This window comes from Streptomyces sp. NRRL F-5126, from assembly GCF_000721265.1.
In the GTDB taxonomy this organism is placed as follows: domain Bacteria; phylum Actinomycetota; class Actinomycetes; order Streptomycetales; family Streptomycetaceae; genus Streptomyces.
Map to the genome: position 1 here is coordinate 1 of NZ_JOFZ01000003.1, position 114,443 is coordinate 114,443.

Consider the following 114,443-nt stretch of genomic DNA (forward strand, 5'->3'; position numbering starts at 1 on the left):
CCTGAATGATCACGGATCCCGTGTCCGCTCTGTCATCCGCCCCGACCTGCGGCATCTTCACGTCAGTTGGGCGATCCCGGGAACTCGCGCAAGCCCTGGAAAGTGCCGCCTGTCCGCATCTCTGGAGCGCCTTCTCCAGCTGGTGGACGGCAAGACCTACAAGTTTCGTACCAACGCCTTTGACGGCGAAGGTGCTGCGCGGTACAGGTACGAGGGTGACGAATACCAGAACGACGTCTCACTGCGCTACATCGACTCGGTGGAGAACCAGGAGGCAGGCGGCCGACTCGGCGCCTGGTACGAGAACGACCGCATCCTGAATTGGGACCCATTCATCGTCACCATCGGTGACTGACTGAGATCCGCGAAGGCGGTCTAGACGGGCTGCGGGCCGCCCTCAGGGGCGGCCCGCAGTGTGTCACGTCTGGCTGATGCGCCAGATCTGCACAAGGCAGTACTGGTCCTCACCATCGAGTTCTTCTTCACGTCCGAGTGGTGTCTCCACCGGGCCTGGGGACGGGATGAGCGGTGAGGTGAACGGGCCATTCTCACGGTTGAACACCCAGTGCCAGCGCATTTTGTACGTCCCGGGTGACGGCAGGATCAGGGGGATCGGGTCCATCCCGCTGGTGATGACCTCAATCCCGAGCTCGGCCGTGGGAAGTTCAACCTCCACCTCGGCCTGGCCTGACCACGGGCCAGGCACCGGCGCGGGCTCGGTGGACCAGCTCTCCAACCGCACAGGAGCCCGGATGACCTGGGACGGGACCTGCAGAAAGACCATGCCGGGAGCCGAGAGCAACCACTCCGAGAAGTCCACATTCGGGGTATACGTGTCCACACTGGTGTCGACGAGCCCGAACTGGCGATAATTCGGGTGGACCGTGGTCTCGAACACGTCCAAGAGCCTGCCCAACTGCCCACCCCTTCAGCACTGATACGGATGAGGGCAACGTAACACCTGCAGGAATCAGCGCCGTTCCCCACCTTCCTCGTTCCGGGCAGGCCTGAGCGGAAAACTGCCACCACCTGCGTCCGAACTGCGCCCTGGAGGTCTCGCAACGCCATGGAGCTCGCTGCCCGGCGACCCCAGGCCCCAGCCAATGCCAACTGCCCCCTTCTGCTTCAACTGGAGATCCACGCCCCAACCTCTGCCACCAGAAAGGGACGAATTATTCCTGAGTTGGCCATGCGGAACCATTCGGCCAGGCCCAATTCTGCACTGCACCAGATGTCCGCGCCACGGCATGGCTGACGAGGCACAAAGGCAGGGCAGCTCTCGGGCGGCGACTCGGCGGTGAGCGGCCGACGGGGCGCGGCCGACCGGGCGCGGCCGGAATCCGCTGCACGCGCGCTCGAACGGGCGCGGATCACGCCGTGGCCGCCTAAAATCCCGTCATGCCGCATCTCGCGTTCGACATCGCCTTCTGCCAGCAGTTGGAGAAGCTCGAGAAACACATCAGGAACGGTGTGTTCGACGCCTGGGAGAAGTTCGAGCGGCTCACCCTCGACCAGCTCTTCAAGGACCCGGGCCTGAAGCTGGAGTCCCTCAGGGGCGCGAACGACCGGCAGATCCGGACGATCCGGATCACTCAGGGTGTCCGTGGTGTCGTCCTCGCGCCCGAGACGGGAGACACCTTCGTGCTGCTGCGGGTCGGCCCGCACGACGAGGCCACCGAGTGGGCGAAGAAGCAGAAGGCGACCATCAACGCCGTCACCGGCACGGTCGAGCTCCGCGAGATCACCACCCTGGAGGAGCTGACCCCCACCTACCAGCGCATCGCGCCCGCCGAGGAGCAGCGGCTCTTCGCGAAGATCTCCGACGGCGACATGGCCGCGCTCGGCATCGACGCCATCACCCTCGCGCAGGCGCGCGCGCTGACCAGCCTTGAGCAACTCGACGTCTTCAGCCGCTTCTTCCCGCCGGACCAGTACAAGGTGCTGGAACACCTGGCTCTCGGCGCGAGCGTCGAGCAGGCGTGGCAGGAGGTCGTCGTGCCCGCTCTCGCCGACGCGTCGTCGCAGGAGCCCGTCGACACCACCGACTACGCCACCGCCATCGCCCGCTCCGGCACCCGGATCGCCGTCGTCGCCGATGCCGACGAACTGCGGGACATCCTCGACAAGCCGTTCGCCGCGTGGCGGATCTTCTTGCACCCCGCCCAGCACAAGGTGGCCTACCGTCCGTCGTACTCCGGCCCGGCTCAGGTGACCGGAGGGCCCGGGACCGGAAAGTCGGTCGTCGCTCTCCACCGGGTGCAGCACCTGCTGCGGCACCTGCGTGACGGCGATCGCATCCTCCTCACCACGTTCACCAATGCCCTCGTGGACTCCCTCACCGAAGGGCTCTGCCTGCTCGTCGACGATCGGGACCTGCGCGACAGGGTCGACGTCATGACCGTCGACGCCTTCGCCGGGCGGGTGGTGAGCACCGCTCGCCGGCCGCTCACCGGATACGAGGAGACCGCCCGGTGGGAGCAGGCCGCGGAAGCCACCGGCTTCACCGGCACCCCGCAGTTCCTGGCACAGGAGTACAAGCACGTCGTCCTCGCCCAGGACATCCGCGGCCAGGAGGCGTACGAGCGCTGCGAGCGCCGGGGCCGCGGCAGTGCGCTGCCGGCGTCCGCACGGCCGCCGGTGTGGCGGACCATGGAGGAGTTCACCCGGCGGCTGGCCGGGGACGGGCTGCGCACCTACCTCGGCACCTGCGCGGAAGCCGCGGACCTGCTGACCGAACAGGGACCGCGCTACCGGCACGTCGTCGTCGACGAGGCCCAGGATCTCCACCCGGCCCAGTGGCGAATGCTCCGCGCGGCCGCACCGCGCCGCCCCGACGACCTGTTCATCGCGGGCGACCCGCACCAGCGGATCTACGACAACCGCGTGTCACTGAAGTCCCTCGGCATCAACGTCGCCGGCCGTTCGACCAAGCTGCGCAAGAACTACCGCTCCACGCAGGAGATCCTGAGCTGGGCGACGGGTCTCCTGCTCGGCCGCCCCTACGCCGAACTGGCCGACAGCGGACGGCACGACACTCTGATCGGATATAGCTCCGCTCTGCACGGCTCGGGGCCGAGTGTCCATGAGGCGGGGACGGAGGAGACCGAACTCGACGCCTTGGTCGAGCAGGTGCGTGCGTGGCTGGACGGCGGCGCCACTCACGGGGAGATCGGGATCTGCGCACGGTTCAACAGGGCCTGCGAGAAGGCCAAGGACCGCCTTGTCGCGGCCGGTATCACCGCCAGCCGGGTCCGCGCGGGGGCCGCGCGCACCAACGACGCGGTCAACGTAGGCACCATGCACACCTTCAAGGGGCTCGAGTACCGCTACACCGCTGTCATCGGCGTCAACGACCGTGCGCTGCCGAATCCTTCGGCCATCACGCCGGAGGACGTCGACCGGCTCCAGCACGAGGCAGACCTGGCCGCGGAACGCTGCCTGCTGTTCGTCGCCTGCACCCGGGCCCGGGACGGCTTGTACGTCTCGTGGAGCGGAAGCCCGAGTCCGTTCCTGGTCGAGGCCGGCTGCGGAGGAGAGCAGCCGTCGTCGTTCGCTCGTCGCCCTTGAAGCGAGCCGCCCAAAACCAGCCATGCAAGATAGTTTGACGATGCTTTCACCCACGTGAGAAGGTGTTCCCGCTTCAGCGCGTAAAGGCGGTATGGCGCAGGACGCGTCGTGGCGTAGAGGGGTGGGACGGGCGGTAGCGAGGGGGGCGGCTTCGGCCGCTCGCAGTTTTGCCGGAAATTACCGGCGACCGAGACCCTTCTCCTGCCCACAGCATCGCGGGCCTCTCAGGGGGCGCTCGCGCGGAAGGGGCGTGTGATGGTTGGCAAGAAGACTTCTGGCGATGACGAGGGCGCGGTCGAGAAAGCCGGGCAGTGGGTCGCAGGTCTCGCGGAGAAGGTCATGGTGAACGGCGTGGGGCCGGTCACGGGGTCGGTGGCCTGGGCCGAGGCTCGTCTTGCGCGCCGTCAGGGTGCTGCTTACAGGGCGCCTGACGACGAGGAGCGCCGTTCTCCTGAGGAGATGAAGGACGATATCGACGCGGTGATAGCCCGGCTCATAAAGGAGTCCGTGGCTGCGGCCGGAACCCAGGGATTCGTCACCGGGCTCGGAGGGCTGATCACTGCCGGCGTGACGATCCCCGCGAACGTGGCCGCGTCCTTCACCGTCAACATGCGGTTGGCCGGCGCCATCGCGCACCTTCGGGGTTGGGACATCGGTGATCCGTACGCGCGGACCATCGCGATGATGCTCGCGATCGGAATGAGCACGCAGAGCGTTCTGGCAGCCTTCGGAGTAAAGGTCGGTCAGAAGATCGGTGAGCAGATGATCAAGAAGATCCCGATCGCGATGATCCGGGCGATCAACAGGAAGGCTGGGTCCTTCCTCATAGCGAAGTACGGAACCCAGCGTGCCGCGATCACACTCGCCAAGGGCATACCGGTCCTGGGAGGCATCGTCGGAGGAGCCGTGGACGCAACCGCGACTGGCGTCATCGGACGGGCCACGGACAAGGCCTTGCGCGGTGAGGCTTTCCGGGCCGCCGACTCGCAATAACGGAGTCGGCAGCCCGTCAGGGAGGTGCGAGGCCAGAGCTCGTTGACCTACTGCAGCGGGGGCCCGATGTGCTCGGTATCGTACTTGACCGCAAGCGCCTCGATGCGCGAGTCATCGTCATTGATGACCCCGCCGTTTTCCTGGGCGAGTGCGGCGATCTCGTAGAACAGCCCGTCCGGTCCTGCGGGCGCGAACATGACCAGGAAACTGGCCCGCTCGCGTCCGACCACCCGGGGTGCGTGGGCTGTTCCGCGTGGCACCATGACAAGCGTGCCAGGCGTACCACTTACCCGTTGGTCGCCGATCTGGAAGTCCATCCGGCCCTTGAGGACGTAGAAGAGCTCCTCGCTGCCGTGATGGATATGAAGAGGAGGCCCGAAGCCGGGCTCCGCCGTTCCCTCCATTACGGCGATGGAGCCCGAGCCGTGGTCGGCGGCGACCCTGCCGATCAGGTTGGGGATCAGCAGGCCGTCACCCGGGATCGGCCGGCCTTCGCCGGCCGGTAGGACGATCGCGCCATTGGGAAGGTAGCTCACGACGTTCCCTTCTGAACGTAAGCGGACTTTACGTGCGGCAAACGGGCTGTGCCCCGCCTGCTTGGAACCCGTAAGTGGGTGTTCTGGGGGCGCGGGTCTTCGGTACGGATGAAGAGGGTGCGCAGGGTCAGTCGCGGACGGTGAGGCCGATGGAGAAACTGCTGCTGGGGACGGCCTTGCCGAGCATGGCGCGCATCAACAGCACGCTCGTTCCTTCGAGCCAACGAGCGCTCGTCAGGTCGCCGACGTCGAGCGGGCGCAGCGCCAGGCTCTCGACGAACACTGACACCTGCGCCTTGGCCTCGGCGTCGTCGCCGGCGATGAACACGTCCAGCGGGCGGGGGTCCTCGGGTGTGTGGGCGGCCAGCACGTGGCCGAAGACGGTGTTGAACGCCTTGACGACGTGCGCTCCCGTGGGAGCCGACTTGGCGATCTCCTGAGCGGCGGAGCTGCCCTCCGGCGCAACCAGTCCCGTGAGGTCTGGGTTGAACGGGTTGGTGATGTCGACGATCACCTTGCCCGACAACGCGTTGCCGAACTGGCGCACGAGTGGTGCGGCGTGGGCGTAGGGCACGGCGAGGATGACCATGTCGCCGGCCGGGGCCGCACCGATCGTCCCCGCCGTGGCGCCGCCGATCGCCTTGGCCAGGGCGTCGACCTTGGAAGCATCGCGGCCGATGATCTCGACCGCGTTGCCGCCCGCGAGTGCGCGCCTGCCCAGGGCACGGGCCATGTTCCCCGTGCCGACGATGCTGATCCTGCTCATGGTGTGCGCTCTCCTTCTTCTCGGTCTTTTGGTCTTCCTCGCCGGCGCCGGGTCGGGGCGCACGGTCGGGGCGTGGGCCGCGTTCGGTTCACGCGGTGAAGTACAGGTCGAGGTCGCGGGGTCCCTGCGCCGTCGGCCCGGTTCAGGCGGTAGCGATGCCAGCGCCGACCTTGTCGGCTTCCTCAAGAGCCCTGGAGCGCAGTTCGGCGGCCAGATCGCGCAGGCTTTCCATGCCGGGGGTGGTGGCCGCGATGGTGAGTTCACGCTCGATGACGGTCAGGTCGGCCTCCCAGACGTCGGCGAGGATGCGCCTGAGGTAGGGGGTGGAGTGGTCCCAGGCCTCGCGCGGGGTGCCCGGGCCGTAGCCGCCGCGTACGGTGACCAACACGGTCGGCTTGCCCTTCAGGACGGGCGTGGTCGGTCCGGCGGCGGCGATCACCAGGTCGACCCACGTCTTGAAGTGCTGGGAGACGCCGAAGTTGTAGAACGGCACGGCCAGGACGACGACATCCGCGCCACCAACTCCTCGACGAGGTCCTGGGCATCCGCGAGCACCTCACGCTGGGTGGAGGTGCGCTCCGGTTCAGGGGTGAAGCCGGCGACGGTGGCGCTCGCCCAGATGTGTGCCGGCAGCGGGTCGGTGCCCAGGTGGCGGCGCACCACCTTTTCGCCGGGATGCGCTGCCGTCCACTTCGCCTCGACCACGTCGGCGATCTCCGCGCTGGCGGAGGCCGCGGGCAGGATGCTGGCATCGAGTCGGAACAGGGTCATGGTCGAACTCCTTGGCCGGTCAAGGCCGCACACATGGGCGGCGGGGGCTGTGATGCGGGCTCGGTGGCTCGCGTTGTCCTAAACGGACTTTACCCCGCTTATATTCCCTCGGCTACCGTGTGAATGTGGAAACCCCCCTGCTGCCCATCGGGCCTCCTCCCGCCGAGCGCGCCGACGCTGCGCGCAATCGCGAACACCTGCTCAACGTCGCCCGCGAGATGATCTCCGAAAGCGGCGCGAGGCGGGTCACCATGGACGCACTGGCCGAGCGAGCCCAGCTGGGCAAGGGAACCGTCTTTCGGCGCTTCGGCAGCCGGGCGGGCATCTTCGCCGCGTTGCTCGACGACGCCGACCGCGCGTTCCAGCAGCAGGTGCTCTACGGGCCGCCGCCGTTGGGCCCCGGCGCCGACGTGATCGCCCGGTTGATCGCCTACGGCCGCGCGCGCACCGGATTCCTGCTCGAGCACCATGCGATCGAGCGCGCCGCACTCGATCGCAACCAGCAGGTGGCCATCGCCGCCGGAGGGATGTCGACCACCCACATCCGAATGCTCCTCGGGCAGGCCCGGCGCGAAGGCCTCCTGCACACGGCCGATATCGACAGCCTGGCGATGCAGCTCGCCGCAGCCCTCGAGGGTCCCTTCGTGATGTACCTGGCGCCCTCGGAGGACACCGGCCCGGAATCGGCACGCCAAGAAGCCGCGCTCGCCGACAGCTGGAAATCCCTCGTCGAACGCGTTGTGACGTTCAGGTGACCGCGAGGATCAGGGGACGGGCGGAGCAAGGCGCCGGCGGGCACGTGATCGGCGACCGCCTCGACATCACCGGCGTCTGCTGCCCGTGGAGACGCGACGAGGGCCGCGACCGTCAGGTCGGGCCCTCGTATGCGTAACGTTACTTCGAGTGTCCGAGGGGGGACTTGAACCCCCACGCCCGATAAAGGGCACTAGCACCTCAAGCTAGCGCGTCTGCCATTCCGCCACCCGGACGAGTGGTCTCCCGTGGCGTGTCCGCCGCAGTGACGTGGTCAACGATACCAGGGGTTCGGGGTCGCTTTCACCTGCGTTTGGCGTGGTCAGGGGGTGGCTCTCGGCGGGCCTCACGCCGGGCTGCGGGGCCGTCCGGCGTGAGGCCGAGCACGCGGGTCAGGGCATCAGGTGGTAGTCGGGGAAGTTGCCCGGCGCCCGCTCCCCGCGCGGGCCGTCGGTGACCGCGCGTACGAGCAGTTCGCCGCCGACGAAGGCGCCCCGCCACGCGTGGCCGAAGCCGCCGAACAGCTCGTCGCGGTCGCCGCGTGAGCGGGGCCTGCCGTGCCCGACCTTGAACGCCCTGACCTGCGGGGCGAGGCGGGCGTAGGTGGCTGGATCGTCGGTGGACAGGGTCGCGACGAGGGCGCCGTTCGAGGCGTTCATCGCCGCGAGCAGCTCCGCCTCCGTGTCGACGAGCACGATCGTGTCGACGGGCCCGAAGGGCTCCGCGTGATGCAGCGGCGAGGACGGCGGCGGGTTCAGGAGCGTGACGGGCGCCAGGTACGCGTCGCGGGAGACCCCGGGCGGGAAGGCCGCGTCCGGCAGCGTTCCCTCGTGCAGGGGCACGGCGCCGCGGTCCACCGCCTCGGCCACCTGGTCGCGCAGTTCTCCCGCCTTCGCCGCGTTGATCAGCGGCCCGAAGTCGAGCTCGGGCAGCGGGTCCGCGGGGTCCTGGACCGCGAGGGGGTGGCCGACGCGCACCGACCTGACGGCGGGCAGGTAGGCGTCGAGGAAGTCGGCGAACAGCGAGCGCTGCACCACGAACCTCGGGTACGCCGTGCAGCGCTGCTTGCCGTAGTCGAACAGTTTGGGTATCACGGCGGCCAGCGAGGCCCAGTCACCGAAGTTCCAGATGCCCCAGGTGTTGAGTCCCTCCTGCTCCAGGACGTGCCGCTTGCCGAGGTCGGCGACCGCCGTCGCGATGCCGGCGCCGGTGTCGCGGCCGCCGACGAACGAGACGCAGCCGATCTCCGGGGAGGCGACGAGCGGGGCGGACAGTTCGCGGCCGCTGCCGCTGACGAGGGTGATCGGCAGGCCCTCGCGTTCGGCGAGCGCGCACGCCAGGGTCAGGCAGGCCACTCCCCCGTCGGTCGGTGTCTTGGCGATGACGGCGTTGCCCGCGAGTGCCTGCACGAGCATCGCGTGGACGAGGACGGACATCGGGTAGTTCCAGCTGGCGATGTTCGAGACCGGGCCGGAGAGCGGGGCCCGTCCCGCCAGCATGCGGTCGATCTCGGCCGCGTACCAGCGCACGCCGTCGATCGCGCGGTCGACGTCGGCCAGCGCGAGCCGCCAGGGCTTGCCGATCTCCCGGACCAGCAGCAGTGCGAGGAGCTCGCGGTGTTCGGCGAGTGCGTCGCAGGTGGCGCGTACACGGGCCTTGCGTTCGCGCAGCGGTGTTTCGCGCCAGGTCCTGTGCCGGTCGAGGGCCGCGTGTACGGCGTGTGCGGCCGTCGTGGCGTCGAGCAGGGGCGGGGCGGCGATCGCCGAGCCGTCGACGGGGCTCACGGCGGGTCCCGGCCGGCCGTCGGCGTGCCAGCGGCCGGCCCAGAGGTTGCGTACGCGGTCGTCCTGGAATGCCTCGGGGGCCGCGGCGAGGCAGCGGCGCCAGACGTCGTCCCAGCCGGTGCCCGGCTTCACGGTGAGTGGGGCGGGCGGTGCGGTCGCTGTGGATACGGGTGTGGGTGTGGCGGTGGGTGCCATCGAGGGTCTCCGCTCGTGATGGGGCGGGGGTATGGCGTCGTTGTGACGGGGTCGTGCGTGGCGCGGGTCAAGTGGTGTGGCCTATGTGGTGCGTGGTCGAGATCGTGCGGCGGCCCGTGCGGCGCGCGCCGTGGGGCCGTGGGGCCGTACCGGTGCGGCTGCCGCACGCCGCCGCACCGGCGTCCTGAAGTGTCGCGCGGCCAGGGCGCGCCCCCGTGTTCAGAGGCGGTCGCGCACCAGGCGTGCCGTCTGCGAGGGTGTGGAGCCCACCCGCACGCCCGCTTGCTCCAGCGCTTTCTGCTTGGCGTGCGCAGTGCCCGACGAGCCGGAGACGATGGCCCCCGCATGGCCCATCGTCTTGCCCTCCGGCGCGGTGAAGCCGGCGATGTAGCCGACCACCGGCTTGGTGACGTGCTCGGCGATGTAGGCGGCGGCACGCTCCTCGGCGTCGCCGCCGATCTCGCCGATGAGCACGATGAGTTCGGTCTCCGGGTCGTCCTCGAAGGCGGCCAGGCAGTCGATGTGCGTGGTGCCGACGACGGGGTCGCCGCCGATGCCGACCGCTGTGGAGAAGCCGATCTCCCGCAGTTCGTACATCAGTTGGTAGGTGAGGGTGCCGGACTTCGAGACCAGCCCGATGCGCCCGGCGTCGGGGGCGATGTCGGCGGGGATGATGCCCGCGTCGGACTGCCCGGGGCTGATCAGGCCCGGGCAGTTGGGGCCGATGACGCGCGTGCCCCGCTGCTCGGCGTAGCGCCGGAAGCGGACGGTGTCGTGGACGGGGACGCCCTCGGTGATCACGACGACGAGCGGGATGGACGCGTCCGCGGCCTCGGTGACGGCGGCCCTGGTGAACGGCGGCGGTACGAAGACGACGCTGACGTCGGCGCCGGTCGCCGCCATGCCCTCGGCCACCGAGCCGAAGACGGGAACGGAGATCCCGTCGAAGTCCGCGGTCCTGCCCGCCTTGCGGGGGTTGACGCCGCCGACCACGTCGGTGCCCGCGGCCAGCATGCGCCGGGTGTGCTTCATGCCCTCGCCGCCGGTCATGCCCTGGACGAGGATCTTGCTCTGCTTGGTCAGGAAGATCGCCACGGTGTCTGCTCCTCAGTCGGCGTGGGCGAGTTCGGCGGCCCGGCGCGCTGCGCCGTCCATGGTCGTGGCCTGCTGGACCAGCGGGTGGGCGCGGGCGTCGAGGATCTCCCGGCCGCGCGCCGCGTTGTTGCCGTCGAGCCGTACGACGAGCGGCTTGGTCAGCGCGACCGACTCCAGGGCGCGCACGATGCCTTCGGCGACGGCGTCGCAGGCGGTGATGCCGCCGAAGACGTTGACGAAGACCGACTTGACGGCCGGGTCGGAGAGGATGACCGCCAGGCCGTCGGCCATGACCTGTGCCGACGCGCCGCCGCCGATGTCGAGGAAGTCGGCGGGCCGCGCGCCGCATCCGGCGACGACGTCGAGTGTGGACATCACGAGGCCCGCGCCGTTGCCTATGACGCCGACCTCGCCGTCGAGCTTGACGTAGTTGAGGCCCCGCTGGGCGGCCGCGGCCTCCAGCGGGTCGGCCGCGGGGTCCGCGCCTGACTCGCCCCAGCGCTCCTGGCGGAAGCGGGCGTTGTCGTCGAGGGTGACCTTGCCGTCGAGGGCGACGAGTTGCCCGTCGGCGGCCTGCACCAGCGGGTTGACCTCGACGAGCAGCGCGTCCTCCCGTACGAGCACCTGCCACAGGGCGCGCAGTACGGGCGCGGCGGCCACCGGCAGACCGGCGGCGACGGCGATCTCCATGGCCTTGGCCTCGGTGACGCCCTCCTCGGGGTCGACGGGGATCCGTGCCACCGCCTCCGGACGGTGCGCGGCGACCTCCTCGATCTCCATGCCGCCCTCGGCCGAGGCGATGGCGAGGAAGGTGCTGGCGGCGCGGTCGAGCACGTAGGAGACGTAGAACTCGCGGTCTATGTCGACGGTTTCGGCGACCATGACCTTGCGCACGGCGTGCCCCTTGATGTCCATGCCGAGTATCCGGCGTGCGGTGAGTTCGGCCTCGGCCGCGTCCGCCGCGAGTTTCACGCCGCCGGCCTTGCCGCGGCCGCCGGTCTTCACCTGTGCCTTGACGACGACGCGGCCGCCGAGGCGGTCCGCCGCCTCGCGGGCCTCGTCCGGTGTGTGTGCCACCTCCGCGGCGGAGACGGGTACGCCGTGGCCGGCGAAGAGGTCCCTTGCCTGGTGTTCGTACAGATCCATGCCGCTCCTTTTTGAATCAAGTGCCGCACGCCCCCTGGACACCACCCCGTGGTTGCGGGATAACAAGGTTCATACAGTATTCGTAGACTGTATGCAATGTACCGGGAGCGCACAGCCGCGTTCGCTCATGAAGGGACACAACACCCCATGCCCGACGACAGCCAGGCACACATCTCCGGCGGTCATCTCGTCGCCAAGGCCCTCAAGGCGGAGGGGGTGGAGCGCATCTACACCCTCTGCGGCGGCCACATCATCGACATCTACGACGGCTGCGTCGACGAGGGCATCGACGTCGTCGACGTACGCCACGAGCAGGTCGCCGCCCATGCGGCCGACGGCTACGCGCGCCTCACCGGCAAGCCGGGCTGCGCGGTCGTCACCGCGGGCCCCGGCACCACCGACGCCGTCACGGGCGTCGCCAACGCCTTCAGGGCCGAGTCGCCCATGCTGCTCATCGGCGGCCAAGGCGCGCACACGCAGCACAAGATGGGGTCGCTGCAGGATCTCCCCCACGTCGACATGATGACGCCCATCACCAAGTTCGCCGCCACCGTGCCCGACACGGCGCGCGCCGCCGACATGGTCTCGATGGCCTTCCGCGAGTGCTACCACGGCGCCCCGGGGCCGTCGTTCCTGGAGATCCCGCGCGACGTGCTCGACGCCAAGGTGCCCGAGGAGGGGGCCCGAGTGCCGCGCCCAGGGCAGTACCGCGCGTCGACCCGCACGGCCGGCGACCCCGAGGCCATCGAGAAACTGGCCGACCTGCTCGTCGCGGCGGAGAAGCCGGCGATCCTGCTCGGCAGCCAGGTGTGGACGACGCGCGGCACCGACGACGCCATCGACCTCGTGCGCACGCTCAACGTGCCGGCGTACGCGAACGGCTCGGCGCGCGGCTCCCTCCCGCCGGGAGATCCGCACCACTTCCAGCTCTCGCGCCGCTACGCGTTCGCCAACGCGGACGTCATCGTCATCGTCGGCACGCCCTTCGACTTCCGCATGGGGTACGGCAAGCGCCTCTCCCCCGACGCGACGGTCGTCCAGATCGACCTGGACTACCGCACGGTCGGCAAGAACCGCGACATCGACCTCGGCATCGTCGGCGACGCCGGCCTCGTCCTCAAGTCGGTGGCGCAGGCGGCGAGCGGCCGCGTCAACGGCGGAGCGGCCAGGCGCAAGGGATGGCTCGACGAGCTGCGGGCCGTCGAGCAGGCGGCGCTGGAGAAGAGGCTGCCGAACCTGCGCTCCGACGCGTCGCCGATCCACCCGTACCGCCTGGTCAGCGAGATCAACGACTTCCTGACCGAGGACTCGATCTACATCGGCGACGGCGGCGACATCGTCACCTTCTCCGGCCAGGTCGTCCAGCCGAAGGCGCCGGGCCACTGGATGGACCCGGGGCCGCTCGGCACGCTCGGCGTCGGCATCCCGTTCGTGCTCGCCGCCAAGCAGGCCCGGCCCGACCAGGAGGTCGTGGCGCTCTTCGGCGACGGCGCGTTCTCGCTCACCGGCTGGGACTTCGAGACGCTGGTCCGCTACAAGCTGCCGTTCGTCGGGATCGTGGGCAACAACTCGTCGATGAACCAGATCCGTTACGGCCAGGCCGCCAAGTACGGCAAGGAACGCGAGCGCGTCGGCAACACCCTCGGCGACGTCCGCTACGACAAGTTCGCCCAGATGCTGGGCGGTTACGGCGAGGAGGTCAGGGACCCGGCGGACATCGCACCCGCCCTGCGGCGCGCCAGGGAGTCCGGGCTGCCGTCGCTCATCAACGTGTGGGTCGATCCGGACGCCTACGCGCCCGGAACGATGAACCAGACCATGTACAAGTGAGGAGTCGAAAACCATGACCCAGGCAGTGGAAGCCCCGCACGCCGACCGGGCTCTGGCGGGCGTTCGCGTCCTCGACATGACGCATGTGCAGTCGGGCCCCTCCGCGACCCAGCTGCTCGCGTGGCTCGGCGCGGACGTGGTGAAGCTCGAGGCGCCGAAGGGTGACGTCACCCGTGGGCAGCTGCGCGACCTCCCCGACGTCGACTCCCTGTACTTCACGATGCTCAACTGCAACAAGCGCTCGATCACACTGAACACCAAGACCCAGCGCGGCAAGGAGCTCCTCACCGAGCTGATCCGCCGCTCGGACGTGATGGTGGAGAACTTCGGCCCCGGCGCCGTCGACCGCATGGGGTTCACCTGGGAGCGCATCCAGGAGATCAACCCGCGGATCGTCTACGCCTCGATCAAGGGGTTCGGCGAGGGCCCGTACACCAACTTCAAGGCGTACGAGGTCGTCGCGCAGGCCATGGGCGGCTCCATGACCACCACCGGCTTCGAGGAGGGGCCGCCCACGGCGACCGGCGCGCAGATCGGCGACTCGGGCACCGGCGTGCACCTGGTGGCCGCCATCCTTGCGGCGCTCTACCAGCGCCACTCGACGGGCCGCGGCCAGCGCGTCAACGTGGCCATGCAGCACGCGGTGCTGAACCTGTGCCGGGTGAAGCTGCGCGACCAGCAGCGCCTCGCGCACGGCCCGCTGCGCGAGTACCCCAACGAGGACTTCGGCGAGGAGGTGCCGCGCAGCGGCAACGCGAGCGGCGGCGGCCAGCCCGGCTGGGCGGTGCGCTGCGCGCCCGGCGGCCCCAACGACTACGTGTACGTGATCGTGCAGCCGGTGGGCTGGGCCCCGATCACGGAGCTGATCGGCAGGCCCGAGCTCGCCGACGACCCCGACTGGGCGACGCCCGAGGCGCGGCTGCCGAAGCTGGGCAAGATGTTCCAGCTGATCGAGGAGTGGTCCGCCACGCTCCCCAAGTGGGAGGTGCTCGGCAAGCTCAACGCGCACAACATCCCGTGCGGCCCGATCCTGTCCACGAAGGAGATCATCGAGGACGCCTCGCTCGCCGCCAACGACATGGTCGTCGAGGTCGCGCACCCCACCAGGGGCTCGTTCAAGACCGTCGGCAGCCCGCTGAAGCTGTCCGACTCCCCCGTCACCGTGACCACGTCGCCCCTGCTCGGTGAGCACAACGCCGAGGTGTACGCGGAACTCGGCGTGAGTGACGAGGAATTGAGCAATCTCAAGACGAACGGAGTCATCTAGTGCCGGAGATTCAGCCACAGACGGGCAGCGCCCAGGCGGTGCGCGCCGTACTGGACGCGGCGCTCGCCGAGGGCCGCACCGCGCTGACCGCGCCCGAGGGCAAGGCGATCGCCGACGCGTACGGCATTCCGACGCCCGCCGAGGCGCTCGCGGAAGCCTGCGACGACGCCGTACGGATCGCGGATCGCATCGGGTTCCCCGTCGCGATGAAGATCGTCTCGCCCGACATCCTGCACAAGACCGACGCCGGCGGTGTGCGGATCGGGCTGAACTCGGCCGCCGAGGTGCGCGGCGCCTTCACCTCGATCGTCTCGAACGCCAAGGCGTACGCGCCCGGCGCACGCATCGACGGCGTGCAGGTGCAGCAGATGGTGCCGGCCGGCACCGAGGTGCTCGTCGGCACGGTCACCGACCCGACGTTCGGCAAGATCGTGGCGTTCGGCCTCGGCGGTGTGCTCGTGGAGGTGCTCAAGGACGTCACGTTCCGGCTCGCACCTGCCACGCAGGACGAGGCGCTGTCGATGCTCGACGGCATCAGGGCCGCGGAGGTGCTGCGCGGTGTGCGCGGCGGCGAGGCCGTGGACCGGGCGGCGCTGGCCGACCTGATCGTGCGGGTGTCGCGGCTGGCGTCGGACTTCCCGTCGATCGCCGAGGTCGACCTCAACCCGGTGTTCGCGTCCGCCTCGGGTGTGATGGCGGCGGATGTGCGAATCCTGCTCACCACGCAACAGCCGCCCGAGCGGAGGAAGTTCACGAGGGAGCAGATACTCGCGTCGATGCGGCGGCTGATGGAGCCGTCCTCGATCGCGGTGATCGGCGCCTCCAACGAACAGGGCAAGATCGGCAATTCCGTCATGCGCAACCTGATCGACGGAGGCTTCTCCGGGGAGATCCACCCGGTGAACCCGAAAGCGGACGACATACTCGGCCGCAAGGCGTACCGGAGTGTCACGGACGTGCCGGGTGAGCCGGACGTGGCGGTGTTCGCGATCCCGGCGAAGTTCGTGCCGGCCGCGCTCGAAGAGGTCGGCCGCAAGGGCATACCCAACGCCGTGCTGATCCCCTCGGGCTTCGCGGAGACCGGGGAGCAGGCCCTCCAGGACGAGATCGTGGCGATCGCCGAGGAGCACGGTGTGCGGATCCTCGGACCGAACATCTACGGCTACTACGCGACGTGGCAGGACCTGTGCGCCACGTTCTGCACGCCGTACGACGTGAAGGGCGGTGTGGCCCTCACGTCGCAGTCCGGCGGCATCGGGATGGCGATCCTCGGGTTCGCGCGCACCACGAAGACCGGTGTGTCCGCGATCGTGGGCGTCGGCAACAAGTCCGACCTGGACGAGGACGACCTGCTGACCTGGTTCGGCGAGGACCCGAACACGGAGTGCATCGCGATGCACCTGGAGGACCTGAAGGACGGCCGTGCGTTCGTCGAGGCGGCGAGGCGGACCGTCCCGAAGAAGCCGGTGGTGGTACTCAAGGCGGGCCGTACGGCCGCGGGCGCGAAGGCGGCGGGATCGCACACCGGCGCGCTGGCCGGCGACGACGCGGTCTACGACGACATCCTGCGCCAGGCCGGTGTGATCAGGGCGCCGGGTCTGGGCGACATGCTGGAGTACGCACGGGCGCTGCCCGTGCTGCCCGCCCCGAAGGGGGACAACGTCGTCATCATCACGGGCGCCGGCGGTTCAGGTGTGCTGCTGTCCGACGCGATCGTCGACAACGGGATGGGGCTGATGACCATCCCGGACGACCTGGACGCGGCCTTCCGCAGGTTCATCCCGCCGTTCGGCGCGGCCGGCAACCCCGTCGACATCACGGGCGGCGAGCCGCCGTCGACGTACGAGAAGACGATCCGCCTGGGCCTGGAGGATCCGCGCATCCACGCGCTGGTGCTCGGCTACTGGCACACGATCGTCACCCCTCCGATGGTCTTCGCCGAACTGACGGCCCGTGTCGTGGCGGAGTTCCGGCAGCGGGGCATCGAGAAGCCCGTCGTGGCGTCGCTCTCCGGCGACACGGAGGTGGAGGAGGCGTGCGCGTACCTCTTCCAGCACGGCGTGGTGGCCTACCCGTACACCACGGAGCGGCCGGTGGAGGTCCTGGGCGCCAAGTACCGGTGGGCCAGGGCCGCGGGGCTGCTCGGCTGACCCGCTCGGAGCGAAAGGTTTGGACAGGGGGCGCTGGCCAGTTCTTTCGAGACCAAGGGGAGTTATGAGCACCGACAGCGGAAGTTCCGCGAGCGGTACGGTCGCGTACCGGGAAGTGACGGACAGCAGGGGCCGCGTGTACCGGGTGGGCGAGTCGGATCGCGACATCCTCGGACACTCGCGCAAGCTGATGGTGTACCTGCCGTGGGTCGCCATGATGTCGATCAGCGTGTCGGAGTACGCGTTCGGGTCGGCGGAGGACGTCCTGTCCCACGCGCACGGCTGGACCCAGAGCAACACCTTCTGGATCCTGAGCGTCTGGGTCTTCTTCCAGGCGGGGATCGCGTTCCCGGCCGGCTGGCTGCGTGAGAGGGGGAAGCTGCCCGCGAGGCGGGCCGTGTACATCGGATCCGTGCTCTGCCTGATCAGCTTCCTCGCCATCTCGCACGCCGGCAACGTCCTCCTGGCGATCCTCGGGTTCGGTGTCGTCGGCGGGCTGGGCTCCGGTCTGGTCTACGCCACCTGCATCAACATGGTCGGCAAGTGGTTCCCGGAACGGCGCGGAGCCAAGACCGGCTTCGTCAACGGCGGGTTCGCCTACGGGTCGCTGCCGTTCATCTTCATCTTCAACTACGCGTTCGACACCGGCAACTACCACACGGTGCTCGACCTCATCGGGGTCTACGTGCTGATCGCGGTGGGGATCTGCGCCTGGTTCTTCAAGGACCCGCCGAAGAACTGGTGGCCCGAGGAGGTCGACCCGCTGAGCTTCAGCGGCAACACGAAGAGCGCGCGGAGCCTGGCCAAGAACCCGCCTGCCGTGCGGCAGTTCACGCCCAAGGAGGCCGTCAGGACCGGCATGCTGCCACTGATGTGGATCACGGTGGTCATGACCGCCGGTGTGTCGATCTTCGGGATCTCCTTCCAGGTGGACTTCGCCAAGGAGATCGGTTTCGGGCCTCTCGTCGCGGCGACGTCGATGGGTGTCATGGCCGTCGTCAACGGCGTGGGGCGTGCGGTCGTCGGCTGGCTGTCCGACCTGTGGGGCCGCAAGCTGACCCTGTTCTTCGTGATCGTCGTCCTGGGACTCGCCCAGTTCGGTGTGATCTGGGCCGGCTCCATCCACAGCGAGTGGCTGTTCCTGGTGTTCGCCTTCCTCTCCGGGTTCGGCGGCGGCGCCTTCTACCCGATGTTCGCGGCGCTGACCCCCGACTACTTCGGGGAGAACTACAACGCCACCAACTACGGGCTCGTCTACAGCGGGAAGCTGATCAGCGGCCTGTTCGGCGGCGGCCTCGGAGCCATGGTGGTCGACGCGTGGGGATACTACGGCGCCTATGCGCTCGCCGGCGGCATCTCGATGGTGGCCGCGGCGCTCGCGCTGCTGCTGAGGCAGCCGGGCCGGCCAGGGGCCAGGAAGCTGGTGGCCAATCCGCAGCCCGTCAGCAGGGAGGCCGTCTGACCTCTCGGTCCGCGATCGCGCGGAGGCGGTCCTGCGTCCGGCTCGTGGTGAGCCGGACGCGGGGCCGCCTCCGGCCGTACGCTCGCGGCACCGGCGGTCGGCCGCCGGTCAGTTGTGTTCGCGGTGGTGGTACGTGGACCTGGTGTGTTCGGTGTGGGCCCGCATCACGGCCACCGCGCCGCTCTCGTCGTGGGCGGCGATCGCGGCGATCAGCTCGCGGTGCTCGATCCAGGACTGCTTGCCGCGCTGCCGGGCCACCGGGGTGTAGTACCAGCGGACCCGGCGGTCGACCTGGCCGGCCAGTTCGGCGAGCACGACGTTGCTCGCCATCGCCATCACCCGGGCGTGGAAGGCGGCGTTGACGGCTACGGCGAGGTCGACGTCGTCGTTCTCCACGGCCTGCTCGCCGCGCGCGCACAGCCCGTCGAGCTCGGCGATCCCCGCCTCGTCGGCCCCCGCCGCGGCGAGCCGCGCGGCCTCCGCCTCGAGCAGCGTGCGGACGGACAGCAGCTGGTCGGCCTCCTCCTTCGTGGGCTCGTGGACGAACGCGCCCTGCGCGGGGCGCAGATCGACCCATCCCTCGGTGTTGAGCCGCTGGAGCGCCTCGCGCACCGGCTGCCGCGACACCCCGAGGTGGCCGGCGAGTTCGCTCTCCACCAGATGCTGCCCCGGCCGCAGGGCGCGGGTGATGATCAGTTCGAGCAGCGCCTCGTACACCCGCTCGCGCAGCGGCCCCGGCCGCTCCAGCTTCGGCACCGTCCCGTGCGGCAGTCCTGCGGACAACATGGGCCCTCCCTACTCCGGCCGACCGCGGCGCATTGGTTATCGTCTACAGTCTACCGGCGCTGTTGATCTCATGGGCAGCGGATGACCTGGCCCGCGTAGGAGAGGTTGCCGCCGAAGCCGAAGAGCAGTGCCGGTGCACCCGACGCGACCTCGCCCCTGGCGACGAGCTTGGACAGCGCCATCGGGATCGACGCCGCCGAGGTGTTGCCGGAATCCACGACGTCCCGGGCGACGACGGCGTTCACAGCGCCGATCTTGCGGGCGACGGGCTCGACGATGCGCAGGTTCGCCTGGTGCAGCACGACCGCGCCGAGCTCCTCGGGCGCCACCCCGGCACGCTCGCAGACCTTGCGTGCGATGGGCGGCAGCTCGGTGACGGCCCATCGGTAGACGGACTGCCCGTCCTGGGCGAACCGTGACGGGGTGCCCTCGATCCGCACCGCGGTGCTCATCTCCGGTACAGAACCCCACAGCACGGGCCCGACGCCCGCCTGCTCACCGGGACCGACGCTCTCCACGACCGCCGCGCCCGCGCCGTCGCCCATCAGGACGCACGTGGAGCGGTCGGTCCAGTCGGCGATGGCCGTCATCTCGTCGGCGCCGATGACGAGCGCACGGCTTGCCGCGCCCGCGCGCAGGGTGTGGTCCGCCATCGCGAGCGCGTGGGTGAAGCCGGCGCAGACGACGTTGAGGTCGAGGACGGCCGGGGACGCCATGGAGAGCCTGGCCGCCACGCGCGCCGCCATGTTCGGCGACCTGTCGACGGCGGTCGACGTGGCGACCAGGACGAGGTCGATGTCCGCGGGTACGAGACCGGCCGCGGCCAGGGCCTTGGCGCCGGCGTGCGCGGCCAGTTCGTCCACGGGTTCGTCAGGGCCCGCCACATACCGGGTCTTGATGCCGACACGACTGGTGATCCACTCGTCGCTGGTGTCGACCATGCCCGCCAAGTCGTCGTTGGTGAGCACCTTGGTGGGCTGGTAGTGCCCGAGCGCGGCGATGCGCGTGCCTGTCACGCGGGACCCCCTTAGCTGTCGAGGCTGGATCCTCCAGTCTCGTCAGCGACTCGTCGGTACGAAGACAGGTGAACCGACAGGATTCCGCCGCGCCGCTTGGAGAGACCGTCTCATCACAGGCGCGATCGGGATCAATGCTTGAACAGCTGTTTGCCTGTGCGTTCGAGTGCGTGGACACCTTAACCGCGACACGCAAAGAAATGAGCAAGGAGCCGACGGATGTCTTGTCGGCACCAAACCCATACTGTAGACAGTATACCGTCGACATGAAAGTCGGCAGGATCCGGAGTGTGACGCTTCTCTCGGTCTCCCTCATACCGAACGGAGAGCCCCACGTGAAAGTCGCAGTGGTGGGCGCCGGAGCCATCGGCGCCTACGTAGGAGCGGCGCTCGACAGAGCAGGCGCCGACGTCCATCTGATCGCCCGTGGACCGCACCTCGCGGCCATGAGGCAGCACGGAGTACAGGTACTCAGTCCGCGCGGGGACTTCACCGCGCACGTCCACGCGACGGACCGGCCGTCGGACGTGGGCCCCGTCGACTACGTGTTCCTCGGCCTGAAGGCGAACTCCTACGCGGCGTGCGGGCCGCTGGTCGAGCCTCTGGTCAAGGAGTCCACGGCGCTGGTCGCCGCGCAGAACGGCATCCCCTGGTGGTACTTCCACGGCCACGGCGGGCCGCACGACGGCCGCACGGTCGAGAGCGTCGACCCCGGCGGCTCGGTCAGCGCCGTGCTGCCGCCGGGACGCGCCGTGGGGTGCGTCGTCTACGCGGCGACGGAGCTCGCGGCGCCCGGTGTCGTCAGGCACCTGGAGGGGACGAGGTTCTCCATCGGCGAGCCGGACCGCTCGGTGTCCGGGCGCTGCCTCGACTTCAGCGACGCGATGCGCGCCGGCGGGCTCAAGTGCCCGGTGGAGGCCGAGTTGCGCGAGGACATCTGGATCAAACTGCTGGGCAACATCTCCTTCAACCCGATCAGCGCGCTGACCCGCGCGACCATGCGCGAGATGTGCCTGCACCGCTCTACGCGCGAGGTCATCGAGACGATGATGGCCGAGACACTCGCCGTCGCCCGGTCGCTCGGCTGCCGTCCCGGCATCTCCATCGAGCGCAGGCTCGCGGGGGCCGAACGCGTCGGCGACCACCGCACCTCCACGCTCCAGGACCTGGAGAAGGGCAAGCCGCTCGAACTCGATGTGCTGCTGGCCGCCGTGGTCGAACTCGCCGGCGTGACCGGCGTGCCGGTGCCGACGCTGCGGACCGTCGCAGCCATCTCCGATCTGCTCGCCCGCGGCACGGCACCGGCCGCCGCGGCCTGATCCGCACCGCACCACCGAAACCGCACCACACCACCCACCGAGAACACACACCGATCCGGATGGCCGGCGGCCGCCACCGTGCGTCCGTCACCGTATGTCCGCCACAAACCCCGGTACACGGGGTTCCGTTGAGCCGCCGGGCAACGAATACTGTATGCAATGGGGCGGACCGCCGGCCATCACCCGAGGAGCGCACCGTGCCGAAACGAGAGCGCACACCGACGACGTACAGCCGCATCACCCAGCCGATGGTGCGGGACGAGAAGGGCGGCAGGCTGCGCGCGGCCACCTGGGACGAGGCACTCGGGCGCGCGGCACGCGGCCTCGACGCCGCCCGTGGCGCGTTCGGGATGTTCTCCTGCTCGCGCGCGACGAACGAGATGAACTACGTGGCACAGAAGTTCACCCGTGTGGTGATGGGCACCAACAACGTGGACTCGTGCAACAGGACCTGCCACGCGCCGAGCGTCGCAGGGCTCGCCGCGGCCTTCGGCTCCGGCGGCGGCACCTCCTCCTACGAGGAGGTCGAGCACACCGACGTCATCCTGATGTGGGGCTCCAACGCGCGCTTCGCGCACCCGATCTTCTTCCAGCACGTGCTCAAGGGCATCAGGAACGGCGCGCGGATGTACGCGGTCGACCCCCGGCGCACCTCCACCGCCGAGTGGGCGGAGAGCTGGCTCGGCCTCAACGTCGGGACGGACATCGCGATGGCGCACGCCATCGCCCGCGAGATCATCCACGCCGACCTGCACAACAGGACGTTCGTGGAGCGGGCGACCACCGGATTCGCCGAGTACGCGGCCGAGGTCGAACCCTGGACGCTTCAGGCGGCCGAGCGGGTCACCGGCGTGCCGGCCGCGGCCATCCGCGAGGTCGCCCACGCCTACGCACGCGCCGAACGCGCCCAGCTGTGCTGGACGCTGGGCATCACCGAGCACCACAACGGCACCGACAACGTCCGGGCCCTGATCAACCTGGCGCTGCTGACGGGGCACGTCGGCAGGTACGGCTCGGGCGTGCAGCCCCTGCGCGGCCAGAACAACGTGCAGGGAGGCGGCGACATGGGCGCCATCCCCGACCGCCTGCCCGGGTTCCAGGACATCCTGGAGGCCGGCGTGCGGCGGAAGTTCGAGACCGCCTGGGACACCGTCATCCAGCCGAGCCAGGGCCTGAACCTGACGAAGATGTTCGAGGCCATGGAGTCGGGCGAGCTGCGTGCGGTGTACTGCGTCGGCGAGAACCCCGCCCAGTCGGAGGCCGACAGCGAGCAGGCAGTCGAGCGGCTGAGCCGGCTCGACTGCCTGGTGGTCCAGGACATCTTCATGACGAAGACGGCCGAACTGGCCGACGTGGTACTGCCGGCGACGGCCGCCTGGTGCGAGAGCTCGGGCACCACCACCAACAGCGAGCGCCGTGTGCAACTCGTCCGCAAGGCCATCGACCCGCCGGACGGGGCACGCGACGACATCGACATCATCTGCGACCTCGCGACGCGCCTCGGGCACCCGTGGAAGTACGCCGGCGCAGAGGCCGTCTGGGACGAACTGCGCTCCCTCTCCCCGCAGCACCACGGCATGACGTACGAGCGGCTGCGCGACAACCAGGGCATCCAGTGGCCCTGCCCCGACCTCGACCGGATCGGCCCCGGCTTCCTGCACGGCAGGCTGTGGGCGGACGACCCCGACGAGCGGGGCAGGCGCGCACCGTTCGGGATCGTGCGGCACGACCCTCCGGTGGACGGGATCGACGAGCAGTTCCCGCTGCGGCTGACCACGGGCCGGCGGCTCGACTCGTACAACACCGGTGTGCAGAGCGGGAGTTTCGCCTCGCCCCTGCGCCGGGGCGAGTACGTGGAGCTGTGCCCGGAGGACGCCGAACGCTACGGCGTGCGGGCGGGCGAGCGCGTGCGGGTCGCCTCCCGCCGCGGCGAGGTCGAGGCGCCGGTGTGGATCGACACGGCGCTGCGGCCCGGGCTCGCGTTCATGGCGATGCACTTCCCCGACGAGGTGGACACCAACAAGCTGACCATCGAGGCCAACGACCCGATCGCCGGGACCGCCGAGTTCAAGGCGTCCGCGATCAGGATCGAACGCCTGACCCGACCGGCCGTGGGGAGCTGACCGCATGGATCTGCGATTCGGGGAAGCCCGGCCGACGGACGAGGAGCGCGCCGCCGTCGACGCGCTCCTCGGGCCGCCCGCCTCCTCCTGGGAGGGCGCCCACGAGCGCACGGACGGCGACCTGCGCTGGGCGCGCGGCGGCCGGGAGGCACGCGACCGCCGGGACCTGCTGCTGCCCGGGCTGCACGCGGTCAACGACCGGGTGGGCTGGATCAGCGAGGGCGCCCTCGCCTACCTGTGCAGGCGGCTGACCGTGCCGCCCGCCGAGGCGTACGGCGTGGCGACCTTCTACGCGATGTTCGCGATGAAGCCGCGGCCCCGGAACGTCGTGCACGTCTGCACCGACCTGGCGTGCATGGCCCGCGGCGCGTCGGCCCTGCGCGCCGGCGTCGAGGAGCGTCTCGGCTCGCCCGGCGGCGACTCGGACGGCGTGACGTGGCAGGAGTCGCCCTGCCTCGGCCTGTGCGAGCGGGCGCCCGCCGCCCTGGTGGTGCGTGCGGGCCCGGCGGGTCCCGAGGACGCCTCCGCCGCGGACGCTGGTCCGGGCCCGGCTGCCGCGGGCCGCGCTCTGCCGTACGCGACCGCCGTCGTCGCGCCCGCCACCGCGCAGAGCGTGGTGAGCGGCGCCCAGGCCCCGGATGCCGCGCCCGCCGAGCCCTCGGCCGGGTTCGCGGTGCCGCAGGCCGGGCAGCCAGGACTCACCCTGCTGCGCAGGGTCGGGGTCGTCGATCCGCTGAGCCTCGACGACTACCGGCGCCATGGCGGGTACACGGCGCTGCGCCGCGCCTTCGCGATGGGGCCTGCGCGGGTGATCAGGGAGGTCACGGACGCGGGACTGGTCGGACGCGGCGGCGCCGCTTTCCCCACAGGACGCAAGTGGGGGGCCACGGCCGCCCAGCCGGACCACCCGCACTACCTGGTGTGCAACGCCGACGAGTCGGAGCCCGGCACGTTCAAGGACCGGGTCCTCATGGAGGGCGACCCGTATTCCCTCATCGAGGCGATGACCATCGCGGGCTACGCCGTCGGCGCCCACAAGGGCTACCTGTACCTGCGCGGCGAGTACCCGCGCTCGCTCACCCTGCTGGCGCACGCGATCGGCCAGGCGCGGACGCGAGGCCTCCTCGGCGACGACGTGCTCGGCCAGGGGTACGCGTTCGACATCGAGATACGGCGCGGCGCCGGCGCGTACATCTGCGGTGAGGAGACCGCGCTGTTCAACTCCATCGAGGGCATGCGCGGCGAGCCGCGCTCCAAGCCGCCGTTCCCGGTGGAGAAGGGCCTGTTCGCCAAGCCGACCGCGGAGAACAACGTCGAGACGCTGGTCAACGTCCTGCCCATCCTGGAGGAGGGAGCCGAACACTTCGCGTCGATCGGCGGCGGTCTTTCCACCGGGCCCAAGCTGTTCTGCGTGTCGGGCAGCGTCGGCAGGCCCGGCGTGTACGAGCTGCCGTTCGGTGCCACCCTCGGCGAGCTGCTCGACCTGGCGCAGGCGTCGCCACGCGCCAGGGCCGTCCTGCTCGGCGGCGCCGCCGGGGGCTTCGTACGCCCGGACGAGCGGCACATCCCGCTCACCTTCGAGGGCACCCGGGAGGCGGGGACGACGCTCGGCTCCGGGGTGGTGCTCGTCCTCGACGACACGGTCGCGCTGCCGAGGGTGCTGCTGCGCATCGCGGAGTTCTTCCGCGACGAGTCGTGCGGCCAGTGCGTCCCCTGCCGGATCGGCACGGTCCGCCAGGAGGAGGCGCTGCGCCGGATCGAGGGCCGTACGGGCGCGGCCGCGGCGGACGACGTCGCGCTGCTGCGCGAGGTGGGGCGCGCCATGCGGGACGCCTCGATCTGCGGTCTCGGGCAGACCGCGTGGAACGCCGTGGAATCCGCCATCGACCGTCTGGGGGCCTACTCATGACCGCCGTACCGCTCGGACCGCCGCGCAGGCTCGTGGAGCTCACCCTCGACGGCGAGCCGGCCAGGGTGCCCGAGGGCGCCACGATCCTGGACGCCTGCCGGGCCGCCGGCAAGGACGTGCCGACGCTGTGCGAGGGCGACACGCTCACGCCGAAGAACGCGTGCCGGGTGTGCGTGGTGGAGGTCGAGGGCGGGCGGACGCTCGCACCGGCCTGCTCGCGCCGCGCCGAGCCCGGGATGGAGGTGCACACCGACACGGAGCGCGCCCGGCACAGCCGCAAGGTCGTGCTCGAACTGCTGGCGTCCGCCACGGACCTGTCGACGACGCCACGCGCCGCCGAGTGGCTTCAGGAGTACGGCGCCGACCCCGCGCGCTACGGCCCGGAGGCGGCCAGGCTCGACGAGGAGCCGAAGGTCGACAACGACCTCTACGTGCGCGACTACGACAAGTGCATCCAGTGCTACAAGTGCGTGGACGCCTGCGGCGACCAGTGGCAGAACTCGTTCGCCATCTCCATCGCCGGGCGCGGCTTCGACGCCCGTGTCTCCACGGAGCACGACGTGCCGCTCACCGACTCGGCGTGCGTCTACTGCGGCAACTGCATCGAGGTGTGCCCGACGGGCGCGCTGAGCTTCAAGTCGGAGTTCGACATGCGGGAGGCGGGTACCTGGCGGGAGTCGGCGCAGACGCGGACGACGACGGTCTGCGCCTATTGCGGGGTGGGCTGCAACGTCACACTCCACGTCCAGGACAACGAGATCGTGAAGGTCACGTCCCCGCACGACAACCCGGTCACACATGGCAACCTGTGCATCAAGGGCCGCTTCGGCTACCAGCACGTACAGCAGCGCTGACGCGGCTCTGGCGGCATGGCGCGAACACGAGTAGGACTGATCACATGGGACGGGTCACCGAACGCCGGCGCACGATACGGATCAGGAACGGGGACGTCAGCACCCGCCCCGACACCCTGGTGTCGGAGGAGCCCCTGGAGATCCGGCTGAACGGCAGGCCGCTCGCCATCACCATGCGCACGCCCAGTGACGACTTCGCGCTCGCCGCCGGGTTCCTCGTCAGCGAGGGGGTGCTCGCGTCCGCCTCCGACGTGCGGTCGATCGTGTACTGCGCGGGCGCCAAGGAGGACGGGCAGAACACGTACAACGTCGTCGACGTGCAGCTCGCGGCCGGGGTGCCCGTCCCCGACATCACGCTGGAGCGCAACGTCTACACGACGTCCTCCTGCGGGCTGTGCGGCAAGGCGAGCCTGGACGCGGTCCGCACGACGGCACGCTTCCCGATCGCCGACGCGCCCCGCATGGTGGTGGACCCCGAGCTCCTCGCGTCCCTGCCCGACCGGCTGCGGGCGGCGCAGCAGGTCTTCGAGCGGACCGGCGGCCTGCACGCGGCGGCGCTGTTCTCCGAGTCGGGCGAGATGCTGGACATCCGGGAGGACGTCGGACGGCACAACGCCGTCGACAAGCTCGTCGGGCGCGCGCTGCGCGAGGGCGGGCTGCCGCTGTCGCGGGCGATCCTGCTGGTGTCGGGGCGTGCCTCCTTCGAGCTGGCGCAGAAGGCCGTGATGGCGGGCATCCCGGTGCTCGCGGCGGTGTCGGCGCCCTCGTCGCTCGCGGTGGACCTCGCGGCGGAGTCGGGTCTCACGCTGGTGGGCTTCCTGCGGGGCCCCTCCATGAACGTGTACGCGGGCGACGAACGGATCGCCCTCCACACCGGGGTGTGACGCGCCTCGCGTCACGGGAGCGGGCCCGGCCGGCGGGGAGCGCCCCCTGCGCCGGCCGGGCCTTTCCGTGTGCTCCTCAGGCGCCGCTGCCCGCGGCGGCGATCCGGGTGCCGCCCGGTTGCGCTCGCCTCCCGCGTACTCGGGGCAGTCGCCGCTGAAGCAGTGGCAGTCGCCGTCGGTCGGCGACGCGGGATCGAGCCGGTCATCGCCAGGTCGTGGCCCCGAGTCGCCGGGGGTGTCGCCGGCTGAGTGCCGGCAGCCGGCGCGGCGGCGACCGAGAACGCCGCCGGCAGGGCCGACACCCGGAAGGCCGCGGGCGCCTGAAGGGCCGCGGGACGGGCCACGGCCCGGAGCAGCGGCCCGATGGGCGCGGCGCCTCCCTCAGGGGGCCACGCGTGTCGTTCGCGTCGCCCCGGTGGTCTTGCCGCGCCCGGCCGGGCGCGGCGAGCCGCCGACCAGGAGCGTGTGCTGCTCGGGGTCGCGCGCCTCGGGGTCGCGGGAGCGGCGCTTCGCGATCACCGCGCAGACCATCAGCTGCATCTGGTGGAAGAGCATCAGCGGCAGCACCGCGAGTCCCGCCTGGGCGCCGAACAGCACGCTGGCCATGGGCAGCCCGGCCGCGAGGCTCTTCTTGGACCCGGCGAACTGGATGGCGATCCTGTCGTCCCTCGTGAAGCCGAGCCGCCGCGCGCCCTGCCACGTCAGCGCGAGCATGACGGCGAGCAGCACCGCCTCGACCGCGAGCAGCTCCAGCAGCCGGACCACCGTCACCTGGTGCCAGATGCCCGCGACCACACCCTCGCTGAACGCGGTGTAGACGACCAGCAGGATCGAGCCGCGGTCGACGATCTTCAGGGGCTTCTTGCGCCGCTGCACGAATCCGCCGATCCAGCGGCGCAGCAGCTGGCCCGCGAGGAACGGCACGAGCAGTTGCAGGACGATCTTGAGGACCGAGTCGGCGGAGAAACCGACGGAGCCGCCGCCGATCAGCCCCGCGGCGAGCAGCGGCGTGACGACGATGCCGGCGAGGCTGGAGAAGGAGCCCGCCACGATCGCCGCCGGCACGTTGCCGCGTGCGATCGAGGTGAAGGCGATCGAGGACTGGATGGTCGACGGCACGAGGCACAGGAACAGCAGGCCGTGGTAGAGCTGCGGCGTCAGCAGGAAGGGCACGAGCCGGCCCGCTGCCAGCCCGAGGAGGGGGAAGACGACGAACGTGCACGCGAGGACGGTCAGGTGGAGCCGCCAGTGCCGCAGGCCGTCCAGCGCCTCGCGGGTGGACAGGCGCGCGCCGTAGAGGAAGAAGAGCAGGGCCACCGCCCCGGTCGAGCAGCCGCTCGCGGCACCGGCCGCCCATCCCGACGCCGGCAGCAGCGCCGCGAGGGCCACCGCGCAGACGAGCGCGAGGATGAACGGGTCGATCGGCAGCCAGGACGGCAGGTGCGGCGTGCGGCGGTTCATGCGCTCCACTTCCGGTACGGATCGTGCCTCTCCATGATCCGCGCCGGGCGCATGATCGGGAATCCGGTGTACCGCTCTGACTGACATCACGCAACGCGATAGCCCGGCGCGCGGACGCGTGCGCCCCCGCAATAGCCTGGTCGCGTGTACGAGCCCGCACAGCTGCGCACTTTCCTGACCGTCGCGCAGACGCTGAGTTTCACCCAGGCCGCACGGCGCCTCGGGCTTCGGCAGTCGACCGTGAGCCAGCACGTGCGGCGTCTCGAGGCCGCGACGGGCCGGCTGCTGTTCACCCGGGACACGCACAGCGTGGAGCTGACCGAGGACGGCGAGGCGATGCTCGGCTTCGCCGGGACGATCCTCGCGGCGCACGAGCGCGCGGCCGAGTTCTTCGCCGGAACGAGGCTGCGGGGCAGGCTCAGGGTGGGCGTGTCGGAGGACTTCGTCCTCACCCGGATGCCGGAGATCCTGGAGACGTTCCGCGGCGAGCACCCTGAGGTCGACCTCGAGCTCACCGTCGAGCTGTCCGGCATCCTGTACGAGCAGCTGGCCGCGGGCCGCCTCGACCTGGTGCTGGCGAAGCGGCGGGCGGGTGAGACGCACGGGGACCTGGTGTGGCGGTCGTCCCTGTGCTGGATCGCGACGCCCCGGCTGCGGATCGACGCGGAGCGCCCGCTTCCGCTGATCCTCTTCCCGCCGCCCGCCATCACCAGGGCACGTGCCCTCGACGCCCTGGAGAGCGCCGGCCGCCCGTGGCGCATCGCCTGTACGAGCTCCAGCCTCAGCGGGCTGATCGCCGCCGCCCGCGCGGGTCTTGGCGTGATGGCGCACACCAGGGGGCTGGTACCGCCCGGCCTTGTGCCCGTCCCCGCGCGGGCCGACCTGCCGGATCTGGGCGGGGTCGACTTCGTCCTGCTCAGGCCGGAATCCGCGCGTCCGTCCGCGGCGAGCGCCGCGGCGGACGCGCTCGCCAAGGCGATCCTGACCGGCGGCGACCGGTTGCACCGTCCGGCGGGCGGGCTCTGAGCGTGCGTCCGGCGCGGCGCTCGCCGGGCTGCTACGTGTGCTGTTTGACGTTGCGCAGCACCGGGGAGACCTCGACCCGCTGGACGCCTTCGAGCGGCCCGAGGGACTCCCCCAGGTAGCGGTAGACCGCGGCGCTGTCCCGGCAGACGATCACGGCGACCAGGTTGCTCTCGCCGGTCGTGGCCATGACTGCGGCCGTCTCCGGCTGGCGCGCGAGCGCGCGCCCCAGCGTCTCGAGCGCACGGGGCTCCGCGGTGATCCACAGGATGGCGCGGGCGGCATAGCCGAGGGCCTCGGTGGCGAACTCGACGTCGAGGAAGAGGGTGCCTGAGCGCAGCAGCCGCTCCAGCCTGCGGCGCGTGGCCGACTCGGTGCCGCCCGTCGCCGCCGCGAGCTCGGCGATGCTCGTCCTGCCGTCCTTCTCCAGGGCGCGCAGGAGCGGCTCGTCGCGGGGTCCGGGCGGGCCGCCGCCGTCGGGGTCGTCCTCCTGGCGCTCCTGGTGTGTCCAGGACGGGGCGAGGGCCGCGATCTGGCCGGCGTCGAGGGCCTTGTCCCCGCCGAAGCCCTTGGCGAACCAGCTGGTGGGGCCGCCGAAGAACCGGTGCAGCAGCTGGTGGGCCCTGATGTCGGTGACACTCGGCGTGCGCGGGAGCTTCCCGAGGATCAGCTCGTCGTGCTCACCGGCGCTGGAGAACGCCGTGCTGCACACGATCTCCGTGCCCGCGGAGGTGAGACCGATCCAGCTGGTGTCGGGACGCTGGGCGAGCGCGCGGGCGACGGCCTCGGCCGCGTCCGGCTTGACGCGCAGCTTGAGCATCCAGTTGTCCCGGTCGCGCAGTTCCGCGTCGCGCACACCGACGACGCGCAGGCCCACGGCGGTGCGCAGCCGGCGGAAGCGGCGGGCGACCGTCTGGTCGGAGACGCCGAGCACGGCGGCGATCCTGCTGAACGGGGCGCGCCCGTCGACTTCCAGGGCGTGCACCAGCCGGAAGTCCAGTTCGTCGACCGCGTCGCGTTCCCTCACCGTTATGCCCGTCCGTGTCGGATTCCGGCGACTGTGCGGCCGGAGCCGCGGGAAACCGCGACCCCGGCGATCGTACGATCCGTAGGGTGGCGCGAGGCACGCGGTGGCACCGGGGCGGGCGGGGGGCGGTAAGCGCCCGGTACGGATTCGGTGGAGATTCCCTCGCCCGGCACCCACCCTTCAGTCAGAATTCTGTCCGCGCGCGGCCGGAATGGGCGTTTTTCGGCCGCGTGTGTGTGGTGTTCCCACCCGTTCACACCGTCGGGACGCCCGCTTCCCTCCCTTTTTCGTGGGGTAGCGTCGCGGCGCTGTGCGGAGCACGACAAGGAGCAAGTCAGTGCGCGAGTTCACCGTCCCCCCTCTCGTGGCAGCCGCCTCGTCCGGTGGCCTCGCCGACCCCGTATTCGATCATGCCCGTGACCATCCGGACCGTGTGGCGCTCGGCCGCAAGAACGAGCGGGGCGAGTGGCTCGATATCAGCGCCGTGCAATTCCGCGACGAGGTGGTCGCGGCGGCCAAGGGGCTGCTCGCCGAGGGCATCCGGTTCGGCGACCGGGTGGGGATCATGTGCAGGACGCGGTACGAGTGGACGATCGTCGACTTCGCGCTGTGGACCATCGGCGCCCAGTCCGTGCCGCTCTACCCGACGTCGTCGGCCGAGCAGGTGCTGTGGATGCTCTACGACTCCGAGGCCATCGCCTGCCTGGTCGAGCACGAGGACCACGCCATGACCATCGGCTCCGTCATCGACCGCCTGCCCAAGCTGAAGCGGCTGTGGCAGTTGGACAAGGGCGCGATGGAGCACCTGCTCACCGCGGGCAGCCACATAGGCGACGACGTCGTCGAGCGGCACCGCGCGGCGGTGACACCCGAGTCCTGGGCGTCGGTCATCTACACGTCGGGCACCACGGGCCGCCCCAAGGGGTGCGTGCTCACCCACGCCAACTTCATGTTCGAGACCGACACCGTGGTCGAGCGGTACGAGCGTGTCTTCCACTCACGCCCGAACGACCAGGCGTCCACGCTGCTGTTCCTCCCGCTGAGCCACGTGTTCGGGCGGATGGTGGAGGTGGCCGCGGTGCGCGGCGGCGTCAAGCTCGGGCACCAGCCCGAGTTGCGGGCGAGCGCGCTGCTGCCCGACCTGGCCGCGTTCCGGCCCTCCTTCATCCTCGCGGTGCCGTACATCTTCGAGAAGGTCTACGGTGCGGCGCGGCGGAAGGCCGAGCGCGAGGGCAAGGCGGCACCGTTCGACAAGGCCGTGGACGTGGCCGTGCGGTACGCCGAGGCCATGGAGGACAAGGCGTTCGGCACGGGGCCCGGTCCTTCGGCGGCGCTGCGCCTGCAGCACCAGTTCTTCGACAAGGCCGTGTACGGCAAGGTGCGCGCGGCGATGGGCGGCAGGGTGCGGCACGCCATGTCGGGCGGTTCCGGCATGGACCGCAGGCTCGGTCTCTTCTTCGCGGGCGCCGGCGTCACGATCTACGAGGGGTACGGCCTGACGGAGTCGTGTGCCGCCGCCACCGCCAATCCGCCCGAGCGCACGCGCTACGGCACGGTGGGCGTGCCGGTGCCCGGTTCGACCGTGCACATCGCGCAGGACGGCGAGGTGTGGCTGCAGGGCGACAACGTCTTCGCCGGCTACCTGGGCGACAAGAAGGCGACCGACGCGACCCTCTACGACGGCTGGCTCGCCACCGGCGACCTGGGCTCGCTCGACGAGGACGGCTACCTCACCATCACGGGCCGCAAGAAGGAGATCCTGGTCACCTCGGGCGGCAAGAGTGTCTCCCCCACCGCCCTGGAGGAGCGGGTGCGCGCCCACCCGCTGGTCGGCCAGTGCATCGTGGTCGGCAACGACCGCCCGTACGTCGCCGCCCTGGTGACGCTGGACCAGGAGGCCGTGGAGCACTGGCTCTCCGTGCAGGGCAAGCCGCCGCTGAGGGCGGCCGAGCTCGTGCGCGACTCGGACCTGGAGACGGAGATCAGACGTGCGGTGGTCGCCGCCAACACGGCGGTGTCGCAGGCCGAGTCGATCCGCACGTTCCGGATACTCGCACACCCGTTCAGCGAGGAGCACGGCCTGCTCACGCCCTCGCTGAAGCTGAAGCGCAAGGCCATCGAGACGGCTTACACCGCGGAGGTCGAGGCCCTCTACGGGTGAGGCATCGGCCACACCGCGCAGGGGGAATGCCACGCCGGCCGTGGTCGTTGTTGTGGCGGGGTGTGTCCGTCACGCCCTCGACACCACAATTCGCCTGAAACGTAAGGATCGACACCGCGTGAGCAGCAAGGTCCCGTCCCTCACACTCAACAACGGCATCGAGATGCCGCAGCTCGGCTTCGGCGTCTGGCAGGTGCCGGACAGCGAGGCCACGGCCGTCGTCACCACGGCGATCGAGGCCGGCTACCGCTCCATCGACACCGCCGCGGCCTACGGCAACGAGGCGGGCACGGGCAAGGCCATCGCCGCCTCGGGCGTCGCGCGCGAGGACTTCTTCGTCACGACCAAGCTGCAGAACCCGGACCAGGGACACGACTCGACGCTGCGGGCCTTCGACGCCTCGCTCGAGCGGCTCGGCCTCGACTACGTCGACCTCTACCTGATCCACTGGCCGACGCCCGCCAGGGGCCTGTACGTCGACACGTACAAGGCGTTCGAGAAGATCCTCGCGGACGGCCGCGCCCGCTCCATCGGCGTCTCCAACTTCCTGCCCGAGCACCTGGACGTGCTGGCCCGCGAGACGTCCGTGGTGCCCGCCGTCAACCAGATCGAGCTGCACCCGCAGTTCCAGCAGGCGGACTCGCGCGCGGAGCACGCCGCCCGCTCCATCGTCACCGAGGCATGGTCGCCGCTCGGCCAGGGCAAGGGCCTGCTGGAGGTGCCGACGGTCGCGGCGGTGGCGCACAAGCACGGCAGGACGCCCGCACAGGTCGTGCTGCGCTGGCACCTCAGGCTCGGCAACGTGGTCATCCCCAAGTCGGTGACGCCCTCGCGCATCCGGGAGAACATCGACGTCTTCGGGTTCGATCTCGACGACGACGACCTGGCCGCCTTCGCGGCGCTCGACGAGGGCCGGCGGCTGGGCGGCAACCCCGCCGAGGTCAACTGACCCGCGGGCGGGGCGGGCGTCCCTGACGGGCCCGTCCCGCCGTCCGCGCGTAGGGTGAAAAGGGCCCGGGAAGCGGACGAGGGAGACCACCATGGCGACGGAAGCGCTGGCCCAGGACGCGGTGCGCGAGCGGCTGCGGGAGCTGCCCGGCTGGTCGCTCGGCGAGGACGGCATCAGCCGCGCCTACCGGCTCGGCTCGCACTTCGCCGCGACCGCGATGGTCGTGCACATCGCCCAGCTCCAGGAGGAGCTGAACCACCACTCCGAGCTCACCCTCGGCTACAACACCGTGTCGCTCACCGTCTCCACGCACGACGCGGGCGGCGCGGTCACCGACAAGGACTTCGAACTGGCCCGGAGGGTCGAGGCGGCGGCGCCGGGCCACGGCGCGAACTGACACCCGTCACGAGCGGCCGAGCCGCCCCCAGGGGTCGGCGACCCCGGCCGGCGACGGCAGGCGGATGGTGTCGCGGACGCCGCCGGGCCAGGCCACCTCGACGACCAGAGCCGTCGCCTCCGCGCGCGTGGTGACGGCGGGCAGATCGTCCGCGGGCAGGCCGGCGCCGCCGAGGTGGACGGCCGCGACGTAGGGCGTCGCGTACGCGACCGGCCCCGGGGTCCTGACGACGGGCGTGGCGGACGCGGCCCCGAGCGGGTTGGCGTCGCGCCCCCGCACGACTTCCGCGTCGCCGAGTCCGTGCAGCGCGATCAGCACGGAGCGCAGGCCGCCGGCGCCGCGTACCTCTGCACGGCCCCCGCTCGCGGCACAGGCCTGCGCGCTCTCCCGGTCGTCGACGGCGAGCGCCCATCCGCCGATCCGCAGCGGCGTCAGCGGCGCCGAATCGCCCGGCGCGGTGGCAACCTCGCCCGCCACCGGGTCGACGCGCACCGCGCGGATCTCCACCGAGCCCCTCAGCGCCGAGCCGACCGTGATCCAGGGGCCGAGCGCGTACCGCGTGCCGGGACCGTCGAAGGGGTTCCACGCGCCGTCCTCGGGCCAGTGGGCGCGGCTGCGGGACACCGCCGTCGCGCCGTCGAGGGATATCCGGGTGGCCGGACGCCGGTGCGATGCCCGGCCCCGCTCGTCGACCAGGACAGCCGCGTTGTCGAGCGGTCCCGGCGCGGGCCCGGCGGCGCCGGACGTGGGGTCGACGGGCATCTCGGGCGCCGCGTGCGTCGAGTAGGCGATCCGCGCGTAGCAGGGGTCGTCGGAGTGCGGCCGCGCCGGGTCCGTGTGGTCCCCGCCGTGGTCGACGACCCGTACGACGCCGTCCGACGCGGTGGCCGACACCAGCCAGCCGGGTGCCGCCAGCGCCCTGGCCTCGTCCTCGCGCTCCACCGCGAGCGTGGTGGCCTGCGCCGTCCACACCGGGTGGGTGGGCGGCAGGACGAGCCCGATGAGCCCCTTGCTCGCCCAGTACGGGGACGCGGGACCCGAGTACGTCTGGAGCAGGCCGCGGAAGGGGCGGTGCCAGCCGAGGGTCAGCAGCCCGTCGCGGTCGACGGCGCCGTGGCCGGCGAAGTGGTCGAGCATGCGGCTCGCGAGCGCGCGGGTCTCACCCGGCGCGAGCGGGGTCGCGTCGAAGACCGCGCCCGTCCACACCGGCGCGAGCGCCGCGAAGCGGTAGGTGAGCGACCGGCCCTGGATCAGCGGCGAGCCGTTGGCGCCGACGAGCAGACGCTGGTCGGCGAGGAACCTGCGCAGCCTGGCCCGGTAGCGGTCGAGGAGCCCGGCGGGTGCGGCGTCGCCGAGGATGCGGCAGAACCAGAGCGGGTAGAGGTGCATCGCCCAGCCGTTGTAGTGGTCGAAGTTGCGGTGCTCGCCGCCGCTGAGCCCGTCGGAGTACCAGCCGTCGCCCGCGTACCAGGCGTCGGTGAGCGCGATCGTGCGGTCCAGGTCGTCCTGGAGCCAGCTGCCGCCCGCGGTGCGGGCGAACGCCTCGGTGACGCCCTGGAACCAGATCCAGTTGTTGTCCGGCATGCCTGCGGAGACCATCAGGCCGAGCCAGTCGAGCACGCGCTGCCTGACCCCGTCGGTGAGCCGGTCCCAGATCCAGGGCCTGGTCTCATGCAGGGCGAGCGCGACGGACGCCGCCTCCACCTTCGCCTGGTTCGACTCGGCGAAGGTGGGCCAGCGTTCCGCGCTGTCCGGGTCGGTGCCGGCGGCGAGGCCGCGCGCGTACCACTCGGCGAAGCCGTGCGGGTCCGCGCCGTCCGCGCCCCTGAGCCGGAACCCGGCCAGCAGGAACGTGCGGGCGAACCCTTCGAGCCCGTCGCTCCACGCGCCGTTGGCGCTGGCCACACCGGGCAGGCGGACGAGTGCGTGCCGGTCGCTCGCGTACGGCCGTACGGCGAGGAGCAGTTCGTCCGCCGTACGCTCCCAGTGCGCACGGTCCTGTGCGGGGTTGCGGTTCATGTACGTGTCCGCCCTTGCTCGTCGGATACGGCGCGGGCTGCCGCCCGCGGCCCGGGCCACGGCCTCGTCCTGCGTCGCGCCAGTGCGAGGCCAATACATCATCACCGGCCCGGATGATTGCGGCCAGGGGGACATGACGTGGCGCGCGCAGGGCAGAAGGGCGGGTGGACGATCCGCTGCTGAGAGGTGAGTTGCATGGCCACCAGCACTCCCCCGGTGTCCTGCGGGGAGGCGACGACCGCGACCGGACTGCCCACGATCACCGATCCGGGCAAGGTCGCTCCACGGGACGCGCGCGAGCTGTCGAAGCTGTTCTTCGACCGGCTGCGGGTGCTCGAAGAGGGCACGCCCGACCACCAGTACGCCCGCAACACGCTCATCGAGATGAACCAGTCCCTCGTGCGGTTCGCGGCCGGCCGCTTCCGCAGTCGCGGCGGCGGCGAGATGGAGGACATCCTCCAGGTGGGAACCGTCGGGCTGATCAAGGCGATCGACCGGTTCGACCTGGCGCGCGAGGTCGAGTTCGCCTCCTTCGCGGTCCCCTACATCGTGGGTGAGATCAAGCGCTTCTTCAGGGACACCAGCTGGGCCGTGCACGTCCCGCGCCGGCTCCAGGAACTGCGCGTGGAGCTGGCGAAGGCGAAGGAGCTGCTGGCCACGCGCCTCGACCGCGACCCGACGGTCAAGGAGCTGGCCGAGCTGCTCGACCTGCCGGAGGACGATGTCGTCGAGGGCCTGGTCGCGACCAACGGCTACACGGCCGGGTCGCTCGACATGCCCGCGGGCGACGACCCGCACGCCCACGGCTCGGGCAGGACCTTCGCCGACGTGGTCGGCGAGGACGATCCCGCCATGGAGAAGGTCGAGAACCTGCACGCGCTGGCCCCGCTGCTCGAACAGCTCGACGAGCGTGAGCGCCGGCTCGTGCGGATGCGCTTCGGTGGCGAGATGACGCAGTCCCAGATCGGCGCGGAGCTCGGCGTCTCCCAGATGCACGTGTCGCGGCTGCTCAGCCGCATCCTCACACGCCTGCGGGACGGGATGCTCGTGGAGGGGTGAACGCGCGGCGCTCCTGGCGTTCCCGCAGGCCGGAGGCGATTGTCAGACCCGGGCGCAAGACTTGAGTGATCGACAGATCCTCGACGTCACGACACCAGGGGGCCGACATGGCAGAGACCACGGCGCGTTCCGCGGCGGTGGCCACCACCGCGGCCGCCGAGCACGGTGAGCGAACGGCGGCGCGCGCCTACCTGCGGCTGCTCGCGGCGGTCCGTGCCGTGCTCGGGGACGATCCGGAACTGCCGGGTGCCGGCGGCCTGCTCGCCGGCCCCCTCGCGGAGGCGGACGCGGCGCTCGGCGCCGCCGGCCTGTCGGGCAACGAGCGCGCGTTCCTGCGCCTGGTCGCCCGGCAGGCGGCGTACGACGACCCGCGGCGCTGCCCGGACGGCCCCCGGCCGTCGGAAGGCTCCGGCCGGCGGCCTGGCTGACCGGCCGCCGGGCCGCTGACGCCCTTCGCGCTCAGACCGTTCCGGCCTCGGGGGCCGCCTCGGCGGGTGCCGGGCCTGCGGCCTTGCCTGTTACGCGTTCCGATGCCCGCCCGGCCGCGGGCCTGGTGTGCACGTAGAGCCTGCGCCGGTCGCCGATGTCCGCTGCCGCGGCGGACTGCGGCGGCAGCGGCAGCTCGTAGCGCACGGCGCGGCGGTGGTCGGCCATCTGCCGGTCGGGGTTGTAGACGCGGTTGAACTTCCAGAGCATGGAGGCGAAGTTCGTCTGCCCGCGGGAGAGGTTGCCGCCGAGCACGCGCAACGCACCGAAAGCGGTGCGCAGTCCGAGGTGCTTGCGGTTGATGACGGCTTGGGTGCGTACCAGTTCGCGGTAGAAGACGTCCAGGGGCAGGGTCGTCGGGACGACGGCGTGCTGGATGTCGAACAGGCGGTAGTCGCGGGTGGTCAGCCGGCGCGCCTCGGTGTGCCAGATCTCCGTGCCCGGGTACGGCGTCATCACGGTGAGGTGCACGATCTCCGGCACGGCGAGCGCGAACTCGCGCACGACGCGGAAGCGCTCCTCGTCCCAGGCGGGGTCCACGATCAGGTTGATGGCGACGTCGATGCCCAGCGCCCTGGCGCGCTCCAGGGCGCGGAAGTTGTCGTCGGGGCTGACGCGCTTGCGGTAGAGGTCGAGCCCCTCGGCGTCGATGGCCTCCATGCCGAGGAACATGTAGCTCAGGCCGAGCTTCGCCCAGCGCTGGAAGACCTCCTCGTTGCGCAGGAGCACGTCGGCGCGTGTCTCCAGGTAGTAGCGCTTGCGGATCTTGCGCCGTTCCAGCTCGTCGGCGATGGCGTGGCCGTGCTCGGGGCGGATGAAGGCCACGTCGTCCACGATGAAGACGTTGGGTTCCTTGATGCTCGCCATCTCGTGGCCGGCCGCCTCGGGCGACGCCTTGCGGTAGCTGCGGCCGTAGAACGTCCAGGCGGAGCAGAAGGAGCAGTCCCAGGGGCAGCCACGGGTGAACTCGATGGAGGCGCACGGGTCCAGTTCGCCGATGAAGTACTTGCGGCGGTGGCGCATCAGGTCGCGGGCCGGCATCGGGCTGTCGATGGAGTGCAGCATGACGGGCGCGGGGCCACGGCCGCCGGTGGTGACGGCGCCGGGTACGCCCTCCACTCCGCCCCCGTCGCGCAGGGCTTCGAGCAGCGAGACGACCGCGGGCTCGCCCTCACCGCGCAGCACGGCGTCGACGGCCCCGCGCGACTGCTCAAGGACGTCGTCCGCGACGAACGAGACGCTGTGTCCGCCGAGGAAGACGAAGCAGCCGGGGACCTCGCGCTTGACGGCGTGCGAGATGTCGAGGGCCTCGGGGATGTTGGCCAGGTAGTTCAGGCCGATGCCGACGGCCTCGGGACGGAAGGACCGCACCTCCTGGGCGAGCGCCCGGACGGTGAGGACCTGGAGGTCGACGACGCGGACCTCGTGCCCGGCCTCGCGGGCGGCGCCCGCGACGCGCTCGAGGCCGAGGGGTTCGAGCCGCAGGAAGATCTCCGAGTACATCAGGGCGCTCGGATGGACGAGAAGCAGGCGCATGGTCACCTCAGGGAGTCGGCAGCGATGCCGGTATATCACCTGTAAACATGCCAAACCGGGCATTGCTCCCCGTGTGGTCCGGCCGCGACCCCGCGTCGCGACGACGGCCCACGCCGAGCGTCCGCGAGGGGAGGGGCCGCGGGCCGCCGTGCCCACGCCCCCTCCGCTCTCATTGCTTCCCCACGGGGCGCCCGTTCTCTCCTCGGTCGGCCGGTACGGCGGGCCCCGCGGGGGCCGGTCGGCCCTCGGCGGGGCGATCCGCGCCCGTGCGCGGCGCCGGCAGCGGCACCTGGGGCCCGGCGCACTCGCGCAGCCAGCGCCGCAGCACCCGGTGCACCTGCTCGGCGCCGACGAGTCCCGTGGTGTCCCCCGCTGGGACCGCCGGGGACAGCGCGCGGGGCGACAGGAGGAATGCGTGGGACTGCTCGCCGCCGAGCCCGCCGTGGGAGCCGATCTGCTCCTCGAAGGCGTGCACGCGCCCGGTGTCCGGGTCGTACGCCGAGTTGACCATGACGTCCGCCGCGTGCGGGAAGGTGTCGGTGCGCCGGATCGCGTCCGCGGCGCCGGGGCCGAACCCCGCGAGTGGCCCCCGGCCGTCGGCGAGCTCGGCGAGCGGCACCTCGGCGCCGCCCCGCCCGAGCACCACCGCGCCGTGCTCCTCGCTGCGCACCAGCAGGAAGCCGATCCCCGGGTGGTGGGCGAGCGTGCGCAGCAGCGCCGGGTGGCGCCGGTCGATCTGCTCGCGGGGCATCCGCCCGGGCACGTCGGGGAACGAGATGAGGCCGAGGTTGCCCGATGCCAGCACGACGGGGTCCGTGTCGGCGGCCGCGCCCTCCTCCGTCGTGCCCTCGCCCACGGGCCGGTGCAGGGCGGTGCGCACGGCGTGACGTGCGGCGTAGCGCGCCTCGGCGCCGCTCCTGGTGTGCTCCGCCCTGCGCGGTACGGGCAGACCGCAGCCGGCCCGCACCAGGTCCCTGAGGGTGAGGCCGTACACCGACTCGAAGGTCTCGCCGGCGCTCTGGCCGTGGTCGGAGAGCAGCACGAGGTGGTAGTCGCGCGGTGCGTAGCCGGCGGTCCTCGCGATCGTGGCGACGCACCGGTCGAGCCGGGCGAGCACGCGCAGCGCGTCCCTGCTGCGCGGGCCCGAGTGGTGGGCGACCTCGTCGTAGGCGACGAAGTCGGCGTAGACGGCGGCGCGGCCCGCGAGGATGTCGTCCATCACAGCCGCGACGACGACGTCGCGCTCCACGACGGTCGCGAAGGCCCGGATCATCGGGTAGAGCCCGCCGCGGCCGACCCTGGGACGTTCACGGCGCAGCCGGGCACGCGTGGACTGGCAGACCTCCCGCCCGACCTCGACGGCGAACGACACCGCCGTGCGCACGGCGAACGCCGGGTCGCGGAAGTACGCGAAGTACCCGGCGCGCGAGCGGTTGGACCGGCCGCGCCGCGCGGCCATCGACAGCACGAGGGCGAGCTGGTCGGCTCCGCCGCTGAACAGGTTGCCGCGGCTCGCCCCGTCGACGGTGAGCAGCCCGCCGTCACCGGTGCGGCGCACGGCGCGGCGCTGCAGCTCCACGGCGCTGGCCGGGCGGTTGCTGACCATCGTCCTTCCGGTGTCCTTCTCGTACCAGCGGAAGGCGGGCACGTCGTGGTTGGTGCCGTGCAGGATGGCGAGCTGGCTGGCGCCTGTCTGGCTCGACCAGTCGGTGCGCCAGGCGATGAGCCGGTGCGTGCCTGCGGGGCCGAGCCACGCGGCGATGCCCGGCAGCAGCCCCGCGGCCAGCGCCTCCACCAGCACCTGGTGCCCGACGCCGTCGAGCTGGACGAAGACGGTGCCCGGCGGGCCGCCCTCGCCGCAGAGCTCGCCGCTCCTGCGCCTGCGCCGGCCCGCTGCGCGGGAGCGCCTGCGCGGGTAGGCGCCCTCGTCGCCCGCGGCGAGCGCGGTGGAGGTGGCCGAGGCGACCGCCGACATCACCGCGGCGACCACGACGGCCGTCTCGGGGCCCGCGTCGCCGCGCCCGTCCGGGATCAGCCGCAGCGCGACCAGCAGCAGCGAGCCGTTGAGGAAGAAGACGAGCAGGCCGAGCAGGAGTGCGGGCACCAGCAGCAGCGCCCGCACGAGCAGCGGCCACACGAGGGCGCTGAGCAGACCGAACGCGCCCGCGCCCCAGGCGGCGGTCATGGCGGTCCTGGTGGCGCTGTCCCCGTCGGCCGACTGGAGCCTGAAGTCGGGCAGGATCCCGGCGAGCGCGAGCATCGTGAGCGTGGACACGGCCCATACCGTGACGACGCGCAGCAGCGCCCTGCCCGCCGTACGCCATCGGCCTCGCTGCGCCACGGCCCGTGCACCTCCGTCCGGCCCACGGCTGCTCCGACGGGCTCGGCCCCAGGGTGGCACAGCGGCCTCGTACGCTGAGGGCCACGTCCGCCGTGCCCGCACAGAAGAAGCCGAGGTCGCCCGTGGGAGCCGTCATCACCTGGTGGGGTCATGCCACCTGCACGGTCCAGGACTCGGGGGTGCGGCTGCTGACCGACCCGCTGTTCGTGCGCCGCTTCGCGCACCTGCGGCGCAGGCAGGGCGCGCTGCCGACGGCGGACGCGGCGGTGGCCGACGCGGTGCTGATCTCGCACCTGCACTCCGACCACCTGCACGTGCGCTCCCTGGCACGGCTCAGCCCCGGCACGCTGCTCGTGGTGCCGCGCGGCGCCACGCGCTCCGTGCCCGCGCTGCGGCGGCTCGACGCCCGCAGGAACCCCCGTGGTCTGCGTATCAGGGAGGTGGCGCCGGGCGACGAGGTGGCGGTCGGCCCCGTGCGGGTGCGGGTGGTCCCCGCGCACCACGACGGCAGGCGGCTGCCGGTGGGCCCGCACCTCTCCCCCGCCCTCGGCTACGTGATCAGCGGGCAGTCGCGCACGTACTTCGCGGGCGACACGGGGCTCTTCGACGAAATGGCCGAGGCGGTCGGCCCCGTGGACGTGGCGCTGCTCCCGGTCGGCGGCTGGGGTCCGGGGCTCGGCTCCGACCACCTCGATCCGGTGCGCGCGGCGCAGGCGCTGGCCCGGCTGGCCCCCGCCGCCGCGGTGCCCGTGCACTACGGCACGTACTGGCCGATCGGCTTCGACGGGGTGCGCCCGCACGAGTTCCACACGCCGGGCACCGAGTTCGTGCGCCAGGCGGAGCTTGCCGCACCGGGCGTCACGGTGCACCTGCTGCACCACGGGGAGAGCGCGCGGACGCGGGTGGCGCGATGAGCACAGGTCAGCTGCTGGCGCACGCCCTCACGGTCGCGCCGCGGATACCCGGCGAGTCGACGCAGCAGGCGGTCGGCTACCCCTCCGTGTTCCTCCTGGTGGCACTGGGGGCGCTGGTGCCGGTGGTGCCGACGGGCGCGGTGGTCAGCTCGGCGGCGGTGGTGGCCTTCCACCAGTCCGATCCGCTCGGCATGCTCTACACGTTCCTGGTGGCGTCGGCCGCCGCGTTCCTCGGCGACATGGCGCTGTACTGGCTTGGCAGGCGCGGGGTCGGCTCGAAGAACGGCTCCAAGTGGCTGGCGAAGCTGCGCGACCACGCGCCGCCCGACAAGCTCGCCCAGGCGCAGGAGAAGCTCGCCGACCACGGCGTGGCGGTGCTGGTCCTGTCGCGCCTGGTGCCCGCAGGGCGGATCCCGGTGATGCTGGCATGCCTGCTGGCGAAGTGGCCCATGCGCTCGTTCGCACGCGGCGACGTCTGGGCGTGCCTGACCTGGGCGGCGACGTACCAGCTCATCGGCATCCTGGGCGGCTCGCTGTTCCCGCGCCCCTGGCAGGGCGTGGCGACGGCCGTGGGACTCACCGTGGTGTTCGCCGCCGCACCCGCGCTCTGGCGCAGGGTGCGGCCGTCCACGGCGCCGTCCGCCGGCAGCGGCGGGGCCGCGGACACGCGGGATGACGGCCGGGGGCGACGCGCCTGACCCCCGCTCGTCCCTGCCGCGGCTCAGGCCGCCCGGGCGGTGGGCCGGACGGTCAGAACGCGGGACGCGCCGATCGGCAGGTCCCAGAGCTCGCCGCGCGGGCGCCCGGTGCGCTCCCAGGCCGCGCGCACGCGCGTCAGGGGTTCGAGCACGGGCTCGGAGGAGAGCACGAAGGTGGCCCAGTGCATGGGGGCCATGCGCGCGGCACCGAGGTCCTGGCAGGCCTGGACCGCCTCTTCCGGGTCCATGTGCTCGGCGCGCAGCCACCAGCGCGGCTCGTAGGCGCCGATGGGCAGCAGCGCCACGTCGATGCCGGGGTGGCGGCGGCCGATCTGGGTGAACCAGTCGCCGTACCCGGAGTCGCCGGCGAAGTGGAGGCGGGCGCCGTCGGTGTCGCTGATCACCCAGCCGCCCCACAGGCTGCGGCAGGTGTCGGTAAGGGACCGCTTGGACCAGTGGTGGGCCGGGACGAAGTCGAACCGCACGGTCCTGCCGTCGGCGCCGCGCAGTTCTGCGCCCTCCCACCAGTCGAGCTCGGTGACGCGGGCGAACCGGCGCCGCCTGCACCAGCGGCCGAGCCCGGCGGGCACGAACAGGGGGGTGTGGCGCGGCAGGCGCCGCAGGGTTGGCGTGTCGAGGTGGTCGTAGTGGTTGTGGCTGATGACGACGGCGTCGACGGGCGGCAGGTCCTCCCAGCGGATGCCGACGGGCGTGACGCGGGCGGGCGTCGCGAGGATGCGCCGCGACCAGACGGGGTCGGTGAGGATCGTGAGCCCGGCTATGCGCACGATCCAGCTGGCGTGGCCTGCCCACGTGACGGAGAGGTCGCCGGCGCCCGCGGGCGGCAGCGGGGCAGGGGCGAACGGCAGGCGCGGGATGTCGCGCAGGCCGTCGCGGCCCGGGCGCACGGCGCCGTCCCTGACGAAGCGGGCGTACTGCGCGAGGCCGGGGAGCGGAGCGGTGAGCCGGTCGGCGAAGGATCTGGGCCAGTGGCGGCGGTGCTCGCCGATCGGGCGCGGGGCCGGCGGCCGTTCTCCCGTGCGGACCGGTGCGCCCCCGGCGGCATGGTGGGAGCGCTCTTCGTGCCGGTGCGGTTCGTGCCGGTGGGGCGTCTCCTTCACGAGGACTCCGTTCCGTGCGGTCGTTCTGGCCGCCGCGCCACCGCGAGCGGCGGGGCCACCTGCGGCGGTTCCGGCCGGTCCCCGTGGTGACGGACTCCGGACGCGCGCGCGGGGTTGACCCGGGCCCCGGCCCGTGGCCGCCCCTCGTGGCTCAGCCACTGAGGCCATATATCCTTTATATAGAGATTCGGTATGACCTGCTCCTTGGAAAGTCCCCCGGGTTCGCCCCGTTCCCCTGCTACCCACGTGGCGCCCCCGGTGCACGCCCGTGCACGCCGGGCTACCCGGCCGCGCTCGGGGTAGACGGACGCCCATGGCAGACACTTCACGGCTCGCCGACCTGCTCGCACATGCCGACAGGCGCGTCTTCCGGATCGCCGCCACGCGGCACTGGCCCGGCGCGGAGCCGGTCCTGCCGCGGCTGAGCACGGCGGCCGACCACGGGCTGCTGTGGCTGGGCGCGGCGGCGGGCATCGCCGCGCTGGGCAGCGGGGCCCGCTCGCGCAGGGCGGCGGCGCGCGGGCTCGCGTCGCTCACGCTGGCCTCGGCGACGGTCAACACGGTGATCAAGCACGCGGCGCGGCGCGAGCGGCCGGGGCTCGACCAGGTGCCGGTGATACGCCGGCTGGGCAGGCAGCCCGTGACCACCTCGTTCCCTTCGGGTCACGCGGCGTCGGCAGCGGCCTTCGCGGCGGGAGTGGCGCTGGAGTCCACGGGGTGGGGCGCGGTGGTGGCGCCGGTGGCCGCGTCCGTGGCGTTCTCCCGGGTCTACACGGGCGTGCACTACCCGAGCGACGTGGTGGCGGGTGCCGCGCTCGGCGTGGGCGCCGCGCTCGCCGTGCGCGGCCTCGTGCCGACGCGCTCCCAGATGCCGTCACCGGGCAGGCCGTTCGCGCAGGCGCCGCGACTGCCGGGCGGCGAGGGCATGGTGCTCGTGGTGAACCGGGCGTCGGGGTCGTCGGAGACGGCGTCGCTCGTGGCGGACGCGCTGCCGCGTGCGGAACTCGTCGAGTGCGCGCCCGAGGACCTGGACGAGGAGCTGGAGAAGGCGGCGGGCCGCAGCCGGGCGCTCGGCGTGCTCGGCGGCGACGGCACGGTCAACCGGGCGGCGGCGGTCGCCGTGCGGCACCGGGTGCCGCTCGCGGTGTTCCCCGGCGGCACGCTCAACCACTTCGCGTACGACCTGGGCATAGAGTCCCCGCACGACACGTGCCGTGCGCTGGCGGAGGGCGACGCGGTACGGGTGGACCTCGGACGCTTCACGCCGGGTCCTGGCGGCGCGGCGCACGGCTACTTCCTCAACACGTTCAGCCTGGGCGTCTACCCGGAGCTCGTGCGGGTCCGCGAGCGCTGGGCGCCGCGCATCGGCGGCTGGCCCGCCGGTGTGCTCGCCGCGCTGGACACGCTGCGCGGCGCGCACCAGCTGCGGGCCGAGTTCGAGGGCAGGCGGCGGTCGCTGTGGCTGCTGTTCGCGGGCAACAACATCTACCAGCGGATGGGGCCGACGCCGGGGCGCAGGCACGACCTCGCCGACGGGCTGCTCGACGTGCGGATCGTGCACGGCGGGCGGCTGCCCGGCCTCAGGCTGCTCGCGGCGGCGCTGTCCGGGCCGCTGAGCAAGTCGCCCGTGCACGCGGCGGAGCGGATGCGGCGGGTGCGTATCGGTGGGCTCGCGCCCGGCACGTCCCTGGCGTACGACGGCGAGGTGGCGGCCGCGCCGGAAGAGCTGGTGCTCGACAAGGCCGTGGAGGCGCTGACGGTCTACCGTCCGCAGGTCCTGGCAGCATCCGCGTTCTAGAGCGGTCCGCATTCTGAAACGTTCCGTCTCGCCATCCAGAACGAGCCTACGGTGGCCACATCACGCGACCGTGCGAGAAGAGGAGCCGTCCGATGGCCAGAGAGACCGCCGTGTACACCCATGGGCACCACGAGTCCGTGCTGCGCTCGCACCGCTGGCGCACGGCGGAGAACTCGGCGGCGTACCTCGTGCCCGAACTCGCCGCCGGGCAGGAGCTGCTGGACGTCGGGTGCGGTCCCGGCACCATCACCGCCGACCTGGCCGCGCTCGTCGCGCCCGGCACGGTGACGGCCGTCGACGCCTCCGCCGACGTGCTGGCGGCGGCCCGCGCCACGGCCGCGGACGCGGGCCTGGAGAACGTCCGGTTCGCCGTGGCGGACGTCCACGGCCTCGACTTCGCCGACGACTCGTTCGACGTCGTGCACGCGCACCAGGTGCTGCAGCACGTGGGCGACCCGGTCCAGGCGCTGCGCGAGATGCGCCGCGTATGCAGGCCGGGCGGCATCGTCGCCGTACGCGACGCGGACTACGGCGGGTTCAGCTGGTACCCGCAGCCGCCTGCGCTCGACGAGTGGCTCGACCTGTACCGCAGGGTGGCCAGGGCCAACGGGGGCGAGCCCGACGCCGGGCGCCGCCTGCTGTCCTGGGCGCGCGAGGCCGGGTTCGCCGAGGTCACGCCGTCGGCCTCTACGTGGTTCTACGCGAGCGCCGGCGAGCGCGCCTGGTGGAGCGGGCTGTGGGCGGACCGCACCCTGGCGCCCGCCTATGCGGATCGCGTCGAGGCCACCGGCGAGGGCACCCGCGAGCAACTGGCGCGGATCGCGGATGCGTGGCGCGCCTGGGGCGAGTCACCGGACGCCTGCTTCGTCTGCACGCACGTGGAGCTGCGCTGCCGGGTGTGAGCGAAGCGATCGCCAACTAACCTGGCCCGCATGGAGATCCTCGGGACCACGCTGCGCATCTACGTCGACGACCTGGACCGGGCCGTGGTGTTCTACGAACGCCTCACCGGCGCGCAGGCGATGCGCTCGGAGCGCGGGGGCGTGTCCGTCGCCGCGGTCGGCTGCTTCCTGCTGATGAGCGGCCCGCCGGCGGAGATCGACGTGCTGCGCCGGGTGACCGCGACGATCGCGGTCAAGGACGTGGCGGACACGGCGGCCACCGTGCAGCAGGGCGGCGGTCAGGTGCTGGTGGGGCCCGTGAACAGCCCGGCGGGGCGGAACATCATCGCGCTGCACCCTGACGGCGCGGTGTTCGAGTACGTGGACCGGCAGCCTCAGCCGTAGCGCCGGGGCCGCGGCGCCGCGCGAGGAGCCCGTAGAGCACGGCGGGCACGACAAGGCCGGCGATCCAGGAGATGTCGGCGCCGCCCAGCGGTCCCACCAGCGGGCCGGTGTAGAAGCTCGTCGACAGGAACGGGAATTGCGCGGCGAGGCCGACGCCGTAGGTGACCAGCGCCGCGGCGCGCCAGCCGCCGTAGCGTCCGTGGGGGTCGGTGAGGGCGGGGATGTCGTAGCGCTCGCGGGAGATCAGGTAGTAGTCGACGAGGTTGATCGCGGACCACGGCGTGAAGAACGTCAGGAGGAAGAGCAGGAAGTCGGCGAACGAGTCGAGGAACGAGTTGCGTCCGAGGAGCGCGACGGCCGTGCCCGCGACCATGATGCAGGCGATGTACGCGCCGCGGCCGCGCTGGGAGAGCACCCGCTGCCCGCGAAAGCCGCTCACACTGGTGACGATCGACATGAAGCCGCCGTACGTGTTCAGCACGTTGATGGTCAGCTTCCCCAGGGCGATCGCGAAGTACAGGAAGGCGGCGATCGCGCCGGTGCCGCCGAGGCCGACCACGTAGCCGACCTGGTCGTCCACGAACGCGTTGCCCGCGGTCGCGGCCACCAGCACGCCGAACGTCATGGACCACTGGGAGCCGAGCGCGGTACCGCCGAGGGTCCACCAGAAGGTGGACTTCGCGCTGGTCGTGCGGGGCAGGTAGCGCGAGTAGTCCGCCACATACGGCCCGAACGCGAGCTGCCAGGACGCGGCGAGCGCCATGGCCAGCAGGAACATCGGCAGCTTGAAGTGGTCGTCGTGCAGGACGGTCGTCACGTCGATCCGGTGGAGCAGGCGGATGCCGAGGTAGACGAAGGCCAGCGCGCACACGATGCTCGCGACCCGGCCGAGCGTGTGGATGATCCGGTAGCCGACGATCGCCATCGCCGCCGTGACGACCGCGAAGATCACGATGCCTGCCACGGGGCCGAGATGCGTCAGCTTGCCGACGGCCTGCCCGGCCAGCACGGTGCCGCTGGCGAAGAAGCCGACGTACATGACGACGACGAGCACCAGCGGCACCACCGCGCCCTTGACGCCGAACTGCGCACGGGAGGAGATCATCTGCGGAAGGCCGAGGCGCGGCCCCTGCGCGGAGTGCAGCGCCATCACGGCGCCGCCGAGCAGGTTGCCGGCGAGGAGTCCGGCGAGCGACCAGACCACGTCGCCGCCGAAGATCACGGCGAGGCCGCCGGTGACCACGGTGGTGATCTGGAGATTGGCCCCGAGCCAGAGCGTGAACTGCGAGAACGCCGTGCCGTGGCGTTCCTCGTCCGGCACGACGTCGATGGATCGCCGCTCGACCAGGGAGTCCGCCACGGGCCTCTCCATTCTTCCGCTCGCCTTCTGCATATAGTCATGCAGAGTTCCGTTTCATGAATAGAAAGTCAATACCCGGGTGTCTCCGTCTCAGTTCGTGGCCGGACGCATGCGGAAGTCGTAGGCGGCCGGGAGCGGCTCGCCGGTCACCCGCTCCCACAGTTCACCGAGCGCCTCGGCGCCCTCCCTGAGGTCGGCCACCTCGAACCCCGCGTCGAGAATCTCCCTCGCCGCCGGCCGCCGCCCCTCCGCCAGCAGCAGTTCCGCCTCCGCGAGCCGGAACGCGCCGCTTTCCCGCACGTCCGCCGGCAGCCGTTCGAGCGCCGTCCTCGCCGGAGCCGGCTGCCCCGCGGCGAGCAGCGCGGCCACGGCCTCACGGACGAGCGCGGGCTCGGGAGCCGCCGCGTCGCCGACCGCCGCCGCGTACCGCTCGGCGGCCCGTCGCTGGTGCCCGCCGTGCCGATCGGCCACCGCCAGGCACCGCAGCAGCGGCCACCTCGACCCGCTCACCGCGCATGCGAGACCGCGCTCCCAGCTGCGCACGGCCTGCGCCATGTCGCCGGCATGCCACTGGGCCACACCCAGGTGGTACTCCGTGTGCGCGTCGGCGGGCGCCGTCTCCAGCATGTCCCGCCAGTGGCGGGCCACCAGGGAGGGGTACGGTGCCGCCCCCGGCTCAGGGGCGGGCAGGGCGCCCGCCGCGAGCAGCGCGGCCCACGGCTCCTGGGGCGGGCCGATGAGCTCGGGCCCGAACGGTGTGCCCGGCAGCTTGAACGCACCGCGCGCCACTTCGAGGGCGCCCCACCCCGAGCCGGTCGCAAGACGCTCGACGGGTTCCACGTCCGCGTACGGCAGCCACGCCGTGTACGCCGCCTCCACCGCGGTCCGTGGCAGCGCCTCCTCCAGGCGCGCCGCCGCCTCGGCGCACGCCGCCCGCGGGTCGGTGCCGTGCACGGCCGCCGGGTCCGTGTCGAGCGGGCCGTACGCCTCGAGCCAGCTGAACTCGCCGCCCCCTTCGAGCGGTACGTGTTCCAGCTGGGTGCGGGCGAGGCCCGCCTGGATCTCCGCGTACCCCGGCGTGCCCGGCTCGGTCAGCCACTCCTGCCAGCGCCGCCCGCCGGGTCCAGCGCCCCAGGCGAACAGCTTGCGGCCGGGCAGGCCGTCCGTGGACGTCTGGACGAGGCCGCGCCCGTCGGCACCGACCGCGGCGATCCATTTGCGCTCGCCGTCCGGCACGTCGTAGAACCAGTCCGCCGCGTACGTGCCGTCGAGTGGTCGGCGCGGCACGGGGACGCGGCGCAGGCTCCGCTCGTAGCCGTAGTGCCAAGCCTCCTCGGCCGGTACGAGCACCCGGGTTCCCGGCGCCTGCTCGACGGCCGTGTTCGACCACCAGTAGACGGGCACGGGACCGTCGTGCGGGTTGCGGATCCGCACGCCCGCGTAGAGGAAGTCCGCGTCCTCGGGCAGCCACAGGTCGACCTGGAACGGCACGTCGCGCAGCCGCTCCCACTCCCAGAGCCGCAGCATCGGGCCGCCGTCCGGCGCGGTCGCCACGGCCGCGTGCACGGGCAGGCAGGACAGCGCCGAGTGGCCGGTCGCGCCGATGTTCCACTCGATGCCGCCGGAGAACCAGGCGCCGTTCAGAGCGAAGCTCGCCGGCTGGAACACCGGGTTCCGGTAGATCAGCCGGCGTCCCGTCTCCTTGTGCACCAGCGAGTGGACCCGGCCGCCGAGCGACGGCAGGACCGTCGCACGCAGCCGGTCGTTCTCGATCACGAGTGCGTCGAGGCGGGCCGGTGTGCGCTGCCTGCCGTAGCCGTCGAGTATCCGCGCCGGCAGCGGGGAGCGCAGCGGAGCGTGGCGCGCCTGGCGCGCCATGCGGGGCGGCAGCGTGCGCAGCGTGTCCTGGTCGACGGTGTGCGCCTCGTCGAGCGGGAGGAGCGGCGGCAGTGGGTTCTCCGGCCCCACAGAAGCGGCGGGCAGGGTCAGCACGGCGCGTCGGACGGCAGTGGCCACGGCATCCTCACTTCGTATCCGTAGGCGTTGGAGCGGTTGGGACGAACCCATCGAACCGCGCGCACGCGCCGCTGACCAGGGTGCCCGCTGCCCGCCCCGGCGGGTTGCGCGGCGCCGCGCCGCCGGTCGTCGTGGGGGTTGGGCGTGGCGATTCTCCCGGCCAGGAGCTCCCGGCGGGCCGCTACGTCGTGGTGGCCTGGGCTCCGTCGAGCACGAAGTGGGCGCCTCGAACCTCGTCGGGGCGCAGTCCGCGGTGACGGCGGCGAGGGCGGCCGCGCCGACCGTATGCTGCGCGGGACCTGTGACGATCGACGAAGGGACGGCACCGCCCATGAGCGCCCAGCACACGTACCGGGTGATCGTGCGGGGCGCTTGGCGCGACCTGACGAGCACCGACCGGGAGCGGCTGCTCGCCGAGGTGGAAGCGCACGGCCTCGCGGGGCTGCGGTTCACGTCCGAGGGCTCGCTCGCCTACGACCGGACGCTGAACCACTTCAGCTACCGCTACGAGATCGTCGCGGACGCGGACGAGGGCGAGGAGATGGCCGCCCTGCTCGCCGAGGACCGCGCCGCGCACGCCCTGGCCGAGCTCGGATACGGCCACGGCGAACTGCGCTCCACCGCCACGGACATGGACACGATGAAGATCAACCGGCGGTCGCGGCGCTGATGGCCGCCAGGGCCTCGGCAGGTTCCCTGCCCGGCTGTTCTCCTTACCAGGGCACCTTGCCGTTGTCGTCGAAGAAGCCGCCTGTCGGGCACTCCCGCCCGAGCGTGGCCAGCCGCACCACGATCGCGGCGCCGTCGGCCGCGGTGCGGGTCGAGCGGTACGGCAGGCCCTTGGCGAAATCCGTGGCGCACGCTCCCGGTGCGACCGCGTTCACGAGGATGCCTTCGCGTGACAGGGCCTTCGCGTACTGGACCGTGAGCATGTTCAGCGCGGCCTTCGACACCGGGTAACCCACCGCAGCCGGTATCCGGCTCAGGTAGCAGGTGGCATCGGTCGTCCAGGTCATCGACGCGGTGCCGCTGGAGACGTTCACGATCCGCGCCGCGAACGAGCGGCGCAGCAGCGGCAGTGCCGCCTCGATCACGGTGACGACACCGAACAGGTTCGTCTCGAACACCGCCCGCACCCCGTCGAGTTGCGTCGAGCCCGGCGACTGCGCCCCGAGCTCGCCGGCGATGCCGGCGTTGTTGACCAGGACGTCCAGGCGGCCGAACCGGCCGGTGATCTCCTCGGCCGCCGCGGTCACGCCGCGCGGGTCGGTGACGTCGAGGGCGATCGGATGCGCCACGCCACCCGCCGCTCGTATCCCGGCCGCGGCCTCGGCGCCCTTCGCCAGGTCCCGGGCGCCGACCAGCACCGTCATCCCGAGTTGCGCGAACCGCTCTGCCACGGCCCGCCCGATCCCCTTGTTCGCGCCTGTCACCAGCGCGATCGTCGCTTCATCACTCATGTGTCCAGCCGACCACTCCCCGGCGCCGCGGGCCAGGACCGGCCTGGTCCCGATCGATACTCTGAGGGTATGGATGTCGAGACCCGCGAACTGCGCTACTTCGTCGCGGTCGCCGAGGAACTGCACTTCGGGCGGGCCGCCCAACGGCTCGGTATCTCCCAACCGCCGCTGTCCCGGGCGATCCGCCTGCTCGAACGCCGGATGGGGGTCGCCCTGCTGGAACGCACCAGCCGCGAGGTACGCCTCACGACGGCCGGCGAGGTGCTGCTGGCCGAGGGCCGCGGCGCGCTGGACTCGGTGGCCGCGGCGGTGCGCCGTGCGCAACGGGCGGGCGCCACCGCTCCCCGCCTGGTCCTGGCGCTCAAACCGGGCAGTGACGCCGACCTGCTGCGGCCCATGCTGGACCGCTATGCCGCCACTCCCGGCGCTGTCCCCGTCGACCTCGCCTTCAGCGTCGGCGAACGGGCCGCGATGGTCCGGGACGGCCGGGCCGACCTCGCGCTGCTGCACCGGCCGCAGAACGACCTGAGCGGCCTGGACAGCGACGACCTGCACACCGAGGGCCAGGTCGTGGTGCTTGCGGCCGCTCACCCCTTGGCCGGTCGGGCCACGGTGTCCATGGCCGATCTGCACGGCGAGCCCCAGCCCCGCTGGCCGGAGGCCCGCCCCGGCGTGACCGGCCACCCCGTCGCCGACACCGACCAGCTGCTGCAGCTCGTCCTGCTGGGCCGAATGGTCGCGGTGCTGCCGGAATCGGTCCGTGACCGTCTGCCACCGGGCACGGTCAGCCGCCCGGTCACCGACGCCGAGCCGGCCACGCTCGTGATCGCCTGGTCCCTGTCATCCGTATCCCGCCGGGTCGCCGCGTTCGTCCGCGCCGCGACCTCCGCGGGCTCGGCGGCGTTTCCTTGAGAGATGCCCCGCACGGCACGCGCCGGCCGCGGAATACGACCGGGTCAGGACTGATCAATCTGTCGGCCACGCTACTCAGGAGGCGCCGCCCGGCACCATGTCGGAGGTGATCGCCCAGCGCTCGTGGTCGCGCCACGCGCCGTCGATGAACAGGAAGTCGGGCGAGAACCCTTCGAGGCGGAACCCGGCGCGCCGCACGAGCGCGATGGACGCCGTGTTGGTGGGCTGGATGCACGCTTCGAGGCGGTGCAGCCCCAGCGGGCCGAACACCTGCCCCATCACCAGCCCGAGGCCCTCGCTCATCAGGCCGCGCCCCGCCGCGTGCGCGAAGGCCCCGTAGCCGAGCGCGCCGCCGCGCAACGCGCCCATGACAATGTTGTTGACGTTGATGAACCCGGCGATCCTGCCGTCGAAGCGCGAGCAGACGAGGAAGCCGTGGCGGTCCCGGTCGTCGCTCAGCCGGGTCGCGTACGCGGCGTAGGCATCGGGCTGGTCCGGCGGGAAGAGCCAGGGCCTGTGCAGGTGCCTGCTCTCGCGGGCCGACGCGGAGAACTCGTCGGCGTCCTCGCCGCGGAAGGGCCTGATGAAGGTGCGCTCGCCGGTGGCGAGTGCGGTGGCGGCGGCGCGGGTGTCGGGCATCGCGCCATCGTAGACCGCGATTGACGTGCGAGAACAGGGGATTTCGTCAGTCCAGGCGGATGTGCCTGACGCCCGTCAACGCCCTGCGTGCGCCGCCGAGCAGCGGGCCGTCGGTGTTGGGCCGCAGGCGCAGGCCCGCGGCTGCGGCGATCCGGTCGGCGACCGACTGCACGGGCACGTGGTCGGTCCACACGTGCTCGCGGAACTCATCGCCGCCCAGCGCTTCGAGGCAGCGGTCGAGCTGCCCCACAGCCCAGCTCTCCCGCGTCAGCGCGCCCTCCTTTCCGGTGATGTACTGCATCACCTGGCCGAGGCCGCGCTCCCGCAGCCGCCGCAGCACCGTCTCGCGCCTGGCCAGCAGCGCGAAGTGGCGTACGTCGTGGCCCGCGTCGCGCAGTCCGCCGACGATCTCCCTGAAGTAGGCGGGCTCCACCAGCGTCATCGGCGCGATCACCGTGCCGGGGTACTTCGCCAGCGTCACGTCGAGCACCTCGTGCACGCCCGCACGCCAGGCCTCCAGGTCCTGGAAGTCGCCCCGCAGTTCGGCCGGCATCATCCGCTGCAGCCCGAATCCGACGTGCTCCGGATCGCAGACGACGCTCCCGGGCAGCCGGCGCTGGATTTCGTAGGCCGTCTGCGTCTTGCCGCCGCCGAAGGGGCCGTTGATCCACAGAAGCATGGGAACGACCCTACGGCAGTGGACGCGGGGCGCACCCCGCGTCCACTGCGCGCGAACGGCCCGCGCCGCACGAATCAGGTCAGCGCGGGCACCTCGAGGGTCAGGGTCGCGGTGCCCGCGTCCAGCACGGCAGGCACCCCGAACGGCACGGTCAGGGCGGTGTCGCCGTGCCCGAACCCCATCTCCTCGACGACCGGCACGCCGAGTCCGCCGAGCCGGTCGAGGAAGACGTCGCGCACCTCCTCGTAGGGTCCGCACTCCTGCCAGGACCCGAGGCCGATCCCCGCGACACCGTCCAGCCATCCGGCGCGCAGCAGCTGGGTGAGGATGCGGTCGAGGCGGTATGCCTCCTCGCCGGTGTCCTCGATCATCAGCAGCCCGCCCGCGGCCGAGGGGCGCGCGTGCGGGGTGGCGAGATCGGCCGCGAGGAGGCTGACGCAGCCGCCCAGCGTGATGCCCCTGGCCCGGCCGGGCACCAGGGCGCGCGCCGTGGGCAGGCCGAGCGTCTGCACGGACTCGGGCTCGAACAGCGTCGCACGCAGGTGCTGCTGGCTCTCCGCGTCCTTGAGGAAGACGGCGGCGGAGGTCATCTGCCCGTGCAGGGTGGCGACGCCGAGCCGGGTGGCGAACGCCTCGTGCAGCGCGGTGATGTCGCTGAACCCCACGAACGCCTTGGGCCCGGCGGCGCGCATGGCGTCCCAGTCGAGCAGGTCGACCATGCGCTGGGCGCCGTAGCCGCCTCGTGCGCACAGCACGGCGGCCACGTCCGGGTCGCACCAGGCGGCCGTCAGGTCGCGCGCCCGGTCCGCGTCCTCGCCGGCGAGGTAGCCGAAGCGCGGGTGCCGGTCCAGCACGTGGGGCGCGACGACGGGGTCGAGGTCCCAGCCGCGCAGGATGTCCAGGCCGGCCTGGAGGCGGTCCTCGGGCACAGGGCCGCTCGGCGCGACGACGGCGACCCGGTCGCCCGGCACGAGCCGCCTCGGCCGCGTCAGCGGCGCGAGCGGGGCGTGCGCGCTCACGTGGTCAGCCCCAGCCTGGGGACGTCGTCGCGCTCGAAGCCGAACGTCTGCGCGTAGAGCGACAGTTCGGCCTCCAGGCAGCGCACCATCGTGTCCTTCCTGCGGAAGCCGTGCCCCTCGCCCTCGAACGACAGGTACGCGTGGGGGATGCCGCGCCCCGCGACGGCCGCGAGGAACCTGTCGCACTGCGCGGGCGGGCAGATCACGTCGTCGAGCCCCTGGAGCAGCAGGAACGGCGCCTTGATGGCATCGACGAGGTTGATCGGGGAACGCTCGGCGTAGCGCTCCGGGACCTCGGCGAGCGGCCCGATCAGCGATTCGAGGTACTGGGACTCGAAGTCGTGGGTCTCGTCGGTGGCCCACCCCGCGAGGTCCAGGATCGGGTAGCTGATGGAGCCGCACGCCCAGACATCGCGCGCGAGTGACGACGTCAGGGACGCGGCAGTCGTCCACCCGCCCGCGCTGCCGCCGCGCACGGCGAGCCTCGCGCGGTCCGCCGAGCCCTCCGCGGCAAGCGCGAGGGCGACCGCCGCGCAGTCCTCGACGTCCACGACGCCCCACTGCTCGCGCAGCCGGTTGCGGTAGGTGCGCCCGTACCCGGTGGATCCGCCGTAGTTGACCTCGGCGACGCCGATGCCGCGCGAGGTGAAGTAGGCGATCTCCAGGTCGAGCACGAGGGGCGTGCGGCTGGTGGGCCCGCCGTGCACCCAGATGACGTACGGCGGCAGCTCCCCCTCGGGTCCTGTGACGTCCGGGTGGTGCGGCGCGTGGACGTGCGCGTGGATCTCCCGCCCTCCTGGGCCGGTGAAGACGCGCTCCTCGCCGGGTGAGAGGTAGGCGGGGTCGACGGCGTCGCGGTGTGCGGAGCCGATCACGCGCGCTTCCAGGGAAGCGGCGTCGACCTCGACGATCTCGGCCGAGGTGCGGGAGCTCGCCGCGAGCCCGACGACGGTGTCCCCGTGCACCGCGAGCGTGGACGACCACTCGGTCCAGGGGCCCGGCACGCCCGTCAGGGTGCCGGCCGCCGGATCGAGCACGCCGAGCGCGTTGGTGCCCGTGCCGTGGACGACGGCGATCCTGCCGCCGGGCAGCGGCGCGAACCACTGCATGCCGATGCGCCACAGGGCGCCGCCGAACTCCTCCTCCCGCGCGGGCAGCAGCGCGACGGAGCGGGCGCGTGCGTCGGCGAGTCCGTCCGCGGGTACGCGGCGCAGCTCCCACCAGCCGCCGGGGTCGGACGCGTACAGCAGCGAGCCGTCCTCGGCCCAGGCGACCTGGCAGACGGCCTCGTCGGGGCCGCCCAGCACGGTGGCCGCGCCCGTGAAGGGGCCGTCCGTGCCGGGTACGCCGGCGAGGACGACCTCGGTGCCGTCCCACGGCATGCGGGGGTGGTCCCAGGCGATCCAGGCGGCGCGCCGCCCGTCGGGCGACAGCTGCGGCCCCGTGACGAAGCGGTGGCGCCCGTCGGACAGTTCACGCACCGCGCCGCGGTCCTCCGCGGCCGAGCCGTCGAGCGGCACGGCGACGACGGCACGGCGCACATCGGTCGGCGCGGGCCCGGTGAACTCCTCCATCACGCACCAGGCCTCGCCGCGCTCCGGCAGGATCCTCAGGTCCGCGAAGCGCAGCCCGCCGCCGACGGACGACAGCGGGGTGAGCGGGCGCGGCTGCCCGTCGCCGTCCGGCTCGTACGCGTAGAGGCGCTGGTCGGCGAAGTGGGTGAAGACGACGAGCGGGCCGCCGGCGGCGCGCGGTGTGCCGGCCCAGGGCAGGCCGCCGTACTCGATGACGCGGCTGCGCACGTTCCACGGCGCGGGCAGCACCGATTCCTCGGTGCCGTCGGCGCGCCTGCGCACGAGGGCGCGCCTGCCGCCCTCGGCCGGGCGCGGCGCGGTCCACCAGACCTCGTCGCCGACGGTGCCGAGGTACTCGGGCCTGCCGTCGTGGGAGGCGGCGAGCGCCGCGTCGATCGGGGACGGCCAGGTGCCGTACTGCGATGCGGTGGCCATGTACGGCTCCTTCACGCGGTCTTGAGGTAGTGGTCGAGGACGCGGACGCCGAAGTGCAGCGCGGAGACCGGTACGCGCTCGTCCACACCGTGGAAGAGCGCGTCGTGGTCGAAGCCCTTGGGGAGCTTGAGGGGCGCGAAGCCGTAGCCGGTGATGCCGAGGCGGGAGAACTGCTTGGCGTCGGTGCCGCCCGACATGCAGTACGGAACGGTGTGGCCCTCCGGGGCGAACCGCTCGACTGCGGCGCGCAGCTTGGCGAACGTCGGCGAGTCGACGGGTGCCTGCAGGGCGACCTCGCGGTGCGCGAACTCCCAGTCCACGTCGGGACCGGTGAGCCGGTCCATGGTGGTGATGAGCTCCTCGTCGCCCCCCGGCACCATGCGGCCGTCGACCATGGCGGTCGCGTGCCCCGGGATCACGTTGACCTTGTAGCCCGCGTCCAGCATGGTCGGGTTGGCGCTGTTGCGGACAGTCGCCTCGACGAGTTCCCTGGCCGGGCCGATCCGGTCGAGCAGCGCGTCGATGTCGAAGCCCTCGGTGCCGAAGCCCGTCTCGACGCCCTGGAGCGCGGCGAGTTCCTCGAGGGCGGCGCGTACGGTCGGGGTGATCCGCAGCGGCCACTCGTAATCGCCGATCCTGGCTACGGCTGCCGCGAGGCGGCTGACCGCGTTGGCGTCGTTGGCCTTGGAGCCGTGTCCCGCCCTGCCGTGCGCGGTGAGGCGCATCCAGGCGGTGCCGCGCTCACCCGCCGCGATCGGGTAGAGCTCGAGGCCGCCCGCGTGGTGGGTGTACGCGCCGGATTCGCTGATGCCCTCGGTGCAGCCCTCGAAGAGCTCGGGGTGGTGGTCCGCGAGGAAGCCGGAGCCGTCCTCGGCGCTGGCCTCCTCGTCGGCGGTGAACGCGATGACGATGTCGCGGCGCGGCCTGATCCCGTGGCGGGCCCAGGCGCGGACCACCGTGAGGATCATGGCGTCCATGTTCTTCATGTCGACGGCGCCGCGCCCCCACACCACGCCGTCGCGCACCTCGCCGGAGAACGGGTGCACGCTCCAGTCGGCGGGCTCGGCGGGCACGACGTCGAGGTGGCCGTGGACGAGCAGCGCGTCCGCCGACGGGTCGGTTCCGGCGATCCGCGCGACCACGTTGCCGCGGCCCCTGGTGCGCTCAAGCACGACCGGTTCGAGTCCGGCCTCGGCGAGGTGGGCGGCGGCGTACTCGGCGGCGGGACGCTCCTGGCAGTCGCCGCCTCCCCTGTTGGTGGTGTCGATGCGGATGAGCTCGGAGGTGAACGCGGTCACCTCGTCGAGCGCCTTGCCGTCGATGGGGTCGACCACGGGGGTCCCGGTCTCAGCCATACTGCTCCTCCACGGCGGATGAGGCGATTGTGGTGACGGCCTTGAAGGTGCGGATCGCCTCGTACATCGTCGGGGACGTGTAGGAGACGCGCCGCTCGCCGCTCGGGGCCACGCCGGGCACGACCGTCGAGGCGTCGGCCAGGTGGGCGGCGTCGAACTCGAGATCCACCGTGAACGGGCCCCCGTCGACGGGCTCGTGGCGGTGGGCGAGCGCGGCGGCCTCCTTGGCGGCGGACCTGATGTCCGCGGCGGTGCGCTCGGGTGTGCGGCAGACGGCCGCGTAGCGCGACACGTGGTCCTTGACGGCGACCTTGCGGGCCGCGGGCGCGTAGCCGTCGGCGTCGACGCAGGTCAGGTCGTCGCCGGTGACGAGCACGACGGGGACGCCGTACTCGGCGACGACGTGCGCGTTGAGCAGGCCCTCACTGGCCCTCTTGCCGTTCAGCCACACTCCGGTGATGGAGTTGGCGAGGTAGGTGTGGGCGAGTACGCCCTCCGTGCCCGCGGCCGTGTGGTAGCCGACGAAGGCGATGGCGTCGACGTCGCCGTGCTGTACACCCTCCACCATGGAGAGGGACTTGTGGCGGCCCGTCAGCATCTGGGCGCGGCTGTCGAGCCGTTCCAGCAGGAGGTTGCGCATGGACCAGTGGGCCTCGTTGATGAGGACCTCGTCGGCGCCGCCGTCGTAGAAGCCGAGGACCGCGGCGTTCACGTCGGAGGTGAACAGCGCCCGGCAGCGCTCCCACTGCGGTGTGCCGGGCAGGACGTCCGCCGGCCAGGTCACACCGGTCGCACCCTCCATGTCGGCACTGATGAGGATCTTCAAGAACCGCCCCATTCTCCCAGGCCAGTGGGGCCGTGACCCACCGACGTCGTTGTCGAACGCGTCAAGTAGAACACTCGCGCGCCCGCACGGCGCACACCGGCCCCGCACGGCGGTGTGCGCCGTGCGAGGCCGGTGCGTGGCTCCTGGGAGCGTGGGTCTATGCCTCGGTCCAGCCGTGGTCGGCGGCGAGCTTCCCGAGGTGGCGTCTGATCGCCACGATCTGCTCGGCGGTGATGCCGGGCGCGGCGGCGAGCAGGGCCTCGGTGACCTCCTCGGTGAACTCGCGGGGCGACAGGACGTCGCAGAGTCCTTCGTCCGCGGCCGAGCGCGGCGCCTGGCGGACGGGGGCCCCGGCGGGCGTGTCGTCGTCCAGCACGCTGACGCGGGCGGCCTTGAGGCCCTTGTCGCCGTTCTCGATGTCGAACTCGACGTTCACGCCGGGACCGACCAGGGACTTGTCCACAACGAGGTCGTTCACGTGCAGGAAGACGTCGTCACCGCCGCCGCTCGGGGCCACGAAACCGTAGCCGCGGACCGTGTCGAAGCGGATGACCTTGCCCGTTGCCACCATGCACCCCATCACTCAACCCCAGCCATGTGACCCGCCCGCGGATCACCGCGCGCCCGCCACCCGGCGTCACGCTACCGCACCCTGTGTCGAGGATGAAGGCAGCCGGTGCGCAGGTCCCGCCGGGGAGCGCTGGTGCCGCTCCCCGGCGGATCGTGTCACCTGTGCGTGCCTGCGCGACGGCGCAGGCCCACCGCCGTCGCCGCGGCCACCACCAGAGCGGCGCCGATGCCGGCCGCGGTCCACGGGAGCGCGCCCGCGCCGTCGTCCGTGGACATCCGCATCGCCGCGTCCTGCGCCCGCAGGCCGGTGATGTGCGTCTTGACGGGCCGCACCTCCTGCAGCGGGCCGACGGAGCGCACTGAGCCGTCGCTGTTCAGCAGCGTCTGCCGGTTGTTGGGGTGGCGGAAGTCGAACATGGACAGCAGGCTGCCCGCGCGCCGGTCGAAGGAGTGGTCGCCGATGTCGCGCGTGCCCCAGTTGTGCTCGATGAAGCGGATGATCGACGCCTGCTCCGTCCTCGTGTGGTCGATGTGGTTGACCTTGCTGTACGGCGAGATCACGAGCAGCGGCTGGCGGGCGCCGGGCCCGCAGCGGTCCTGGTAGCCGCCGGCGGCAGCCGGGCCCGCCTGGCACATCGGGCTGTCCGTCGCCTTGCCGGTGGACGACACCGTGGAGTCCTTGGAGCCGTTCGTCACGGGGGCGGTGACGTGGTCGTACCAGCCGTCGGAGTCGTCGTAGGCGATCACGACCGCGGTGTCCTTCCACTGCGGCGAGCGCTGGATCCTGTTGATCTGGCCGACGAGGAAGTGCTGCTCGTCGATCGGGTCGGAGTAGCCGGCGTGGCCGTCCTGGTAGGCGGGTGCCTTGAGGAAGCTCACGGCGGGCAGCCGTCCCGCTCCGAGCGCCGCGTCGAAGTCCGTCAGGTCGTAGTTGTGGTTGGCGCGCCCCGCGTGGCCGATCTCGGCGACGCTCCTCGGCGCGAGGTGGTGCGGGTTGGCCGTGGAGGCGTAGTACTGGAACGGGTCGTGGTGCGGGCTGTAGTCGACGGCCGAGGCGCCGCCCACGTTGGCGTGCGTGGTGCCGGCGCACTTGGCGTAGTGGCCGTCCTGGCCGTCCCACGGGGTGCTCGGCCTGAAGCCGCCCTGGAACCAGCCCCAGCTGATGCCCTTCTCGTTGAGCCGGTCGCCGATGTTCTTGCCCGTCAGCATCGCCAGCGAGCTCTTGCTGGTGTGGTCGGTGTCGGAGCAGTCGTCGAAGGCGGGGTCCGGGTCGGTGATGAGGGTGCCGACGCCGTGCGCGTCGGGCGAGGCGACCGCGGCGGGGTCCGGCTTCGCGGTGCGCTTCGGGTGCTCGGTCGACGAGGTGGGGTCGGTGGAGACCACGCCGTGCGTCTGCCCCGAGACGAGCTCGATCGCGCCGGGCGTGGAGGGGCCGTACGCGGAGCCGAACGAGTTGTCGCTCAGCGAGTAGTGCTGCGCGTAGTTCCACAGGGCGGTGACGGTGTTGCCGTCGTAGTAGTCCATCACGACACCGGGCTCGTAGAACAGGTTGCCCGAGCACCGGCCCGAGTCGGTGTTCTGCACGAACTTGTCGGCCTTGCCGCCGTCGTAGGCGTACTGCTCGCGGTCGTAGTCGTGGCGCTGGTCGCAGGTGACTGCCTGGCCGGGGCCGAGCCGCTTGGGCGCGTACTGGTTGGGGTTGTGGTGGAGCAGGTGCGCCGTGCGCAGGTTGTCGATGGACTTCGGCGTGTGGCGCGAGGCCTTGAAGGGCGTGCCGTCCTCACCCGTCGCGTACGGGTACGTCGCGAAGTAGTGGTCGAACGAGATGTTCTCGTCGAAGAGGACGACCAGGTGCTTCACCGGCGTGGCGGTGCGTGCGCCGTGCCCGTGCCCGCTCGCGTCCGCGTGCGCGGGGCCGGCCGCCCCCAGCACGGCGAGTGCGGCCACCCCCGCCCACGCGCACCATCGACGGGGGCGCGCTGTCCTGCCTGTACGGCCCATTCCGATGACCCTCCGATCGTTGCGGGTGACGCATGGACACCATGCTGGTGAACGCGGGCAGTCTGGCGGATGTACGGCGCCATATCCAGACGCCGTACCGCGTTCGGCGCTCCTTCCCTCCCGCCGCGCACGGCCGTCACCCGGCGGAAACCGCCCCCTGCCTGCGGTTGACATGTCCAGCTACGGTTGTGGTGTTGGGGCACCACGCATCCCGCCGGCCTCTGGAGTGTCGACATGCCGATCTCTCGCCGCGCTCTGCTCTCCTCGCTCCCCGCGGGCGCCCTGCTGGCCGCAGCGGGCCCCGGCGAGGCCCGGGCGCTGTCCCCGGCGGCAGGCGGCGAGGCCGCGGGCGGCGCGACGGCGGCGGGCGATCCGGCCACCGTCCTCGCCAGTACCGTCGCGCTGCTCGCCGGCACCGCCGAGAGCAACGCGCGCGCCGAGGCCGCGAAGAAACTCGCCGCCGTCGAGGCCACCGCGCGCTCCCGGATCGCCGCGCTGGACGCGGCCGGGACGGCCGAGCTGTTCCACGGGCTGCCGCTCGGCACCAGCGACACCGCCCTGACCAAGTCCTTCCAGTACCTCTGCGAGATCGCCCTCGCCACCCGGCTGCCGGGCCCCGCGGGCACGGGCCTGCGGGGCGACACCGCGGTGCAGCACCGCGTGATCGACGGGCTGGCGCGCCTGTACGACGACTACTACGGCGACCAGTCGAAGGGCTACTACGGCAACTGGTACAACTGGGAGATCGGCATCTCGGCCCAGGTCAGCCGCACCCTGGTGCTGCTGGAGCGCCAACTCGCCGGCTACCGCCCCGGCCTCGCCGCGTCCTACGTCGCCGCCATGGACGGCTACCTGCGCCACGGCAAGGACGGCGACGTCGACCTCGACTCGCGCTTCCACACCGGCGCCAACCTCGCGGACATCACCACCGACCGGATCCTCCAGGGCGCCGTCCTCGGCGACTCCGCGCGCATCTCCAAGGCCGTCGGCGACCAGTTGACGGTGCTCGCCACCATCGACCCCTACCACCTGCGCCACCAGGTGACGGACGGCTTCTACGCGGACGGCTCCTACCTCCAGCACGCCTCCGTCGCCTACACCGGCTCGTACGGCAGGGACCTGCTCTCCAGGATCGCCGACACCGTCGCGATCCTCGGCGGCTCCGGGTACCTCGACACCGGCGCCGTCTCGGGCGTCGCACGGGGATGGCTGGCGCACTCGTTCGCCCCGGTGATCTTCGAGGGGTGGATGATGGAGATCGTCAAGGGACGCGGCGTCTCCCGCACCACGTCCGGGTACGCGGACACGGCCGCCGTCGTGGAGGCCGCGGTGGTGCTCAGCGCCTCCGCGAGGGGAACCGACGCGACGGCTCTCAAGGGGTACGTGCGCTTCCTGCACGAGGCCTCGCCGGTGGCCGTCGACCCCGCCGCGTTCGCGTCTCCGCTCACCGTCGTGCGCTACGCGGACATCCTCGCCGACTCCTCCGTGCCGGCGGCGGACCTGGCGGCCGGCTCCGTCAACGCCGCGTTCTGCGCGATGGACAGGACGGTCCACCGGCGCCCCGGGTTCGCGTTCGCCCTCGCGCGCTCCTCGTCGCGGGTGAGCGCGTACGAGTACATGAGCGGCGAGAACCTGATGCCCTGGTTCCAGGGCGACGGGGCCCACTACCTCTACCTCACGGGACAGGACCAGTCGCGGTTCTTCGGCGCCGACCACTTGACGGCCGTCTCGCCCTACCGCCTCGCCGGCGTCACCGCGCCCGTCGAGACGCGGCGCACGGTGCCCGAGCTGTACGGCACGCAGTGGTACGACAACCCGGCGGCCGGGTTCACGTCGTCCTCCGAGTCGCAGAACACCTACGTGTACTTCCCACGCACCACGGCGCTCTGGTCGGGCGGCGCGAGCCTCGACGGCTACGGCGCGGCCGGGCTCGTCCAGGGGCAGCACGCCGACTACGCGGCGAAGCTGGCGGGTGAACTGCCGGGCGACTTCGTCGCCTACCGGGGCGCGGAGGCCACCAAGTCCTGGTTCATGCTGGACGAGGAGATCGTGGTGCTCGTCGCGGGGGCGGGCGACCGGGCGGGACGCGCGGTGTCCACCACGCTGGACACCCGGATCGCGGACCCGGACTCCGACGTCGCCCTCACCGCGCGCCGCCGCGACCACAGGCCCTTCTCGCCGGACGACCGGCCCGCGCCCCTGGAGTGGCTGCGGTACGCGGACGAGACGGCGAACGCGGCAGTCGGCTACGTCTTCCTCGACGGCCCCTCCCCCACCGCCGGCCTCGAGACGGTCACGCACAGCAGACGCCTCGTGCGGGCGGCCAACCCCGACACGCCCGTCACCAAGCAGGTGTTCTCCCTCTCCTACGAGCAGCCGGCGGGCGCGCCGCTCCTCACGGCCGCGCACGTCCTCGTGCCGCACGCAACCGAACGCGCCCTGGCCGCGTACCGCGCGCGCCGCGAGGTGGCCGTCCTGGCCAACACCGGGCGCGTGCAGGCGATCGAGCACCGCGGCCTCGGTCTGACGGCGGTGAACGTGTTCGCCCCGGGCACCCACCGCGCCGCCGGAGTCAGCGTCGAGGGACCCGCCTCCGTGCTCGTGCGCAGGACGCGCCGGGGCGGCGGCGTCAGCGTCGCGCTGGCCGACCCCACCACGCGGCGCGACCGGGTGGAGGTCGTCCTGCGGGGCCGTCCGCTCGATGCGGTCACGGCGGACGAGGGGGTCCGGGTGTCGCGCGTTCCCGGCGGCACGCGCGTCGTGGCCGACACGCGGCAGGCCTACGGCAGGAGCCTCACAGCGACGCTGCGTTGACGGCGCACGCACGCCCCGCCTGGCGCGGCACCTGGCGCACCGGCGTGAGCGGAACCTGATGGTGGCTGAACTCCAGTACCGGGTAGCCGAGTTCCAGTACACGGGCGGTGATGCGCGCTGCCTCGGACCGGCTCATCGCCGGCATGATGGACGGCAGCCTCTCGGCGAGCCCGCGCCCGTCGGGGAAGCGGGTGTGGCGCGCGAAGCCCGGCATGACGCGCGGGCCCGACGGCGACACGGGCGATCCGCCGCGCGTCAGCCCGCGGCCGTCGGCGGCCAGTACGAGGTGGCCGCGGGCGGCGCCCAGCGGGTAGGTCCACCACAGGATGTCGGTCCTGGCGCCGTCGGGCGCGTGGACGGTCGCGCGCCCCGCGGCCGGGTGGGCGGGTGCGCGGGTCCCGCCCGCGCCGTGGGCGGCGGCATCGTGGGCACGGGAGGGCTCGGCGGCGGCGAGGCCCCCGGAGACCGGCATCAGGTCGCCGCCGAGCCGGCCCACGGCCTCGGGCGCGGAGTGGCCGAAAAGCTGCCGTGCCCCTGCCGACCAGTGCGACACGATGCCGTGCCGGTCCACGACGGCCACGCCGAGCGGTATCCGCCCGGCCGCGGCGATCCGGTGCGGCAGAGCCGGCGGAAAACCACTGTCCATGGGGAGAGGACTCCTTCCGTGCCGCCGTCGTCCGCGGCCCTGCCCACCACGGTACGGCCCTGGCCGGGCCCTTTGTGGGGCAATCGGGGAAGAGGTGTCCGGCCTCTGACCAGCCGTCGGCTTGACTGAATTTCAGTCAAACCCCCGCCCGGCCGCTTCAGTCCTCGTGTCCCAGCTGGAGGTCGCGCTCCGTGCGTCCGCCGCCCGCGACCTGGAGCACCGTGGCGACCGGCGGGTAGCCCGCCGCGATCACCGTGTACTCGCCGGACGACAGGTCGACGAAGCGGAACGTCCCGTCGGGCCCCGTGGTGAGCGTGTCGACGACGTTGCCTGCCGCGTCGAGCAGGGTGACGCGTGCGTCCTCGACGGCGCGCCCGCCTGCCGCCCGCACCGTACCGCGCAGCACCGCGCCGCCGGCGAGTTCGACGTCCTGCCGGGTCTCGCGGGACGACTGCACGCTCACCGGCAGGGCGGCGGGCCTGAAGGCGGGCGCGCTCGCGGCGAGGGTGTACTCCCCCGCGACGAGCTCCCCGATCACGTACATCCCCTCACGTCCGCTGCGGGTGGAGGCCACGACCTCGCCGCGCACGTCGGTGAGGGTGACGGCGGCATCGCGAACGGGGGTGCCGTCCGCGGTGACCACCGCGCCCGCGAGCCGCCCGGCGCCGCCGAGCACCACGTCCAGGTCGACGGGGCGGTCCCCCACGGTCACCGTGACCGCCTGCGGCTGGTGGCCGCCTGCCGCCGCGATCATCACGTACGAGCCCGCGCCCGGCACGGTCAGCGCGTAGCGGCCCTCCTCGCTGCTCGCGCCCCGGCCGATCTGCCGGCCTTGCACGTCGATGAGGGTGAGCGCGGCGCGCGGCACCACCGTGCCGTCGTAGTGCTGGACGGTGCCGCAGACCGCGACCCCGCCGCCGTGGACGGGTGCCGACACGGTGGGCGCGGGAGCGGCGTACATCTGGGGCTGCTGCCCGGGCGCGGCGTTGCGCGCGGCGGGGATGTCGGCGGGCTCGACGGTGGGGGCGTTGTGGGACACCAGCGGTTTCTCCTTGAGGAAGAAGGCGATCAACAGGCCGAGGACGAGCACCGGCACGAGGTAGAGGAAGATCCGCGGCATGGCGTCCGCGTACGACTCGACGTACGCGTCGCGCAGCGCGCGCGGCAGCGCGTGGACCATCTGCGGCGTGATGGACTCGGCGTTCGGCAGGCCGCCGCCCGAGGGAAGCCGGTGGGCGAGTGCGTCCGTGAGGCGGCCGGCGAACAGAGTGCCGAAGACGGCGGCGCCGACGCTGCCGCCGATCTGGCGGAAGTAGTTGTTGGCGCTGGTGGCGGTCCCGAGGTCGGCGGGGCGCACGGAGTTCTGCACGGCGAGCACCAGCACCGGCATCACGAGACCGATGCCGACGCCGAGCACCGCCTGCGCGGCGCCGGTGGCGAGGTGCGAGGTGTGGGCGTCGAGGCGGGAGAGCAGCCACATGCCGACGGCGGAGACCGCGCTGCCCAGTACCGGATAGATGCGGTAGCGCCCGGTGCGGCTGATCAGCTGCCCCGAGACGACGGAGGCGATGACGACCCCGCCCATCATGGGCAGCATCAGCAGCCCGGAGCCGGTGGCGCTGACGCCGTCGACCATCTGGAGGAAGGTGGGCAGGTAGCTGGCCGCGCCGAAGAGCGCGACGCCGATGACCGCGCCGATCAGGCCCGACACGTTGAAGACGGCGTCGCGGAACAGCCTGAGCGGGATGATGGGTTCGGCGGCGAACCGCTCCACGACGATGAACAGCACAGCCGCCCCGAGCGCGCCCGCCCCCAGGCCGAGGACCACGCGCGAGCCCCAGGCGTACTCGGTGCCGCCCCAGCTGGTGAGCAGCACCACACAGGTGGAGGCGGCGGTCAGCAGCAGCGCGCCCAGCACGTCGAGCCTGGCCTTGGTGGTGCGCTTCGGCAGCTTCAGTACGAGCGTGACGACGGCGAAGGTGACGAGCCCGAAGGGGACGTTGAACCAGAAGCACCAGCGCCAGGTGGCGTGATCGGTGAAGAACCCGCCGAGCAGCGGCCCCGCGACGGACGCGAGACCGAACGCGCCGCCGATGAGGCCCATGTACCGGCCGCGTTCGCGGGGCGGCACGATGTCGCCGATGATCGCCTGCACGCCGATCATCAGGCCGCCCGCGCCGACGCCCTGAAGGGCGCGGAACGCGATCAGCTCGTTCATCGAACGCGACCAGCCGCAGAGGGCGGAGCCGATCACGAAGACGATGATCGCGAACAGGAAGACGCCCTTGCGGCCGAACAGGTCGCCGAGCTTGCCGTAGACGGGGAGCCCGACCGTGGACGTCAGGAGGTAGGCGGTGATCGCCCAGGACATCCGGTCGAGCCCGTGCAGGTCGCCGACGATCTTCGGCAGCGCGGTCGCCACGATCATCTGGTCGAGCGCGGCGAGCAGCAGCGCGAGCATCAGGCCGACGAAGACGAGGCGTACCCGGCGCGGGTCGAGCGCCGCACGGTCCTGGGCCTGTTCGCCGGCGTGCGCCGGCGCGGGTTCTGGCTGCGCGGCCGCCGCGGGTACCTGTGCCCTCGCGGTTTCGGGCGCGGGCATGTGACCGTGCCCGGCGTCGTCCGCCGCGTCCTTCACCAGAGTGGTCGTGCCGCCCACGTACTGCTCCCCTCGTCACACCTGCGCGGCGTCATTCTTCGCATTGCGCGCCAAGCGGGAGCAAGCGAATGAAGTGACCCCGAAACGGGGGACGAGGGGGGCGCGTTGCCCGTTCAGGCGTGCGCCGGGGCGCCCATCAGGGGCTTTCTCCGGGGCGCGCGCCGAGGGAGTGTCACGAGATCCCGGCGGGAAATCCACCCGTATCGGTGACTCGGGCGACTACCGCGCTGACCGGGGGTGCTCAGGCGGAGGCGCCGCCCGGGGCCTTGTTCTCGGCGACCTGCGCCAGCTTGGCCAGGACCTGGTCGTAGATCGCGGCGAGGCCCTTGGGCGCGAAGGTGCGCTCGAAGAAGCCGCCGACGCCGCTCGCGCCGTCCCAGACCGTGGTGACGACGGCCTTCGAGCGGCCCTCACCCGCGGGGGTGACCACCCAGGTGGTGACCATGGAGGAGTTGCGGTCCTTCTCGACGAGCTGGCCGTCGGACGGCTCGGTCACCTCGAGCAGGCAGTCGCGCACCCGCTTCTTGGTGGCCTGGAGCTTCCAGTGCACCAGCGTGCCGTCACCGTCGCCGCCCTCGCGCACCTGGTACTCGCTGAAGTTCGCGGGCAGCAGCGTGGGCCGCGTGTCCTTGTAGTCGGCCAGCGCGTCGAACACGTCTTCCGCCTTCGCCGCGATGACCCGCTCCGTCGTGGCTTCGACCTGCGCCATGGCTGTTCCTCCAGCAGTCGGTTCCTGGGTGGGACGCCGCCAAGCCAACCACCCGCGCACCCGCGGCCCAAATCGGGGTCGCGCTCGCCGGATGCGGGATACGGCATGTCACCCGCACGATCAAGGGAACATTTGTTCTATTCTCGTTCCAGCACTACCGAGGAGGACCTCATGCGCTGGGACAATCTGGCCGACGGACCCGCCGCGGACGCGCCCGGTTCCACCGCGGGCGGGGCAGGCGGGCCTGCCCCGCTCTTCGCCACGAGCGCGGTCACGACGAGGACCTTCGACACCCCTGAGTTCGCGGGAATCACGTTCCACGAGGTCAGGGCCAGGTCGATCCTCAACCGGGTGCCGGGCGCGTCCCGGATGCCGTTCGACTGGACGGTGAACCCGTACCGGGGCTGCTCGCACGCGTGCGTCTACTGCTTCGCACGCAAGACCCACAGCTACCTGGATCTCGACACGGGCGAGGGCTTCGACTCCCAGATCGTGGTCAAGATCAACGCCCCGGAGCTGCTGCGCAGGGACCTCGCGTCGCCGCGCTGGCAGGGCGCGCACGTCGCCATGGGCACGAACGTCGACTGCTACCAGCGCGCCGAGGGCCGCTACGGCCTGATGCCCGGCATCATCTCCGCGCTGCGCGAGAGGGCCAACCCGTTCTCCATCCTGACCAAGGGCACGCTGATCCTCCGGGACCTCGACCTGCTGAGGGACGCCGCGCGCGTGTGCGACGTCGGCGTGTCCGTCTCGGTCGGCTTCACCGACGCGGAGCTGTGGCGTGCGGTGGAGCCGGGCGCCCCCGCGCCCGAGCGCCGGCTCGACGTGGTGCGGTCGCTGGCCGGGATCGGCGTGGACTGCGGGGTGCTGATGGCGCCCGTGCTGCCGTTCCTCGGCGACAGCCCGGACCAACTGCGGGCGACCGTACGGGCGATCGCCGCGGCCGGCGCTTCCTCCGTGACCCCGCTGACGCTGCACCTGCGGCCTGGCGGGTCACGCGAGTGGTTCATGGCGTGGCTGCGCGGCCGGCACCCCGGGCTGGTGGACCGCTACGAACGGCTGTACGCGGGCGGCGCGTACGCGCCGAAGTGGTACCAGCGCCGGGTCACGAGGGCGGTGCACGAGCTGACCGACGCGTACGGGATAGGACCGCGCGGCCGCTCCCCGCGCGGCACATCCGCGGCCGCCGGGCGCGCCGGTGATGTCACGGCCGTACCGGAGCCGGGGCCGGGGTCGGGGCCGCAGCAGCTGACCCTCCTGTGACGCGCCGGTCCGCGCGAAGGGCGCCGAAATCCCGTGGAGGTCCGGCGGCCGCGTCGGTGAGGATGGCCCGATGAGCCGTCTCACACATCTCACCGCACCGGAGGGCGTCGCGCCCGGCAGCGGTTACAGCCACGTCGTCATGGGTTCCGGCACCTTCGTCGCCGTTTCGGGCCAGTGCGCCTTCGACGAGCAGGGCCGCGTCGTCGGGGAGGGCGACCCGGCCGCCCAGGCGCGGCAGGTGTTCGAGAACCTGCGCCGCTGCCTGGCCGCCGCGGGCGCCGATTTCACCGATGTCGTCAAGCTGACCTTCTTCGTGACGGACGTCGCACACCTGCCCGCCGTCCGGGCGGCGCGTGACGCGGTGATCGATCCGGCACGGCCGCCGGCGAGCTCCGCCGTGCAGGTGGCGGCGCTGATACGGCCGGAACTGCTGGTGGAGATCGAGGCGTTCGCCGTGGTCGGCGGGGACGGCCGGTGACCGCGCGCGCCGTCCCGTCCGCCGCGGAAGGCGGCGTGCACTCCCCCGCAGGCGTCCGCGTACGCGCGATGGGGTTCGGCGACTGCGCGGCGGTGGCCGCGGTGCGCGTGGGGGGCTGGCGGTTCGCGTACGAGGGGATGATGCCGCGCGCGTTCCTGGAGGCGATGAGCGTCGAGGCGGACACCGCCGTGCGGCGTGCGCAGTTCCTCGCGGCCGGTGACCGGGTCGTCAACCTCGTCGCGGAGCGTGCGGGAGAGGTGGTCGGCTGGGGTTGCTGGGGGCCGGCCAGGGACGAGGACGCCCCGGCGGGCACGGCGGAGTTGTACGCGCTCTACGTGCGGCCCGGCCACGTCGCGAGCGGCGTGGGGCGGGCTCTGATGGCCGAGGTGGTGGCTCGGGCCGTGGACGCGGGCTCCGCGCGCATATGGCTGTGGGTGGCGGCCGGCAACGCACGGGCGCGCCGCTTCTACGGACTGGCGGGGTTCGCGGCCGACGGCGCGGGGAGTTCGCAGGAGTACGCGGGGGTGCCGGTGCCAGAGGTGCGTTACGCGAGGGAGTTGAGCGCGCGGCCCGCGGCAGCCGCCAGCCGCGGATGACCGAGCGCGGCGCGCAGCACGGGCGCGGCGCGGCGGTCTCCCAGTGCGCCGAGTCCCTCCACGCAGGCGAGCGCGACGCGCCAGTGCGGCTCGCCGGGAGCCAGCAGCCCGTCGAGAGCCGTGATCAGTGCCGGTACGGACTCGGGCGCGCGCAGCCGCGCCAGCAGGCGCACGGGGTGCAGGGCGTAGGCGGTGCGCAGCGGGTTGGTGGCGAGCGCGGCGGCCGCGCGCGGGGTGCGCGGGTCGCCGAGCCGCGCGAGGGCGTGGGAAGCGGCGACGCAGCGCTCGGGGTCGCGGTGGTTGAGCAGCAGGACCAGCGCTTCGAAGGCGCGCGTGTCCCGGGCGCAGCCGAGCCGGTAGGCGGCGATCTCGCGTGCCCAGAGCGGCTGTCGGGGCGCGACGAGGACGGTGGCGAGCTTTTCGGCGTCACGGGTGCGCAGCAGGTCGTCGCAGGTGGACGAACCCCGTGACTCCTCGCGTACCCGGTCGGCGAGGTCGAGGAAGTCGGCGTCCGAGGCGTCCGTACCGTCCAAGGCGTTCATGTGCCGTGAGCGTATCCGTGGCCGGCGGGTGGCGCAGGGCACACGGGGAAGTCCGGCGCCGGGGTCTGGCGCGCTCGTTACCGGTCGGTTAACCTCAAATGAGCGGGCGGCCGGTGACGCAGCCGCCCGGGGCGCCGTCGGTTCGGCGCCCACGGCGTCGGCGACAGCCGGCGCACGGCGGCGTCACCGCCCCGAGTGACCGGGCGGCGCACGCTGCCTCTCGGCACCTCATGCCGCTTTCGCGACGCGACCACGGGACAGGGTCCGTCGGCATCCTCCGGCGCGCCACGGGCGTGCCGGGCAGCCGCTTCCCCTGGAGTCCCTGATGGACATCTCCACCATCGCCGTTGTCGGCCTCGGCACCATGGGCACGGGCCTCGCCGAGGCCCTGGTCCTCGCGGGCCGCGAGGTCATCGGCATCGACACCGACCCCGAGGCCGCCGCGCGCGCCTCGACCGCCCTCGAAGCGTCGACGGCGCGCGCCGCACGCCGCGGCGACCTGACGGAACATCAACGGTGCGCCGCGATCGCCGGGTTGCGCACTTTCACCGATGTGCGCGCCGCCGCAGACGCCGACCTCGTCGTCGAGGTGGTGCCCGAGTCGTACGAGGACAAGTGCCGCGTCCTGCGCGCCCTGGACGACGTGGTGCGGCCCGGCACGGTCCTCGCCACCGGCACGAACGCGCTGTCGGTGACGCGTCTCGCGGCCGGCACCAGGCATCCGGAGCGTGTGGTGGGCATGCACTTCTTCCACCCGGCGCCGGTGATGCGTCTCGTGGAGGTGGTGCGTACGGCCTTCACCTCGCGCGCCGCCCTCGACACGGTCACGGACCTCGCGCGCGACCTGGGCAAGGAGCCGATCGCGGCGGGCGACAGGCCGGGGTTCGTCGCCGACGGGCTGCTGTTCTGCTACCTCAATCAGGCGGCGGCGATGTACGAGTCCGGGTACGCGTCCCGTGACGACATCGACGCGGCGATGCGGCTCGGTTGCGGCCTGCCGATGGGCCCGCTCGCGCTGCTCGACCTGATCGGCGTGGACACCGCCCGCACGGTGCTCGACGCGATGTACGACGCGTCGGGCGACCGCCTGCACGCGCCGGCGCCGGTCCTCGGCCAGCTGTCCGAGGCGGGCTTGACCGGGCGCAAGGCGGGCCGCGGCTTCTACGCGTACGGCGCCGACGGCGAGCGCACCGGTCCTGGCGGCGCGGCTCCGGGCGCCGCGGGGGCCGCCGCACCGGCGGGTGTGCGCACGGTCGGCATCGCCGGTTCGGGGACGATGGCGGCGGGTATCGCCGAGGTCTTCGCGAAGTCCGGCCACGAGGTCGTCCTCGCGGGGCGTACGGCGGGCAAGGCGGCGGCCGCCAGGGAACGTATCGCCAAGTCGCTTCGTCGGTCTGTCGACAAGAAGAGAATGTCGGAGGACATCGCGGACGCCGTGCTCGCCCGGGTCGCGCCCGCCGGTGCGCCGGACGCCCTCGGCGGGGCCGACCTGGTGCTGGAGGCGGTGGCCGAGGACCTCTCGGTGAAGCGGGAACTGTTCAGGACGCTGGACGGCGTCTGCCGCGAGGGCGCGGTGCTCGCCACCACGACGTCCTCGCTCCCGGTGATCGCGTGTGCCAGGGCGACCGGCAGGCCGCAGGACGTGGCCGGGATGCACTTCTTCAACCCCGCGCCCGCGATGCGGCTCGTCGAGGTGGTCCGCACCGTCCTGACCGGGGACGCGGCGCACGCGACGGTCCGCGGGGCGGCCCTCGCGGCGGGCAAGCACCCGGTGGACTGCGGCGACCGGGCGGGCTTCATCGTCAACGCCCTGCTGTTCCCGTACCTGAACAACGCGGTGAAGATGGTGCAGGACCACTATGCGACCGCCGACGACATCGACATCGCCATGAGGCTGGGCGCCGGGTACCCGATGGGTCCTTTCGAGCTGCTCGACGTCGTGGGGCTGGACGTCTCACTCGCCATCGAGCGCGTGCTGCACCGTGAGTTCCGCGATCCGGGGCTCGCTCCGGCGCCGCTGCTCGAACACCTGGTGGCGGCCGGGTTCCTGGGCCGCAAGACGGGCCGCGGGTTCCGGGCGTACGCACACAGGTGAGGGGTCTACGGCACACAGTGCCACCTTCTTGGAGTAGGTTCGCCCTATGTCGCAGCCGGCCAAACCCTCACGTACGCGCGCAAGATCCGACGCCCCCGTGAGCGCCGCGTCCACCAAAGCGGCGGCGCAGCGCCTGAAGATGCGCCGGGAGCTCGCGTCGGCGGCGATGGAGCTCTTCGCCACCAAGGGGTACGAGGCGACGACGGTCGACGAGATCGCGGCGGCCGCGGGGGTCGCGAGGAGGACGTTCTTCCGCCACTTCCGCTCCAAGGAGGAGGCGATCTTCCCGGACCACGACGACACGCTCGTGCGTGCGGAGGCCGTGCTCACCGCGGCCCCGCCGAACGAGCACCCGCTGGACACCGTGTGCCGCGGCATCAAGGAGGTCATGCGGATGTACGCGGCCTCCCCCGCGCTGTCCGTGGAGCGCTACCGGCTGACGCGCGAGGTGCCGGCGCTGCGGGAGCGCGAGATCGCCTCGGTCGCGCGCTACGAGCGCCTGTTCACCCGCTATCTGCTGCGCCACTTCGACGAGCACGAGCACACGGGCGGCAATGACGAGCCCCTGCTCGCCAAGGTGGCGGCGTCCGCCGTCGTCACCGCGCACAACCATGTGCTGCGCCGGTGGCTGCGCGCGGGCGGCAAGGGCGACGTGGAGACGCAGCTGGATCACGCCTTCGGGATCGTGCGGTCGGCGTTCGGCACGGGGTTCGCGGCCGGCGCCGTCGCCACCGCCGAAAGGCCGGCGGCGACGGCGCGCACGAGCAGCGATGTGCTCGTCGCGGTGGCGCGCACCGATGCGCCCCTGGACGAGGTCATGCGCACGATCCAGCAGGCGCTGAAGGAGGCCTGAGCCGCCGCATCGGCACCCCGTGCCGCACCGCCCTCCTCCGCCGCGCGCGGGGAGGGCGGTGGTGTGTTCCGGGGTGGTCCGCCTGCGCGATGATCGATCATGTGACACTCAGTGCCGCATAATCGCCATGAAAGTCTTGCCACGCGGCACCGCGTGCCATACCTTGTAGTGGTCCGGCCTGTCCCCGCGGGTGACACCCCCGCGTCGCCGGACGCCTGCGTCACAGGCACCTCAAACCTCACCGCGCCCGAACGGCGCGCGCCCCACCCGCCGAACCGACGGCACCCTCCACACCCGACAGCTCAGCAAGGCCCACCCGGAGGTTCCCGTGAAGGACATCCTGGACGCCATACAGTCCGCCGACGCCACATCAGCGGACTTCGCCGCGCTCCCCCTGCCCGACTCCTACCGCGCCGTCACCGTCCGCAAGGACGAGTCCGCGATGTTCGAGGGCGTCGCCACGCGCGACAAGGACCCACGCAAGTCGCTGCACATCGACGACGTGCCCGTGCCCGAACTCGGCCCCGGTGAGGCCATCGTCGCCGTGATGGCCAGCTCCGTGAACTACAACTCGGTGTGGACGTCGATCTTCGAGCCGCTGCCGACGTTCGGCTTCCTTGAGCGCTACGGCAGGCTCAGCCCGCTCGCCGCGCGCCACGACCTGCCGTACCACGTGATCGGCTCCGACCTCGCCGGCGTCGTGCTGCGCACCGGTCCTGGCGTGAACGCCTGGCGGCCGGGCGACCGGGTCGTCGCACACTGCCTGTCCGTCGAGTTGGAGAGTTCCGACGGGCACAACGACACGATGCTCGATCCCGAGCAGCGCATCTGGGGCTTCGAGACCAACTTCGGCGGCCTCGCCGAGCTGGCGCTGGTGAAGTCCAACCAGCTCATGCCCAAGCCCGACCACCTGAGCTGGGAGGAGGCCGCGGCGCCCGGGCTCGTGAACTCCACCGCGTACCGGCAGCTGGTGTCACGCAACGGCGCGGGGATGAAGCAGGGCGACAACGTGCTCATCTGGGGCGCGAGCGGCGGACTCGGCTCCTACGCCACGCAGTTCGCCCTCGCGGGCGGAGCCAACCCCATCTGCGTCGTGTCCAGCGGGCAGAAGGCCGAGTTGTGCCGGCGCATGGGCGCGGAGGCCGTCATCGACCGCACCGCGGACGGCTACCGGTTCTGGCGCGACGGGTCGCACCAGGATCCGCGCGAGTGGAAGCGGTTCGGGGCACGCATCCGCGAGCTGACGGGCGGCGAGGACGTCGACATCGTCTTCGAGCACCCGGGCCGTGAGACCTTCGGCGCCAGTGTGTTCGTGACGCGCAAGGGCGGCACGATCGTCACCTGCGCCTCCACCTCGGGCTACACGCACGAGTACGACAACCGCTACCTGTGGATGTCGCTCAAGCGCATCGTCGGCTCCCACTTCGCCAACTACCGGGAGGCGTGGGAGGCCAACCGGCTGGTGGCCAAGGGGAAGATCCATCCCACGCTGTCGAAGGTGTACGCGCTGGACGACACCGGCCAGGCCGCGTACGACGTGCACCGCAACCTGCACCAGGGCAAGGTCGGTGTGCTCGCGCTCGCCCCGCGCGAGGGGCTCGGCGTGCGCGACGAGGAGACCAGGGCCCGGCACATCGACGCGATCAACCTCTTCCGTCCCCAGCCGGCGGCGGTGGCCGCGTGACCGCGCCGGCCAGGGACCGGCCCTGGCTGATGCGCACCTACGCGGGCCACTCCACCGCCGAGGCCACCAACGCGCTGTACCTGCGGGGGCTCGCGCGGGGCCAGACGGGACTGTCCGTCGCGTTCGACCTGCCCACGCAGACCGGCTACGACCCCGACCACCCCCTGGCGCGCGGCGAGGTGGGCCGCGTCGGTGTGCCCGTGTCCCATCTGGGCGACATGCGGCGGCTGTTCGACTCCATTCCGCTGGAGCGCACCAACACGTCGATGACGATCAACGCCACCGCGCTGTGGATGTTCGCGCTGTACCAGGTGGTGGCCGAGGAGCAGGGCGCGTCGCCCGGCGCTTTGCGCGGCACCACGCAGAACGACATCGTCAAGGAGTACCTGTCGCGCGGCACATACGTGTTCCCTCCGGGGCCGAGCCTCAGGCTGACCACCGATCTCATCGCGTACACCGTGCGCTGCGCGCCCCGCTGGAACCCCGTCAACATCTGCAGCTACCACCTGCAGGAGGCGGGCGCGACGCCCGTCCAGGAGATCGCGTACGCGCTGTCGACGGCGATCGCCGTCCTCGACGCGGTACGGGCGGGCGGGCAGGTGTCCGAGGCCGACTTCGGCGAGGTGGTGGGGCGTGTCTCGTTCTTCGTGAACGCGGGTGTCCGCTTCGTCGAGGAGATGTGCAAGATGCGGGCCTTCACCCGGCTGTGGGACCGCGTCACGCGCGAGCGGTACGGGATCGAGGACGCGGCGGCGCGCCGCTTCCGCTACGGCGTGCAGGTCAACTCGCTGGGCCTGACGGAGGCGCAGCCGGAGAACAACGTTCAGCGCATCGTGCTGGAGATGCTGGCCGTCACGCTGTCGAAGGGCGCGCGGGCGCGTGCGGTGCAGCTGCCCGCATGGAACGAGGCGCTCGGGCTGCCGCGCCCCTGGGACCAGCAGTGGTCGCTGCGTGTGCAGCAGGTGCTCGCGCACGAGAGCGACCTGCTGGAGTACCCGGACCTGTTCGACGGCTCGCCCGTCGTCGAGGCGAAGGTCGCGGAGCTCGCCGAGGGCGCGTGCGCCGAGATGGAGCGGATCGAGGAGCGCGGCGGGCTGCTGGCCGCGGTCGAGTCCGGCTATCTCAAGTCGCAACTGGTCGCCTCGCACGCGCGGCGGCGCGCCGCCGTCGAGTCGGGCGAGGCCAAGGTCGTCGGGGTGAACTGCCACGAGACGACGGAGCCGAGCCCGCTGACGGCGGACCTGGACACGGCCGTCCTGACGGTGGACCCGGCGACGGAGGCAGGGGTGGTGTCGGCGCTCGCCGCCTGGCGCGCGGGGCGTGACGAGCCCCGCGCGCGGGAGGCACTCGCCCGCCTCGCACGAGCCGCGGAGGGAAGCGGCAACCTGATGGACGTGAGCCTCGAATGCGCGCGCGCCGGAGTGACGACCGGCGAGTGGGCGGGCGCGCTGCGGACCGTGTTCGGTGAGTTCCGCGCGCCCACCGGGGTGGCCGGCGCGCCCGTCGCCGAGGCGGCGCCCGAGGGCTCGCCGCTCGCCGCCGTGCGCGCGAAGGTGGCGGCCACCGCGGCCGGTCTCGGCGCGGGGCGGCTGCGTCTCCTGGTGGGCAAACCGGGGCTCGACGGCCACTCCAACGGCGCCGAGCAGATCGCGGTGCGCGCGCGTGACGCCGGGTTCGAGGTGGTGTACCAGGGCATCAGGCTCACGCCCGAGCAGATCGTGGCGGCGGCGCTCGCGGAGGACGTGCACTGCGTCGGCCTGTCCATCCTGTCCGGTTCGCACACCGCGCTCGTCCCCGACGTGCTGAGGCGGCTGCGGGACGCCGGCGGAGGCGACATCCCCGTGGTGGTCGGCGGCATCATCCCGGCCGCCGACGCGGCCGCCCTGCGCGCGGCCGGCGTGGCCGCCGTGTTCACCCCGAAGGACTTCGGCATCACCGAGATCATCGGCCGTATCGTCGACGAGATACGCCGTGCCGCCAAGCTCGACCCCCAGGAGGTCCCCGCATGACCAGCCCCGCAACGCCCGCCCCGGTGGACCGGCCGCGCCCGCGCCGCTCCTGTCTCGCCGTGCCGGGCTCCAGCCCCCGGTTCCTCGAGAAGGCCCAGGGCCTACCGGCCGACCAGGTCTTCCTCGACCTGGAGGACGCGGTGGCACCCCTCGCCAAGGAGGGCGCGCGCCACAGCATCGTGGACGCGCTCAACAAGGGCGACTGGACGGGCAGGACGCGCGTGGTCCGGGTCAACGACTGGACGACGAGCTGGACGTACCGCGATGTCATCACGGTCGTCGAGGGCGCGGGCCAGAACCTGGACTGCGTGATGCTGCCGAAGGTGCAGGACGCCGAGCAGGTGCGCACGCTCGATCTGCTGCTGACGCAGATCGAGCGGACCATGGGCTTCGAGGTCGGCCGTATCGGCATCGAGGCGCAGATCGAGAACGCGCGCGGCCTGGTGAACGTCGACGCGATCGCCGCCTCGTCGCCGCGCCTTGAGACCATCGTGTTCGGGCCCGCCGACTTCATGGCGTCCATCAACATGAGGACGCTCGTGGTGGGCGAGCAGCCGCCCGGGTACGACGCCGACGCGTACCACTACATCCTGATGCGCATCCTGATGGCGGCCCGCACCCACGACCTGCAAGCCATCGACGGCCCCTACCTGCAGATCCGCGACGTGGACGGGTTCCGGCACGTCGCGGGACGCGCGGCGGCGCTCGGCTACGACGGCAAGTGGGTGCTGCACCCCGGCCAGATCGACGCGGCGAACGAGGTGTTCTCGCCGTCGCAGGAGGACTACGACCACGCCGAGCTGATCCTCGACGCGTACGAGTACCACACGTCCGAGGCCGGCGGTAGGAAGGGCTCGGCGATGCTCGGCGACGAGATGATCGACGAGGCGAGCCGGAAGATGGCGCTGGTCGTCTCGGGCAAGGGGCGCGCGGCGGGGATGCGGCGCACCACGTCCTTCGAGATCCCGGAGGGGTGAGCACGATGCGTTTCGGCCGGACGTTCGAGGAGTTCGAGGTCGGCGCGGTCTACAAGCACTGGCCGGGCAAGACCGTCACGGAGTACGACGACCACCTCTTCTGCCTGCTCACGATGAACCACCACCCGCTTCACCTGGACGCACACTACGCGGCGGGGACGACGGATTTCGGCCGCAACGTGGTGGTGGGCAACTACGTCTACTCGCTGCTGCTCGGCATGTCGGTGGCCGACGTGTCGGGCAAGGCCATCGCGAACCTGGAGGTCGAGTCGCTGCGGCACGTGGCGCCGACGTTCCACGGCGACACGCTCTACGGCGAGACGACGGTGCTCGGCAAGACACCGTCGCGCTCGAAGGACGACCGCGGTGTGGTGCACGTGGAGACCAGGGGCCACAACCAGGACGGCACGCTGGTGTGCGTCTTCCGCCGCAAGGTGATGGTACCGACGGAGAGCTACGTGCGGGAGCGCGGCGGGGAGCAGCCCGGCCGCCCCGAGCCGCGAGAGGGGAATGGGCGATGAGTCGACTTGCCGAGACGGCCGGCCTCACCGAGGTGCAGCAGGAGATCGTTTCGACGGTGAGGGACTTTGTCGACAAGGAGATCCTGCCGGTCGCCACGGAGCTCGAGCACCGCGACGAGTACCCGTACGGGATCGTCGACGGGCTGAAGGAGCTCGGCCTGTTCGGGCTGATGATCCCGGAGGAGTACGGGGGCCTCGGGGAGTCTCTGCTGACGTACGCACTGTGCGTGGAGGAGATCGCGCGCGGCTGGATGTCCGTGTCGGGCATCGTCAACACGCACTTCATCGTGGCGTACATGCTGGGCAAGTACGGGACGCGGGAGCAGAAGGAGGCCTTCCTGCCGCGGATGGCGGCGGGCGAGGTGCGGGGCGCCTTCTCGATGTCGGAGCCCGGGCTCGGCTCGGACGTGTCCGCGATCACCTCGAAGGGGGTGCGCGACGGGGTCGCGGGCGGGTACGCCCTGACGGGCCAGAAGATGTGGCTCACGAACGGCGGCACGTCGTCCCTGGTGGCGGTGTTGTGCAGGACCGACGAGGGGCAGCCTGCGGACGCGCCGCCGCACCGCTCGATGACGACGTTCCTGGTGGAGAAGGAGCCCGGGTTCGGCGAGGTGCGCCCCGGGCTCACCATTCCCGGCAAAATCGACAAAATGGGTTACAAGGGCGTCGACACCACCGAGTTGATCATGGATGGCCTGCGGCTGCCCGCCGACCGCGTGCTGGGCGGCACGACCGGGCGGGGCTTCTACCAGATGATGGACGGCGTCGAGGTCGGCCGCGTGAACGTGGCCGCGCGCGGCTGCGGCGTCGCGCGGCGCGCCTTCGAGCTGGGCATCTCGTACGCGCAGCAGCGCCACACCTTCGGCCGGGCGATCGCAGGCCACCAGGCGATCCAGTTCAAGCTGGCGGAGATGGCCACCAAGGTCGAGGCGGCCCACGCCATGATGGTCAACGCCGCACGCAAGAAGGACTCCGGGGGGCGAGGCGACCTGGAGGCGGGCATGGCGAAGTACCTGGCCTCCGAGTACTGCAAGGAAGTGGTCGAGGACGCCTTCCGCATCCACGGCGGCTACGGCTTCTCGAAGGAGTACGAGATCGAGCGGCTCTACCGGGAGGCGCCGATGCTGCTGATCGGCGAGGGCACGGCGGAGATCCAGAAGATGATCATCGGCCGCCGGCTGCTGGAGGAGTACCGGGTGCAGGCGTGAGCAAGGCCCCTGTACGGCGTACGGGGGCCTGCCGGGTGCCGTACGGGGCCCTTCCCCGCGCGCCGCGGCACGCGGAGCGGGAAGCCGCGTGGCGGCCTCGGGACCCGCCCGCGGGAACGCCCCGGGCCCGGCGTGCGTCCCATCCCGAAAGGCCCGTTGGGACTCGCGTGAACGCGCGGGTGCGGCCCCGCCGGTGCCCGACTGCGCTGCTGGCTTGCTCAGTTGTGGTTCGCTACCGATAGCATCGGCGGAAGGCCGCCGTCCCCCTGTTGCCAGCGCGGCATCATCCGCTACGAAGGTCATCCATGCCCCACAGCCCATCCGGCTCAACCTCAGCCCCTCGCGGACGCGTCCGCCTCGCCCGGGGATCGTCGCCGTGGCTGCTGCCGACCGTCGCCACCGCGGCGCTCGGTCTGGCACGCGCCCGCCGTTCGAGAGGTGCCGCCGCCGTAGCAGTGCCCGCCACCGCGCTCGCCGCGGGCATGCTGTGGTTCTTCCGCGACCCCGAGCGCGAGATCGCGCGGGGCCGCCTGATCGCCCCCGCCGACGGAGTGGTGCAGAGCATCATGCCGTGGAAGGACGGGCGCACCCGGGTCGCCATCTTCATGAGTCCGCTGAACGTGCACGTCAACCGGGCGCCGCTGGCCGGCACCGTGACGTCCGTCGAGCACGTCCCGGGCGGCTACGTGCCCGCCTTCAACAAGGAGAGCGAGAGCAACGAGCGCGTCGTCTGGCACTTCGACACCGAGATCGGCGACATCGAGATGGTGCAGATCGCGGGCGCGGTGGCACGGCGTATCGTGCCGTACCTGCCCGCGGGCACCAAGGTGGAGCAGGGCGAACGCATCGGGCTGATCCGCTTCGGTTCCCGTGTCGACCTCTACCTCCCCGGTGATGTCGACGTGGCGGTCGAGGTGGGCCAGAAGACGACTGCGGGGGTGACTCGAATTGACCGTGATTGATCCCGAGACGCAGACCGGCTGGGTGACCGAGGCGGCGGAGGAGGGCGAAGAGACGGACAACATGCCGTTGTCGCTGCGGCTGTCAATAGCCGACGCGCTCACCCTCGGCAACGCGACCTGCGGTTTCATGGCGGTGTACTTCACCACCACCGGCATCCTGATCCCGCATCTCACCGGCAGCGACGAGAGCGGCGGGATGGCCCGCCACTCGGCGGCCACGGCCGTGATCCTCATGCTGTGCGCGGCCGTGTTCGACCTGTTCGACGGGCTGGTGGCGCGCAAGCTGCGCAGTTCGCCGATGGGCGCGGAGCTGGACAACCTCTCCGACCTGATCAGCTTCGGCCTGGCACCCGCGTACTTCGTGCTGGTCTACGGACTGGTCGAGAGCGACGCGCACCAGCGCTTCTCCGTGGTGGCCGCGGTGGTGGTGCTGCTCGCCGTCGTGCTCAGGCTGGCGCGGTTCTCCTGCGTGACGGTCCGTGACGGCATGTTCCAGGGCATGCCGAGCCCGTTCGGCGCGCTGACGGTGGTCTCGATCGTCCTGCTCGAGCTGCCGTTCGTCCCCACGCTGCTGGCGATCGTCGGCGTGGCCTGGCTGATGGTGAGCCGGGTCGAGTACCCGAAGCCGCGGGGCATCCTGGCGGTGGCGATGCTGAGCTGGATCGTCCTGGCGATGGCCCTGCTCGCCGCGTGGGCGTTCGACGCGCCGGGCGGGCAGCTGCTGCTGGGGACCGGCTGTGCGCTGCAGGTGGTGACGGGGGCGGTGATCCCCCTGTTCGCGACGGCGCGCCGGGTGAACACGTTCCGCGGCAACCGCCGCGAGGCGCGGGCGGCGCAGCTGCCGTAAACCACCCCAAGCGGGCGAAAGGGCCCGGGAGCCACGTCGGCTCCCGGGCCCTTTCGCAGGTCAGGACGGCTTTTCCGGGCCGCGCTCCGCCCGGGGACCGTCGGCGTGATTCACCCGTACGGCCCTCGCCCGGTGGGTAGCGGGAGCAGGGCAGCCGCACCGTGGACGGCATGTGGCCTCACAGGCTCAGGCACGGCATCCCGATGCTGCCGCTGGCCCTGCTGATGGCGTGTGGCGCTCCCGGCCACGCGGCGCGGCAGGAGCAGCAGCCGCACCGGGCCCCTGCGGCGGCGCCGGAGCCGGCGATCGTCAGCCGGCAGGCGTGGCACGCCGACGAGCACGACGTGCGCGAGAAGCCCGTCTACACGGGGCCCGTCGAGGTGGTGTTCATCCACCACACGGACAACGCCAACGACTACGACTGCAAGCGAGACGTCCCCGCCATGCTGCGGGCCATCCAGGAGCAGCACATAGACGGCGACGGCTGGGACGACATGGGCTACAACTTCCTCGTCGACCGCTGCGGCACCATCTACGAGGGCCGCGCCGGCGGCGTGGGCAAGCCGGTGCGCGGCGCCCACACGGAAGGGTTCAACACCCACAGCGTCGGCATCGCGGCGATCGGCCACTTCGAGAAGGGGCAGCCCGTGCCCCGGCCGATGCTGGAGGCGATCGCGGCGATCGCGGCCTGGAAGCTGCCGCCGGACGTCGACCCGCGCGGGCGGGTGAGGCTGGTGTCCCACAACGACGCCAGCCGGTACCCCAAGGGCACGGCGGTGGAGATGAACGTCATCTCGGGGCACCGCGACGCCTACGAGACGGACTGCCCGGGCGACGCCCTGTACGGCAAGCTGCCCTGGCTGCGCCGCAGGGCAGCGCAACTGCGGCACGCCGCGGCGAAGCCGCCGCCGCTCCACCACGGCGGCGGCTGAGCGGCTCAGCGCAGGAAGTCCGCCGCCAGCGCCTGTGCGGCCCGCTCAAGCAGCGGCCCCGCCTCGGCCATGCACCGCGCCGGGTCCGCCTCCAGCGCGGTCAGCGGGTAGGCCCTCAGGATGCCCGCGCCCCTGAGCGCGGCAGGGTCGAGCGCGAGGCGGCCGCACACCGCCACCACGTCGACGCCGCGGGCGCGTGCCGCGGCCGCCACGCCGACCGGGGCCTTGCCGTGCAGCGTCTGCTCGTCGAGGGACCCCTCCCCCGTGACGACCAGGCCCGCGCGCGCCAGGGCCCCGTCAAAACCCAGCACGTCGAGCATCACCTCGATGCCCGACCTGAAGACGGCGCCGAGGCCGACCAGCGCGCCGTAGCCGATCCCGCCCGCCGCGCCCGCGCCGGGCGCGAGCGCCGCCGCGGCGGCACGCGAGCCGATCGCGGCCTCCAGCACCTCCGCGTACCGGGACAGCGCCGCGTCGAGCGCGGCCACGTCGGCCGGGGCCGCGCCCTTCTGCGGTCCGTAGACCGCGGCCGCGCCCTTCGGTCCTGTCAGCGGATTGTCGACATCGCTGGCGAGCACGATCTCGGTGGCGGCGAGGCGCGGGTCGAGCCCGGTCAGGTCGGCCGACGCGAGAGCGGCGAGCCCTCCGCCGCCCGGGCCGACCGGCTCGCCCCGGGCGTCGAGGAACCCCGCGCCGAGCGCCGAGAGCATCCCGGCGCCGCCGTCTGTGGTCGCGCTGCCGCCGACGCCCAGGACGATGCTCCGCGCCCCGGCGTCGAGCGCGGCGCGCAGCACCTCGCCCGTGCCGTACGTCGTCGCCGTCAGCGGCGCGAACACGCCGTACGGCAGGTGCTGAAGTCCGGAGGCCTCCGCCATCTCGACGACGGCGGTGCCGTCGCGCAGCGCGAACGCCGCCGCCAGCCGCTCGCCGCGCGGCCCGGTGGCCGCCACCTCGCGCCGCTCGAAGCCGCCGGCCACCGCGGCGGCGACCGTGCCGTCGCCGCCGTCGGCGACCGGCACCGCCTCGACCCGGGCGTCCGGTACGGCCCGGCGGATCCCGGCCGTCACGCGCTCGGCCACCTCGACGGCCGTCAGAGACCCCTTGAACTTGTCCGCGGCCACCAGGACGCTCCCGCGCACCCGTGTGTCACCGCGGCCCCCACTCACTGCTCCGTCCGTCACTGTCATCCCTTTGCTGTCGAACAGGCAGTCGCGCCGCCTCGACCCTATCCGCAGGGCCCCCGCCCTGCCCAGGCCTCACCCGGCCGCGGGGTGCAGGCCGTAGGCTGCACGGATGACGCTCAGCGACGACTACGCCACGTACATCGCCGGCCTTCCCCGGATCCTCGCGGGTGCGGGCATGTTGTTCCGGGACGTCGCGGGCCGGGTGCTCGCGGTCGAGCCCAACTACCGCGAGGGCTGGGCCCTGCCGGGCGGGACCATCGAGTCGGACGACGGCGAGAGCCCGCGCCAGGCGGCACGCCGGGAGACGCTGGAGGAGATCGGCCTGGACATCGCGCCCGGGCGGCTGCTGACCGTGGACTGGGTGCGCGGCCCCGGCCGCCCGCCGATCGCCGCCTACCTCTACGACGGCGGTGTGCTCAGCGCGGGGCAGCTCGCGGCGATCGTGCTGCAGGAGGCCGAGCTGGTGTCGTGGCGCCTGGTGGAGCGCGCCGAGATCTCCGCGCACTTCTCCGGGCCGCTGGGCGATCGCGTGCTCGCCGCACTCGACGTGGTGGAGTCGGGTGCGGGGACGGTCGAGCTGGAGGGCGGCCGCCCGGTCGGCTGAGCACGGACGTCAGAACAGCGTGCCCTCCGGGGCCGTCGCGTTCGCCGACTCCAGGGCCAGCAGGCGCTGCTTGTTGGCGAGACCGCCGCCGTAGCCCGTGAGGCTGCCGTCAGCGCCGATCACGCGGTGGCAGGGCACCACGATGCTGATGGGGTTCTTGCCGTTCGCCAACCCGACGGCGCGGGACGCGCCGGGCCTGCCGATGGCCTGGGCGAGGTCGCCGTACGAGCGCGTCTCGCCGTAGGGGATGGTGAGGAGTGCCCCCCAGACGAGGCGCTGGAACTCCGTGCCGGCCATGTGCAGCGGCAGGTCGAACTCGCGCAGCTCACCCCGGAAGTAGGCGTCGAGCTGCGCGATCACATCGGGGAACGGATCGTCCGAGCGGGTGCCGAAGGTCTCCGGCGCGGGCATGTGGCGGTGGTCGGTCATGAAGACGCCGCTCAGGGCGGAGTCGGCAGCCACCAGGGTCAGGGGTCCGATGGGGCTGTCCATCAGGGTGTGCCGGCGTCGCATGGGTCGAGTCTCCGGTCTGTGGTTCATGAGGGGAAGGGGTCAGGCGGGTAGGCGGTTGATCGGGTGGTCGCCGGTCGCCCACAGGTACTGCGTCGCGTAGGCGCGCCACGGCCGCCAGGCCGCCGCCCGGGCCGTCAGTGCGGCCGGGGCGGCCGGGAGGCCGAGGTGCGCGGCTGCCTTCCGCATGCCGAGGTCGGTGGCGAGGAAGGCGTCGGGGTCGCCGAGCGCGCGCATGGCGATCACCTCCACGGTCCAGGGGCCGAAGCCGGGGAGCGCGGACAGCCGCGCCCGTGCCTCGTCCCAGTCGCTCTCGGGGCCGAGGCTGAGGGTTTCGGAGGCCAGCGCGTGGACGAGGCCCAGCAGGGTGCGGCGCCGGCTGCGGGGGAACGCGAGGGACTCGGGGTCGAGCGCCGCGAGTGCCCGCGGGGCCGGGAAGAGGTGCGTGAGCCCGCCTTCGGGGTCGTCCACCGGTGTGCCGTACGCGGTGACGAGGCGGGCCGCGTGCGTACGCGCCGCCGCCGTGGACACCTGCTGGCCGAGCACGGCGCGTACGGCGAACTCCGCCGCGTCCACCGTGCGCGGCACCCGCCGGCCGGGCGCCTTGCGCACCAGCGGTTCGAGCTCGGGGTCGGCGGCGAGCTGGGTGTCCACGGCGACGGGGTCGGCGTCCAGGTCGAGCAGCCTGCGGCAGCCGCTGATGGCGACCGTCAGGTCGCGCGGGTCGGTGAGCGAGAGCCGGCACGCCACGTGGCCCGGACGTGGCGAGAGGGAGACGATGCCGTGCCCGTACGGCAGCGACAGTGTGCGCCGGTACGCACCGTCGCGCCACTCCTCCACGCCCGGCACGGCCGTTGCCGCGAGGTGCCCGAACAGGTTGTCCGGGTTGAGCGGCTCGCGGAAGGGCAGCCGGAGCGCGATGGCGCCCGGCACGGGCGCCTCGGTGCCGCGCCCGCCGCTCGCCGCGCCGCGCCGGCGCAGCTCGCTCGGTGCGAGGGCGAAGACCTCCTGGACCGTGTCGTTGAACGACCGCACGGAGGCGAAGCCGGCCGCGAAGGCGATCTCGGCCATCGGCAGCCGCGTCGTCTCGATCAGCAGCCTGGCGGTCTGGGCGCGCTGGGCGCGTGCGAGCGCCAGGGGTCCTGCACCGAGTTCGGCGCGCAGCTGTCGCTCGATCTGGCGCGACGAGTAGCCGAGCCGTGAGGCGAGCCCCGGCACGCCCTCGCGGTCCACGACACCGTCCTGGATGAGCCGCATCGCGCGGGCCACGCTGTCGGCGCGGGCGTTCCAGGCGGGCGAGCCGGGGCTCGCGTCGGGCCTGCACCGCTTGCAGGCGCGGAACCCGGCCTGCTGGCACGCTGCGGCGCTCGGGTGGAAGACCATGTTCTGCGTCTTCGGTGGCACGACGGGGCAGCTGGGCCTGCAGTAGATACCCGTGGTCAGCACGGCGGTGAAGAACCAGCCGTCGAACCGCGCGTCCTTCGACCGTACGGCCCGGATGCAGCGTTCCCTGTCGGTGTGCATGACCCCAGCATGCGGGACGGGAGAGGCCGAAGCTCGCAGAAAAACGACATCAGGCCGGCCGGTCCCCCGCCCGCGGTCATCGCGACGGCCGCGTGATCCGCCCCCGCCCCGCGAGCGGCCCGCGCGGTAGCATCCACGCGTGACCAGTACCCGCGCAACTCCAGCCCGCGCCAAGCGGATTGCCGCCTCGTGAGCGCCCCGGCCGACGGCGGCCGGTTGCTCGCCATCAGCGACCTGCACGCGGCGCACGCCGCCAACAAGGAGATCATCGACGGGCTGCGGCCGACGTCCGACGGGGACTGGCTGCTCGTCGCGGGAGACGTCGGCGAGGTCAGCACGGACATCGAACGCACCCTCACCCTGCTCGCCGAGCGGTTCGCCACCGTGGTCTGGGTGCCGGGCAACCACGAGTTGTGGACGCATCCGTCCGATCCCCTGACGCTGCGCGGCGACCACCGCTACCGGCACCTCGTGTCCTTCTGCCGGGGGCTCGGGATCGTCACGCCCGAGGATCCCTACCCGGTGTGGCGCGGCGCGGGTGGCCCCGCCATCGTCGCCCCGCTGTTCCTGCTGTACGACTACACGTTCCACGCCCCCGGCACGTCGAGCAAGGAGGAGTCGCTGCGCACGGCGCACGAGGCGGGCGTGGTGTGCACGGACGAGTACCTGCTGCACCCGGACCCGTACGAGAGCCGCGACGCGTGGTGCCGTGCGAGGGTCGAGGCGACGCGGGCCCGGCTCGACGCGTGCGACCCGGAGCTGCCGACGGTGCTGGTCAGCCACTGGCCGCTGGTGCGCGAGCCGACGGACATCATGTACCACCCCGAGTTCGCCCAGTGGTGCGGGACGGTGGCGACGGCCGACTGGCACGTCAGATACCGGGCGGCGGCGGCCGTCTACGGGCATCTGCACATCCCGCGCACCACGTCGTACGACGGTGTGCCGTTCGTCGAGGTCTCCGTGGGCTATCCGCGCGAGTGGTCCGGGCGCTCCGGCCCGGCGCCGGGACTGCGCCGTATCCTGCCCGCTCCCGCGGGAGCGGCGCGGTGATCGCGGAGCTGCTGCCGCGCTCGGTGACCGCGTACGACACGTTCGCCGACGCGTCGGGCGACGTGCTGTTCCCCGAGGAGGAGGCCGTGGTGGCGCGCGCCGTCGACAAGCGGCGCCGCGAGTTCGCGACGGTCAGGGAGCTCGCCAGGACGGCGATGGCGGAGCTCGGTGTCGCACCCGTGCCCCTCCTTCCGGACCGGCGGGGCGCGCCGCGGTGGCCCGAGGGGATCGTCGGCAGCATGACGCACTGCGACGGCTACCGCGCGGTGGCGGTGGCCCGTGCCAGGGAGGTCTGCGCGATAGGGGTGGACGCGGAGCCCAACGCGCCGCTGCCGGACGGCGTGCTCGATGTCGTGACGGTGCCGGCCGAGCGCGCCGTGCTGGCGGAGCTGGCCGCGACGCACCCGAAGGTGGCGTGGGACCGGCTGGTGTTCAGCGCCAAGGAGTCCGTCTTCAAGGCGTGGTACCCGAGGACGCGCCACGAGCTCGACTTCACCGAGGCCGAGGTGGTGCCCGTGCCCGAGGGCGAAGCGGCCGGCACCTTCACGTTCACGCTTGCTCCAGGGCCCGACGCGCCGGATCCCCGGTGGCTGACCGTGGCGCGCGGGCGCTGGACGGTAGGCGACGGCGTCGTGATCACGGCCCTGTCGTTGCCCGCGGCGAACCTGCCCGGGCAGCGGCGCGGCTGAGCCTGCGCCGCGCCGCCGCGCCGTGGCCGTCAGGCCCGCACGTCGGAGACGTCCAGGACGTCGACGAGGCGGCCCAGCTTGCCGCGGGCGCGGGCCCCGTCGCGGCGGGGGACCTCCACCCAGGCCACTGCGGGGCCGTGCGGTGGCACGTCGTAGGACAGGTGCCGCACCTCCATGGCGCCCAGGGCCGAGGCAATGCGTCCGAGTGCGCCGTGGCCCGCGCTCACGGTGACCCGGAGCGTGCAGGCGGCACGGGGTGCCGTGGAGTCCTGTCCTGAGGCGTTCGTCGTCATGGCGGTGTCCTGTCCTTCTCGCGCGTGCCTGATGGGCCGCGTCGGTGGTGGCTCGTGGCCGGGGAGTACGCGGCGGCGGGGGAACCGGGGAAAGAAAAAGACCCCTCGCGGGTGCGAGAGGTCTGCGTGCGGGCGGTGGGCCGCGCGAGGGGGAGGTTCGCTCCCCGGTCGGCCCGGTGCCGGCACGCTGCCGCTGATAATGAGCCGGCGCCGCATGGCGGCGATTGTGGCACCACCGGGCCGTCCCTGGGACGCCCGTCTCACCTGGCGGACCGCCGCCCTGAGCGGCGGCCGCGCGGCGGGACGTCAGGCGGTGCGGCCGGGGAGCATGGCGAGGGCCTGGGAGCGCTGTGCGACCAGGTCGTCGTAGGTGCCGTCGCGCTCGGCCCAGCGGTGCATCAGGACGCCCTTCACGAGGATCTCGCGGGGGGTGGGCTCCTGCGCGAGCAGGTCCATGACCTCCTGCGCGAAGTCGCCGAGCGGCAGCGCGTGCGGGTTCACCTGTTCCTGGGCAGACGTGGCGACGGCCGGCGGTACGAGTTCGACGACGCCGACCCCGGTGGAGTCGAGTTGCGCGCGCAGCGCCTCGGAGTACGCGTGCACCGCGGCCTTCGAGGCGGCGTAGGTGGGCATGGGGGGGAAGGGCAGGAAGGCGATGCCCGAGGTCACGGTGATGAAGGTGCCGGAGCCGCGTGCGACCAGGTGCGGGGTGAAGGCGTCGATGGTCCGGATGGTGCCGATGAGGTTGGTGTCGATCGTCGTACGCGCCGCCTCGAAGTGCGCCGGGTCGCGCAGGTCCTCCAGGAGCATGGCACCCGCCATCGTCACCACGGTGTCCAGTTCGGGGAAGCGGGCGAGCACGGCGTCGCGGGCGGCGGCGACGGACCCGCTGTCGGTGACGTCGACACTGACGGTGCCGAGGCCCTCGGCGGCGAGTTCCGAGAGGGCACGCGCATCGCGGCCGCCGACGGCCACCGTGCTGCCCGCCGCGGCGAAGCGCCGGGCCAGTTCCCGGCCGATGCCCGAGGTTCCGCCGACGATGAATACAGTGCGGCCGGAGAGATCCATGAGGTCTTCCTTCCAGAGCGATGGTCCTGTCCGTCTCGAACAGCGACACAGCGAGTCTCGGCGGCGGCCGCCGCATGCGGGAGAGCCCCCGTCCTCCCTGGTCCTGCCAGGGCCCCCGTCGCCCGCGCACACCGCATTACGGTGGCGGTATGAAGGACGAGGAAGCGGGCAACCGGCTCGGCAGCTACCTCCGCGCCCGGCGCGAGCTGGTCACTCCCGCACAGGCCGGGATCCTGCCGGGCGGCAACCGCCGCGTGCCCGGCCTGCGCCGCGAGGAAGTGGCCCTGCTCGCCGGGATCAGCCCCGACTACTACCTGCGCCTTGAGCGCGGCCGCGACAAGAACCCGTCGCAGCAGGTCCTCACGTCACTCGCGCGCGTGCTGCGCCTCGACGAGGTCGAGCGCGCGTATCTGCTCGGCCTCACGGCGGCACGGCCCAGGGCGCCGCGCCGCAAGCGGCCCGAGCACGTGCCGGCGAGGGTGCACCAGCTCCTCGCCCACCTGCAGATTCCCGCGTTCGTCGAAGGGCGCGCGTTCGACGTCCTGGCGTCCAACCCGATGGCGGTGGCGTTCTCCCCCCGCCTGCGGCCCGGGGAGAACAGGCTGCGCTCCCTCCTGCTCGACCCCGAGGAACGCGCCTTCCACCAGGACTGGGCGCGGGCCACCGCCGGCTTCGTCGCGGCCCTGCGTGCCACAATCGGGGACGACACCGACAACCCGCGGTTCGTCGAACTCGTCGGCGAGCTCGCACTGTCCAGCCCGCGGTTTCGCACCCTGTGGGCGCGGCACGACGTCCGCGACCTGGAGGGCGGCACCGCTGCCGTGCACCACCCGGTCGTCGGTGAACTCCGCCTCCACCGCGACAAACTCCCTGTCGAGGACGTTCTCCTGGTCGTCTACTACCCCGACAAGGACAGCGACAGCGACGAGAAGCTGCGGCTGCTCGCGACGCTCTCCCAGACGCCCTGACCGCCGGCCGGCGGCGACGCGCGGCTACCGCCTCCTGCGCAGTTCGCGCCACACGGCCTTGGCCGCGTTGTGCCCGCTCATCCCGTGCACCCCGGGTCCCGGCGGTGTGGCGGACGAGCAGAGGAAGACCGCCGGGTGGGGCGTCGTGTACGGGGAGAGCGTCAGCTTCGGGCGCAGCAGCAGCTGGAGCCCCTGGGCCGCGCCGCAGGCGATGTCGCCGCCCACGTAGTTCGCGTTGTGCCGGGCGAGTTCGGGCGGTCCCGCCGTCGCCCGGGCGAGGACCAGGTCGCGGAAGCCGGGGGCGAAACGGTCGAGTTGGCGCTCGACCGCGTCCGTGAGGTCGCCCGTCCAGCCGTGCGGGACATGCCCGTACGCCCAGAAGACGTGCTTGCCCTCCGGCGCCCTCGACGGGTCCACCACGCTCGGCTGAGCGGTGATCAGGAACGGGACATCGGGGGCGGCGGATCCGTAGGCCTGCTTCAGGGCGGTGCCGATCTCGGCGCTCGTGGGACCGATCTGCACGGTGCCCGCGCGGCGTGCGGCCTCCGCTGTCCACGGCATGGGCCCGTCGAGGGCGTAATCGATCTTGAACACGCCGGGCCCGTACCGGTACCCGTCGTAGTAGCGGCCGAGTCCCGCGATCCGGGCGAGCGCCGTCGGCGAGGTGTCGAACACGTAGGCGCGGGCCGGCGGGAGGTCGTCGAGGCGCTTGACCTCGAAGTCGGTGTGGACGCTGCCGCCGCACGCCCGCAAGTACCCGGCCAGCGCGTCGGAGACCGCCTGGGATCCGCCGCGCGCCACCGGCCAGCCGCCCGCGTGCGCGGCGAGCGCGAACATCAGGCCGATCCCGGCCGTCGCGAGGCCGCCGAGCGGCGAGATGACGTGTGCGGCCAGCCCTGCGAACAGTGCCTTGGCCCTCTCGTCGCGGAATCGGCGCACCAGCCAGTTGTACGGGGGCAGCCCGGCGAGCCCGAAGCGGGCGAGCGTCACGATGTCGCGCGGCAGCCCTCGCGGGGGCAGCGAGAGGAAGTCCGCCGCGAGCGTGTCCCACCGGCCGAGGAACGGCGCGACGAGCCGCCGGTAGGCGCCCGCGTCGTGCGGGCCGAGGGACGCGGCCGTCTCGGCGACCGACCGGGCGAGCACCGCGGCGGAGCCGTCGTCGAAGGGGTGCGCCATCGGCAGTTCCGCGTGCAGCCATTCGAGGCCGTGGCGTGCCAGCGGCATCCCGTTGAACGCGGGCGACCCGGCGCCCAGGGGATGCACGGCGGAGCACGGGTCGTGCCGGAAGCCGGGCAGCGTCAGCTCCTCGGTGCGGGCGCCGCCCCCGATGCTTTCCTCGGCCTCGAAGACCGCAACGGCCATACCCCGCCTGGCCAGTTCGGCCGCGGCGGTCAGCCCGTTGGGGCCCGCCCCCACGACGACGGCATCGAGCATCGACGGCACCTCGGACTCCTTCGTCAGCCGACGGCAAGGGACCAAGGATAGGCCGCCCCCGCGGTCAGCCGCCCAGCAGGATCCGGCGCACGTGCCTGGCCGTCGCCTCGGTGCGCGCCGCGGTGAAGGGCAGCGCGTTGCCGCCGGTGATGCGGTAGGGCGCGCCGCTGAGGGTGAGGTGCGCGCCGCCGGCCTCCGTCACGAGCAGCAGCCCGGCCGCGTGGTCCCAGGCGTACTCCCAGTTGTACGCGACGGCGTCCAACCCGCCTGTGGCGACGGCCAGGTAGTCGAGGCCCGCGGAACCGCTGCCGCGCAGCTCGGCACCGGAGCCGGCGAGTCCCGAAAGCGCGCGCTTCTGCTCCTTCGAGGTGTGGTCGGGGTGCGACATCGCGACGCGCAGCCGCCGGCCGGGCTCGGGCGGCCCCGGCCGAAGCACCTCGCCGTCCAGCCGTGCGCCGCGGCCGCGCAGCGCGACGGCCATCCGACCGGTGGCCGGCGCGTACGTCCAGGAGGCGAGGACCTCCCCGTAGCGCGCGAGGGCGACGAGCGTGCAGAACCCCGGCTCGCCGGCCACGAAGACGCGGGTGCCGTCGACGGGGTCCACGATCCACACCGGCGCGTCGCCGTCGAGCGCCTCGTACACCGATGGGTCCGCGTGTACGGACTCCTCGCCGACCACCACGGAGCCGGGCAGCAGCGCGGTGAGCGAGCGTGCGAGGTGTGCCTCGGCGCCGCGGTCGGCGACCGTGACGAGGTCGTGCGGGCCGCTCTTCTCCGCGATGTCGGCCGCCGACAGCTGCCGGTAGCGCGGCATGATCTCGGCCTCGGCGGCGGACCTGAGCGCCGCCTCGACCGCCGCGCTGTCCGGTACGCGGAAGGCGGGTGCGCCGGCCACGTCAGCGCCCCACGGCGTAACCCTGCATGCCGCGCGGGTTCGCGGCGGCGGAAAGCACCCCGGTGCGCGGGTCGCGGGCGACGGCGCACAGCCTGCCCTCCGACCACGGGTCCCCAACGGTCACCAGGTGCCCCCTGCGGCGCAGCTCGGCGACGACTTCCGGGTCGGTGCGGCCCTCGACGGTGAGGCTTCCCGGCACCATGGCCCGCGGGTAGAAGGAGCCGGGGAAGCCGTCGGTGTGCCAGTTGGGCGCGTCGATGGCGCCCTGGAGGTCGTATCCGCCGCGCACCCTCCCGCGCAGGGCGAGCGCCAGGAAGAAGTGGACCTGCCACTGGTCCTGCTGGTCACCGCCCGGCGTGCCGAAGGCGATGGCCGGCACACCGTCGCGCAGCGCGAGCGACGGGCTGAGCGTGGTGCGCGGACGGCGGCCGGGCATCAGCGAGTTGGGCAGGCCCTCCTCGATCCACATCATCTGCAGGCGGGTGCCGAGCGGGAAGCCGAGTTCTGGGATGACGGGGTTGGACTGCAGCCAGCCGCCGCTGGGCGTCGCGGACACCATGTTGCCCCAGCGGTCGACGACGTCGATGTGGCAGGTGTCGCCGCGCGTGCCCCCGTCCTTCGCGACGGTGGGCTCCCCCGCGCCGGCCATGGGCGGCGGCAGGTGCCCGGCGTCGCCGGCGGCGATGGCCGTCGCGTGGGCGCTGAGCCGGGGCTTTTCGCCGTCCGGCGCGCCCGGCCGCAGCTCGTGCGAGGCACGGTCGCCGACGAGGGCGCGGCGCGCCGTGTTGTACGGCTCGGAGAGCAGGGTGGCGAGCGGTACGGGCGCGGCGTCGCCGTACCACGCCTCGCGGTCGGCCATGGCGAGCTTGGTGCCCTCGACGAGGCGGTGCACGTACTCGGCCGAGCCGTACTCCGGCAGGTCGGCGGCGCGCGACGGCAGCAATGCGAGCTGTTGCAGGAAGGCGGGGCCCTGGCTCCACGGTCCGGCCTTGCACAGCGTCCAGCCGTCCCACTCGTAGGTGGCGGGCTCCTCGTAGGTCGCGGACCAGCCGGCCAGGTCGGCGGCCGTGAGGGTGCCGGCGTGGCGTTCCCCGCTGGTGTCCATGGTGGGGCGGGCGGCCTGGGCGACGATGGCCCGGGCGACGAAGCCCTCGCGCCATATCCGCCTGGCGGCCTCGATCTGGGCGTTCCTGTCGTCGCCGCCCTCGTCCTCCGCCTCGGCGATCAGGCGCCGCCAGGTCGCGGCGAGCGCCGGGTTGCGCCACGGCTCGCCCGGGCGCGGCGCCCTGCCGTCCGGCAGGTAGAGGTCGGCGGAGGACGTCCACTCCGTCTCGAACAGCTCGCGCACGGTCTCCACGGTGTCACCGACGCGCTCGACGGGCGCGTGGCCGTCCTCCGCGTACCCGATGGCGTACCGCAGGACCTCGGCCGGTGTCCTCGTGCCGTGGTCGCGCAGGAGCGTCATCCAGGCGTCGAAGGCGCCCGGCACGGCGGAGGCGAGCGGGCCGGTGCCCGGCACGAGGTCGAGGCCGAGGGAGCGGTAGTGGGCGACGGTGGCGCCCGCCGGCGCCACGCCCTGCCCGCACAGCACCCGGACGGGGCCGTCCGCGGGGGCGAGGATGATCGGCGCCTCGCCCGCGGGGCCGTTGAGGTGCGGCTCCACGACGTGCAGGACGAAGGCTCCCGCGACGGCCGCGTCGTAGGCGTTGCCGCCGTCCTCCAGGACGGCCATGGCGCTCTGGGAGGCCAGCCAGTGGGTCGAGGCCACCATGCCGAAGGTGCCTTGCAGGGTCGGCCTGGTCGTGAACATCAGCTGTGCCACCTCGCCTCTCTCGGTACGGGCGGCCCGGTGCGGTGGGCGCGCCGCCCATGGACGGGCCTGGCGCGCTCGTGACGTGGCCGCGGCACCCCTGGCCCGGGGGCAGACTACCCAGCGCCGCGGCCCGCGCCGGAGCACGTCCACGCCTCGGGTGGTGCCGACGGGGTCCCGCAGGCGGGCGGGCGCGACCGCCACACCGGCCCGTCACAACGCGTTGACGGCCGGCATGCTCTCCGTGTTCGAAGCGGAACCGCGGCGCGCGTGAGGGTGGCCATCGGAAGCGTTTCGTTTTGTTTACGTACCTTTCGGTCACATATTTGTTGTGTTCGACGGCCGCGCCTCCCCGCCACCGCAGCCCCTCGACGGGCCCGCGGGGACGGCCCCTGCGTCCGCGCGTCACACTTCGCTGCCTACATGTGGCGAGACCGTGTCCGAATCGAGAGGTTGCTGGCCCACATTCATGGGCAGCAGTCAGCAGATCACGCATCGTTTCAGGGGCGAACCAGCACAACCGCCCACGAAGCACACCAAGAAGTCGTGAGCCACCTCGACACGGAAATCGCTGTCAAGGCTTGATCCACTCTCGCCACGGTGTGCTAAGGATGGGGAGCCGCATGCGGGGCATGGATTCGAAGGACAGATGCAATGACCACGATTGAAAATCCCCCGGGGGGGAGTGCGGAACAACCGCGCCTCCGCCGGGACATGGGGCGTATCAGCCTGCTGTTCGCCGGTGTCGGATCGATCATCGGTTCCGGCTGGCTCTTCGGCGCGTTGAACGCCGCGAGGCTCGCGGGACCGTCGTCCGTCTTCTCTTGGGCGATCGCCGCCGTGATGATCATTCTCATCGGGCTCTGCTTCGCGGAGTTGGGCACGATGTTCCCGGTGTCGGGCGGTGTGGTGCGCTTCCCGCACCTGTCGTTCGGCTCGTTCGCCAGCTTCACCATGGGCTGGATCACCTGGATCGCCGCCGCCACCGTGGCACCGATCGAGGTGGAGGGAGCGCTCCAATACGGCACGAAATGGGCGCACTTCACTGACGCCCACGCGGATACGGGGACGCACACGCTCACCGGCCTCGGCTACGGGGTCGCCGTCGTCGCCATGGCGTTCTTCGTCGCGCTGAACTACTTCGGTATCCGGTGGTTCGCGCGGGTGAACAACGTCCTGGTGTGGTGGAAGCTCCTGGTCATCGTCGGGGTGATCGTGGCGTTCTTCGTCACCGCGTTCCACGGCCACAACTTCAGCGCCAAGGAGTACGGCGGGTTCGCGCCGGGTGGCGCGAAGGGCATCTTCACCGCGATCTCGACGGCGGGTATCACGTTCTCGTTCCTCGGCTTCCGCCAAGGCGTGGAGCTCGCGGGCGAGACGGACAACCCCAAGCGGAACGTGCCGTTCGCCATCATCGGGTCCGTCGCGCTGACGGCGGTCATCTACGTGCTGCTGGAGCTGGCCTTCATCGGCGCTGTGCCGGGGCACTTCCTGGACTCGTCGCACGGCTGGCTCAACCTGACGTTCACCAACGACTTCGGTCCGCTCGCCGCCATCTCCAGTGCGATCGGGCTGGGTTGGCTGGCCTACGTCCTGTACGTGGACGCCGTCATCTCCCCGGCTGACACCGGTCTCATCTACACGACGGTCACCGGCCGCATCTCGTACGCGATGGCGCGCAACAAGAACGCGCCGGCGGCACTCGCCAAGACCACCCGTCGCGGCGCTCCGCTGGTCAGCCTGATCGTCACGTTCGTTGTGGGCCTGATCGTGTTCCTGCCGTTCCCGAGCTGGCAGCAACTGGTCGGCTTCATCACGTCCGCGACGGTGCTCTCGTTCGGCTCCGGCCCGATCGTGCTGGCGGCGATGCGCCGTCAGATCCCGGACCAGCCGCGGCCGTTCAAGGTCCCCGGTGGCGACATCATCCCGTTCCTGGCGCTGTACTCGGCCAACCTGATCGTCTACTGGGCCGGCTGGAACACCAACTGGAAGCTGTTCGCCACGATCGGCATCGGCTTCGTCTTCCTGGCAGCCTTCCAGATCTTCGACAAGGGCCAGGCGCCGAAGCTGGACTGGAAGGCCGGCGTGACCTGGGTGCTGCCCTGGCTGGCGGGTCTGGCCATCATCAGCTGGGTGGGCGACTACGACGGCGGCCAGGGCTACATCGGCCTCGGCTGGGGCTTCGTGGTCAACCTCGTGCTCGCCGCGATCGTCTACTTCCTCGCACTGCGCGTGCCGCTGCCGCAGGCACGCGTCCTCGAGCACATCGAGGAGGCACGCGCGGAGGCGCGCGTCGAGGAGGAGGAGCTGGGCGCGTCCCACTGATCGGCAGGTAACACCGACACGCCTGTGCGCGGCGCCCTCCCGGGCGCCGCGCACAGGCGTGTCCGCACCCCCACCCACGTGCGATTCTCAGGCTGCTCACAGGGCGGGCCAAGCAATCTCTCACTCCGCGCCTCCACGGTGGCACCATGACCACCACCTCCCCCCAGGACCGGCACCGGCTGCTGCGCCCCGACGGCTCGCCCGTGCGCGTACTCGTCGTGGACGACGAGGCGTCGATCACCGAGCTGCTCTCCATGGCGCTGCGCTACGAGGGCTGGGACGTGCGCACCGCCGCCGACACCGCGTCGGCCGTGCGCACCGCACGCGAGTTCCGGCCCGACGCGGTCGTGCTCGACGTCATGCTGCCGGACGAGGACGGCCTCGCGGCACTCGACCGGATAAGGGGCCACCTGCCCGAGGTGCCCGTCCTGTTCCTCACGGCACGTGACGCCGTCGAGGACCGCATCGCCGGGCTCACCGCGGGCGGCGACGACTACGTCACGAAGCCCTTCAGCCTGGAGGAGCTCGTGGTGCGGGTGCGCGGACTGATGCGCAGGTCAGGGGCGGTGGCCGGGCGCGAAGAGCGGCTGCTCGTCGTCGGTGGCCTGGTGCTCGGCGAGGACAGTCGCGAGGTACGCAGGGACGGGGACGCCGTCGAGCTCACCGCCACGGAGTTCGAGCTGCTGCGCTACCTGATGCGCAACCCGCGCCGGGTGCTGTCCAAGGCGCAGATCCTCGACCGCGTGTGGTCCTACGACTTCGGCGGCAAGGCCAACGTCGTCGAGCTGTACATCTCCTACCTGCGCAGGAAGATCGACGCGGGCCGCGCGCCGATGATCCACACACGGCGTGGCGCGGGCTACGTGCTCAAGGCGGCCGACGACGCCGGTCCCGGGAGCGGGCCCGGGACCGGCCGGCGCCCGGGTACGCCGTGAAGCGTCGCACGCGCACGCGACCCGCCCGCCGCCGCTTCGGCCGCAGGTCCCTGCGCACGCGCCTCGTGGTGTCGGCGGTGGCGCTGATCGCCGTGGTCGCCGCCGTGATCGGCGCGGTGACGACCATCGCGTTCCGCTCGTACCTGTACGACCAGCTGGACGCGCAGGTGCTCGCCGTCGCCACGCGGGCCTCGGGACCGCCGCCGGGCGCCGTGCACGGCGCGGGCGGCCTGCCGCCCGGGGCGCCGGCGGTCAGGGACCCGCTGCTGGCCGTGACCGGCGGCGGCGCACCCGTCGGCACGGTGGGCGCCGAGGTGTCGGCGGACGGGTCGCTCGGCCGTGCGGTGCGCAGCACCGAGCACAGCGGCGCGAACCGGTTCGGGCAGGTCACCGAGGCGACCCTGAGCGCGGCGCAGACCTCGGCGCTCGCCGCCGTGGCGCGTGACGGCTCACCGCACACCGTGACGCTGCCGGGCCTCGGCGACTACCGCGTGCGGCACACCGACGGCGCCAACGGTGACTTCCTCGTGGGACTGCCGCTGGCGGAACTGCACGACAGCCTCGACACCCTGGTCCTGGTGGAGGTCTGCGTCACCGCGGCCGGGCTCGTGGCCGCGGGCCTGACGGGCAACGCGCTCATCGGCGTGGCGCTGCGGCCGCTGCGCCGAGTCGCGGGCACGGCCAGGCGGGTGTCCGAACTCCCCCTGCACAGCGGCGAAGTGTCGCTGCTCGAGCGCGTGCCGGACGCGGAGGCAGATCCGGGCACGGAGGTGGGCCAGGTCGGAGCCGCGCTCAACAGGATGCTGGGGCACGTCGGTTCGGCACTCACCGCGCGCCAGGAGAGCGAGACACGGGTGCGGAGGTTCGTCGCGGACGCCGGTCATGAGCTGCGCACGCCGCTCGCCTCGATCCGCGGCTACGCCGAACTCACCCGGCGGGGGCGGGAGGAGGCGGGGCCGGACACCCGGCACGCGCTGCGCAGGATCGAGTCGGAGGCGACGCGCATGGCAGGGCTCGTCGACGACCTGCTGCTGCTCGCCCGACTCGACCAGGGCAGGCCTCTTGAGAGCGCCGACGTCGACCTCGTACCGCTGGTGGTGGACGCGGTGGGGGATGCGCGTGCCGCGGGCCCCGGGCACCGCTGGACGCTCGAACTGCCGCCGCCCGACGAAGGCGCCACCGGCTCGACGACGGTGTGCGGTGACGCGTCCCGGCTGCATCAGGTGCTGGTGAACCTGTTCGCCAACGCCCGCACGCACACACCGCGCGGGACGACCGTCGTCGCGAGGGTGTCGCCGGGTACCGCGCCGGGCGCGCCCGTACGGGTCGAGATCGAGGACGACGGCCCGGGAATCCCGGCCGAGTTGCTGCCGCGCGTCTTCGAGCGTTTCGCGCGCGGCGACGCGTCCAGGTCTCGCACCGCCGGTTCCACAGGGCTCGGTCTCGCGATCGTACGGGCCGTGGTCGCCACGCACGGCGGCACCGTGGGCGTGGCCAGCAGGCCGGGGCGCACGGTCTTCACGCTGACCCTGCCGGGACGCGGCGCGCCGGCGGCACGGGCGGGGGACGCCGGCCGCGCCGGGAGCTGACACGGACGCGACGTCCGCGCATACGGCGCTCACGTACTCACAGCCCCGCCACAGCCTCAGCACACTGCCGGGACAGTGCGCCCCGCGAGTGTGTGTTCCATGCGCACCGAAACCCCAGGGGACGCGCTTCCCGCACGCGAGCACCTGCCGGCGAGGGCCGCGGGCGCTCCCGTGCTCGACGTGACGATCCCCGTGTACAACGAGGAGCAGGACCTCGCGCCCTGCGTCCGCGGACTCCACGACCACCTGACACGCACGTTCCCCTACGCCTTCCGCATCACCATCGCCGACAACGCGTCCACGGACTCCACCCCGGCGGTGGCGGCCGGACTGGACGCCGGCATTCCCGAAGTGAGGTCCCTGCGCCTGGAGGAGAAGGGCCGGGGGCGCGCCCTGCGCGCCGTCTGGTCGCACTCGGACGCGCCGGTGCTCGCGTACATGGACGTCGACCTGTCCACTGACCTCAACGCGCTCCTGCCGCTGGTCGCGCCGCTCATATCGGGCCACTCCGACCTGGCCATCGGCTCCCGGCTCGCCCGCTCGTCGCGGGTCGTGCGCGGCCCGAAGCGCGAGTTCATCTCGCGGGCGTACAACGTGATCCTCAAGTCCTCGCTGTCCGCGCGGTTCAGTGACGCGCAGTGCGGGTTCAAGGCGGTCAGGCGGGACGTCGCCGAGCGGCTGCTGCCCATGGTCGAGGACACCGGCTGGTTCTTCGACACGGAGATGCTCGTACTCGCGGAACGCGCGGGGCTGCGCATCCACGAGGTGCCCGTCGACTGGGTCGACGACCCCGACAGCCGAGTGCGCATCGTCCGCACGGCCACGGAGGACCTCAAGGGCGTCTGGCGGCTCGGGCGGGCGCTCGCGGTCGGTGCCCTGCCGCTCGACCGGCTGGCGCGTCCCCTCGGCGACGACCCGCGCGACCGCGGCCCGGCACCGGTGGAGCGCGGCCTGCTCAGGCAGGTGGCCGGGTTCTGCGTGGTGGGCGTCGCCTCCACCCTCTTCTACCTGCTGCTGTACTCCCTCTTCAGGTCAGGACTCGGCGCCCAGGGCGCCAACGCGGCGGCGCTGCTCGTGTCCGCCGTCGCCAACACGGCCGCCAACCGCAGGCTCACCTTCGGCGTGCGGGGCAGGCGCCGCGCGGTGCGCCACCAGCTGCAGGGGCTCGTGGTGTTCGCCGTCGGGCTCGCCCTGACGAGCGGATCGCTCGCGGCGCTCGACTCGGCGACCGGCTCGCCCTCGCACACGACGGAACTCGCGGTGCTGATCGCGGCGAACCTCGCCGCGACGGTGCTGCGGTTCCTGCTGCTGCGGGCCTGGGTCTTCCCCGAGCGCCGGGTCCCGGCCCCGGCGGCCGATCCCCCCACCATGACCGCTTTCCCCACCGATCCCACCCACGTGACCGACGAACGGACCACTCGATGACCACGACCTCACAGCCGGCCGTGACCGGCGGCGCGGGCGCCACGGCGCACGGCCGCCCGGGCGGCCCGGCCGCGGCACTCAACCGGCTGTGGCGGGGCCGTGCGGCCGACGCTCCCTGGGTACGGCCGGCGCTCCTCGCGCTGCTGCTCCTGACCGCCCTGCTGGAGCTGTGGAACCTCGGCGCCTCCGGCTACGCCAACTCCTTCTACTCGGCGGCCGCCCAGGCGGGCAGTGCGAGCTGGAAGGCGTTCCTGTTCGGCTCGTCGGACGCCGGCAACTCCATCACCGTCGACAAGCCGCCCGCCGCGCTGTGGCCGATGGCGCTGTCGGTGCGGCTGTTCGGCCTCGGGTCGTGGCAGATCCTGGTGCCGCAGGCGCTGATGGGCGTGGGGACCGTGGCGGTGCTGTACGCGGCGGTACGGCGCAGGTTCGACGCCGTGGCGGGGCTGCTGGCCGGTGTGGCGCTCGCGCTGACGCCGGTCGCGTCGATGATGTTCCGCTTCGACAACCCGGACGCGCTCCTCGCCCTGCTGATGACCTCGACGGTGTACTGCGTGCTTCGCGCGCTCGAAGGCGCACGGACCAAGTGGCTCGTGTGGGCCGGGGTGCTGCTCGGGCTCGGCTTCCTCACCAAGACACTCCAGGCGTTCCTGATCGTGCCTCCGCTGACACTGGTGTACGCCGTGTGCGCCCCGGGCAGGACGGTGAGGCGCATCGGACAGCTGCTGGCAGCGGGCGCCGCCATGGTGGTCGCGGGTGGCTGGTGGGTGGTGCTCGTCCAGCTGTGGCCCGCGGCGTCCCGCCCCTACATCGGCGGTTCGCAGGACAACTCCTTCCTTGAACTCACCTTCGGCTACAACGGGTTCGGCCGGATCACCGGTGACGAGACCGGGAGTGTCGGCGGTCCGGGCGGGGATGCTCCCGGCGGCGGTGGGCCGGGCGGCGGCGCGGGGTTCGGCGGCGGCGGCACGGTCGGCATCGGCCGGGTCTTCGGCGACGCGCTCGGCGGCCAGGTGTCCTGGCTGGTGCCCGCGGCGCTGCTGCTGCTCGTGGCGGGCCTCGTAGTGACACGGCGGGCGCCGCGCACCGACGCCGTACGGTCCGCCTTCCTCGTCTGGGGCGGCTCCCTGCTCGCGACGGCGGCGGTCTTCAGCTTCATGGCGGGGATCTTCCACCAGTACTACACGGTGGCGCTCGCGCCCTACATCGCCGCGCTGGTGGGCATGGGCGCGTCGATTCTGTGGCGTGAGCGCGGCCGGCCGTTCGCCGCCGCGGCGCTGTGCCTGGTGGTGCTGGCGACGGCGGTCTGGTCGTACGTACTGCTCGGCCGCACCCCCGACTACCTGCCCTGGCTGCGCTGGGTCGTTCTGGCGTGCGGTGTGCTGACGGCGGCCTGTACACCGCTGTCACGGCGCTCCCGCGGCGGTGTGGCGGTGGCCGGTCTCGCCGTGGTGGCCGCGCTCGCGGGGCCGTTCGCGTACACGATGACGACGGTGTCGACCCCGCACACCGGCTCGATCATCGCCGCGGGCCCGTCTTCGGCGGGTGGCATGCCCGGCTTCGGCGGGGGCACGCCGCGCGGCGGCCAGGCCGGTGGGGAGCGTCCCACGGCAGCGGGTGGCCCCGGCGGCGGGCGGTTCCCCGGCAGCGCGGGCACGACGGGCAAGGCGGGCAAGGCGGGCGGCCCGGGCTCGGCTCAGGCCGGTGCGCCGGGCGGTGGTGCCCCGCCGAACGGTGCCTTCCCCGGCGGTGGGACCGGCCCGGGCACCGCGTCCGAAGGCGCGGCCGCGGGCGGCCGGGGGCGTGGCGGTAGTGGCATGGGCGAGGGCGGCCGCATGGGTGGCGGTGGCGGCATGGGCGGTCTCCTCCAGTCGCAGAAGGTGGGCTCCGCCGTGAAGGCGGCGCTGGAGAAGAACGCCTCGCGCTACACCTGGGTGGCGGCCGCGGTGGGTTCGCAGAACGCGGCGGGCTACCAACTCGCCACTGAGCGGCCCGTGATGCCGATCGGGGGCTTCAACGGAAGCGACCCCTCCCCCACGCTCGCGCAGTTCAAGGCGTACGTCGCCGACGGCAGGATCCACTACCTGCTGGCGTCCGGTCAGGGCGGCGGCGCCGGCCCGGGCGGCGGCGCCGGGAGCGCCATCACGAGCTGGGTGGAGAAGGCATACACCAAGGTGACGGTGGGCGGCACGACGCTCTACGACCTCACGAGGCCGAAGAGCGGCTGACGCCGCGGGACGAGAGGCCCAAGAGGCGCGCCGAGGCGCCCCTCTTAGGCTTCACCTACATGATGTAGTAATTCTGTAGGCTGCCGCCATGGCGAGGACTTACGCGGGCGAGGCGCAGTCGGCACCGGCCGGGAGGCGTACCGACATCCGGCAGGTCCGCGACGGCGACCTGTGGCTGGTCGCCGTCGCGCTGGCCTTCACGGCGTGCGAATTCCTGTTCGTACGCGTCCACCTGGGCCTGGGCTTCGACGAGTCGGTCTACGTCAGCCAGGTCAGCCCGCGGGCCCCCGCCTCGTTCTTCAGCGCTCCGCGCGCCCGCGGCGTCTCCTACCTGGCCGCCCCCGCCGTGGCGGTGACATCGTCCACCGCGGCACTGCGCTGCTACCTCGCCCTGCTCGCGGGCGCCGGCCTGCTGGGGGCGCTGTGGGTGTGGCGGCACTTCCTGCCCGCCCGCAGGGTCGCGCTCGCGGGCGTGCTGTTCGCCGGGCTGTGGATCACCCAGTTCTACGGGCCGCAGGCGATGCCCAATCTGTGGGTCGCGCTCGCCGCGCTCGCCTGCGTGGGGCTCTTCCTGCGGTCCGTGAGCGCCACGTGTCCCGCGCGCACGGAGCGGGGCGCCCTGCTCGGCACCGCGCTGACCCTGGCGGCCGCGGTCCAGTTGCGCCCGCCCGACGGGTTCTGGCTCGTGCTGCCGCTCGCGGCGGCCGCGCTCGCGGTGCGCGCCTGGCGCCGCGCGCCGGTGTTCGGTGCTCTGGCCGCGGGCGTGGTGGCGGGCGGCGCGCAGTGGGTCGTGGAGTCGTACACGCGGTACGGGGGCGTGCTGCAGCGGCTGCACACGTCGGGGAAGGTCGAGGGCGGCTTCAGCTGGAGCCCCGCGTTCGCCGACCAGCTGCGGGCGCTCGGCGGGCGCACGCTGTGCCGCCCGTGCGATGTCCCGTGGCCCCACAAGGGCGTCACGCTGTGGTGGTTCGCGCTGCCGCTGCTCGTCGTGGGCGGGCTGCTCGTCGTACGGCATGCCCGCCGCCTGCCCGCCGTCCTGCTGCCCGCTCTGTGCGGCGCGTCGATGGCCGTGCCGTACCTGCTGCTCATCGGCTACGCGGCGCCGCGCTTCCTGCTGCCCAGCTACGCACTGCTCGCGCTGCCCGCGGCCGAATGCCTGGCGTGGTTCGCGGCGGGTGCGGGCAGGCCGCGGCTGCGTCCCGTGGCGACCGGTCTTGTGGTCCTCGTCGTCGCGGCTCATCTCGTCGTGCAGAACCTCGTGCTGACGCGTACGGCGACGCGCAACAGTCAGGCGCACGCCGGCTTCGCGCGGATCGCCGCGGCCCTGCACGCCGCCGGCGTCAACCCGCCCTGCCTCGTCACGGGGACCAACGCGATCCCGATCGGCCTCGCGGCCCGCTGCGCGTCAGGAGCGACGTCGGGCCACAACGCGAACACCACCCCGCGGGGCATCACGGCCGCGGCGCGCCACCGGCCCGTGGCCGTCCTCGTGCCCCGGGGCCACCCTCGCCCGCCGTACGCGAAGGGCTGGAGCGCGCACCCGATGCCCGTGTCGCACCGGCTCACCCCGTACACGGCGTACGTGTCGCCGCCCTAGTCCGGGCCTGCGCCACCGGCGCCGCCGCCCCGGGCGCGCGCCTTGGCGAGGGAGACGCACTCCCGCTCGCCCTCGCCGCGGCGCACCACGCCGGGCAGCGCCCGGAAGACCCAGGAGCGGTACGACCAGAAGCGGAAGAGGGTGGCCAGGCCGATCCCGAGGAACTTGAACACGTTGCTCTGAAGCGGTGAGTGCCGGCCGAAGCCGTAGGTCGCCGTGTACAGCGTGCCGTTCTCGATCACCAGGCCCGCCGCGCTGAACAGCAGGAACAGGGTCAGCTCGCGCGCGCGGCCGCTCTTGTCGCACTCCCGGTAGGCGAAGTGGCGGAACCCCAGGTAGTTGAAGCCGATCGAGACGACCGTGGCCACGACGCTCGCCCGTACGACCGGCAGGTGGGTGGAGTGCCGCAGCAGGTTGAACACCAGCAGGTTCACCAGCACACCGGCGCCCCCGACCAGGGCGAACCTGGCCAGCTCCGATGCGAGTCCCACACGGGCCCGCGCCTGCGGCGGGGTCCTCACCGTACGGGTATCCGTACGCACCAGCCACCTCCTACAAATTGTAGTAGTTCATGCAGGATACCCCGGACGCACGGCTGTGCGGCCCGACGGAACAGATACCCCGCGAGGGGACACACTTCGCATCCAGGCCCTCGCACGGCGCAGCGGCTGCGGCGCGTCGGCCGCATGTTCGTGCCACGCGAGGGCGGGCACACGCACTGCACCACACCTGTCCGGTGTGAAGGAGGAAGGGAGCGGACATGGCAGCGACGGCACGGTACGCGATCGGATCCGAGGTGCACTGCTCGGACGGCGCGTGCGGAAGCCTGCGGCGGGTCGTGGTCGATCCGATCGCGCAGTGCGTGACGCATCTGGTGGTCGGCCCGGGGAGCGACGGCGACAAGCTGGTGCCCGTGGAGCTGGTGGATGACCTCGCCGAGGCCACGGCGCTCACCTGTGACCGTGCGGCCTTCGACAAGCTGGAGCCCGCCGAGGAGCACCGTTTCCTCCAGGGGCGCGAGGGCGGCCTCGGCTACAACCCCGCGCAGATCATGATGTGGCCGTACTTCGGCCCCGGGGTCGCCATGGCGGGGCAGCTCAGCGCGCCGGTGTTCGCCCCCTCTCCGTACGACCCGAGGCCGCCGGCCGAGGAGCGCGTGCCCGCGGGCGAGGTGCAGATACACCGCGGGGACAGGGTGGAGGCCATCGACGGCGAGACCGGGCGGGTGCACGGGCTCGTCGTCGACGAGGCGGACCACGCGGTGACGCACGTGCTGCTCGCCGAGGGCCACCTGTGGGGCAAGAAGACCGTCGCGGTGCCGATCTCCCAGGTCAGCCGCGCCGAGGGGACGATCAGGGTCGGGCTCAGCAAGGAGCAGCTCAAGGAGCTGCCCGACGCGGAGGCCGGCGCCGACGGGTGATGCCGGGCGAGCGGGCGCATGCTGGAGGTATGCCCGGTGCGCCGATAGTCGTGCTGCGGCCGTCCGGTACGGGCGGCCGGCGCGTCACCGCGCACGGGCAGGTGCTCGGCCTCGCCCACGACGACTTCGACCTGGTCGAGTTCCTGCGCAGGGCAGGGCTCGACGACGCGTGGCCGCTGCTCGACAACCCGTCGTGGGTCGAGTGGCGCGGGGGCCGGCCCCACCGCTGGGACGCCGCCTGACGCCGCACGAGGACGGCGCGCCCGGGCACCGGGGGCGGCTACTCGAAGCGCGACACGTCGCCGGCGCCGCGGCGCACGATGTCGACCTCGTCGCCGGAGAAGTCGACGACCGTGGTCGGTTCCGTGCCGCAGTCGCCCGAGTCGATGACCGCGTCCACCACGTGGTCGAGCCGCTCCTTGATCTCCCAGCCCTGCGTCATCGGCTCGTCCTCGTCGGGCAGCAGGAGCGTGCTCGACAGCAGCGGCTCACCGAGCTCGGCCAGCAGCGCCTGGGTGACGACATGGTCGGGAATGCGGACGCCGACGGTCTTCTTCTTGGGGTGCAGCAGCTGGCGCGGCACTTCCCTCGTGGCGGGCAGGATGAACGTGTAACTGCCGGGGGTGGCCGCCTTGACGGCCCGGAAGACGTCGTTGTCGACGTGCACGAACTGCCCGAGCTGGGCGAAGTTCTGGCACACGAGCGTGAAGTGGTGCCGGTCGTCGAGGCGCCGGATCGAGCGGATGCGGTCGAGTCCTTCGCGGTTGCCGAGCTGGCAGCCCAGCGCGTAGCAGGAGTCCGTGGGGTAGGCGACGAGCGCGCCGCCGCGGATGCTGTCGGCCACGCCGCTGATGGTGCGCCGCTGCGGATTCTCGGGGTGCACGTCGAAGTACTTCGCCATCCGCCGAGTGTAGGGCTTCTCCGCGGGCGTCAGGCCCCGATCGCGGCGGCGACGGCCTCCGGCAGGGTGTGCGTGACACCGTCACCGAGCCGTTCGAACTCCCGTCGTAGAAAGGGGCCGGCGAGCTTCGCGAGGCCGTTGAACACGATGGTGGCCTCGTAGGTGATCTCGGTCCGCCCGCCGCGTTCCCTGAACGTCAGGTCGTCGGTGGACGTGGCGGTGTCGTTCGTCCCGACGAACGTCAGCCGGTCGCTCTCCATGCGGTCGAGCCGGTAGGTGAGTGTGGTCGAACGCCCCCTGAACTCCGAGACGTTGCGCCACAGGGCGCCTTCGTGCACCGGCCCCTCGCCGATGCGCAGGCACTCCCGGGTGCCGGGATCCCACTCCACGGCGTGCGCGAAGTCCGCCAGGTAGGCGACCACCGCGGGCAGCGGCCTCGCGACGTCGACGCGCCGCACCACGTGCACCATGCTCCTGCTCCTCTCCGGCTGCGGTCCTGCGGCCGGGCGGGACGCGCACCGTCAGGTCCGACGCGCCCCGCCCGTGGCTGCCGCAGCAGACTCACATCTTCGGCATCAGCACGCTGTCGATGATGTAGACCGTGGCGTTGGCGGTCGGGACGTTGCCGCACACCACGTTGGCGGTGTCGTCGACCTTGAAGGACTCACCGGAACCCGACGTCGTGACCTTGCCCTTCTCCAGGGTGGTGAAGGAGCCGTCGGACAGCTGCGCGGGTGTCACCTTCTGGCCCACCACGTGGTACGTGAGGATCTTGGTCAGCGTGGCCTTGTCGGAGAGCACCTTGTCCAGCTTGGCCTTCGGGATCTTGGCGAACGCCTCGTTGGTCGGCGCGAAGACCGTGATGCCCTTCGCGTTGTTCAGCGTGTCGACCAGGCCGGCCTTCTTGACCGCCGTGACGAGCGTGGACAGGTCGGGGTTGTTCGACGCGGCCGTCGCGACCGGGTCCTTCGCCATGCCGTCGAAGCTGCCGGCGCCGGTCTTCGGCACCGAGGCGCACGCGGAGCCGAACGGCTGCGAGGCCATGTCGGAGGTCTTCGAGGACGGCATCGGGGCGGACGGCGTCGACGCGGCCGAAGAGCTGCCGCTGTCCTTGCCGTCGCTCTTGCCGTTGTCGCTGGAGCAGGCGCTCAGCGCGAGGGGGAGGGCGAGGGCCGCGACGGCGAGGGCGGTGGTACGGCGGAAACGGTGGGCGAACATCTCAATCTCCTCATATCGACGAATGGCGGCCTTCCACGCCGCGTGCACATCGGCTATTCGGCGACGGCCCGGTTCCGGATTGGCCGTCTCACTCGAATAGTTGGGTTTTCCCGTCGCGTCCCCGCGTCCCCGCGCTGCCGGCCGCGTGCCATGACGGACGACACACGCTCGCGGCCGTAAGAGCGGCGCGGGAACACACGCATAGGCGTGGAGAGGGGCGCGGCCCGCGCGGCGCCTCGCCACCGACCGCCACCCGCACGGACGCGCAACGAGGAGATGCCCATGCACCAGGAAACGACGCGATCGCCGAGCCCGCTGGTCCTCGACCCCACCGCCCGGCGGCGCGCCGAGGAGGAGCGGGTGCTGAGGAGCGGCGAAGCCCCGGTACTCGTCGACATACTCGGCGAACTGGCGTGGGCGGTGGGCGACCCCGACCTGCTCGCGCGGCTCCTGACGGACCCACGGGTCTCCAAGGACCCGCGTCAGCACTGGCCCCGCTTCATCGCCGGGGAGATCGTCGGCAAGTGGCCGCTGTACCTGCAGGTCTCGGTGGACAACATGTTCACCGCGTACGGGCGGGCTCACCGCAGGCTGCGGCGCCTGGTATCGCCCGCCTTCGCGGCGCGGCGCCTCGAAGCGCTGGTGCCGTCGGTCGAGGCGAACACGGCGGCCCTGCTGGACGCGCTGGAGGACCACCGCGGCGAGGTGGTCGACCTGCGGGCGGCCCTCGCGGTGCCGCTGCCGGTGCGGGTCATCAGCGACCTGCTGGGCGTGGACGAGCGGATGCGGGGCCGGTTCAAGGCCACGATCGACGCCATCTGGAACACCACCGCGACGCCGCAGGAGGCGGTCGCCGCCGCCGAGGCCGTCTACGAGATGCTCGGCGAGCACGTCAGGGCCAAGCGCGCACGGCCCGCGGACGACCTCACCAGCACCCTGATCGCCACCCGCGACGACGAGGAGGACGGCACCGCCCTCACGGAGCGGGAACTCGTCGACACGCTGCTGCTCGTGGTGGCCGCCGGCTACGAGACGACGGTGAACCTCATCGACTCGGCGGCCACCGCACTCCTGGCCGACCCCGCGCAACTCGCCCATGTGCGTCAGGGGCGGGCGACCTGGAGCGACGTCGTCGAGGAGACGCTCAGGTTCGCCGCGCCCGTCAGCCACATGCCCATGCGCTACGCCGTGGAGGACATCGAGATCCCCGGCGGGCCGACGATCCGGCAGGGCGAGGCCATCCTGCCCTCGTTCGGCGCGGCCAGCGGCCATCCGAAGCGGCAGGGCGCCTCCGCCGGCCGGTTCGACGCCACGCGCCCCGACCGGTCGCACATCGCGTTCGGGCACGGCGTCCACTTCTGCCTCGGGGCGCCGCTGGCCAGGGCGGAGGGCGCGACGGCGCTTGCCGGCCTCTTCGGCCGCTTCCCCGCGGTACGGCTCGCGGTGCCGGCCGCCGAGCTCGAACCGCTCCCCAGCATCCTCGGCAACGGGCACCGGGAGGTTCCCGTGCGCCTCGGGTGACGGGTCGTCCGGCCGGTTACGTGACGTCGATCCACACGGCGTGCGAGGGCGTGCCGTGCTTGTCGGTGACGAAGATCATGTGCCAGCCGGCGGGGACGAGTGAGGGGTCGTCCGGGATGGTGAGGGTCACCTCGTCCCCCTTCTTCTTGATACCGAGGGCGACGGAGCGCTGGTCGAAGTTGGTGACGTGGGTGGCGGAGCCAGGGTGCATGAGGCGGGCCGTGGCGATGCGCTCGGCGTCCGGGGTGTGGAAGGTGACGCTCTGGCCGCGTTTCACCGACGTGGGTCCTGTGCCGAGACTCGGGCGGTCCGCGCGGTAGAGGTAGGGCGGCCGGTAGACCTCGACGCGCTGCTCGAACGTGCCCGGCCTGGTGTTGTCCTTGTCGCCGAACAGCGGGTCGGAGCCGAACACGGCGACGCGGCCGTCGGGCAGCAGCAGGGCCTCGCTGTGGTAGTTGCGGCCGACCGTGGGGGCGGCGGCCGCACGGAACTTGTTGGTCCTGGGGTCGTAGAACTGGGCGGTGAAGATGTCGCTCTCGCTGCGTCCCCGGTAGTCGCCGGAGCCGCCGGTCGTGAACACCGTGTCGTCCGGCATCAGCACGGCGTTGAGGTAGCGGGTCCTGTGCGGCAGGTCAGGGCCGGTCTTGAACGCGGGGTGCGCTGCCTTGAGGTCCACGACGGCCGTGCGCGCGGTGGCCTTCTTCGACTCGCCGATCCCTCCCCCGCCGAAGACCATCACCTTCTGGTCCTGGGCGGGCGGCAGCAGCACCGAGGCCGACGTCTCCAGCACGTCGGGGTCCTCAAGGCCGGGGACGGTGCGGAAGGTGTTGTCGTCCAGGTCCCAGATGCCGGGCTTGCGTCCCTTGTCCGCCGGGCCGTACCCCGCGTTCGAGCCGGAGTAGAAGACCTTCCCGCCGTTCATCAGGAACAGCGAGGGATAGGTGGGGAAGTAGTGCGACGGCGCCTTGGACCAGTGCCGGGTGGCCGGATCGTAGATCTCGTTCTTGCCGGGGACGACCTGGCCGATGTCGTCGAGGCCCGACGTGGCGAGCACCTTGCCGTTCTCGAGTGTGAGCAGCGTCGGGTACCAGCGTGCCTCGCTCATCGAGTCGACCTGGGTGTACTTCTCGGTCTCCGGGTCGAAGACGTAGGCCTGCCTGATGCCCTGGAAGTCCTTCTTGTCCAGGCCGAGTTTGTTGGCGATGCCGTAGAAGTTGTCGTCGTCCTTGCCGTGCAGGCCCTCGATCTCGTACTGCTGCGTGGAGTTGGTGACCCCGGCGGTGCCCTTCTTCGTCGCCTCGACGAACACCCGCGCTTCGCTGGCGGTCACCGTCACCTTGCCCGTGGCCGGGTCCGTACGCTTCTTCGCCGCCGGCACGTGGACGGGGAACTGCGAGCGGTAGGTGAGTCCCGAAGCGGACAGGAAGACGGTGCCCTTGGGGAAGGTGCGGCTCTTGGTGGGGTCCTCGTTCTTGACGAGCATGGCCCCGCCCGCCCGTTTCACGTCACCGCCGAGCACCTCGTAGCGGCCCGTACCGCCGGCGATCAGCACCTTGCCGTCGGGGAGCTGGGTGTGCCCGGCGCAGAACATGTCGCGCGGCGTGTCGATCTTCTTGAAGGTGTCCTTGACCGGGTCCCACAGCGTGCTCTTGAAGGTGCCGCCCTTGAACAGCTTGATGTTGTTGCCCGATCCGGCGATCAGGAGCACCTTGCCGGTGTGCAGCAGGATGGCGTGGATCGAGTTGAGCTGGTAGCGCTTGGGCATGTCCACCACGTTCCAGTGGCCGCGCGCCGCCTTGTAGCTGTCCTTGTTGACCTCGTAGGTGTGGTAGCGGTCATTGGCGAACCCGAGCACGGCAGGCGCGTTGAGCCCTGCGAGAACGAGCACGGCCGCGGCGCCGATCCATGTCTTGCGTGATGTCAGACGGGATGGGCGTGCGCGCATGCGAACCTCCGGAAGCGGTCGGCCTGAACATGATCCAAGACCTCGACAGCTACCGCAGCCCGGCGAGCGGCCCGGGGCGACACTCTGCTCCGCACGCCGTCAACAACCCGAAGAGGGGATCGGCCCGGCGCGCTGCCGCCCTGCGCGTTCGGCGCGAGCCGGAGCCCGGCCGGTCAGCGCGGGGAGCGGTCGATGCCGTGGCCTCCCGTACCGCGTACGACGGCAACCTTTCCGAATCTGCGCCACAGCGTCCGCTGGGCCAGCAGGGTGAGCGTGCCGGAGATCAGCATTCCGGCCAGATTCAGCCCGAGTTGCACGAAGGGCACGGCGACCTCGCCGCCGTGCCCGAGCGCGATCGCGACTGCCGCGTTCCCCGCGGCCGGCACCGTGGTGACGGAGATGAAGACGCCCACCAGCACGGACGACTTGCCGGCCGTCAGCGACAGGATGCCCGCGACGCCGGCGAGCAGCGCCACGATGAACGACCACTTGTCGGGGTGGACGATGAAGTCGGTCAGCGGGCGTGACTCCAGCATCCCGGGCTCGACCCACCCGAGCCCCCGGCCCACGAGGGCGCACAGCAGGGTGGTGGCGATGGCGACGGCGAACCCGATCAGCAGCGACCTCGCCGCCGGGAGGATGACGCGTCCTTCCCACCGCAGCAGGCCGAGGCACATGGCCGCGACGGGCCCGAACTCGGGCCCGAGCACCATCGCCCCGACGATCAGCACGGGCTGGTCGAGCACGTCCCCGATCGCCGCGATCTGGGTCGCCAGCGTGAGGAAGGCGAGGAACGCCCAGGTGAGGCGCGCGTCGGCGGAGGTGCGAGCGGACAGCTCCGCCCAGACCACGGCGTCGTCCCCCTCGCCGGGCGCCCTGGTCTCGGCGGCGTCGGCCGCCGCGGAGAGCGAGACGTCGAGCTGCTCGACGGTGATGCCGCCGGTGTCCCGCAGGCCGAGCGCGCTCAGCTCGTCCAGCACGTCGTTGGCGGCCTCGCGCGCGACGTCGAACTCGACGAGGTCGCCACGCGGCGAGAGGGCGGCGCCCGGCACGCGCAGGATGTTGACGACGGCGGGCGACGCGTCGGCGATCCGCACGACGTCGTCGGCGTGAGCGGCGGGGCTGATCACTCGGACATGCAGCACGCACGCAGTATGCCGCCTCACTCCCTGTCGAGTGCTCTGAGC

Annotated in this window: 98 protein-coding genes and 1 tRNA gene; 53 read left to right on the plus strand and 46 right to left on the minus strand. The window is 72.3% G+C overall.

Annotated elements, in window-relative coordinates:
* A partial coding sequence (locus IH48_RS36865) for a hypothetical protein (protein ID WP_234434155.1) occupies window positions 1–355 on the plus strand: 355 nt, incomplete at its 5' end.
* 63 nt (window positions 356–418) lie between these two features.
* On the opposite strand, the gene IH48_RS0106505 is transcribed toward IH48_RS36865, so the two are convergent.
* Window positions 419–898, minus strand: a complete 480-nt coding sequence (locus tag IH48_RS0106505; protein WP_234434156.1) for a hypothetical protein — start codon at window positions 896–898, stop codon at window positions 419–421.
* A gap of 500 nt (window positions 899–1,398) precedes the next feature.
* Between IH48_RS0106505 and IH48_RS0106510 the strand changes: the two genes are divergently transcribed.
* Window positions 1,399–3,567: a UvrD-helicase domain-containing protein gene (locus IH48_RS0106510; protein WP_030900339.1), complete on the plus strand. Its 2,169-nt coding sequence runs from the start codon at window positions 1,399–1,401 to the stop codon at window positions 3,565–3,567.
* A 255-nt stretch (window positions 3,568–3,822) separates the two neighbouring features.
* Window positions 3,823–4,560, plus strand: a complete 738-nt coding sequence (locus IH48_RS0106515; protein ID WP_051839372.1) for an EcsC family protein — start codon at window positions 3,823–3,825, stop codon at window positions 4,558–4,560.
* A 47-nt stretch (window positions 4,561–4,607) separates the two neighbouring features.
* Here the strand turns inward: IH48_RS0106515 and IH48_RS34295 are convergent, their stop codons facing one another.
* The 4 genes from IH48_RS34295 to IH48_RS36875 all read right to left on the minus strand — a co-directional run bounded on the left by IH48_RS34295 (window position 4,608) and on the right by IH48_RS36875 (window position 6,633).
* Window positions 4,608–5,096 carry a cupin domain-containing protein gene (locus tag IH48_RS34295; RefSeq protein WP_051839291.1) on the minus strand — a complete coding sequence of 163 codons (489 nt, stop codon included), beginning with the start codon at window positions 5,094–5,096 and terminating at the stop codon, window positions 4,608–4,610.
* Window positions 5,097–5,223: 127 nt separating this feature from the next.
* Window positions 5,224–5,862, minus strand: a complete 639-nt coding sequence (locus tag IH48_RS0106525; RefSeq protein ID WP_030900343.1) for an NADPH-dependent F420 reductase — start codon at window positions 5,860–5,862, stop codon at window positions 5,224–5,226.
* 142 nt (window positions 5,863–6,004) lie between these two features.
* Window positions 6,005–6,355, minus strand: a complete 351-nt coding sequence (locus IH48_RS36870) for an NAD(P)H-dependent oxidoreductase (RefSeq protein WP_234434157.1) — start codon at window positions 6,353–6,355, stop codon at window positions 6,005–6,007.
* Window positions 6,298–6,633 (minus strand): hypothetical protein, encoded by a 336-nt coding sequence (locus IH48_RS36875; RefSeq protein WP_234434158.1) that lies wholly within the window; start codon window positions 6,631–6,633, stop codon window positions 6,298–6,300. Before IH48_RS36875 ends, IH48_RS36870 begins: the two co-directional genes overlap by 58 nt.
* A gap of 125 nt (window positions 6,634–6,758) precedes the next feature.
* Between IH48_RS36875 and IH48_RS0106535 the strand changes: the two genes are divergently transcribed.
* Window positions 6,759–7,388, plus strand: a complete 630-nt coding sequence (locus IH48_RS0106535; RefSeq protein WP_030900345.1) for a TetR/AcrR family transcriptional regulator — start codon at window positions 6,759–6,761, stop codon at window positions 7,386–7,388.
* A gap of 149 nt (window positions 7,389–7,537) precedes the next feature.
* Here the strand turns inward: IH48_RS0106535 and IH48_RS0106545 are convergent.
* The 4 genes from IH48_RS0106545 to sucC all read right to left on the minus strand — a co-directional run bounded on the left by IH48_RS0106545 (window position 7,538) and on the right by sucC (window position 11,606).
* Window positions 7,538–7,622 (minus strand) — tRNA-Leu (locus tag IH48_RS0106545).
* A gap of 156 nt (window positions 7,623–7,778) precedes the next feature.
* Window positions 7,779–9,365, minus strand: coding sequence for an aldehyde dehydrogenase family protein (locus IH48_RS0106550; protein WP_051839292.1), 1,587 nt, complete (start codon window positions 9,363–9,365; stop codon window positions 7,779–7,781).
* 219 nt (window positions 9,366–9,584) lie between these two features.
* A complete protein-coding gene (gene sucD, locus IH48_RS0106555) occupies window positions 9,585–10,460 on the minus strand; it encodes a succinate--CoA ligase subunit alpha (protein ID WP_030900349.1) in 876 nt (291 codons plus the stop codon).
* 12 nt (window positions 10,461–10,472) lie between these two features.
* On the minus strand, window positions 10,473–11,606 hold the full coding sequence (sucC, locus tag IH48_RS0106560; protein ID WP_030900353.1) for an ADP-forming succinate--CoA ligase subunit beta: 1,134 nt from the start codon (window positions 11,604–11,606) through the stop codon (window positions 10,473–10,475).
* Between the two features lie 147 nt (window positions 11,607–11,753).
* Here sucC and IH48_RS0106565 point away from each other — a divergent pair, with 147 nt between their 5' ends.
* From IH48_RS0106565 to IH48_RS0106580, 4 genes are all read left to right on the plus strand, one after another.
* Window positions 11,754–13,436: a thiamine pyrophosphate-binding protein gene (locus IH48_RS0106565; RefSeq protein WP_030900354.1), complete on the plus strand. Its 1,683-nt coding sequence runs from the start codon at window positions 11,754–11,756 to the stop codon at window positions 13,434–13,436.
* 13 nt (window positions 13,437–13,449) lie between these two features.
* Complete coding sequence (gene frc, locus IH48_RS0106570; RefSeq protein WP_030900356.1) at window positions 13,450–14,703, plus strand: formyl-CoA transferase; 1,254 nt, start codon at window positions 13,450–13,452, stop codon at window positions 14,701–14,703.
* Window positions 14,703–16,853 carry an acetate--CoA ligase family protein gene (locus IH48_RS0106575; RefSeq protein WP_234434159.1) on the plus strand — a complete coding sequence of 717 codons (2,151 nt, stop codon included), beginning with the start codon at window positions 14,703–14,705 and terminating at the stop codon, window positions 16,851–16,853. Before frc ends, IH48_RS0106575 begins: the two co-directional genes overlap by 1 nt.
* Window positions 16,854–16,917: 64 nt before the next feature.
* Window positions 16,918–18,315: an OFA family MFS transporter gene (locus IH48_RS0106580; RefSeq protein ID WP_030900362.1), complete on the plus strand. Its 1,398-nt coding sequence runs from the start codon at window positions 16,918–16,920 to the stop codon at window positions 18,313–18,315.
* Between the two features lie 108 nt (window positions 18,316–18,423).
* Here IH48_RS0106580 and IH48_RS0106585 read toward each other — a convergent pair whose 3' ends face one another.
* Together IH48_RS0106585 and IH48_RS0106590 are read right to left on the minus strand one after the other, a co-directional pair.
* On the minus strand, window positions 18,424–19,101 hold the full coding sequence (locus tag IH48_RS0106585; RefSeq protein ID WP_030900364.1) for a GntR family transcriptional regulator: 678 nt from the start codon (window positions 19,099–19,101) through the stop codon (window positions 18,424–18,426).
* Between the two features lie 68 nt (window positions 19,102–19,169).
* Window positions 19,170–20,117, minus strand: a complete 948-nt coding sequence (locus IH48_RS0106590; protein WP_030900367.1) for a beta-ketoacyl-ACP synthase III — start codon at window positions 20,115–20,117, stop codon at window positions 19,170–19,172.
* Between the two features lie 335 nt (window positions 20,118–20,452).
* Here IH48_RS0106590 and IH48_RS0106595 point away from each other — a divergent pair, with 335 nt between their 5' ends.
* From IH48_RS0106595 to fdhD, 5 genes are all read left to right on the plus strand, one after another.
* Window positions 20,453–21,436 (plus strand): 2-dehydropantoate 2-reductase, encoded by a 984-nt coding sequence (locus IH48_RS0106595; RefSeq protein WP_030900369.1) that lies wholly within the window; start codon window positions 20,453–20,455, stop codon window positions 21,434–21,436.
* A 197-nt stretch (window positions 21,437–21,633) separates the two neighbouring features.
* Complete coding sequence (locus IH48_RS0106600; RefSeq protein ID WP_030900372.1) at window positions 21,634–23,559, plus strand: molybdopterin oxidoreductase family protein; 1,926 nt, start codon at window positions 21,634–21,636, stop codon at window positions 23,557–23,559.
* Between the two features lie 4 nt (window positions 23,560–23,563).
* The gene (locus IH48_RS0106605) at window positions 23,564–25,468 is read left to right on the plus strand and encodes an NAD(P)H-dependent oxidoreductase subunit E (RefSeq protein ID WP_030900374.1); all 1,905 of its coding nucleotides are present in this window, start codon (window positions 23,564–23,566) and stop codon (window positions 25,466–25,468) included.
* The gene (locus tag IH48_RS0106610; RefSeq protein ID WP_030900375.1) at window positions 25,465–26,322 is read left to right on the plus strand and encodes a 2Fe-2S iron-sulfur cluster-binding protein; all 858 of its coding nucleotides are present in this window, start codon (window positions 25,465–25,467) and stop codon (window positions 26,320–26,322) included. The genes IH48_RS0106605 and IH48_RS0106610 overlap by 4 nt, the downstream gene beginning before the upstream one ends.
* Window positions 26,323–26,366: 44 nt before the next feature.
* Window positions 26,367–27,206: a formate dehydrogenase accessory sulfurtransferase FdhD gene (gene fdhD / locus IH48_RS0106615; RefSeq protein ID WP_030900378.1), complete on the plus strand. Its 840-nt coding sequence runs from the start codon at window positions 26,367–26,369 to the stop codon at window positions 27,204–27,206.
* A 381-nt stretch (window positions 27,207–27,587) separates the two neighbouring features.
* Here the strand turns inward: fdhD and IH48_RS0106620 are convergent, their stop codons facing one another.
* A complete protein-coding gene (locus IH48_RS0106620) occupies window positions 27,588–28,667 on the minus strand; it encodes a bile acid:sodium symporter family protein (RefSeq protein WP_051839294.1) in 1,080 nt (359 codons plus the stop codon).
* 144 nt (window positions 28,668–28,811) lie between these two features.
* On the opposite strand from IH48_RS0106620, the gene IH48_RS0106625 reads away from it, so the two are divergent.
* Window positions 28,812–29,693: a LysR family transcriptional regulator gene (locus IH48_RS0106625; RefSeq protein WP_030900382.1), complete on the plus strand. Its 882-nt coding sequence runs from the start codon at window positions 28,812–28,814 to the stop codon at window positions 29,691–29,693.
* Window positions 29,694–29,724: 31 nt separating this feature from the next.
* Here the strand turns inward: IH48_RS0106625 and IH48_RS0106630 are convergent, their stop codons facing one another.
* Window positions 29,725–30,717 carry an Lrp/AsnC family transcriptional regulator gene (locus IH48_RS0106630; protein ID WP_030900388.1) on the minus strand — a complete coding sequence of 331 codons (993 nt, stop codon included), beginning with the start codon at window positions 30,715–30,717 and terminating at the stop codon, window positions 29,725–29,727.
* A 337-nt stretch (window positions 30,718–31,054) separates the two neighbouring features.
* On the opposite strand from IH48_RS0106630, the gene IH48_RS0106635 reads away from it, so the two are divergent.
* The 3 genes from IH48_RS0106635 (at window position 31,055) to IH48_RS0106645 (ending at window position 34,224) form a co-directional block, all read left to right on the plus strand.
* The gene (locus IH48_RS0106635) at window positions 31,055–32,878 is read left to right on the plus strand and encodes an AMP-dependent synthetase/ligase (RefSeq protein WP_030900391.1); all 1,824 of its coding nucleotides are present in this window, start codon (window positions 31,055–31,057) and stop codon (window positions 32,876–32,878) included.
* 163 nt (window positions 32,879–33,041) lie between these two features.
* A complete protein-coding gene (locus tag IH48_RS0106640; RefSeq protein WP_051839374.1) occupies window positions 33,042–33,827 on the plus strand; it encodes an aldo/keto reductase in 786 nt (261 codons plus the stop codon).
* A gap of 91 nt (window positions 33,828–33,918) precedes the next feature.
* The gene (locus IH48_RS0106645; RefSeq protein ID WP_030900396.1) at window positions 33,919–34,224 is read left to right on the plus strand and encodes a 4a-hydroxytetrahydrobiopterin dehydratase; all 306 of its coding nucleotides are present in this window, start codon (window positions 33,919–33,921) and stop codon (window positions 34,222–34,224) included.
* A gap of 6 nt (window positions 34,225–34,230) precedes the next feature.
* Here the strand turns inward: IH48_RS0106645 and IH48_RS0106650 are convergent, their stop codons facing one another.
* On the minus strand, window positions 34,231–36,243 hold the full coding sequence (locus tag IH48_RS0106650; protein WP_030900398.1) for a DUF2264 domain-containing protein: 2,013 nt from the start codon (window positions 36,241–36,243) through the stop codon (window positions 34,231–34,233).
* Window positions 36,244–36,438: 195 nt separating this feature from the next.
* Here IH48_RS0106650 and IH48_RS0106655 point away from each other — a divergent pair, with 195 nt between their 5' ends.
* Window positions 36,439–37,302, plus strand: a complete 864-nt coding sequence (locus tag IH48_RS0106655) for an RNA polymerase sigma factor SigF (protein ID WP_051839300.1) — start codon at window positions 36,439–36,441, stop codon at window positions 37,300–37,302.
* A 107-nt stretch (window positions 37,303–37,409) separates the two neighbouring features.
* Window positions 37,410–37,730, plus strand: coding sequence for a hypothetical protein (locus IH48_RS36880; RefSeq protein WP_234434160.1), 321 nt, complete (start codon window positions 37,410–37,412; stop codon window positions 37,728–37,730).
* A 31-nt stretch (window positions 37,731–37,761) separates the two neighbouring features.
* On the opposite strand, the gene hpnR is transcribed toward IH48_RS36880, so the two are convergent.
* Together hpnR and IH48_RS0106670 are read right to left on the minus strand one after the other, a co-directional pair.
* On the minus strand, window positions 37,762–39,324 hold the full coding sequence (gene hpnR / locus IH48_RS0106665) for a hopanoid C-3 methylase HpnR (RefSeq protein ID WP_051839376.1): 1,563 nt from the start codon (window positions 39,322–39,324) through the stop codon (window positions 37,762–37,764).
* Between the two features lie 169 nt (window positions 39,325–39,493).
* Window positions 39,494–41,665, minus strand: a complete 2,172-nt coding sequence (locus tag IH48_RS0106670) for a phage holin family protein (RefSeq protein ID WP_030900406.1) — start codon at window positions 41,663–41,665, stop codon at window positions 39,494–39,496.
* A 122-nt stretch (window positions 41,666–41,787) separates the two neighbouring features.
* On the opposite strand from IH48_RS0106670, the gene IH48_RS0106675 reads away from it, so the two are divergent.
* Together IH48_RS0106675 and IH48_RS0106680 are read left to right on the plus strand one after the other, a co-directional pair.
* The gene (locus tag IH48_RS0106675; RefSeq protein WP_030900409.1) at window positions 41,788–42,579 is read left to right on the plus strand and encodes an MBL fold metallo-hydrolase; all 792 of its coding nucleotides are present in this window, start codon (window positions 41,788–41,790) and stop codon (window positions 42,577–42,579) included.
* Window positions 42,576–43,277 (plus strand): DedA family protein, encoded by a 702-nt coding sequence (locus IH48_RS0106680; protein WP_051839304.1) that lies wholly within the window; start codon window positions 42,576–42,578, stop codon window positions 43,275–43,277. The genes IH48_RS0106675 and IH48_RS0106680 overlap by 4 nt, the downstream gene beginning before the upstream one ends.
* A 23-nt stretch (window positions 43,278–43,300) precedes the next feature.
* Here IH48_RS0106680 and IH48_RS0106685 read toward each other — a convergent pair whose 3' ends face one another.
* On the minus strand, window positions 43,301–44,398 hold the full coding sequence (locus IH48_RS0106685) for an MBL fold metallo-hydrolase (protein ID WP_234434161.1): 1,098 nt from the start codon (window positions 44,396–44,398) through the stop codon (window positions 43,301–43,303).
* A 313-nt stretch (window positions 44,399–44,711) separates the two neighbouring features.
* Between IH48_RS0106685 and IH48_RS0106690 the strand changes: the two genes are divergently transcribed.
* The 3 genes from IH48_RS0106690 to IH48_RS0106700 all read left to right on the plus strand — a co-directional run bounded on the left by IH48_RS0106690 (window position 44,712) and on the right by IH48_RS0106700 (window position 47,482).
* Window positions 44,712–46,196, plus strand: coding sequence for a bifunctional phosphatase PAP2/diacylglycerol kinase family protein (locus IH48_RS0106690; protein WP_030900415.1), 1,485 nt, complete (start codon window positions 44,712–44,714; stop codon window positions 46,194–46,196).
* 92 nt (window positions 46,197–46,288) lie between these two features.
* Complete coding sequence (locus IH48_RS0106695) at window positions 46,289–47,098, plus strand: class I SAM-dependent methyltransferase (protein WP_030900418.1); 810 nt, start codon at window positions 46,289–46,291, stop codon at window positions 47,096–47,098.
* Between the two features lie 30 nt (window positions 47,099–47,128).
* Complete coding sequence (locus IH48_RS0106700; protein ID WP_030900421.1) at window positions 47,129–47,482, plus strand: VOC family protein; 354 nt, start codon at window positions 47,129–47,131, stop codon at window positions 47,480–47,482.
* On the opposite strand, the gene IH48_RS0106705 is transcribed toward IH48_RS0106700, so the two are convergent.
* Both IH48_RS0106705 and IH48_RS0106710 read right to left on the minus strand, forming a co-directional pair.
* Window positions 47,421–48,854: a cytosine permease gene (locus IH48_RS0106705; RefSeq protein WP_030900424.1), complete on the minus strand. Its 1,434-nt coding sequence runs from the start codon at window positions 48,852–48,854 to the stop codon at window positions 47,421–47,423. The genes IH48_RS0106700 and IH48_RS0106705 overlap by 62 nt on opposite strands.
* A gap of 78 nt (window positions 48,855–48,932) precedes the next feature.
* The gene (locus IH48_RS0106710; RefSeq protein ID WP_030900427.1) at window positions 48,933–50,858 is read right to left on the minus strand and encodes a DUF5107 domain-containing protein; all 1,926 of its coding nucleotides are present in this window, start codon (window positions 50,856–50,858) and stop codon (window positions 48,933–48,935) included.
* A gap of 331 nt (window positions 50,859–51,189) precedes the next feature.
* Between IH48_RS0106710 and IH48_RS0106715 the strand changes: the two genes are divergently transcribed.
* A complete protein-coding gene (locus IH48_RS0106715) occupies window positions 51,190–51,528 on the plus strand; it encodes a DUF6204 family protein (protein WP_030900430.1) in 339 nt (112 codons plus the stop codon).
* Between the two features lie 43 nt (window positions 51,529–51,571).
* On the opposite strand, the gene IH48_RS0106720 is transcribed toward IH48_RS0106715, so the two are convergent.
* A complete protein-coding gene (locus tag IH48_RS0106720) occupies window positions 51,572–52,318 on the minus strand; it encodes an SDR family NAD(P)-dependent oxidoreductase (RefSeq protein ID WP_030900433.1) in 747 nt (248 codons plus the stop codon).
* Window positions 52,319–52,387: 69 nt separating this feature from the next.
* Between IH48_RS0106720 and IH48_RS0106725 the strand changes: the two genes are divergently transcribed.
* The gene (locus IH48_RS0106725; RefSeq protein WP_030900435.1) at window positions 52,388–53,230 is read left to right on the plus strand and encodes a LysR family transcriptional regulator; all 843 of its coding nucleotides are present in this window, start codon (window positions 52,388–52,390) and stop codon (window positions 53,228–53,230) included.
* A gap of 75 nt (window positions 53,231–53,305) precedes the next feature.
* Here the strand turns inward: IH48_RS0106725 and IH48_RS0106730 are convergent, their stop codons facing one another.
* The 8 genes from IH48_RS0106730 to IH48_RS0106765 form a co-directional block, all read right to left on the minus strand.
* Window positions 53,306–53,869, minus strand: coding sequence for a GNAT family N-acetyltransferase (locus IH48_RS0106730; protein ID WP_030900440.1), 564 nt, complete (start codon window positions 53,867–53,869; stop codon window positions 53,306–53,308).
* 46 nt (window positions 53,870–53,915) lie between these two features.
* On the minus strand, window positions 53,916–54,548 hold the full coding sequence (locus IH48_RS0106735; RefSeq protein ID WP_030900443.1) for an AAA family ATPase: 633 nt from the start codon (window positions 54,546–54,548) through the stop codon (window positions 53,916–53,918).
* A gap of 74 nt (window positions 54,549–54,622) precedes the next feature.
* Entirely contained in the window at window positions 54,623–55,567 is a 945-nt protein-coding gene (locus tag IH48_RS0106740; RefSeq protein WP_030900444.1) for a S66 peptidase family protein, read from the minus strand.
* Complete coding sequence (locus IH48_RS0106745; protein WP_030900447.1) at window positions 55,564–57,576, minus strand: prolyl oligopeptidase family serine peptidase; 2,013 nt, start codon at window positions 57,574–57,576, stop codon at window positions 55,564–55,566. Before IH48_RS0106745 ends, IH48_RS0106740 begins: the two co-directional genes overlap by 4 nt.
* An 11-nt stretch (window positions 57,577–57,587) precedes the next feature.
* On the minus strand, window positions 57,588–58,931 hold the full coding sequence (locus IH48_RS0106750; protein WP_030900450.1) for a M20/M25/M40 family metallo-hydrolase: 1,344 nt from the start codon (window positions 58,929–58,931) through the stop codon (window positions 57,588–57,590).
* A complete protein-coding gene (locus tag IH48_RS0106755) occupies window positions 58,924–59,757 on the minus strand; it encodes a M55 family metallopeptidase (protein WP_030900453.1) in 834 nt (277 codons plus the stop codon). Before IH48_RS0106755 ends, IH48_RS0106750 begins: the two co-directional genes overlap by 8 nt.
* A 157-nt stretch (window positions 59,758–59,914) precedes the next feature.
* Entirely contained in the window at window positions 59,915–60,328 is a 414-nt protein-coding gene (locus tag IH48_RS0106760) for a cold-shock protein (RefSeq protein ID WP_030900455.1), read from the minus strand.
* Window positions 60,329–60,483: 155 nt separating this feature from the next.
* Window positions 60,484–62,328, minus strand: a complete 1,845-nt coding sequence (locus IH48_RS0106765) for a phospholipase C (RefSeq protein ID WP_030900456.1) — start codon at window positions 62,326–62,328, stop codon at window positions 60,484–60,486.
* Between the two features lie 234 nt (window positions 62,329–62,562).
* Between IH48_RS0106765 and IH48_RS0106770 the strand changes: the two genes are divergently transcribed.
* Window positions 62,563–65,142, plus strand: coding sequence for a polysaccharide lyase family 8 super-sandwich domain-containing protein (locus IH48_RS0106770; RefSeq protein WP_030900458.1), 2,580 nt, complete (start codon window positions 62,563–62,565; stop codon window positions 65,140–65,142).
* On the opposite strand, the gene IH48_RS0106775 is transcribed toward IH48_RS0106770, so the two are convergent.
* The 3 genes from IH48_RS0106775 to IH48_RS0106785 all read right to left on the minus strand — a co-directional run bounded on the left by IH48_RS0106775 (window position 65,123) and on the right by IH48_RS0106785 (window position 69,156).
* Window positions 65,123–65,788: a PAS domain-containing protein gene (locus IH48_RS0106775; RefSeq protein ID WP_030900460.1), complete on the minus strand. Its 666-nt coding sequence runs from the start codon at window positions 65,786–65,788 to the stop codon at window positions 65,123–65,125. The genes IH48_RS0106770 and IH48_RS0106775 overlap by 20 nt on opposite strands.
* A gap of 157 nt (window positions 65,789–65,945) precedes the next feature.
* Window positions 65,946–68,390: an MFS transporter gene (locus tag IH48_RS0106780; protein ID WP_030900462.1), complete on the minus strand. Its 2,445-nt coding sequence runs from the start codon at window positions 68,388–68,390 to the stop codon at window positions 65,946–65,948.
* 298 nt (window positions 68,391–68,688) lie between these two features.
* Window positions 68,689–69,156: an SRPBCC family protein gene (locus IH48_RS0106785; protein WP_030900465.1), complete on the minus strand. Its 468-nt coding sequence runs from the start codon at window positions 69,154–69,156 to the stop codon at window positions 68,689–68,691.
* 171 nt (window positions 69,157–69,327) lie between these two features.
* Between IH48_RS0106785 and IH48_RS0106790 the strand changes: the two genes are divergently transcribed.
* The 3 genes from IH48_RS0106790 to IH48_RS0106800 all read left to right on the plus strand — a co-directional run bounded on the left by IH48_RS0106790 (window position 69,328) and on the right by IH48_RS0106800 (window position 71,493).
* The gene (locus IH48_RS0106790; RefSeq protein WP_030900467.1) at window positions 69,328–70,419 is read left to right on the plus strand and encodes an Rv2578c family radical SAM protein; all 1,092 of its coding nucleotides are present in this window, start codon (window positions 69,328–69,330) and stop codon (window positions 70,417–70,419) included.
* Window positions 70,420–70,489: 70 nt separating this feature from the next.
* Window positions 70,490–70,897 (plus strand): RidA family protein, encoded by a 408-nt coding sequence (locus tag IH48_RS0106795; protein WP_030900469.1) that lies wholly within the window; start codon window positions 70,490–70,492, stop codon window positions 70,895–70,897.
* Entirely contained in the window at window positions 70,894–71,493 is a 600-nt protein-coding gene (locus IH48_RS0106800; protein WP_234434162.1) for a GNAT family N-acetyltransferase, read from the plus strand. The genes IH48_RS0106795 and IH48_RS0106800 overlap by 4 nt, the downstream gene beginning before the upstream one ends.
* Here IH48_RS0106800 and IH48_RS0106805 read toward each other — a convergent pair.
* The gene (locus IH48_RS0106805; protein WP_030900474.1) at window positions 71,442–72,035 is read right to left on the minus strand and encodes a HEAT repeat domain-containing protein; all 594 of its coding nucleotides are present in this window, start codon (window positions 72,033–72,035) and stop codon (window positions 71,442–71,444) included. The two genes, IH48_RS0106800 and IH48_RS0106805, sit on opposite strands and share 52 nt — an antisense overlap.
* Window positions 72,036–72,360: 325 nt before the next feature.
* Here IH48_RS0106805 and IH48_RS0106810 point away from each other — a divergent pair, with 325 nt between their 5' ends.
* From IH48_RS0106810 to IH48_RS0106855, 10 genes are all read left to right on the plus strand, one after another.
* Window positions 72,361–74,130 carry a 3-hydroxyacyl-CoA dehydrogenase family protein gene (locus IH48_RS0106810; RefSeq protein WP_030900476.1) on the plus strand — a complete coding sequence of 590 codons (1,770 nt, stop codon included), beginning with the start codon at window positions 72,361–72,363 and terminating at the stop codon, window positions 74,128–74,130.
* A 46-nt stretch (window positions 74,131–74,176) separates the two neighbouring features.
* Window positions 74,177–74,983, plus strand: a complete 807-nt coding sequence (locus tag IH48_RS0106815; protein ID WP_030900480.1) for a TetR family transcriptional regulator — start codon at window positions 74,177–74,179, stop codon at window positions 74,981–74,983.
* A gap of 328 nt (window positions 74,984–75,311) precedes the next feature.
* Window positions 75,312–76,667 (plus strand): crotonyl-CoA carboxylase/reductase, encoded by a 1,356-nt coding sequence (gene ccrA, locus IH48_RS0106820; RefSeq protein WP_030900482.1) that lies wholly within the window; start codon window positions 75,312–75,314, stop codon window positions 76,665–76,667.
* Window positions 76,664–78,676 carry a protein meaA gene (locus tag IH48_RS0106825; protein WP_030900484.1) on the plus strand — a complete coding sequence of 671 codons (2,013 nt, stop codon included), beginning with the start codon at window positions 76,664–76,666 and terminating at the stop codon, window positions 78,674–78,676. Before ccrA ends, IH48_RS0106825 begins: the two co-directional genes overlap by 4 nt.
* Window positions 78,673–79,653 carry an HpcH/HpaI aldolase/citrate lyase family protein gene (locus IH48_RS0106830; RefSeq protein WP_030900487.1) on the plus strand — a complete coding sequence of 327 codons (981 nt, stop codon included), beginning with the start codon at window positions 78,673–78,675 and terminating at the stop codon, window positions 79,651–79,653. The genes IH48_RS0106825 and IH48_RS0106830 overlap by 4 nt, the downstream gene beginning before the upstream one ends.
* 5 nt (window positions 79,654–79,658) lie before the next feature.
* Window positions 79,659–80,174, plus strand: a complete 516-nt coding sequence (locus tag IH48_RS0106835; protein WP_030900490.1) for a MaoC family dehydratase — start codon at window positions 79,659–79,661, stop codon at window positions 80,172–80,174.
* Window positions 80,171–81,382: an acyl-CoA dehydrogenase family protein gene (locus IH48_RS0106840; RefSeq protein WP_030900493.1), complete on the plus strand. Its 1,212-nt coding sequence runs from the start codon at window positions 80,171–80,173 to the stop codon at window positions 81,380–81,382. Before IH48_RS0106835 ends, IH48_RS0106840 begins: the two co-directional genes overlap by 4 nt.
* A gap of 305 nt (window positions 81,383–81,687) precedes the next feature.
* A complete protein-coding gene (locus IH48_RS33065) occupies window positions 81,688–82,344 on the plus strand; it encodes a phosphatidylserine decarboxylase (protein WP_030900496.1) in 657 nt (218 codons plus the stop codon).
* Complete coding sequence (gene pssA, locus IH48_RS0106850; protein ID WP_199809901.1) at window positions 82,331–83,191, plus strand: CDP-diacylglycerol--serine O-phosphatidyltransferase; 861 nt, start codon at window positions 82,331–82,333, stop codon at window positions 83,189–83,191. Before IH48_RS33065 ends, pssA begins: the two co-directional genes overlap by 14 nt.
* A 170-nt stretch (window positions 83,192–83,361) precedes the next feature.
* A complete protein-coding gene (locus tag IH48_RS0106855) occupies window positions 83,362–84,123 on the plus strand; it encodes an N-acetylmuramoyl-L-alanine amidase (RefSeq protein WP_030900502.1) in 762 nt (253 codons plus the stop codon).
* A gap of 5 nt (window positions 84,124–84,128) precedes the next feature.
* On the opposite strand, the gene IH48_RS0106860 is transcribed toward IH48_RS0106855, so the two are convergent.
* Window positions 84,129–85,310 carry a glycerate kinase gene (locus tag IH48_RS0106860; protein WP_051839306.1) on the minus strand — a complete coding sequence of 394 codons (1,182 nt, stop codon included), beginning with the start codon at window positions 85,308–85,310 and terminating at the stop codon, window positions 84,129–84,131.
* A 106-nt stretch (window positions 85,311–85,416) separates the two neighbouring features.
* Between IH48_RS0106860 and IH48_RS0106865 the strand changes: the two genes are divergently transcribed.
* A complete protein-coding gene (locus IH48_RS0106865) occupies window positions 85,417–85,911 on the plus strand; it encodes an NUDIX domain-containing protein (RefSeq protein ID WP_030900510.1) in 495 nt (164 codons plus the stop codon).
* A gap of 9 nt (window positions 85,912–85,920) precedes the next feature.
* On the opposite strand, the gene IH48_RS0106870 is transcribed toward IH48_RS0106865, so the two are convergent.
* Window positions 85,921–86,424, minus strand: a complete 504-nt coding sequence (locus IH48_RS0106870; RefSeq protein WP_030900513.1) for a methylated-DNA--[protein]-cysteine S-methyltransferase — start codon at window positions 86,422–86,424, stop codon at window positions 85,921–85,923.
* A 39-nt stretch (window positions 86,425–86,463) separates the two neighbouring features.
* Entirely contained in the window at window positions 86,464–87,945 is a 1,482-nt protein-coding gene (locus tag IH48_RS0106875; protein WP_030900516.1) for an AlkA N-terminal domain-containing protein, read from the minus strand.
* 189 nt (window positions 87,946–88,134) lie between these two features.
* Here IH48_RS0106875 and IH48_RS0106880 point away from each other — a divergent pair, with 189 nt between their 5' ends.
* Together IH48_RS0106880 and IH48_RS0106885 are read left to right on the plus strand one after the other, a co-directional pair.
* Entirely contained in the window at window positions 88,135–88,995 is an 861-nt protein-coding gene (locus IH48_RS0106880) for a metallophosphoesterase family protein (protein ID WP_030900519.1), read from the plus strand.
* Window positions 88,992–89,684: a 4'-phosphopantetheinyl transferase family protein gene (locus IH48_RS0106885; protein ID WP_030900522.1), complete on the plus strand. Its 693-nt coding sequence runs from the start codon at window positions 88,992–88,994 to the stop codon at window positions 89,682–89,684. The genes IH48_RS0106880 and IH48_RS0106885 overlap by 4 nt, the downstream gene beginning before the upstream one ends.
* Before the next feature lie 29 nt (window positions 89,685–89,713).
* On the opposite strand, the gene IH48_RS0106890 is transcribed toward IH48_RS0106885, so the two are convergent.
* Complete coding sequence (locus tag IH48_RS0106890; protein WP_030900524.1) at window positions 89,714–89,977, minus strand: hypothetical protein; 264 nt, start codon at window positions 89,975–89,977, stop codon at window positions 89,714–89,716.
* Window positions 89,978–90,283: 306 nt separating this feature from the next.
* Window positions 90,284–91,045 carry an SDR family oxidoreductase gene (locus tag IH48_RS0106895; RefSeq protein WP_030900527.1) on the minus strand — a complete coding sequence of 254 codons (762 nt, stop codon included), beginning with the start codon at window positions 91,043–91,045 and terminating at the stop codon, window positions 90,284–90,286.
* 149 nt (window positions 91,046–91,194) lie between these two features.
* Here IH48_RS0106895 and IH48_RS0106900 point away from each other — a divergent pair, with 149 nt between their 5' ends.
* Window positions 91,195–92,013 (plus strand): helix-turn-helix transcriptional regulator, encoded by an 819-nt coding sequence (locus tag IH48_RS0106900; RefSeq protein WP_030900531.1) that lies wholly within the window; start codon window positions 91,195–91,197, stop codon window positions 92,011–92,013.
* A gap of 24 nt (window positions 92,014–92,037) precedes the next feature.
* On the opposite strand, the gene IH48_RS0106905 is transcribed toward IH48_RS0106900, so the two are convergent.
* From IH48_RS0106905 to IH48_RS0106915, 3 genes are read right to left on the minus strand one after another with little or no spacing between them, the layout of a single operon-like run.
* The gene (locus tag IH48_RS0106905) at window positions 92,038–93,456 is read right to left on the minus strand and encodes a phytoene desaturase family protein (RefSeq protein ID WP_030900534.1); all 1,419 of its coding nucleotides are present in this window, start codon (window positions 93,454–93,456) and stop codon (window positions 92,038–92,040) included.
* Between the two features lie 55 nt (window positions 93,457–93,511).
* On the minus strand, window positions 93,512–94,342 hold the full coding sequence (locus IH48_RS0106910) for an inositol monophosphatase family protein (protein ID WP_030900536.1): 831 nt from the start codon (window positions 94,340–94,342) through the stop codon (window positions 93,512–93,514).
* 1 nt (window position 94,343) lies between these two features.
* Window positions 94,344–96,152, minus strand: a complete 1,809-nt coding sequence (locus IH48_RS0106915; protein WP_030900538.1) for a gamma-glutamyltransferase family protein — start codon at window positions 96,150–96,152, stop codon at window positions 94,344–94,346.
* Window positions 96,153–96,866: 714 nt separating this feature from the next.
* On the opposite strand from IH48_RS0106915, the gene IH48_RS0106920 reads away from it, so the two are divergent.
* The 6 genes from IH48_RS0106920 (at window position 96,867) to IH48_RS0106945 (ending at window position 106,251) form a co-directional block, all read left to right on the plus strand.
* On the plus strand, window positions 96,867–98,477 hold the full coding sequence (locus tag IH48_RS0106920; RefSeq protein ID WP_107059256.1) for an APC family permease: 1,611 nt from the start codon (window positions 96,867–96,869) through the stop codon (window positions 98,475–98,477).
* A 146-nt stretch (window positions 98,478–98,623) separates the two neighbouring features.
* Window positions 98,624–99,412, plus strand: coding sequence for a response regulator transcription factor (locus IH48_RS0106925; RefSeq protein WP_051839312.1), 789 nt, complete (start codon window positions 98,624–98,626; stop codon window positions 99,410–99,412).
* Window positions 99,409–101,001, plus strand: a complete 1,593-nt coding sequence (locus IH48_RS0106930) for a sensor histidine kinase (protein ID WP_051839314.1) — start codon at window positions 99,409–99,411, stop codon at window positions 100,999–101,001. The genes IH48_RS0106925 and IH48_RS0106930 overlap by 4 nt, the downstream gene beginning before the upstream one ends.
* A gap of 99 nt (window positions 101,002–101,100) precedes the next feature.
* Entirely contained in the window at window positions 101,101–102,426 is a 1,326-nt protein-coding gene (locus IH48_RS0106935) for a glycosyltransferase (protein ID WP_030900547.1), read from the plus strand.
* Window positions 102,423–104,654 carry a glycosyltransferase family 39 protein gene (locus tag IH48_RS0106940; RefSeq protein WP_030900548.1) on the plus strand — a complete coding sequence of 744 codons (2,232 nt, stop codon included), beginning with the start codon at window positions 102,423–102,425 and terminating at the stop codon, window positions 104,652–104,654. Before IH48_RS0106935 ends, IH48_RS0106940 begins: the two co-directional genes overlap by 4 nt.
* Before the next feature lie 88 nt (window positions 104,655–104,742).
* Window positions 104,743–106,251, plus strand: coding sequence for a hypothetical protein (locus tag IH48_RS0106945; RefSeq protein ID WP_037841287.1), 1,509 nt, complete (start codon window positions 104,743–104,745; stop codon window positions 106,249–106,251).
* Here IH48_RS0106945 and IH48_RS0106950 read toward each other — a convergent pair.
* Window positions 106,248–106,742, minus strand: coding sequence for a GtrA family protein (locus IH48_RS0106950; protein ID WP_234434163.1), 495 nt, complete (start codon window positions 106,740–106,742; stop codon window positions 106,248–106,250). The genes IH48_RS0106945 and IH48_RS0106950 overlap by 4 nt on opposite strands.
* 269 nt (window positions 106,743–107,011) lie before the next feature.
* Here IH48_RS0106950 and IH48_RS34300 point away from each other — a divergent pair, with 269 nt between their 5' ends.
* Window positions 107,012–107,671 carry a PRC-barrel domain-containing protein gene (locus tag IH48_RS34300; RefSeq protein ID WP_030900553.1) on the plus strand — a complete coding sequence of 220 codons (660 nt, stop codon included), beginning with the start codon at window positions 107,012–107,014 and terminating at the stop codon, window positions 107,669–107,671.
* A gap of 29 nt (window positions 107,672–107,700) precedes the next feature.
* On the plus strand, window positions 107,701–107,913 hold the full coding sequence (locus IH48_RS0106960; RefSeq protein WP_030900556.1) for a hypothetical protein: 213 nt from the start codon (window positions 107,701–107,703) through the stop codon (window positions 107,911–107,913).
* Between the two features lie 38 nt (window positions 107,914–107,951).
* Here IH48_RS0106960 and IH48_RS0106965 read toward each other — a convergent pair whose 3' ends face one another.
* The 3 genes from IH48_RS0106965 to IH48_RS0106975 form a co-directional block, all read right to left on the minus strand.
* Entirely contained in the window at window positions 107,952–108,572 is a 621-nt protein-coding gene (locus IH48_RS0106965) for an L-threonylcarbamoyladenylate synthase (RefSeq protein WP_030900558.1), read from the minus strand.
* Between the two features lie 29 nt (window positions 108,573–108,601).
* Window positions 108,602–109,042 (minus strand): SRPBCC family protein, encoded by a 441-nt coding sequence (locus IH48_RS0106970; protein ID WP_030900560.1) that lies wholly within the window; start codon window positions 109,040–109,042, stop codon window positions 108,602–108,604.
* A 91-nt stretch (window positions 109,043–109,133) separates the two neighbouring features.
* Entirely contained in the window at window positions 109,134–109,790 is a 657-nt protein-coding gene (locus IH48_RS0106975) for a fasciclin domain-containing protein (protein ID WP_030900564.1), read from the minus strand.
* Window positions 109,791–110,072: 282 nt separating this feature from the next.
* Here IH48_RS0106975 and IH48_RS0106980 point away from each other — a divergent pair, with 282 nt between their 5' ends.
* Window positions 110,073–111,311, plus strand: coding sequence for a cytochrome P450 family protein (locus IH48_RS0106980; RefSeq protein WP_030900567.1), 1,239 nt, complete (start codon window positions 110,073–110,075; stop codon window positions 111,309–111,311).
* Window positions 111,312–111,327: 16 nt separating this feature from the next.
* Here the strand turns inward: IH48_RS0106980 and IH48_RS0106985 are convergent, their stop codons facing one another.
* Together IH48_RS0106985 and IH48_RS0106990 are read right to left on the minus strand one after the other, a co-directional pair.
* The gene (locus IH48_RS0106985; RefSeq protein ID WP_030900570.1) at window positions 111,328–113,256 is read right to left on the minus strand and encodes a galactose oxidase early set domain-containing protein; all 1,929 of its coding nucleotides are present in this window, start codon (window positions 113,254–113,256) and stop codon (window positions 111,328–111,330) included.
* Window positions 113,257–113,429: 173 nt separating this feature from the next.
* Window positions 113,430–114,401 carry a DUF389 domain-containing protein gene (locus IH48_RS0106990; RefSeq protein WP_051839318.1) on the minus strand — a complete coding sequence of 324 codons (972 nt, stop codon included), beginning with the start codon at window positions 114,399–114,401 and terminating at the stop codon, window positions 113,430–113,432.
* Window positions 114,402–114,443: the final 42 nt, after the last annotated feature.

Coding starts and splice junctions, on each gene's coding strand:
- sucC (WP_030900353.1), bottom strand. CDS start 11,606: ATGGATCTGTACGAACACCAGGCAAGGGACCTCTTCGCCGGCCACGGC.
- IH48_RS0106780 (WP_030900462.1), bottom strand. CDS start 68,390: ATGCCCGCGCCCGAAACCGCGAGGGCACAGGTACCCGCGGCGGCCGCG.
- IH48_RS0106730 (WP_030900440.1), bottom strand. CDS start 53,869: ATGCCCGACACCCGCGCCGCCGCCACCGCACTCGCCACCGGCGAGCGC.
- IH48_RS0106645 (WP_030900396.1), top strand. CDS start 33,919: ATGGCGACGGAAGCGCTGGCCCAGGACGCGGTGCGCGAGCGGCTGCGG.
- IH48_RS0106920 (WP_107059256.1), top strand. CDS start 96,867: ATGGGGCGTATCAGCCTGCTGTTCGCCGGTGTCGGATCGATCATCGGT.
- IH48_RS0106515 (WP_051839372.1), top strand. CDS start 3,823: ATGGTTGGCAAGAAGACTTCTGGCGATGACGAGGGCGCGGTCGAGAAA.
- IH48_RS0106795 (WP_030900469.1), top strand. CDS start 70,490: ATGAGCCGTCTCACACATCTCACCGCACCGGAGGGCGTCGCGCCCGGC.
- IH48_RS0106840 (WP_030900493.1), top strand. CDS start 80,171: ATGAGTCGACTTGCCGAGACGGCCGGCCTCACCGAGGTGCAGCAGGAG.
- IH48_RS0106690 (WP_030900415.1), top strand. CDS start 44,712: ATGGCAGACACTTCACGGCTCGCCGACCTGCTCGCACATGCCGACAGG.
- IH48_RS0106975 (WP_030900564.1), bottom strand. CDS start 109,790: ATGTTCGCCCACCGTTTCCGCCGTACCACCGCCCTCGCCGTCGCGGCC.
- IH48_RS0106750 (WP_030900450.1), bottom strand. CDS start 58,931: ATGGCTGAGACCGGGACCCCCGTGGTCGACCCCATCGACGGCAAGGCG.
- IH48_RS0106890 (WP_030900524.1), bottom strand. CDS start 89,977: ATGACGACGAACGCCTCAGGACAGGACTCCACGGCACCCCGTGCCGCC.
- IH48_RS0106980 (WP_030900567.1), top strand. CDS start 110,073: ATGCACCAGGAAACGACGCGATCGCCGAGCCCGCTGGTCCTCGACCCC.
- IH48_RS0106550 (WP_051839292.1), bottom strand. CDS start 9,365: ATGGCACCCACCGCCACACCCACACCCGTATCCACAGCGACCGCACCG.
- IH48_RS0106965 (WP_030900558.1), bottom strand. CDS start 108,572: ATGGCGAAGTACTTCGACGTGCACCCCGAGAATCCGCAGCGGCGCACC.
- IH48_RS0106940 (WP_030900548.1), top strand. CDS start 102,423: ATGACCACGACCTCACAGCCGGCCGTGACCGGCGGCGCGGGCGCCACG.
- IH48_RS0106525 (WP_030900343.1), bottom strand. CDS start 5,862: ATGAGCAGGATCAGCATCGTCGGCACGGGGAACATGGCCCGTGCCCTG.
- IH48_RS0106915 (WP_030900538.1), bottom strand. CDS start 96,152: ATGTTCACGACCAGGCCGACCCTGCAAGGCACCTTCGGCATGGTGGCC.
- IH48_RS0106680 (WP_051839304.1), top strand. CDS start 42,576: ATGAGCACAGGTCAGCTGCTGGCGCACGCCCTCACGGTCGCGCCGCGG.
- hpnR (WP_051839376.1), bottom strand. CDS start 39,324: ATGCGCCTGCTTCTCGTCCATCCGAGCGCCCTGATGTACTCGGAGATC.
- IH48_RS0106650 (WP_030900398.1), bottom strand. CDS start 36,243: ATGAACCGCAACCCCGCACAGGACCGTGCGCACTGGGAGCGTACGGCG.
- IH48_RS0106585 (WP_030900364.1), bottom strand. CDS start 19,101: ATGTTGTCCGCAGGACTGCCGCACGGGACGGTGCCGAAGCTGGAGCGG.
- IH48_RS0106935 (WP_030900547.1), top strand. CDS start 101,101: ATGCGCACCGAAACCCCAGGGGACGCGCTTCCCGCACGCGAGCACCTG.
- IH48_RS0106775 (WP_030900460.1), bottom strand. CDS start 65,788: ATGGACAGTGGTTTTCCGCCGGCTCTGCCGCACCGGATCGCCGCGGCC.
- IH48_RS33065 (WP_030900496.1), top strand. CDS start 81,688: ATGCCCCACAGCCCATCCGGCTCAACCTCAGCCCCTCGCGGACGCGTC.
- IH48_RS0106745 (WP_030900447.1), bottom strand. CDS start 57,576: ATGGCCACCGCATCGCAGTACGGCACCTGGCCGTCCCCGATCGACGCG.
- IH48_RS0106815 (WP_030900480.1), top strand. CDS start 74,177: ATGTCGCAGCCGGCCAAACCCTCACGTACGCGCGCAAGATCCGACGCC.
- IH48_RS0106860 (WP_051839306.1), bottom strand. CDS start 85,310: ATGACAGTGACGGACGGAGCAGTGAGTGGGGGCCGCGGTGACACACGG.
- IH48_RS0106985 (WP_030900570.1), bottom strand. CDS start 113,256: ATGCGCGCACGCCCATCCCGTCTGACATCACGCAAGACATGGATCGGC.
- IH48_RS0106610 (WP_030900375.1), top strand. CDS start 25,465: ATGACCGCCGTACCGCTCGGACCGCCGCGCAGGCTCGTGGAGCTCACC.
- IH48_RS0106865 (WP_030900510.1), top strand. CDS start 85,417: ATGACGCTCAGCGACGACTACGCCACGTACATCGCCGGCCTTCCCCGG.
- IH48_RS0106810 (WP_030900476.1), top strand. CDS start 72,361: ATGGACATCTCCACCATCGCCGTTGTCGGCCTCGGCACCATGGGCACG.
- IH48_RS0106760 (WP_030900455.1), bottom strand. CDS start 60,328: ATGGTGGCAACGGGCAAGGTCATCCGCTTCGACACGGTCCGCGGCTAC.
- fdhD (WP_030900378.1), top strand. CDS start 26,367: ATGGGACGGGTCACCGAACGCCGGCGCACGATACGGATCAGGAACGGG.
- IH48_RS0106790 (WP_030900467.1), top strand. CDS start 69,328: ATGCGCTGGGACAATCTGGCCGACGGACCCGCCGCGGACGCGCCCGGT.
- IH48_RS0106725 (WP_030900435.1), top strand. CDS start 52,388: ATGGATGTCGAGACCCGCGAACTGCGCTACTTCGTCGCGGTCGCCGAG.
- IH48_RS0106720 (WP_030900433.1), bottom strand. CDS start 52,318: ATGAGTGATGAAGCGACGATCGCGCTGGTGACAGGCGCGAACAAGGGG.
- IH48_RS0106830 (WP_030900487.1), top strand. CDS start 78,673: ATGACCAGCCCCGCAACGCCCGCCCCGGTGGACCGGCCGCGCCCGCGC.
- IH48_RS0106855 (WP_030900502.1), top strand. CDS start 83,362: ATGTGGCCTCACAGGCTCAGGCACGGCATCCCGATGCTGCCGCTGGCC.
- IH48_RS36880 (WP_234434160.1), top strand. CDS start 37,410: ATGGCAGAGACCACGGCGCGTTCCGCGGCGGTGGCCACCACCGCGGCC.
- IH48_RS0106695 (WP_030900418.1), top strand. CDS start 46,289: ATGGCCAGAGAGACCGCCGTGTACACCCATGGGCACCACGAGTCCGTG.
- IH48_RS0106945 (WP_037841287.1), top strand. CDS start 104,743: ATGGCGAGGACTTACGCGGGCGAGGCGCAGTCGGCACCGGCCGGGAGG.
- IH48_RS0106580 (WP_030900362.1), top strand. CDS start 16,918: ATGAGCACCGACAGCGGAAGTTCCGCGAGCGGTACGGTCGCGTACCGG.
- IH48_RS0106620 (WP_051839294.1), bottom strand. CDS start 28,667: ATGAACCGCCGCACGCCGCACCTGCCGTCCTGGCTGCCGATCGACCCG.
- IH48_RS0106735 (WP_030900443.1), bottom strand. CDS start 54,548: ATGCTTCTGTGGATCAACGGCCCCTTCGGCGGCGGCAAGACGCAGACG.
- IH48_RS0106895 (WP_030900527.1), bottom strand. CDS start 91,045: ATGGATCTCTCCGGCCGCACTGTATTCATCGTCGGCGGAACCTCGGGC.
- IH48_RS0106700 (WP_030900421.1), top strand. CDS start 47,129: ATGGAGATCCTCGGGACCACGCTGCGCATCTACGTCGACGACCTGGAC.
- IH48_RS0106565 (WP_030900354.1), top strand. CDS start 11,754: ATGCCCGACGACAGCCAGGCACACATCTCCGGCGGTCATCTCGTCGCC.
- IH48_RS0106655 (WP_051839300.1), top strand. CDS start 36,439: ATGGCCACCAGCACTCCCCCGGTGTCCTGCGGGGAGGCGACGACCGCG.
- IH48_RS0106785 (WP_030900465.1), bottom strand. CDS start 69,156: ATGGCGCAGGTCGAAGCCACGACGGAGCGGGTCATCGCGGCGAAGGCG.
- IH48_RS34300 (WP_030900553.1), top strand. CDS start 107,012: ATGGCAGCGACGGCACGGTACGCGATCGGATCCGAGGTGCACTGCTCG.
- IH48_RS0106960 (WP_030900556.1), top strand. CDS start 107,701: ATGCCCGGTGCGCCGATAGTCGTGCTGCGGCCGTCCGGTACGGGCGGC.
- IH48_RS0106900 (WP_030900531.1), top strand. CDS start 91,195: ATGAAGGACGAGGAAGCGGGCAACCGGCTCGGCAGCTACCTCCGCGCC.
- IH48_RS0106705 (WP_030900424.1), bottom strand. CDS start 48,854: ATGGAGAGGCCCGTGGCGGACTCCCTGGTCGAGCGGCGATCCATCGAC.
- IH48_RS0106715 (WP_030900430.1), top strand. CDS start 51,190: ATGAGCGCCCAGCACACGTACCGGGTGATCGTGCGGGGCGCTTGGCGC.
- IH48_RS0106765 (WP_030900456.1), bottom strand. CDS start 62,328: ATGGGCCGTACAGGCAGGACAGCGCGCCCCCGTCGATGGTGCGCGTGG.
- IH48_RS0106835 (WP_030900490.1), top strand. CDS start 79,659: ATGCGTTTCGGCCGGACGTTCGAGGAGTTCGAGGTCGGCGCGGTCTAC.
- IH48_RS0106875 (WP_030900516.1), bottom strand. CDS start 87,945: ATGCACACCGACAGGGAACGCTGCATCCGGGCCGTACGGTCGAAGGAC.
- IH48_RS36875 (WP_234434158.1), bottom strand. CDS start 6,633: ATGACCCTGTTCCGACTCGATGCCAGCATCCTGCCCGCGGCCTCCGCC.
- IH48_RS0106510 (WP_030900339.1), top strand. CDS start 1,399: ATGCCGCATCTCGCGTTCGACATCGCCTTCTGCCAGCAGTTGGAGAAG.
- IH48_RS0106970 (WP_030900560.1), bottom strand. CDS start 109,042: ATGGTGCACGTGGTGCGGCGCGTCGACGTCGCGAGGCCGCTGCCCGCG.
- IH48_RS0106640 (WP_051839374.1), top strand. CDS start 33,042: ATGCCGCAGCTCGGCTTCGGCGTCTGGCAGGTGCCGGACAGCGAGGCC.
- frc (WP_030900356.1), top strand. CDS start 13,450: ATGACCCAGGCAGTGGAAGCCCCGCACGCCGACCGGGCTCTGGCGGGC.
- IH48_RS0106925 (WP_051839312.1), top strand. CDS start 98,624: ATGACCACCACCTCCCCCCAGGACCGGCACCGGCTGCTGCGCCCCGAC.
- IH48_RS0106605 (WP_030900374.1), top strand. CDS start 23,564: ATGGATCTGCGATTCGGGGAAGCCCGGCCGACGGACGAGGAGCGCGCC.
- IH48_RS0106770 (WP_030900458.1), top strand. CDS start 62,563: ATGCCGATCTCTCGCCGCGCTCTGCTCTCCTCGCTCCCCGCGGGCGCC.
- IH48_RS0106805 (WP_030900474.1), bottom strand. CDS start 72,035: ATGAACGCCTTGGACGGTACGGACGCCTCGGACGCCGACTTCCTCGAC.
- IH48_RS0106870 (WP_030900513.1), bottom strand. CDS start 86,424: ATGCGACGCCGGCACACCCTGATGGACAGCCCCATCGGACCCCTGACC.